Origin of the sequence: Bradyrhizobium sp. SZCCHNGR1005 (assembly GCF_032489995.1) — a bacterium.
GTDB lineage: Bacteria > Pseudomonadota > Alphaproteobacteria > Rhizobiales > Xanthobacteraceae > Bradyrhizobium.
In genome coordinates this window covers 510,479-623,373 of sequence record NZ_JAUEZC010000004.1, presented here as the reverse complement: position 1 = coordinate 623,373, position 112,895 = coordinate 510,479, and the positions used below count along the sequence as shown (strand labels likewise).

General features: G+C 63.1%; 95 protein-coding genes, 4 tRNA genes and 7 pseudogenes (1 of these 106 cut by a window edge). 53 read left to right on the top strand and 53 right to left on the bottom strand.

The genetic code is table 11. From position 1 onward, the window contains the following. Positions 1–116 precede the first annotated feature (116 nt). Positions 117–299: a hypothetical protein gene (locus QXZ85_RS20700; protein ID WP_315730022.1), complete on the top strand. Its 183-nt coding sequence runs from the start codon at positions 117–119 to the stop codon at positions 297–299. Between the two features lie 44 nt (positions 300–343). Here QXZ85_RS20700 and QXZ85_RS20695 read toward each other — a convergent pair whose 3' ends face one another. From QXZ85_RS20695 to efp, 3 genes are all read right to left on the bottom strand, one after another. Further along, positions 344–604: a hypothetical protein gene (locus QXZ85_RS20695; protein ID WP_315703792.1), complete on the bottom strand. Its 261-nt coding sequence runs from the start codon at positions 602–604 to the stop codon at positions 344–346. A 77-nt stretch (positions 605–681) separates the two neighbouring features. Continuing rightward, positions 682–2,298 (bottom strand): M23 family peptidase, encoded by a 1,617-nt coding sequence (locus QXZ85_RS20690; protein ID WP_316189193.1) that lies wholly within the window; start codon positions 2,296–2,298, stop codon positions 682–684. A gap of 100 nt (positions 2,299–2,398) precedes the next feature. Further along, entirely contained in the window at positions 2,399–2,965 is a 567-nt protein-coding gene (gene efp / locus QXZ85_RS20685) for an elongation factor P (RefSeq protein ID WP_315767891.1), read from the bottom strand. A gap of 138 nt (positions 2,966–3,103) precedes the next feature. On the opposite strand from efp, the gene epmA reads away from it, so the two are divergent. Genes epmA through QXZ85_RS20670 form a run of 3 tightly spaced genes read left to right on the top strand, consistent with a single transcriptional unit; the run spans position 3,104 to position 5,548 of the window. Continuing rightward, the gene (epmA, locus tag QXZ85_RS20680; protein ID WP_315767890.1) at positions 3,104–4,156 is read left to right on the top strand and encodes an EF-P lysine aminoacylase EpmA; all 1,053 of its coding nucleotides are present in this window, start codon (positions 3,104–3,106) and stop codon (positions 4,154–4,156) included. Further along, entirely contained in the window at positions 4,153–5,250 is a 1,098-nt protein-coding gene (locus QXZ85_RS20675; RefSeq protein WP_315767889.1) for a lysine-2,3-aminomutase-like protein, read from the top strand. The genes epmA and QXZ85_RS20675 overlap by 4 nt, the downstream gene beginning before the upstream one ends. A 22-nt stretch (positions 5,251–5,272) precedes the next feature. After that, a complete protein-coding gene (locus tag QXZ85_RS20670) occupies positions 5,273–5,548 on the top strand; it encodes a hypothetical protein (RefSeq protein WP_315703797.1) in 276 nt (91 codons plus the stop codon). An 81-nt stretch (positions 5,549–5,629) separates the two neighbouring features. Here QXZ85_RS20670 and QXZ85_RS20665 read toward each other — a convergent pair whose 3' ends face one another. Beyond that, on the bottom strand, positions 5,630–6,523 hold the full coding sequence (locus QXZ85_RS20665) for a LysR family transcriptional regulator (protein WP_315703798.1): 894 nt from the start codon (positions 6,521–6,523) through the stop codon (positions 5,630–5,632). A gap of 62 nt (positions 6,524–6,585) precedes the next feature. On the opposite strand from QXZ85_RS20665, the gene QXZ85_RS20660 reads away from it, so the two are divergent. Beyond that, positions 6,586–7,911 carry an MFS transporter gene (locus QXZ85_RS20660; RefSeq protein WP_315765328.1) on the top strand — a complete coding sequence of 442 codons (1,326 nt, stop codon included), beginning with the start codon at positions 6,586–6,588 and terminating at the stop codon, positions 7,909–7,911. Here the strand turns inward: QXZ85_RS20660 and QXZ85_RS20655 are convergent. From QXZ85_RS20655 to QXZ85_RS20640, 4 genes are all read right to left on the bottom strand, one after another. Continuing rightward, positions 7,908–8,993 (bottom strand): 3-deoxy-7-phosphoheptulonate synthase, encoded by a 1,086-nt coding sequence (locus QXZ85_RS20655; protein WP_315703800.1) that lies wholly within the window; start codon positions 8,991–8,993, stop codon positions 7,908–7,910. The two genes, QXZ85_RS20660 and QXZ85_RS20655, sit on opposite strands and share 4 nt — an antisense overlap. A gap of 237 nt (positions 8,994–9,230) precedes the next feature. After that, positions 9,231–9,809, bottom strand: coding sequence for an HdeD family acid-resistance protein (locus QXZ85_RS20650; protein WP_315703801.1), 579 nt, complete (start codon positions 9,807–9,809; stop codon positions 9,231–9,233). 319 nt (positions 9,810–10,128) lie between these two features. Continuing rightward, positions 10,129–11,136 (bottom strand): PrsW family intramembrane metalloprotease, encoded by a 1,008-nt coding sequence (locus tag QXZ85_RS20645; protein ID WP_315704277.1) that lies wholly within the window; start codon positions 11,134–11,136, stop codon positions 10,129–10,131. Positions 11,137–11,403: 267 nt separating this feature from the next. After that, entirely contained in the window at positions 11,404–11,658 is a 255-nt protein-coding gene (locus QXZ85_RS20640; protein WP_315703802.1) for a hypothetical protein, read from the bottom strand. A 346-nt stretch (positions 11,659–12,004) separates the two neighbouring features. Between QXZ85_RS20640 and hemA the strand changes: the two genes are divergently transcribed. Next, positions 12,005–13,234: a 5-aminolevulinate synthase gene (gene hemA, locus QXZ85_RS20635; RefSeq protein WP_315767888.1), complete on the top strand. Its 1,230-nt coding sequence runs from the start codon at positions 12,005–12,007 to the stop codon at positions 13,232–13,234. Between the two features lie 120 nt (positions 13,235–13,354). Further along, positions 13,355–13,933, top strand: a complete 579-nt coding sequence (locus tag QXZ85_RS20630; RefSeq protein ID WP_315703804.1) for a hemerythrin domain-containing protein — start codon at positions 13,355–13,357, stop codon at positions 13,931–13,933. Positions 13,934–14,146: 213 nt separating this feature from the next. Here the strand turns inward: QXZ85_RS20630 and QXZ85_RS20625 are convergent, their stop codons facing one another. Beyond that, a complete protein-coding gene (locus QXZ85_RS20625) occupies positions 14,147–14,899 on the bottom strand; it encodes a hypothetical protein (RefSeq protein WP_315703805.1) in 753 nt (250 codons plus the stop codon). Between the two features lie 218 nt (positions 14,900–15,117). On the opposite strand from QXZ85_RS20625, the gene QXZ85_RS20620 reads away from it, so the two are divergent. Further along, positions 15,118–15,450, top strand: coding sequence for a Rieske 2Fe-2S domain-containing protein (locus QXZ85_RS20620; protein WP_315703806.1), 333 nt, complete (start codon positions 15,118–15,120; stop codon positions 15,448–15,450). Positions 15,451–15,666: 216 nt separating this feature from the next. Then, positions 15,667–15,741 (top strand) — tRNA-Glu (locus tag QXZ85_RS20615). Between the two features lie 11 nt (positions 15,742–15,752). On the opposite strand, the gene QXZ85_RS20610 is transcribed toward QXZ85_RS20615, so the two are convergent. Continuing rightward, positions 15,753–16,508 carry a PAN domain-containing protein gene (locus QXZ85_RS20610; RefSeq protein WP_315767887.1) on the bottom strand — a complete coding sequence of 252 codons (756 nt, stop codon included), beginning with the start codon at positions 16,506–16,508 and terminating at the stop codon, positions 15,753–15,755. Positions 16,509–16,731: 223 nt separating this feature from the next. Next, a complete protein-coding gene (locus tag QXZ85_RS20605; protein ID WP_315767886.1) occupies positions 16,732–18,492 on the bottom strand; it encodes a hypothetical protein in 1,761 nt (586 codons plus the stop codon). 374 nt (positions 18,493–18,866) lie between these two features. Here QXZ85_RS20605 and QXZ85_RS20600 point away from each other — a divergent pair, with 374 nt between their 5' ends. Both QXZ85_RS20600 and QXZ85_RS20595 read left to right on the top strand, forming a co-directional pair. After that, positions 18,867–19,121: a PilZ domain-containing protein gene (locus QXZ85_RS20600; RefSeq protein WP_315704278.1), complete on the top strand. Its 255-nt coding sequence runs from the start codon at positions 18,867–18,869 to the stop codon at positions 19,119–19,121. Between the two features lie 49 nt (positions 19,122–19,170). Next, positions 19,171–19,449 (top strand): porin, encoded by a 279-nt coding sequence (locus QXZ85_RS20595; RefSeq protein ID WP_315767885.1) that lies wholly within the window; start codon positions 19,171–19,173, stop codon positions 19,447–19,449. Positions 19,450–19,474: 25 nt separating this feature from the next. Here the strand turns inward: QXZ85_RS20595 and QXZ85_RS20590 are convergent. Together QXZ85_RS20590 and QXZ85_RS20585 are read right to left on the bottom strand one after the other, a co-directional pair. After that, a pseudogene (locus QXZ85_RS20590) lies at positions 19,475–20,117 on the bottom strand (glutathione S-transferase family protein). A gap of 316 nt (positions 20,118–20,433) precedes the next feature. Then, positions 20,434–20,886, bottom strand: a complete 453-nt coding sequence (locus tag QXZ85_RS20585; protein ID WP_315703811.1) for a VOC family protein — start codon at positions 20,884–20,886, stop codon at positions 20,434–20,436. A gap of 690 nt (positions 20,887–21,576) precedes the next feature. Here QXZ85_RS20585 and QXZ85_RS20580 point away from each other — a divergent pair. After that, complete coding sequence (locus tag QXZ85_RS20580; RefSeq protein WP_315703812.1) at positions 21,577–21,879, top strand: HU family DNA-binding protein; 303 nt, start codon at positions 21,577–21,579, stop codon at positions 21,877–21,879. Positions 21,880–22,455: 576 nt separating this feature from the next. Here QXZ85_RS20580 and QXZ85_RS20575 read toward each other — a convergent pair. Then, on the bottom strand, positions 22,456–22,581 hold the full coding sequence (locus tag QXZ85_RS20575; RefSeq protein ID WP_315703813.1) for a hypothetical protein: 126 nt from the start codon (positions 22,579–22,581) through the stop codon (positions 22,456–22,458). A gap of 126 nt (positions 22,582–22,707) precedes the next feature. Between QXZ85_RS20575 and QXZ85_RS20570 the strand changes: the two genes are divergently transcribed. Then, positions 22,708–22,986, top strand: coding sequence for a hypothetical protein (locus QXZ85_RS20570; protein WP_315742039.1), 279 nt, complete (start codon positions 22,708–22,710; stop codon positions 22,984–22,986). Between the two features lie 130 nt (positions 22,987–23,116). Here QXZ85_RS20570 and QXZ85_RS20565 read toward each other — a convergent pair whose 3' ends face one another. Next, a complete protein-coding gene (locus tag QXZ85_RS20565; protein ID WP_315703815.1) occupies positions 23,117–23,278 on the bottom strand; it encodes a hypothetical protein in 162 nt (53 codons plus the stop codon). Between the two features lie 381 nt (positions 23,279–23,659). Here QXZ85_RS20565 and QXZ85_RS20560 point away from each other — a divergent pair, with 381 nt between their 5' ends. From QXZ85_RS20560 to QXZ85_RS20545, 4 genes are all read left to right on the top strand, one after another. Next, positions 23,660–23,920, top strand: a complete 261-nt coding sequence (locus QXZ85_RS20560; protein ID WP_315703816.1) for a hypothetical protein — start codon at positions 23,660–23,662, stop codon at positions 23,918–23,920. Positions 23,921–24,010: 90 nt separating this feature from the next. Then, positions 24,011–24,772, top strand: coding sequence for an SIR2 family NAD-dependent protein deacylase (locus tag QXZ85_RS20555; RefSeq protein ID WP_315703817.1), 762 nt, complete (start codon positions 24,011–24,013; stop codon positions 24,770–24,772). A 197-nt stretch (positions 24,773–24,969) separates the two neighbouring features. Next, entirely contained in the window at positions 24,970–25,620 is a 651-nt protein-coding gene (locus QXZ85_RS20550; protein WP_315703818.1) for a cold-shock protein, read from the top strand. A gap of 151 nt (positions 25,621–25,771) precedes the next feature. After that, positions 25,772–25,848 (top strand) — tRNA-Pro (locus QXZ85_RS20545). Between the two features lie 440 nt (positions 25,849–26,288). On the opposite strand, the gene QXZ85_RS20540 is transcribed toward QXZ85_RS20545, so the two are convergent. From QXZ85_RS20540 to QXZ85_RS20520, 5 genes are all read right to left on the bottom strand, one after another. Beyond that, positions 26,289–26,414: a hypothetical protein gene (locus QXZ85_RS20540; RefSeq protein ID WP_315767884.1), complete on the bottom strand. Its 126-nt coding sequence runs from the start codon at positions 26,412–26,414 to the stop codon at positions 26,289–26,291. Positions 26,415–26,784: 370 nt separating this feature from the next. Further along, on the bottom strand, positions 26,785–27,189 hold the full coding sequence (locus QXZ85_RS20535; RefSeq protein ID WP_315703820.1) for a translational machinery protein: 405 nt from the start codon (positions 27,187–27,189) through the stop codon (positions 26,785–26,787). A 141-nt stretch (positions 27,190–27,330) separates the two neighbouring features. Next, a complete protein-coding gene (locus QXZ85_RS20530) occupies positions 27,331–28,842 on the bottom strand; it encodes a SagB family peptide dehydrogenase (RefSeq protein WP_315742041.1) in 1,512 nt (503 codons plus the stop codon). Between the two features lie 16 nt (positions 28,843–28,858). Next, a complete protein-coding gene (locus tag QXZ85_RS20525; protein ID WP_316174755.1) occupies positions 28,859–31,135 on the bottom strand; it encodes a TOMM precursor leader peptide-binding protein in 2,277 nt (758 codons plus the stop codon). Between the two features lie 247 nt (positions 31,136–31,382). Beyond that, on the bottom strand, positions 31,383–31,766 hold the full coding sequence (locus QXZ85_RS20520; protein WP_315703823.1) for a hypothetical protein: 384 nt from the start codon (positions 31,764–31,766) through the stop codon (positions 31,383–31,385). 258 nt (positions 31,767–32,024) lie between these two features. Between QXZ85_RS20520 and QXZ85_RS20515 the strand changes: the two genes are divergently transcribed. Then, a complete protein-coding gene (locus tag QXZ85_RS20515; RefSeq protein ID WP_315767882.1) occupies positions 32,025–32,936 on the top strand; it encodes a VOC family protein in 912 nt (303 codons plus the stop codon). 16 nt (positions 32,937–32,952) lie between these two features. Here the strand turns inward: QXZ85_RS20515 and QXZ85_RS20510 are convergent, their stop codons facing one another. Further along, positions 32,953–34,098 carry an OpgC domain-containing protein gene (locus QXZ85_RS20510; RefSeq protein WP_315730028.1) on the bottom strand — a complete coding sequence of 382 codons (1,146 nt, stop codon included), beginning with the start codon at positions 34,096–34,098 and terminating at the stop codon, positions 32,953–32,955. A gap of 220 nt (positions 34,099–34,318) precedes the next feature. Here QXZ85_RS20510 and QXZ85_RS20505 point away from each other — a divergent pair, with 220 nt between their 5' ends. Beyond that, positions 34,319–34,624 (top strand): ETC complex I subunit, encoded by a 306-nt coding sequence (locus tag QXZ85_RS20505; protein WP_315703826.1) that lies wholly within the window; start codon positions 34,319–34,321, stop codon positions 34,622–34,624. A 37-nt stretch (positions 34,625–34,661) separates the two neighbouring features. Here the strand turns inward: QXZ85_RS20505 and QXZ85_RS20500 are convergent, their stop codons facing one another. Both QXZ85_RS20500 and QXZ85_RS20495 read right to left on the bottom strand, forming a co-directional pair. Then, positions 34,662–35,150 carry an Lrp/AsnC family transcriptional regulator gene (locus QXZ85_RS20500; protein ID WP_315703827.1) on the bottom strand — a complete coding sequence of 163 codons (489 nt, stop codon included), beginning with the start codon at positions 35,148–35,150 and terminating at the stop codon, positions 34,662–34,664. Then, positions 35,147–35,815, bottom strand: a complete 669-nt coding sequence (locus QXZ85_RS20495) for a TetR/AcrR family transcriptional regulator (protein ID WP_315703828.1) — start codon at positions 35,813–35,815, stop codon at positions 35,147–35,149. Before QXZ85_RS20495 ends, QXZ85_RS20500 begins: the two co-directional genes overlap by 4 nt. A gap of 336 nt (positions 35,816–36,151) precedes the next feature. On the opposite strand from QXZ85_RS20495, the gene QXZ85_RS20490 reads away from it, so the two are divergent. Genes QXZ85_RS20490 through QXZ85_RS20480 form a run of 3 tightly spaced genes read left to right on the top strand, consistent with a single transcriptional unit; the run spans position 36,152 to position 40,691 of the window. Then, positions 36,152–37,759: a carboxyl transferase domain-containing protein gene (locus tag QXZ85_RS20490; RefSeq protein ID WP_315703829.1), complete on the top strand. Its 1,608-nt coding sequence runs from the start codon at positions 36,152–36,154 to the stop codon at positions 37,757–37,759. Positions 37,760–37,761: 2 nt separating this feature from the next. Next, positions 37,762–39,765: an acetyl-CoA carboxylase biotin carboxylase subunit gene (locus tag QXZ85_RS20485; RefSeq protein WP_316174752.1), complete on the top strand. Its 2,004-nt coding sequence runs from the start codon at positions 37,762–37,764 to the stop codon at positions 39,763–39,765. Positions 39,766–39,779: 14 nt separating this feature from the next. Then, positions 39,780–40,691 (top strand): hydroxymethylglutaryl-CoA lyase, encoded by a 912-nt coding sequence (locus QXZ85_RS20480; protein ID WP_315764812.1) that lies wholly within the window; start codon positions 39,780–39,782, stop codon positions 40,689–40,691. Between the two features lie 58 nt (positions 40,692–40,749). On the opposite strand, the gene QXZ85_RS20475 is transcribed toward QXZ85_RS20480, so the two are convergent. The 3 genes from QXZ85_RS20475 to dctP are packed head-to-tail and all read right to left on the bottom strand — an operon-like array spanning position 40,750 to position 43,672. Beyond that, positions 40,750–42,108 carry a TRAP transporter large permease gene (locus QXZ85_RS20475; RefSeq protein WP_315703832.1) on the bottom strand — a complete coding sequence of 453 codons (1,359 nt, stop codon included), beginning with the start codon at positions 42,106–42,108 and terminating at the stop codon, positions 40,750–40,752. Then, positions 42,105–42,653, bottom strand: a complete 549-nt coding sequence (locus QXZ85_RS20470; RefSeq protein WP_315764810.1) for a TRAP transporter small permease — start codon at positions 42,651–42,653, stop codon at positions 42,105–42,107. The genes QXZ85_RS20475 and QXZ85_RS20470 overlap by 4 nt, the downstream gene beginning before the upstream one ends. Continuing rightward, on the bottom strand, positions 42,650–43,672 hold the full coding sequence (gene dctP, locus QXZ85_RS20465; RefSeq protein WP_316174750.1) for a TRAP transporter substrate-binding protein DctP: 1,023 nt from the start codon (positions 43,670–43,672) through the stop codon (positions 42,650–42,652). The genes QXZ85_RS20470 and dctP overlap by 4 nt, the downstream gene beginning before the upstream one ends. Before the next feature lie 458 nt (positions 43,673–44,130). On the opposite strand from dctP, the gene QXZ85_RS20460 reads away from it, so the two are divergent. Beyond that, a complete protein-coding gene (locus tag QXZ85_RS20460; protein WP_315703835.1) occupies positions 44,131–44,364 on the top strand; it encodes a pentapeptide MXKDX repeat protein in 234 nt (77 codons plus the stop codon). Between the two features lie 539 nt (positions 44,365–44,903). On the opposite strand, the gene QXZ85_RS20455 is transcribed toward QXZ85_RS20460, so the two are convergent. After that, entirely contained in the window at positions 44,904–45,257 is a 354-nt protein-coding gene (locus tag QXZ85_RS20455; protein WP_315703836.1) for a DUF6481 family protein, read from the bottom strand. Positions 45,258–45,542: 285 nt separating this feature from the next. Between QXZ85_RS20455 and QXZ85_RS20450 the strand changes: the two genes are divergently transcribed. The 3 genes from QXZ85_RS20450 to QXZ85_RS20440 all read left to right on the top strand — a co-directional run bounded on the left by QXZ85_RS20450 (position 45,543) and on the right by QXZ85_RS20440 (position 46,968). Next, positions 45,543–45,770: a hypothetical protein gene (locus tag QXZ85_RS20450; RefSeq protein WP_315703837.1), complete on the top strand. Its 228-nt coding sequence runs from the start codon at positions 45,543–45,545 to the stop codon at positions 45,768–45,770. Continuing rightward, positions 45,748–45,960 (top strand): hypothetical protein, encoded by a 213-nt coding sequence (locus QXZ85_RS20445; protein WP_409977489.1) that lies wholly within the window; start codon positions 45,748–45,750, stop codon positions 45,958–45,960. The genes QXZ85_RS20450 and QXZ85_RS20445 overlap by 23 nt, the downstream gene beginning before the upstream one ends. A gap of 261 nt (positions 45,961–46,221) precedes the next feature. Continuing rightward, positions 46,222–46,968 carry a hypothetical protein gene (locus tag QXZ85_RS20440; protein WP_315764808.1) on the top strand — a complete coding sequence of 249 codons (747 nt, stop codon included), beginning with the start codon at positions 46,222–46,224 and terminating at the stop codon, positions 46,966–46,968. Positions 46,969–47,482: 514 nt separating this feature from the next. Here QXZ85_RS20440 and QXZ85_RS20435 read toward each other — a convergent pair. After that, on the bottom strand, positions 47,483–47,812 hold the full coding sequence (locus tag QXZ85_RS20435; protein ID WP_316174748.1) for a hypothetical protein: 330 nt from the start codon (positions 47,810–47,812) through the stop codon (positions 47,483–47,485). Between the two features lie 188 nt (positions 47,813–48,000). Here QXZ85_RS20435 and QXZ85_RS20430 point away from each other — a divergent pair. Then, positions 48,001–48,538: pseudogene (locus QXZ85_RS20430) on the top strand (type 1 glutamine amidotransferase domain-containing protein). 427 nt (positions 48,539–48,965) lie between these two features. Beyond that, positions 48,966–50,108 (top strand): annotated as a pseudogene (locus QXZ85_RS20425) (molybdopterin-dependent oxidoreductase); the annotation flags it as partial. A 115-nt stretch (positions 50,109–50,223) separates the two neighbouring features. On the opposite strand, the gene QXZ85_RS20420 reads toward QXZ85_RS20425, so the two are convergent. The 3 genes from QXZ85_RS20420 to QXZ85_RS20410 form a co-directional block, all read right to left on the bottom strand. Beyond that, positions 50,224–51,717: an HWE histidine kinase domain-containing protein gene (locus QXZ85_RS20420; protein WP_315704279.1), complete on the bottom strand. Its 1,494-nt coding sequence runs from the start codon at positions 51,715–51,717 to the stop codon at positions 50,224–50,226. Between the two features lie 13 nt (positions 51,718–51,730). After that, positions 51,731–58,027 (bottom strand): HAMP domain-containing protein, encoded by a 6,297-nt coding sequence (locus tag QXZ85_RS20415; protein WP_315703842.1) that lies wholly within the window; start codon positions 58,025–58,027, stop codon positions 51,731–51,733. A gap of 560 nt (positions 58,028–58,587) precedes the next feature. Beyond that, on the bottom strand, positions 58,588–59,088 hold the full coding sequence (locus tag QXZ85_RS20410) for a DUF4142 domain-containing protein (protein ID WP_315704280.1): 501 nt from the start codon (positions 59,086–59,088) through the stop codon (positions 58,588–58,590). Positions 59,089–59,471: 383 nt separating this feature from the next. Between QXZ85_RS20410 and QXZ85_RS20400 the strand changes: the two genes are divergently transcribed. After that, positions 59,472–59,603, top strand: coding sequence for a hypothetical protein (locus QXZ85_RS20400; protein ID WP_315703844.1), 132 nt, complete (start codon positions 59,472–59,474; stop codon positions 59,601–59,603). Between the two features lie 13 nt (positions 59,604–59,616). Here QXZ85_RS20400 and QXZ85_RS20395 read toward each other — a convergent pair. Continuing rightward, positions 59,617–60,640, bottom strand: a pseudogene (locus tag QXZ85_RS20395) (SDR family oxidoreductase). Positions 60,641–60,839: 199 nt separating this feature from the next. Between QXZ85_RS20395 and QXZ85_RS20390 the strand changes: the two are divergent. The 3 genes and pseudogenes from QXZ85_RS20390 to QXZ85_RS20380 all read left to right on the top strand — a co-directional run bounded on the left by QXZ85_RS20390 (position 60,840) and on the right by QXZ85_RS20380 (position 64,187). Continuing rightward, positions 60,840–61,208, top strand: a complete 369-nt coding sequence (locus QXZ85_RS20390; protein WP_315703845.1) for a PRC-barrel domain-containing protein — start codon at positions 60,840–60,842, stop codon at positions 61,206–61,208. Between the two features lie 186 nt (positions 61,209–61,394). Next, positions 61,395–62,577, top strand: a pseudogene (locus tag QXZ85_RS20385) (HlyD family secretion protein). Next, positions 62,574–64,187, top strand: a pseudogene (locus QXZ85_RS20380) (DHA2 family efflux MFS transporter permease subunit). Before QXZ85_RS20385 ends, QXZ85_RS20380 begins: the two co-directional pseudogenes overlap by 4 nt. Positions 64,188–64,204: 17 nt before the next feature. On the opposite strand, the gene QXZ85_RS20375 reads toward QXZ85_RS20380, so the two are convergent. The 5 genes from QXZ85_RS20375 to QXZ85_RS20355 form a co-directional block, all read right to left on the bottom strand. Then, entirely contained in the window at positions 64,205–64,471 is a 267-nt protein-coding gene (locus QXZ85_RS20375; RefSeq protein WP_315742049.1) for a hypothetical protein, read from the bottom strand. Positions 64,472–64,676: 205 nt separating this feature from the next. Then, the gene (locus QXZ85_RS20370) at positions 64,677–64,829 is read right to left on the bottom strand and encodes a hypothetical protein (protein ID WP_315703848.1); all 153 of its coding nucleotides are present in this window, start codon (positions 64,827–64,829) and stop codon (positions 64,677–64,679) included. Between the two features lie 441 nt (positions 64,830–65,270). Continuing rightward, positions 65,271–65,459: a hypothetical protein gene (locus tag QXZ85_RS20365; protein WP_315703849.1), complete on the bottom strand. Its 189-nt coding sequence runs from the start codon at positions 65,457–65,459 to the stop codon at positions 65,271–65,273. A 90-nt stretch (positions 65,460–65,549) separates the two neighbouring features. Further along, positions 65,550–65,720: a hypothetical protein gene (locus tag QXZ85_RS20360; protein ID WP_315742050.1), complete on the bottom strand. Its 171-nt coding sequence runs from the start codon at positions 65,718–65,720 to the stop codon at positions 65,550–65,552. A gap of 445 nt (positions 65,721–66,165) precedes the next feature. Further along, complete coding sequence (locus QXZ85_RS20355; protein WP_315703851.1) at positions 66,166–66,540, bottom strand: hypothetical protein; 375 nt, start codon at positions 66,538–66,540, stop codon at positions 66,166–66,168. A gap of 705 nt (positions 66,541–67,245) precedes the next feature. Between QXZ85_RS20355 and QXZ85_RS20350 the strand changes: the two genes are divergently transcribed. After that, positions 67,246–67,401 carry a hypothetical protein gene (locus tag QXZ85_RS20350; protein ID WP_315703852.1) on the top strand — a complete coding sequence of 52 codons (156 nt, stop codon included), beginning with the start codon at positions 67,246–67,248 and terminating at the stop codon, positions 67,399–67,401. A gap of 108 nt (positions 67,402–67,509) precedes the next feature. Here the strand turns inward: QXZ85_RS20350 and QXZ85_RS20345 are convergent, their stop codons facing one another. The 3 genes from QXZ85_RS20345 to QXZ85_RS20335 all read right to left on the bottom strand — a co-directional run bounded on the left by QXZ85_RS20345 (position 67,510) and on the right by QXZ85_RS20335 (position 68,506). Then, complete coding sequence (locus QXZ85_RS20345; protein ID WP_315703853.1) at positions 67,510–67,656, bottom strand: hypothetical protein; 147 nt, start codon at positions 67,654–67,656, stop codon at positions 67,510–67,512. Between the two features lie 452 nt (positions 67,657–68,108). Then, on the bottom strand, positions 68,109–68,246 hold the full coding sequence (locus QXZ85_RS20340) for a hypothetical protein (RefSeq protein WP_409998206.1): 138 nt from the start codon (positions 68,244–68,246) through the stop codon (positions 68,109–68,111). Positions 68,247–68,429: 183 nt separating this feature from the next. Beyond that, positions 68,430–68,506, bottom strand: a tRNA-Arg gene (locus QXZ85_RS20335). Between the two features lie 415 nt (positions 68,507–68,921). On the opposite strand from QXZ85_RS20335, the gene QXZ85_RS20330 reads away from it, so the two are divergent. From QXZ85_RS20330 to QXZ85_RS20300, 7 genes are all read left to right on the top strand, one after another. Continuing rightward, positions 68,922–74,135 carry an alpha-2-macroglobulin gene (locus QXZ85_RS20330; RefSeq protein ID WP_316174745.1) on the top strand — a complete coding sequence of 1,738 codons (5,214 nt, stop codon included), beginning with the start codon at positions 68,922–68,924 and terminating at the stop codon, positions 74,133–74,135. Beyond that, on the top strand, positions 74,132–76,378 hold the full coding sequence (gene pbpC, locus QXZ85_RS20325) for a penicillin-binding protein 1C (protein ID WP_315703855.1): 2,247 nt from the start codon (positions 74,132–74,134) through the stop codon (positions 76,376–76,378). Before QXZ85_RS20330 ends, pbpC begins: the two co-directional genes overlap by 4 nt. A gap of 51 nt (positions 76,379–76,429) precedes the next feature. Then, a complete protein-coding gene (locus QXZ85_RS20320; RefSeq protein WP_315742100.1) occupies positions 76,430–78,172 on the top strand; it encodes a glycosyltransferase family 39 protein in 1,743 nt (580 codons plus the stop codon). Continuing rightward, positions 78,172–78,963, top strand: a complete 792-nt coding sequence (locus tag QXZ85_RS20315; RefSeq protein WP_315703857.1) for a phosphatase PAP2 family protein — start codon at positions 78,172–78,174, stop codon at positions 78,961–78,963. Before QXZ85_RS20320 ends, QXZ85_RS20315 begins: the two co-directional genes overlap by 1 nt. 179 nt (positions 78,964–79,142) lie before the next feature. Then, the gene (locus QXZ85_RS20310) at positions 79,143–79,862 is read left to right on the top strand and encodes a glycosyltransferase family 2 protein (protein ID WP_409977493.1); all 720 of its coding nucleotides are present in this window, start codon (positions 79,143–79,145) and stop codon (positions 79,860–79,862) included. Further along, a complete protein-coding gene (locus QXZ85_RS20305; protein WP_315703859.1) occupies positions 79,862–80,200 on the top strand; it encodes a lipid-A-disaccharide synthase N-terminal domain-containing protein in 339 nt (112 codons plus the stop codon). The genes QXZ85_RS20310 and QXZ85_RS20305 overlap by 1 nt, the downstream gene beginning before the upstream one ends. Before the next feature lie 367 nt (positions 80,201–80,567). Continuing rightward, on the top strand, positions 80,568–81,596 hold the full coding sequence (locus QXZ85_RS20300; RefSeq protein ID WP_315742101.1) for a hypothetical protein: 1,029 nt from the start codon (positions 80,568–80,570) through the stop codon (positions 81,594–81,596). A 70-nt stretch (positions 81,597–81,666) separates the two neighbouring features. On the opposite strand, the gene metC is transcribed toward QXZ85_RS20300, so the two are convergent. After that, positions 81,667–82,860 (bottom strand): cystathionine beta-lyase, encoded by a 1,194-nt coding sequence (gene metC / locus QXZ85_RS20295; RefSeq protein ID WP_315703861.1) that lies wholly within the window; start codon positions 82,858–82,860, stop codon positions 81,667–81,669. Between the two features lie 293 nt (positions 82,861–83,153). Here metC and QXZ85_RS20290 point away from each other — a divergent pair, with 293 nt between their 5' ends. Genes QXZ85_RS20290 through QXZ85_RS20275 form a run of 4 tightly spaced genes read left to right on the top strand, consistent with a single transcriptional unit; the run spans position 83,154 to position 87,696 of the window. Next, a complete protein-coding gene (locus tag QXZ85_RS20290) occupies positions 83,154–84,170 on the top strand; it encodes an amino acid ABC transporter substrate-binding protein (RefSeq protein ID WP_315703862.1) in 1,017 nt (338 codons plus the stop codon). Positions 84,171–84,196: 26 nt separating this feature from the next. Beyond that, the gene (locus QXZ85_RS20285) at positions 84,197–85,402 is read left to right on the top strand and encodes an amino acid ABC transporter permease (RefSeq protein ID WP_315703863.1); all 1,206 of its coding nucleotides are present in this window, start codon (positions 84,197–84,199) and stop codon (positions 85,400–85,402) included. Continuing rightward, positions 85,399–86,919 (top strand): amino acid ABC transporter permease, encoded by a 1,521-nt coding sequence (locus QXZ85_RS20280; RefSeq protein ID WP_316174742.1) that lies wholly within the window; start codon positions 85,399–85,401, stop codon positions 86,917–86,919. The genes QXZ85_RS20285 and QXZ85_RS20280 overlap by 4 nt, the downstream gene beginning before the upstream one ends. 33 nt (positions 86,920–86,952) lie before the next feature. Then, positions 86,953–87,696, top strand: coding sequence for an amino acid ABC transporter ATP-binding protein (locus tag QXZ85_RS20275; RefSeq protein WP_315703865.1), 744 nt, complete (start codon positions 86,953–86,955; stop codon positions 87,694–87,696). A gap of 44 nt (positions 87,697–87,740) precedes the next feature. Here the strand turns inward: QXZ85_RS20275 and QXZ85_RS20270 are convergent, their stop codons facing one another. The 4 genes from QXZ85_RS20270 to QXZ85_RS20255 form a co-directional block, all read right to left on the bottom strand. Beyond that, positions 87,741–88,775 carry a cysteine synthase A gene (locus tag QXZ85_RS20270; protein WP_315766137.1) on the bottom strand — a complete coding sequence of 345 codons (1,035 nt, stop codon included), beginning with the start codon at positions 88,773–88,775 and terminating at the stop codon, positions 87,741–87,743. Positions 88,776–88,878: 103 nt separating this feature from the next. Next, positions 88,879–90,108, bottom strand: coding sequence for a cyclopropane-fatty-acyl-phospholipid synthase family protein (locus QXZ85_RS20265; RefSeq protein ID WP_315703867.1), 1,230 nt, complete (start codon positions 90,106–90,108; stop codon positions 88,879–88,881). 122 nt (positions 90,109–90,230) lie between these two features. Beyond that, positions 90,231–91,055: a DUF1365 domain-containing protein gene (locus QXZ85_RS20260; RefSeq protein ID WP_316174740.1), complete on the bottom strand. Its 825-nt coding sequence runs from the start codon at positions 91,053–91,055 to the stop codon at positions 90,231–90,233. A 2-nt stretch (positions 91,056–91,057) separates the two neighbouring features. Next, positions 91,058–92,371, bottom strand: coding sequence for an NAD(P)/FAD-dependent oxidoreductase (locus QXZ85_RS20255; protein ID WP_316174738.1), 1,314 nt, complete (start codon positions 92,369–92,371; stop codon positions 91,058–91,060). 415 nt (positions 92,372–92,786) lie between these two features. Between QXZ85_RS20255 and QXZ85_RS20250 the strand changes: the two genes are divergently transcribed. Genes QXZ85_RS20250 through QXZ85_RS20230 form a run of 5 tightly spaced genes read left to right on the top strand, consistent with a single transcriptional unit; the run spans position 92,787 to position 102,646 of the window. After that, positions 92,787–94,244, top strand: coding sequence for an efflux transporter outer membrane subunit (locus QXZ85_RS20250; RefSeq protein ID WP_316174827.1), 1,458 nt, complete (start codon positions 92,787–92,789; stop codon positions 94,242–94,244). Further along, positions 94,234–95,544, top strand: a complete 1,311-nt coding sequence (locus QXZ85_RS20245; protein WP_315703870.1) for an efflux RND transporter periplasmic adaptor subunit — start codon at positions 94,234–94,236, stop codon at positions 95,542–95,544. The genes QXZ85_RS20250 and QXZ85_RS20245 overlap by 11 nt, the downstream gene beginning before the upstream one ends. Positions 95,545–95,574: 30 nt before the next feature. Next, positions 95,575–98,700, top strand: a complete 3,126-nt coding sequence (locus QXZ85_RS20240) for an efflux RND transporter permease subunit (protein ID WP_315703871.1) — start codon at positions 95,575–95,577, stop codon at positions 98,698–98,700. After that, entirely contained in the window at positions 98,700–101,846 is a 3,147-nt protein-coding gene (locus QXZ85_RS20235) for an efflux RND transporter permease subunit (protein ID WP_315767873.1), read from the top strand. The genes QXZ85_RS20240 and QXZ85_RS20235 overlap by 1 nt, the downstream gene beginning before the upstream one ends. Positions 101,847–101,896: 50 nt before the next feature. Then, entirely contained in the window at positions 101,897–102,646 is a 750-nt protein-coding gene (locus tag QXZ85_RS20230) for a tRNA-uridine aminocarboxypropyltransferase (protein WP_315703873.1), read from the top strand. A 349-nt stretch (positions 102,647–102,995) separates the two neighbouring features. Here QXZ85_RS20230 and QXZ85_RS20225 read toward each other — a convergent pair. The 6 genes from QXZ85_RS20225 to QXZ85_RS20195 form a co-directional block, all read right to left on the bottom strand. Then, positions 102,996–103,069, bottom strand: a tRNA-Cys gene (locus tag QXZ85_RS20225). A gap of 683 nt (positions 103,070–103,752) precedes the next feature. Then, positions 103,753–104,184, bottom strand: coding sequence for a response regulator (locus QXZ85_RS20215; RefSeq protein WP_315703875.1), 432 nt, complete (start codon positions 104,182–104,184; stop codon positions 103,753–103,755). Beyond that, positions 104,181–104,429: a hypothetical protein gene (locus tag QXZ85_RS20210; protein ID WP_315767872.1), complete on the bottom strand. Its 249-nt coding sequence runs from the start codon at positions 104,427–104,429 to the stop codon at positions 104,181–104,183. Before QXZ85_RS20210 ends, QXZ85_RS20215 begins: the two co-directional genes overlap by 4 nt. A 367-nt stretch (positions 104,430–104,796) precedes the next feature. Further along, positions 104,797–105,300: an NUDIX domain-containing protein gene (locus QXZ85_RS20205; protein ID WP_315728967.1), complete on the bottom strand. Its 504-nt coding sequence runs from the start codon at positions 105,298–105,300 to the stop codon at positions 104,797–104,799. Between the two features lie 195 nt (positions 105,301–105,495). Then, on the bottom strand, positions 105,496–107,490 hold the full coding sequence (locus QXZ85_RS20200; protein ID WP_315742104.1) for a glycosyltransferase: 1,995 nt from the start codon (positions 107,488–107,490) through the stop codon (positions 105,496–105,498). Further along, positions 107,472–108,704, bottom strand: coding sequence for an HlyD family secretion protein (locus QXZ85_RS20195; protein WP_315703878.1), 1,233 nt, complete (start codon positions 108,702–108,704; stop codon positions 107,472–107,474). The genes QXZ85_RS20200 and QXZ85_RS20195 overlap by 19 nt, the downstream gene beginning before the upstream one ends. A gap of 101 nt (positions 108,705–108,805) precedes the next feature. On the opposite strand from QXZ85_RS20195, the gene QXZ85_RS20190 reads away from it, so the two are divergent. The 4 genes from QXZ85_RS20190 to QXZ85_RS20175 all read left to right on the top strand — a co-directional run bounded on the left by QXZ85_RS20190 (position 108,806) and on the right by QXZ85_RS20175 (position 110,954). Beyond that, positions 108,806–109,801, top strand: coding sequence for a tripartite tricarboxylate transporter substrate-binding protein (locus QXZ85_RS20190; protein ID WP_315767870.1), 996 nt, complete (start codon positions 108,806–108,808; stop codon positions 109,799–109,801). Positions 109,802–110,160: 359 nt separating this feature from the next. Then, on the top strand, positions 110,161–110,349 hold the full coding sequence (locus tag QXZ85_RS20185; protein WP_315766147.1) for a hypothetical protein: 189 nt from the start codon (positions 110,161–110,163) through the stop codon (positions 110,347–110,349). Positions 110,350–110,466: 117 nt separating this feature from the next. Next, a complete protein-coding gene (locus QXZ85_RS20180) occupies positions 110,467–110,607 on the top strand; it encodes a hypothetical protein (RefSeq protein ID WP_315703881.1) in 141 nt (46 codons plus the stop codon). Continuing rightward, positions 110,604–110,954: a hypothetical protein gene (locus QXZ85_RS20175; RefSeq protein ID WP_315767869.1), complete on the top strand. Its 351-nt coding sequence runs from the start codon at positions 110,604–110,606 to the stop codon at positions 110,952–110,954. Before QXZ85_RS20180 ends, QXZ85_RS20175 begins: the two co-directional genes overlap by 4 nt. Here the strand turns inward: QXZ85_RS20175 and QXZ85_RS33815 are convergent. After that, complete coding sequence (locus QXZ85_RS33815) at positions 110,951–111,685, bottom strand: SGNH hydrolase domain-containing protein (protein WP_409998209.1); 735 nt, start codon at positions 111,683–111,685, stop codon at positions 110,951–110,953. The genes QXZ85_RS20175 and QXZ85_RS33815 overlap by 4 nt on opposite strands. Positions 111,686–111,946: 261 nt before the next feature. Beyond that, positions 111,947–112,895 (bottom strand): annotated as a pseudogene (locus QXZ85_RS33810) (acyltransferase family protein) (its annotated part continues 155 nt past the right edge of the window); the annotation flags it as partial.

The following is a 112,895-nucleotide window of genomic DNA, read 5'->3' as shown; positions in this document are numbered from 1 at the left end:
CAAGCCGGGGCGGGGCCACCTTTTGATCCGACGCCGTAGCTGTCGCGGCGGCGGGAACGCGTGCGCGGGGGCGCGAGTTGATGAGGATGAACTTGGAACGAGGGGAGGAGGCGACGATGGCCAGCGCACCAGACCAGCTGAAGCCACGCGATTTCCCGCTCGAGGCCGACAAGGCCAGGATCAAGCGCCAGGACGGTACGCCGATCGCAGAGACCGACAGCGACGCCTTGGCCCACGACATCGCCGGGCGGCTCAATTCCGAGGAAGCCTTACGTGAACAAGACAGATGGTCGGCCTGAATGTCCGGTGTGTTCGGGCGCTCGCCGCTGCCGGGCGATCAGACTTAATAAGGATTGGCTGGCTGTGCGCGTGGCGGACCGGCCGGCTTAGGCTCGACGGTAAGGGAGCGGTCGGTCGGAAGCACCTTCGCGCCGGCGGCCCGCGCCGCGTCCCCGGTCTCGGAGTGCTGCGCCTCAGTTGCCGGTTTGATTTCGGGCGGTTGCCAGCGGTCGCGTACGAGTACGGTCAATGTTGCGACGCTGACGATCACAACAGCCAATGCAATGGCCACCGGAGCCTTGCCGTCGCGCCGTTTGCCGCTCACTCGCGCCACCTCCCTTCGGAGGTTAACGAGGTCGGCAGGCTTGCGGTTCCGCTGCCGCGGAGGTCATGGAGGCGGAACTAATGCGCGCCGGCGTCGCTTGCCGCCTGCTCGGCGGCGGCCGGTGCGACTGTGATCACCGGCGAGGACGCCATCTGAGGTCCGATCTCGCGACCGCGGCCGCCGATCAGGCGCTCATAGGCTGAGATCAAGGTGACGTAGGGATTGACCCAGATCCAGCCGTCGCGGGTGAACACCTGCATGTCGAAATGCAGATGGCGCGTCGTGCCGTTGGGATGGTCGAGATAGTTGGAGACGACGCCGATCTGCTGGCCTTCGCGCAACACGCGACCGTTCAGCAGTCCATCAGCATCCATCGCCGTGGGCTGCATGTGCATATAGCGAAAACGGATATGCTCGGCGCCGCTATTGACCTGCAGCGTTGCCGCCTGGTCTTTGGGGCTGCGGATCACGACGCCGTCGCGGACCGCGAGCACGCGCTGCCGCTTCGGATCGCAGCCATCTGCGCCGTCGCGCCGCGCCGGGCAGGCACCGGGGCGGATGTCTTCGCCCTGATGTCCGAAGCCGCTCGCACATTGTCCGACATTGAAGCTGCGCGCTTCGCAGAAATTGTCGCGCCACGGATACTGCCCGCGACGTTGGTCGGCAGCGTCGCCGGAGCGGCCCTTGCCGGAGGATTGCGAATGGACATAGGCCGGCGCCTCGAGCGGAAAATGGATCTGCGAGTAGACGATGCGATCGGCAGGCCCGCTTGGGCCGGTGGGACTGCGCTGGCCCGGAAGATCTCCTGCCGGACGGTAGGTAAACTCAGCCGAGAGGTTTGCTGGATGTTCGACGGCGGTCGGCGCGATGTCGGGGCGCGGCAATATCGGCTGGCCGCCGACCACATGCAGCGCCTTCAGAAAGCGCTCGGCGACCGGGTAGGCCTCCCGGCAGGCCAAGCGCCGCGCGCGCGGGACGCTATCCAGGCATTGGATCGAGACCACGTAAGCGATGCCGAAACGCGTGAAGGCATAGCGGACGTAACCTTCGCGAATGAAGCGGCGCAGTTCGGGATATTGCGCCGCCAGCGCCTTGACCGGCTCGCCCTTGCCGCCTTGCGGATCGGGAATGTCATAGACGAGGCGCGAGCCGGTGATCTGCACTTCGATCGCCTTGGCGAAGACGCGCGGCGGCAGACCCGCGCCGACCTCGGGCGGCAACGAAAACACCGCGTCGTAGCCGGCCGGGCCGGTATCGAATAGTTCGGTGCGGAAGTCGGCCTGGTATCGGCTCAGCGGCACGATCTCAGCCGTGCCGCTCCGTCTTGCCGCCAAATAGGCCGTTGTGTCGAAGGGCAACAGCACGGGCACTGGACTGCGTCCAATGCCCGTGAAGATCGGTGATGTCGCGCCGTTGAGCTCGAGCAGCGCCGGGCGCGTGCGCGGGTCGAACGGAGCGACGCCGTGCCGCCGCGCTGAGAGGACGAACTCCGCGGCGACGGAGGGCACGGTGTTCAATTCGGAGCGGAGTTGATCCAGGGCCGCGCGCCAATCGGTGTGGCTCACGGCGATCCCCGGCGTGCGAAAAAGCTCGTCCGCCAGGGCGCAAGTCGGCGTTGCTCCGATCACCGCCAGCCCCGGCAGCCAGGCGAGGAGATGAGTGATCCTGCGCCTGCAAGAGACCTTGCCCCTCAAGATCGGCCTCCAAGACCGTCCGCTAAAGATCCGCTCCCAAAGTCCGGCTGCCCGGCATATCAGATCGCGCGTTTGCCTCCGCGGCGCTCCTCGGCCGAGGTCAGTCCTTGGCGCGCTCGCAGTAGGAGCCGTCCTCGGTCATGACCACGATGCGGGTGCCGACCGTGATGTGCGGCGGAACGCCGGTGCGGATGCCATTGGAGAGCACGGCAGGCTTGTACGACGATGATGCGGTCTGGCCCTTGGTGACGGGCTCGGTGTCGACCACCTCCAGCGTGACGCGCTGGGGCAGCGCGATCGAAACCGGCACCACGTCGTGCATCGACAGCTTGACGGTCATGTTCTCCTGGAGATAGGCCGCCTGCGCGCCGACCACGTCCTTCGGCACCTGGACCTGATCGTAGGTCTCCGGGTTCATGAAGTGGAAGCCGTCGGCATCTTCGTAAAGAAAGGTGAAGTTGCGCTCCTCGATGGTGACCTTCTCGACCTGGTCGGTGGTCTTGTAGCGTTCGGAGATCTTCACACCATCGCTGATTCGACGCATTTCGATCTGGCTGACCGGCGTGCCCTTGCCGGGATGGATGTTCTCGGCCGTCACGACGACGTAGAGCTTTCCATCTTGCTCAATGACGTTACCCTTGCGAATAGAGCTGGCGATGACTTTCAAAGCTGTTTTTCCTGATATTGGGGCCCGGCGCCGGGCAAGGCCGCGGTGCTTCGGGACGCGAGATGCGGTTTCGGGCCGCAACATACTGATTTTGGCCCGGGTTGCCAGTGTTTTGCGGACCGGTAGGGCCACCCTTTGATGGCCGGTCAGCCCCCGATCTCGCCCTGGTGGTCGGCCGGCCGGCACGCCGACAGGCGGCCGTTCCTGCTGGCGCGTGGCGCGGTCACTCGCGCCGTCAGGACCTGGTTCGAGGAGCAGGAATTTACCGAGGTCGAGACCGCCATCCTGCAGCTGTCGCCGGGCAACGAGACCCACCTGCATGCGCCGGCGACCGAGCTGACGGGGGAAGATGGCAGCCGGAGCAGGCGGTATCTGCGGACCTCGCCGGAATTCGCCTGCAAAAAGCTGCTGGCCGCCGGCGAAAGCCGGATATTCGAGTTCGCGCGGGTGTTCCGCGACCGCGAGCGCGGCGACCTGCACCTGCCGGAATTCACCATGCTGGAATGGTACCGGGCCAACGCCGCTTACGACGTGATCATGGCCGATACGGTCGCGGTGATCGTGCGTGCGGCGCAAACGACCGGGATCTCGCAGTTTGCTTTTCGGGGACGGAGCGCCGATCCGTTTGTCGCCCCGGAATTCCTGACCGTTGCGGCCGCCTTCCAGCGCTACGCTGGAATCGACCTGCTGGCCACGGTGACGTATGGCGAAGGGGATCGTGCGGCGCTCGCAGCAGCGGCCAGCGGCAAGATCCGGATCGCGGCCGACGACACCTGGTCGGATCTGTTCTCAAAGATCCTGGTCGAGCATGTCGAACCGCATCTGGGGCAAGGGCGTTTGACCGTGCTCTACGAATATCCGGCGCCCGAGTCGGCCTTGGCGCGGACGAAGCACGCCGATCCGCGCGTTGCCGAGCGTTTCGAGGTCTATGCCTGCGGGGTCGAACTCGCCAATGGGTTTGGCGAATTGACCGATGCCGTTGAGCAGCGGCGACGCTTCGAGGATTCGATGGAGGAGAAGGCCCGGCGCTACGGCGAGCGCTATCCGATCGACGAGGATTTTCTCGCTGCGGTCGGCGTGATGCCGCCGGCGAGCGGGGTGGCGCTCGGTTTCGATCGGCTGGCGATGCTGGCCACCGGCGCAGTCAGGATCGATCAGGTGGTATGGACTCCGCCCGCGGGTGAAGCATGAACCGAGTGCTACGGCCAAACACCTTGCGGACGGCCGCCGACCTCGTCGCGCACGGTTTCGTTGCGCCGGCAGACCAGGCCGTATTGGAGCAGGTCGGCGAGCGCTATGCGATCGCCGTGACGTCCCACCTGGCTGATCTGATCGAGCCGGGGAATGCCGCCGATCCGATCGCCCGCCAGTTTGTTCCGACACCGGACGAGCTGGTCGCCGCGCCTGGCGAACGCGCCGATCCGATCGGCGATGACGCGCATTCGCCGGTGCCCGGCATCGTGCACCGCTATCCCGATCGGGTGCTGCTGAAGCTGGTGCATGTCTGCGCGGTCTATTGCCGGTTCTGCTTCCGCCGCGAAATGGTCGGGCCCGGCAAGGAGAGCGGACTGTCGGATGCCGCCTACCGCGTAGCGCTCGACTACATCCGTGCCCACTCCGAGATCTGGGAGGTCATCCTCACCGGCGGCGATCCGTTGATGCTGTCGCCGCGCCGGCTCAAGGAAATCATGTCGGATCTGGCCGCGATCGATCACGTGAAGATCATCCGCATCCATACCCGTCTGCCGGTCGCCGAGCCTGCGCGGATCAGCGCCGCATTGGTCGAGGCCCTGAGGCCCGCCGGCGCGACGACCTGGGTTGCGCTCCATGCCAATCATCCGCGTGAATTGAGCGACGACGTCCGCGCCGCCTGCGCGCGGCTGATCGATGCGGGCATTCCGATGGTCAGCCAATCCGTGCTGCTGCGCGGCGTCAATGACGAGGCCGAAACTCTCGAAGCCTTGATGCGGGCCTTCGTTGAATGCCGCATCAAGCCCTATTACCTGCATCACGGTGACCTCGCCCCGGGGACTGCCCATTTGCGCACCACGCTTGCGCGAGGCCAGGAATTGATGCGGGCGTTGCGCGGTCGTGTCTCCGGACTGTGCCAGCCGGATTTTGTGCTCGACATTCCCGGCGGTTACGGCAAGGCGCCGGTCGGCCCGCAATATTTGGCGACAGATGATTCTGTTGAGCAGGATCATGAAGCGGCTGCGGATAGGCGCTATCGTGTGATTGACTATTGTGGCGAGGTGCATCTCTATCCACCCGATGAGGGCGTCTGATTTCCTGCTGAGGAGGAGCAACATGAAGGGATTTGCAATCGCGATGGGGCTCCTGATTGCGGTGGCGGCCGGGCCGGCTTTTGCGCAAGGTGGGGGCGGCAGCGGGGGAGCAGCCGGCAGCGGCTCGGGCCGCAGTGGCGGAGCCTCGAGCTCGCTTCCGGAAGCGCCAGTCGGCCATCGTCAACCGCGCGCCAGCGACTTCTCGAATGAGAAGGGCCTGAGCGATCCGAATCTTCCGGAGAATAAGGAAGACGCAGCGCTCGACAAGAAGCTCAAGAGCATCTGCCGCGGCTGCTGAGCGCATCCAGCGGGGCGCACGTCGGACGCGAGCCCACCGCAAAGTGATACGAACGTCAGAATCGGATACTAGCCGCGCCGTTCACCAGCGCTCCGCCGAGAAGCGGGCTGCGAGCGCGTCGATGAACAGGCGCGTCCGTGCCGGGAGATGCGGCACCGGTAGCCAGACGGCGCTGACCGGAACGGGCGGTGGTTCGAAATTGGTCAGCACGAGTTCGACTCGCCCATCATCGACCATGGCGCGGATTTGCCAATATGGCGCAAGGCCGATGCCAAGCCCGGCGGCGACCGCCGCGTTGCAGGCGGCTGCATCGTTGGCGGCGAACGCGCCACGGACGCGCACAGGGACGATTTCCCCGTTCGAGGTCAGAGGCCAGACATCCCCTTCAGGTCCAATCGTTCTGACCACGCATTGATGCCGTGCAAGGTCCGAAGGACTTGTCGGCCGTCCACGACGCTCGAGGTAGGCCGGTGTCGCGAACAGGACCCGGCGCAACTGCGCAAGGCCGCGTCGACGCAGTGCTGACGGCGACAGGTCGCCGATCCTGATGGCGAGATCGATGCGGTTTGCAACGAGATCGGAGAATTCGTCGCTGAGCTCCAGCTCGATGTCGACGCCGGGCCAGCGCTGCATGAAGGACGCGGCGGTCGGCACGACATAGGCTGGCGCGAATAGGACGGACGCGGCGATCCTCAATCTGCCCGTGACGATCTCGCCGTGTTGGGCGGCTTCATCGCGTGCGAGGTTGATCTCGGCAAGGGCTGCCTTGATGCGGTCGTGGAACGCCTGGCCTGCCACAGTGACCTGGGATCGGCGGGTGGTTCGTAGCAGCAGCGGCGTACCAAGCTCGCGCTCCAGCAGTGACAGGGATCTGCTGACCGTCTGCAGCGAGCGGCCTAAGGTCTTCGCGGCCCCCGTCAGGCTGCCGCGATCCACGATTGCAATGAAGGCAGTGTAGTCGTCGAGATCGGCCATAGCTCAACTCTTCCATCGGTTGGAAGAATATATCGCTTTCGCGACAGATTATCACAAATCGGATGGGCTGTACGCTGCTGCGGCATAGGCGCGCCGAGCGTCCGGCACGCGCATTCCATGGGGAGCTGAAAATGCCGTCCATTGTCCCGCCGGCTGAAAGCCAGCGGATATCGTCTGTCCTTCTAACCGCCCTCGCAGCCGCGGTCGGCCTGATCGTTCTGCCATTGTTTGCTGCGCAACCGCTGGTCGGTTTGATCGGGCCGAGCCTCGGTTTTCCGGTTGCGCTCGCCGGCCTGGCCCCGACACTGACCTCGCTCGGCTATGCCGTCGGGCTCGTCGTGCTCGTGCCCATGACCGATCTACTGGACAGTCGCCGGATGATCTTATGGACGTTGACCGCAGATGTATGCGCGATCGGCTGTGCCGCGGCGGCGCCGTCGGCTGGAATCTTCCTGTTTGCAGCCTTTGCTACCGGGGTTGCGACCAGCGTCATCCAGATGCTCATCCCGGTGGTCGCAGCGATCGCCCCGGCGCCGCTGCGTGGTCAGGCGATCGGAACGGTGATGAGTGGCCTGATGGTGGGCATTCTGCTATCGCGACCCAGCGCCAGCCTCCTGGCCGATCACTTCGGCTGGCGCATGGTCTATGCGATCGATGCTGTTATCATGATCGGGGTGACCTGCATGCTGCTCGCGGTGCTGCCCCGCCGCAGGACTGCGGCAAGCGCGACCTCGCTCGGCCTCGTTGCATCTTTGTGGACGGTTCTGCGCGATGAACCGGTGTTGCGGCGGCGCGCGGTCTACCAGGCGTTATGCATGGCCGCGTTTGGCAGCTTCTGGACTTCGATCGCATTACGTTTGGCGGCGCCGCCGTTTGATCTCAGCCAGACGGGCATCGCGGTTTTTGCATTGGCTGGTGCGGGAGGGGCGATCATCTCGCCGCTCGCAGGGCGAGCCGGCGACCGTGGACTCACGGGTGTTGCCACGCGCGTCGCGCACGCAGGGGCCGCCGGTGCACTCGTCCTTGCGGGTATTGCCGGAGCCGGATGGCTCGGGTTTGAACCGGGAACGTATCCTCTCACAGCGCTCGCACTGCTGGCGATCGCCGCCTTCGTGCTCGATCTCGGCGTGATTGGCGATCAGACGCTCGGGCGGCGGGAAATTAACCTGCTGCGTCCGGACGCGCGCGCTCGCATCAACGGATTGTTCACGGGCCTTTTCTTCGTCGGCAGCGCCGCCGGATCGGCGCTGTCTGGTCTTGCATGGACGGCCAGCGGATGGTCGGGCGTCTGCTTGCTGGGCGCATTTTTCGCCGCCGCCGCCTTCGTCATGGGCCTGCGCGAGCGGAACGCCTCGGCAGCGCCCCACCTAGCGCAGACCAGCCGCTAGGCCGAGCGTTCCTGCAAAGCGCCTTTGCACGTGGCGCGACGCGTGCTGACTGCGTCCGCCAGCTGATCGAGCACCTCGACGGTCGTGCTCCAATCGATGCAGCCATCCGTGATGCTCTGCCCGTAGACCAGCGGCACGCCGGGTTGGACGTCCTGGCGTCCGGCCACCAGGTTGCTTTCGATCATCACGCCCATGATGCGCTGCTCGCCTTCCATGATCTGCCGTGCAATGTCGGTGGCCACCGCCGGCTGATTTTCCGGCTTCTTGCCGGAGTTGGCGTGGCTGGTGTCGATCATCAGCCGCGGCGCAAGCCCGGAGTGGACCAGCTCATTTGCAGCCTGATCGACGCTTGCCGCGTCATAGTTCGGACCCTTGCCGCCGCGCAGAATGATATGGCAGTCGTCATTGCCGCTGGTGGCTGCGATTGCCGAACGGCCGCCCTTGGTCACCGCCATGAAGTGATGGGGATGGGAGGCCGATTTCACCGCATCCGTGGCGATGCGGATGTTGCCGTCGGTGCCGTTCTTGAAACCGACCGGGCAGGACAGGCCGGAGGCCAGCTCGCGGTGGATCTGGCTCTCGGTCGTGCGGGCGCCGATGGCGGCCCAGGAGACGAGGTCGGCGATGTATTGCGGGGTGGTCAGATCGAGGAATTCGGTCGCCGCCGGCAGGCCGACATTGTTGATGGCAGACAAGACGCTGCGCGCCAGCCTAAGCCCCTTGTTGATGTCGAAGCTGTTGTCGAGATCGGGATCGTTGATCAGGCCCTTCCAGCCCACCGTGGTCCGCGGCTTCTCGAAATAGACCCGCATGACGATCTCGAGCCGGTCCGACAGCCGTTCGCGTAAGGAGGTCAGGCGTTCGGCATAGTCGATCGCCGCAGCGGGATCATGGATCGAGCAGGGACCGACGATGACGAGCAGGCGGTCGTCGCTGCCGCTCAGGATCGCCCGGATGGCGTTTCGTGCGGCCATCACCACCCGCGTTGCGGTCAGCGTGCGCGGAATCTCGCCCATCACCTCATCGGGAGAGCTCAATTCCTTGATTTCTTTGATGCGAAGATCGTCAGTCGTACTCAGCACGGCGGGCTCCTTGTGTGACTTGCACGACCCGTCGGCAACAAAAAAGCCGCCAGGTCCTGGCGGCTGTTCGGATGGCTTGCTGCAATTTTCAGATTGAGCGCGATCCTCCCGCCGCCAGCGAGCTGTCGTAGCTAAAGTACCAAAAATAGATGGCGGCGACGGTGATCATGACTGGCTATATAGCCTCGGCCGCGCGACTTGTCATCCCCAAATCGCGCAGCCTGAATTGGACGCACCTCAAGCGCTGCGCGCCGCGAGCGCCATCGCGATCATCGAAATCCCGCCGAACAACAGGTTGATGCCGACCAGGAGACCGATGGCCCACAGGGCCGAGCCGGGCAGGCCCGTGATGATGATGCCTGCGATGACGATATCGACCAGGCCTGAGGCGAGCAGCCAGCCCCAGCGCGCGGACATTTCGCGCCGATGCTCCAGCGCATACATGATGGTGGCGACGCCCTCGGCCAGGAAATAGGCGCCGATCACGATCGTCAAGGTCAGCGTGCCCTCGACCGGCTCCGCGAGCAGGACGATGCCGGCGACGATCCCGAGCACCGCGGAGATCAATGACCACCAGAAGCCGGGCATGGCGCGCGCCCAGAAGGTCAGGGCGAGGCCGGCGACGCCCGATATCAGGAACATCCAGCCGAGGAAGATCGTCACCGCAAGGCTTGCCAAGGGCGGGACAATGATCGCCGCAAGGCCGAGGATTACGAGCAGAATGCCTTCGATCAGGAAGGCAACCCAATGCGCGTGCACCGCGGCGCTGATGTCCGATCTGAGCCGATCGGCTTGGGTATCGTGGGGAATGGTCATCTCAATGCTCCCAACGGTTGAAGTGCCTGTTGCCGCGATCAGACTCGCGTGCAGGACGTCTGATGCAGCTCTGACAATCATAGCCTGCACGCATCTTTTCTAGCCGGGCGACGTAAACATGAGTTGATCCGGCGCAAAGCGGGCCACCGCGACCGGTGGAGCGGATGTGAGCTTCGCTACCTGTCTGCCACGCCATCCGGGCGTGAACGCAAAATCAAAAGATCATCTAAGGTCAAGACGTTGATGGCAATTCTTCAACGCCGATATCGACAAAGTTGCCTCTCACATGGGATCGAAGGCGAATTTGGAATCGGAATTCCTAGGCCGTCGTCCGGATCCGATTCCGCCCGAAAATGTAAATCGCGGTCGTGACAACCAATAGAGCGATACCAAGAAGAATCGCGGTCAGGCCAAGCGGAACCAGCACCACGGCGACGTTGTGATCTGGGTTGAGCAGCCAATGGTGGAGCGAGGTCAGGACGAAGGCGAGACCGAAGAAGCCGGCGGCGCCGCCGACCAGGAGCAGCGCCCACATCCGCCTGAGCTGGCTCAGCCGCGCCCGCGCCAAATCGGTGTGCGGGCTGTGATGGTGCGCAACCCGACGCACCAGCCGGGCCGCAAGCCCGATCGAGGAGAAGCCGATCAGCAGGCTCACGCCCCCAAGCCAGATCCGGAGCACGGGATCGAGATCCGGATTCCGCTGCAGCATCAATAATGGAAAGTCGAATGCCGCATGCAGCGCGACTGGTGCGATCAGCACCAGGGCCCAACTGGACATCCGCGCCCAATCGCGATGGCGACGATGGGCGCCGAGGGCCGTTCCGGCGCGGGCGATCGCGAGATAGGCGCCGGCGATGACCCCGAGCGCACCGTGAAAGGGCACCGTCAGCACGCTGCGAAGCGCAGCGAGCGAGCGCCATATATCCGCGTGCTGCACCAGATAAGCGAGGTTTTCATAGGCGGCGAAGCCGAGGCCGACGGCCGCGCCATAAACCACGGTGTCCATCGCGTTGCCAAAGTGACGGCGGCGCGAGGAAATGGCGGCGATCACCAGGACCTTGACGATCTCCTCCGGCAAGGCGACGCCGGCCACCGAATGCAGCACCTGCGCGGCCCAGGGATTGTCGACCACGACGGCCATCTGGCGAAACGGCGCCCGGACCAGGCCCAGCAGGAGGACGCTGGCGGCGCCGAGCGCAAACGCGGTCCACACCCTGAGCGGCGGGCCGGGATGGTCGCCGGCGGCAACCACGAGCCACAAAATCAGCAGGGCAGGTGCAATCGCTGCCGTTCCAATGACGGTGGGTAAGGCTTCCAACAAATTCATCTGAGGTGGCAGATAGGCCATGTGATCCGGTCATCCAAGACGCAGGGGCGGAGCGTAGCGGCGGGTTCCACCCCACGGTTTGGATTTGACATCGGCTCTTGGCTACGGGGCAAGGCGTCGCACCGCAAAATGTGCCACGCCCGGTCTGCCGCCCCCAACCTCCCACCGTCCCTCCGAAATGCCCGGCTTGCTCGCGGCCAAATCTGTTCAGGACAGCGGCCATTGGCGCCGCGCGGTGCGCGCGCCAGCGATGTCCGGGCGTCTGGGTTAGCAGTCGCGGCAGATCCGCGTGGTGCGTGGGCTCACTCTGTCGCCGTCGCGGTTGGAGTCTGCGTCACGCCCGCTGGTTGCCGGCGGGTTCCAGGTATCCGGCCGCGCCGCGGTCGGAGCTTCGGCGGTTGCCGGCTTCTCCACGCAGCTGAGCCGTGGGGTGGGGTCGGCAACGCGCCGGCATTCCAGGCCTTCGGCAAAGGCGGCCTGACTGAATGCGCAGGCGACCAGCAGAGCAGTTAGGATCTTCATCAATGTCCTCGTGGTTTCCGGGTCTCGGACCCGGTGATGCGAAACCGTGACGGATCTGATAGCGGGGCGGATGTTGCGCCGAAACGGCGCATTTCTTTGGCCGAGCCATCCCCGATTTGAAATAATTTGGCCATCCCGGCGCCGATCTCCTGCCGATCATGATGGGCAGCGGTACAGCTTTCCCGGAAATTGCTGATCTGGATCAACGAAGTCCCCCCAGAACTGGGCTTCGATCCTGCCCCGCAGCAGTGCCCTCCAAGACGCTCCCACCCACCGATTTGCCTTGGTTGATTGCCTGACTGATTTGGCTCGGTACGGCCGAACAGGCCGAAGAACGGATCACATCATGGATTACGACGCCTATTTTGATCGCGCCCTTGGTCAGCTGCATCAGGAGCGCCGCTACCGGGTGTTTGCCGATCTCGAGCGCCTGGCCGGCCGCTTTCCCCATGCGATCTGGCATTCGCCGGAGGGCGAGCGCGACGTCGTGATCTGGTGCTCGAACGATTATCTCGGCATGGGCCAGCATCCCAAGGTCATCGGCGCCATGGTCGATGCGGCGACGCGGATGGGGACCGGCGCCGGCGGCACCCGCAACATCGCCGGCACCAACCATCCGCTGATCGAGCTCGAGCGGGAGCTCGCCGATCTCCACGGCAAGCAGGCCGCGCTGGTCTTCACCTCAGGCTATGTCTCCAACGAGACCGGCATCTCCACCATCGCCAAGCTGCTGCCGAACTGCCTGCTGCTGTCGGATTCGCTGAACCACAATTCCATGATCGAAGGCGTCCGCAAGGCCGGCACCGAGAAGCAGATCTGGCGGCACAACGACACGGCGCATCTGGAGCAGCTCTTGCGCGCCGCCGATCCGGATCGGCCCAAGCTGATCATCTGCGAAAGCCTGTATTCGATGGACGGCGACGTCGCGCCATTGCACCGGATCTGCGACCTCGCCGAGCGCTATGGCGCGCTGACCTATGTCGACGAGGTGCATGCGGTCGGCATGTACGGCCCGCGCGGCGGCGGCATCGCCGAGCGCGACGGTGCCATGGACCGGATCGACATCCTGGAGGGCACGCTGGCCAAGGCCTATGGCTGTCTCGGCGGCTATATCGCGGCCAATGCGAACCTGATCGACGCGGTGCGCTCCTATGCGCCGGGCTTCATCTTCACCACCGCGCTGCCGCCGCCGGTCTGCGCGGCGGCCACCGCCGCGATCCGTCACCTGAAGACCTCGCAATGGGAACGGCAGCGGCATCAGGATCGCGCCGCGCGGCTCAAGGCGGTGCTGCATGCGGCGGGCCTGCCGGTGATGCCGAGCGACACCCATATCGTCCCGGTTCATGTCGGCGATCCCGAAAAGTGCAAGCTGGCCTCCGACCTCTTGTTGTCGGAGCACGGCATCTACATCCAGCCGATCAACTATCCGACCGTGCCGCGCGGGCAGGAGCGGCTGCGCATCACGCCGTCGCCCTATCATGATGACGGCCTGATCGATGCGCTCGCCGAGGCGCTGGTCGATGTCTGGGAGCGTCTGGACCTGCAACGTACGGAGCAGGCGAGGGCAGCGGAGTGATCCGCCGCGCCAGCCTGGCTCCGATTGATCTGGCGCAATGCCGAAGGACTGTTCCGGCGTAGCTTCGGTTAGCGCGGGCTCGATCGTGCAAGACGAGCTCGCAGGCGGGCGAGGTCGGTCATGGCGAAGATCATCGACGCATTGCGGGACGAGCACCAGAATATCGAGACACTGCTTGGCGTGCTTGAGCATGAGCTCGAGTTGTTCGATCGTAATCAGCGGCCCGATTACGATATCCTGCAAAGCATCATCCAGTATTTCGAAGATTTTCCGCAGAGCTGTCATCATCCCAAGGAAGAGATGATCTTCGAAAAGCTGCGCGTGCGCGATCCGCGCGCCGCCGCGGCCTACGGCGATGTCGACGCCGAGCACGAGACCGAGGCCAGGCGGTTGCGCAAGTTTGCCGACGCGGTGAATGCGGTGCTGGCCGATCAGGAGGTCTTGCGCGAGACCTTCCATCTCGCCGTGCACGACTTCATCAAGAACCAGCGCGAGCACCTGAAGAGGGAAGAAGCTCTGCTGTTTCCGGCGGCGGCGAAGGCGCTCACGGCCGGCGATTGGGCCGACATCGATACCCACATGGCGAACAAGACAGATCCGCTATTCGGCGGCGCCGCGGAAGAGAAATTCCATAGCCTCGAACGCACCATCCTGCGCTGGGAGCAGGAAGCGGAAGAGGCGCGCGCTACGGTACGATAGGCACGCGTCGCGTGGCACTGGCTTGGTGTCGGCGTATCGTCGAGTGCAGGCGCGCATCCGCAATCATACGGAAGCGCGCATTAAGCTCCTGTTAACTAAATCAGGCTCACGCTGATTGGTATCCTGCGACGGAACCGGACAACCGGGAGCCGGCAGTCGCGACAAAGGGTCGGCGGCGTAGCGCCCGCCGGCCTTTTTGCTGAGCGTGCGAGCTCAATTCCGCCGGGCCAGCGAGCGCAGGAAGCCCTGATATTCTTCGTTGAGCTCCATGTCGACGGCAGGCGCCAGCTTCAAGAGCGCGTTGGCGATGAACGGCTGGTCGTTGCGCGGCTCATCGAGTACCTCGCGCAGCACCGGCACGTTGTCCTCGATGTGGTGCAGGAAGGCGACGCCTTTCTCCGCCGTCTCCGTCCAGCGGCCCCGCGTCCATTTCGCGAGCGGGTACATGATCTCGTGGATGAAGTTGGACTTGCGCGCCTTCTCGAAGAAGCGCAGGCCCGTGCTCCAGTTCTCCTTGGCGCGCAACGGCGGCGGCGGAATGTCGCCGAGCAGAAGCTTCTTGCCGGCCTGGCCCACGAAATCGTCCAGCGTCGTCGGCGCATCGATCGTTGTGCGGAAATGCCAGAGCGCGAAGGAGCCGGGGAAATCCTTGCCCATGCGCTCGAGCAGGGCTGTTTCGACCTTGTCGAGGGCCGGCTTGTCGCCTTTCAGCGCCGCCGTCATCGCGAACGCAAACAGCGCGTCATTGCCGACCTCGTGCACGCCGCCGCCCTTGAGCTGCGCCGCCGACAGCGCCGGCGTCTTGCCGTCGGCGGGGACTTCGGCCTCACCGGCGCGCTGCGCCTTGATGAAGGCCGTGATCTCCAGCCAGCCCATCAGGCTGGCGACGAAGGCGTCGGGATCGACGTGGACGATGGCGAGGTTGAGCGGCTCCTTGCGCTGTCTCAGCTCCGCCATATCGGTCATGACTTGCTCCGTCGCCGCATTGTCTCTGCTCGCACTGTCCGTGTCGGTTTCCCGACAGCACCAACGCGCGACGAAGACTCCTGCCGTGATGGCAGCAAGAAGGGTGCCAGCACCGCGGCGAAGACCTTTGCTTTTCCCGAGTGCCGCTTTTCCGGGCTCACGCTGCCGCGCATGGCCGGCATAGGATGACGCGCGGCATGCTCGATGGAAGGTTGTGAATGTTCACCCGCGTTTGCAAAGTCGACACGATCGACGAAGGCGGCATGCGCCTCGTCATCGCCGACGCTCAGCTCATCATCCTGGCCTGGCCTGATAACGGTGAGCTCAAGGCGTTCCAGGGCGTTTGTCCGCATACGGCCGCGCCGCTGGAGGAAGCTGGATTCGATGGCCGGGTGCTGAGCTGCCCGGTCCATAACTGGACCTGGGACGCCTCGACCGGCGCGCCGCTGCACCCGCAGGAAAGCGCGCTCGCGGAATATCCGGTGAAGGTCGAGGACGGGATCGTTTACATCGATACCATCGGGGTCACGCCGCTGTTTGCCGCCCGGTGAGCCTCGGAGGAACAGACTGCGCGTGGGATTCCCAACATCGGCTTGCCCGACCGGCGAAAGGACACTATACGTTCGGCCGCGCCGGGGCGGAATCGGATTGAAACCGCGGCCGGCGTCGCAATTTTTCGCCGCAACGCGTTGAATTGCCGAGGGTTTTACGGAACCTGGAGAACGATGACGTCGCGCGAGGATGCTCGTCGTGCCGTCCAGCGTTTTGCTCCCTTCGTCTATCGGTCAGGACGCCACCCTTTCACGGTGGAGAGAGCGGTTCGATTCCGCTAGGGAGCGCCATCTATTTCCTCCTAGTCCCTGGTCCCGGAATGGCAGCAGCTATCGCGGACCTGCACGCCCGCCGCACTCTTGAGCAGGCAGCTCTCGGCAGAGCCCGCTCCTGAACTGCCCGCCCGCCGCCAGGTCCACGCACGGCAGGCGGCCGTGTCCTGGCATAGCTGGCGGCAACGGCGCCAATCCTGGCCCGGGATCTCGCTGCGGCTGATATCGTGGCCGGGGAGGCGGATGCCTGGCAAGGGCGGCACCGGACAACTGATGTGGTAGCCGCTCGCGATGTCGACCCTGGTCGCGGGATTGATGTTTCCGCCATCGACCACGCAGCCGCGTTTCCCTTCGATGAACAGCACGAGGTCGACGTCCTGCGCGTAGTTCGTCGGGCTGGCCACGCAGAGGTCGGTATCAAGCCGTTCCGCCAGGTTCACGAAGGGGTAGTCACGGACTTCAAGGCTGCCGTGCGATTGGCAGGCAGAGGGTACCGCATCGACGTCGCGGGCATCCCAATGGGCGCGCACGCACGAGGTGATCGCGCGTCGCGCCTCCCGCCGAGCTTCATTGACTTGGTAATAATGCGTGACTGTGTTGCGCACCGACCACCGATAGGCTTTGCGCGCTGTGCTGGTGCCTGATGGACGCACCTCGAGAGTGGCGGTGCAACTTCGCGTGTAATCGGCCGCCGCCGGCCGAACGTCGGACATGGCGATGGTGGCGGCGGCGAGGGCCAGCAGCGACACCCGCTGCCACGCGAATGTTTTCGATCTCGGCGTCATTGAAGCTCGCCTCCACTCGAATGTCGCTTCTTAGCCCGGCCGGGCGCGCCCGCATTGAGAATGATCAAATCGCGCAAATGAGACGAGGCGCTGCGATCTCTGTCAGGGCAAGGGGCGGGTTAGCGTCGCGTAACCCGCCGGGATCATAAGCCGGGGCGCGCGGGCTACACGCGCCCCGGCTTCTTGCTGTCGAGCCTCTGTCCAAGAGCGCGGTGAGCCTTGGTCAGTGCGACATCGTTTCGAATGACGGCATTGTTGCCGCCCTGACGGCGCGGAAGAACGACGCCTGGCCGTGGACGGCGGCGTAGAGATTGAGGCGGCCCCAGCCGTCCCAGCTGTTCCCGTCGAGCAGGGCATAGCCGGCCGGCAGCGCGGTGTCGCGCAGGATCTCGCTGCGCTGCTCGTCCGTCATATAGGGGAAGCGCGTCAGCAGCAGCACCTGCGCCTGCACCGGCACGACTTCGGGCGCATGGATATGGCTCGCCAGCGCGAGCCCGTAGGTCATGCGGAAGGTGTAGCTCTTGGTGTCGTCGGCATCGATGTCGTCGTCGAACGCCTCGCGATCGCGATGCCGGTCCTCTCCGGCCTTCGCTTCGTTCTTCTCGATGCACCTCTCGACGCTGCTGGTGCCGCAGGATTGCGCCAGATATTTCTGGGTCTGGGTGTAGGCTTGGTGGATCGCGTAAGCGGCGGCATTGGCAGGATTGGTCCAATCGACCCGGTTGCCGTTCGCATCGTACAGCGCGTTGTAGATGTTGGTGGCGACGATCGCGGTGGCCTCGATGCGGCCGCCGATCACGTCGAGCGGCGAGTGCATGCCGGCGAGGATGCGGTTGTTGCCGAGATCGGCCGCGCGCGCCAAGAGGCTCGCATATTGCTGCGGCACCAGGAAGGCGAGGCCGAGCGCCTGGTTGTAGGCGAGGTTGGTGTGGCCGCTGATATAGGCACCATCGGCATAGGGATTGCTGCCGTTGATGATCTGCCAGAGCAGGGTGGGGACATTTACCGCGCTCGACAGCCGGTACGGCCGCGGCGCCGTGCCGATGCCCGGGACATAGTCGCCGACATTGAACGTCGTCGGGGTGAAATTGCCGGAAGCATCATAGGAGCCCACATTGGGGACTGCGATCGGCTTGCCGCCGTTGGCCGTCACCATGGCCTGCGTCACGGTGAAACCGCGGACCCAGTTGACAGTGGTGCCGTAGACAGGCGGGACGGAGAAATTGCTGAAATAGGTCGGCACCACGAATTGCGCCGTGTCGGCGGTGGTGAGGCCCGCCTTGTTGCTGGTGGCGCTGTAATTGCCGTAGCGCGCATCGAGCGGGCTGATTGCGCCTGCTGCGATCGAACCCGGATTGGTCACAGGCGCGGTCGAGCCCATATAGCGCTCGAATGTGCGCTTCGGCGGCTCGGTCGAGGCGTTGTTGCGGATGGTGTTGTTGAGGAAGTTCGCGGCCGCCGCCAACGGCGTCGCCGTGCCGTCTCCGAACGTCGCGAAGCCGATCGTGGCGCCGTTCAGGTAGTTGATGCCCTGGGCGGTCGGTGCATAGTCCTGCAGGGTGGTGGTCACGTAGGAGGTCGGGGTCAGCTTCGCCGGCGCCGTTCCCGTGGTGGACGACCCAATCCCGGTCATGAAAGAGGAGGTCAGCACGCCGAGGCCGTTCAGCACGCTGTAGGGCTGCGCGGTGCGATCGTCGTGGATGGCGGCGAGCGTCTGCGCCGGCGTCCGATTCCGCGTCATCCTGACCACGGTCGCGATGTTCTGATCCATCACACCCGCGCCATGCTTGAGCTGCGGGTTGTACTGCATCAGGTTGACGTAGGAATCGAGCAGATTGACGATCGTGGAGCCGACCGACGCGGTTGAGCTGTTGGTGAAGTTCACCGGCGGGGTGGTCGGAATGCTGCCGGCGTGCGCGGCAAACGGGACAAGCGCAGCTCCGAGAGCTGCATAATTCCAAAATTTCGACGATGCGGACGACATCCAAGAGCCCCAGGGATCAAGATTGCTGGGCCAATCCGGCCCATGCCGTTGCGGGCGGTCTTGCGATGATCCGGGATGCGAAAGACCGTCGCGGCTTCTTATCTGTCGATTTTAACTGTTTGGTAACAAGTCGGTCGGTGGCGCGGAAATCGCGAGGTTGTCGCCGGAAAAGCGCACATGTTCATTGCGGGAAAGACGTCGGGGCTACCACCGGCGCGCTATGCCCCCAACGTGCACGATGGTCCTGGTACGATTGTGCTGGCGCGATCGCTCTGGCACGGCCGCGGCCGGCTTAGCGATCTTTCTTTAGTCAAATCAACCCGATCTTAGGGGCTGCCGCGATAGCGCATCGCCCGTACGGAGGTCGATGCGAGATGGCTGCCCCCAAGAAGCGCGAAGCGCGGAAATCCATGAAGCAAGCTGCGTGGATCACGCTGGATGGTGGATTCGCCGTGCGACATTGCCTGGTGCAGAACATTTCAAGTGCCGGCGCCAAGATCACACTCGACGACGCGGTCGCCTTGCCCAACACCATTCGGCTGGCGTTTTCGCGCGATGCGCGCACCGGCCGGCTTTGCCAGGTGGTGTGGCGCCGAGGAGCCTCGGCTGGAGTCAAGTTCATCGGCTGAGGCGGCATGCGGGCTGGCGAAGCTCGGCTCGCACCGTTAAAACAGCCCGATGTTCAGATCGTTCATGCTCGTTGCGGTGCTCAGCCTGTCGTGGGCGACGACCGTGCTCGCGCAATCGCCGGGAGCCTCGTTGCTTGTGCCGAGCGCTCCGACGGCCAAAGCGGCGACAGCCAAAACTCCGCCGACGGTGAAGCCGATGCCCCGTGCCGGCATGAGCAATCCATGCACCGCCTATGGGCCAAGCTTTGCGAAGCTCCCCGGCACCGACACCTGCGTGAAGGTCGGCGGTGCCGCGAGCATCGAGGCCGGAAGTTCGCTCCGGCGCTGATCGTGGCGATGGCGCCGCTGCGCACTTACGAGAGCGGTGCTGCGACGTGCCGGATGAAGGCCGGCCGGGCCGGAGAGCGCCTGGTACCAGCGCGACAGGTGCGGCAGCTCCGGCTTCTCGATGCCTTCGAGCCCGAACCAGCGGCGTGCGAACGCGCCGAGCGCGATGTCGGCCAGCGTGAAGATCTCGGCCTCGACATAGCGTCGCGTCTCCAGATGCGCATCGAGGATTCGCCACAGCGCAGCGGCCTCGTCAGCGCCTTTCTGCAGCATCGCCATGTCGCGCTGTTCGGGCGGTGTGCGGATCAGTCCCCAGAACACCGGGCGCTCGACCGGCTGCACCGTCGAGAGCGTCCAGTCGAGCCACCGCTCCACGCTCGCGCGCTGCCGCGGCCGTTTCGGATAGATCGGCGCATCCGCGCCATAGGCCAGGCAGAGATAGCGCATGATCGCGTTGGATTCCCACAGCACGAAATCACCGTCCACCAGGGTGGGGATCCGTCCGTTCGGATTCATCGCGAGATAATCGGACTCGGTGTTGCGGCCGAACTGCATGCCGGCATCGATTCGGTCGTAAGCGAGGCCGAGCTCTGCGGTGCACCACAGCACCTTTTGAACGTTCACCGAATTCGGGCGGCCCCAGATCGTCGGTCGGCTTTCGTTCGGCATCGCGCGCTGTTCCTCCAGAATGTCGGCGTGGGGATAGCCGCTGCGCCCCAGACATGCAAAAAGCCCCACCGTAGGCGGGGCTTTTCGACGGTGCGTATCGACTTCGGGATCAGTGGCCGAAGATCAGCCACAGCACGATGATCACCGGAATCGGCACGCCCAACAGCCAAAGCAGAAGTCCTCGCGCCATGTCCGCCTCCTCGCGTTCCTCTCCAATCGGAGCGACAACGCAGTGCTGGCGGTGATGTTCCGGTTCTGGCGGCGTCCTTGGATGGCGCTCTTGGCAAGCGTTTTTGGACGGCGGTCTCGAACGGAACTACCAGTGCCCGGTGTTCGGCATCGAAAGCCACGGCTCCTGCGGCGGCTTCGGCTCGCCCTTCTGCAGCAGCTCGATCGAATGCAGGTCCGGCGAGCGGATGAAGGCCATGTTGCCGTCGCGCGGCGGACGGTTGATGGTGACGCCGAGCTTCATCAGCCGCTCGCAGGTGGCGTAGATGTCGTCGACCTCATAGGCGAGATGGCCGAAGAAGCGGTCTTCGCCATAGCTCTCTTCATCCCAATTGTAGGTGAGTTCGACCAGCGGTGCCCCCCGCGTCGCCGGCTGGCTCTTCAGCAGGTGTTCATCTTCGGGCGCGCAAAGGAAGAGCAGTGTGAACCGGCCCTTCTCGTTATCGATCCGGCGGACCTCCTTCAGCCCGAGCGCATCGGAAAAGAATTTCAGCGCGACGTCGAGATTGCGCACGCGCAGCATGGTGTGGAGGTAGCGCATTTTTCTTGTCTCCTTGGACGAAATCTGGTGCTCGACGGGGACTGTCGGCCGCGCCCCGTCCATAGCAGCAAAAGCCGCAGCGAGGCAGAGGATCCCGCCGGCGTAGAGATCGGCTCGCGTGGAATTGTTCATGTTGAGCGGCATAAGCCGGCGCCCGCACCAGACCTTCGCGTCTCGTTTGCCGTTCGGGAAAATGCAGGAGAGGAGAGCGCCACGGGTCGAAGCTGGCGTCGTCCGTTGGGTCGAACGGTTATCGGCTGCCGTCTTGCGGCGCGACGACGTGTCGCGAAAGCCTATTTTCGCAGTGATTCGCGACGTCGACCGACGCCTCCGTGGAGCCCATTTCAAGGTTATTTCCACGCAATTGTGCGAGAAAGTGTCGCTGAAATCACGCGACCAAGCCAGAAATGCCTTAAAACATAGGGAAAAATGAAACTCGGGGGGCCATTGACGATCATCAATCCTTGACTTCTGCTCGTGTCGTTGGAATTTTGGCGTCGCTGTGGGTGCTTCGGGGCCCTTAAAAACCAGGAGATTCCCGAAAGAACGCGGGGTCACTTCCGACCAGACGACTCAAAGTCCCGGCTGCGCAATGCAGTCACAAAGCCCCGACCGATCCGTGCAGCAATGCGCGAGATAGCCGCGTGCAGTCGTCTAAGTCTTTCATCGGTACCACTCAAAGGAGATACGATGGCTACCCAACTTTCCAAGTCGCAGTTGATCGAGAAGATTGCGACCACGACTGAGCTGTCCAAGCGCGACGTCAAGAACGTCATGGAGACGCTCACCGACGTCGGCCACAAGGAGTTGAAGAAGAACGGGGTGTTCCTGGTCCCCGGCTTCGCGAAGTTTGTGGTGATCAAGAAGCCCGCCACCAAGGCGCGGAAGGGCACCAATCCCTTCACCGGCGAGGAGATGATGTTCAAGGCCAAGCCGGCGCGGAAGATCGTGCGGGCTCGCCCCGTCAAGGCCGCCAAGGACGCGGTTGCCTGAGACCAGAGGCCCCCTGAAAAGGGGGCCTCTTACTTTGCGTATTCGTTCGCGTCGGTGGCTGGCGAATAGGTGTCGCAAGGTGCAGTCGCCCTGCTGCCGACCTGCGTCAATGGAGGTGGCAGCTACGATGCGGTGCTCGAACGCCGCGGCGAGCAGGCCAGCTAGACGCTCTGCTGACGCGCCGTGAGCCGATGCCCGGTGCCGACGCTCGGCAGGAGCGAGGTTAAAACGACAGCAGCGCCACGGACGGCGGAATATGTTCGCCGAGTGACGCTGCCTCGAAGACTGGGCCCTGAAATCCCCAGCAACAGTCCGTCCCTGCGCGGGCAAAAAGGTTCAAAAAATTCTGCCAGCGAGCCGGGAGGCCGTTGTGCTTGACGTCGCCGACATAGCCTAGGCCAAAGGGGTGATCGAGAAGGCGAGGGGACTGTCACAAGCGACAAGTCGCATCATTTCTCGGCACGGCAACGGCAAGGTCTTCTCAGGGATCAAATCGAAACGGCTGCTGCGCACTGAAGTTCCGATCGGCTTCGTCGCGTATGCTTCATCGCACGCGCAACCGGACCGATGCGGCCGCTAGGCCTTGTCCTGACGAACCTCCTCTGGGGCGCTGTCTGCGACGTCAGGCCAGTCGCGCGAAGCGAGGACGAGGAAACCGCCATATCCGATGATGTTCAAGACCAGTTCCAACCATGACGGCATGGGGCACCTCGCTTGATCCAGAACGTTCGAACTGTCGCCGCGTTCCGTGGTGCGGCTCGGGCAAACGCCTGCAACCAAGGCAGGCCGTGCGCGTTGGATGCTGGTGTTCAAGTGGAGGACATGACCATGAGAAAAACACTGGCAGTGTTGGCGACGGTCGGCGCTGTGGCCGCGACCTCGCTCGCGACCGCGCCGGCTGAGGCGCGCGGCATCGGACCCGGTCTTGCTTTCGGCCTTGCGGCGGGTGCGCTGACCGCGGGCGCGATCGCAGCGTCACATCCGTATTATTACGGCCCCGACTACGACTACTATTATGGGCCTCGCTACGTTTATGGCCCGGGCCCGTACGCGTATTATGGCGGTCCCTACTATCACCGCCACCACTATTGGCACCACTACTGGTGATGATAAAGCCCGGAAGCCCTGCTTCCGGGCTTTTCGCTGCTTGTGACCCCAGCGAGCGGCGGCGGCGGAGCGAATTCGAACCCCGATTGGCGGCCCGCGCGCTCATCAGCGGAACTTCGTCGCCGCCGCGCTAGTCGCCTCGCTCGTTCCTTCCGGCCTTCGCCCAGGCTGCGATCGCATATTGTTCACGTTCCCGCGCAAACCGGTCCTGCGTCGCCTTGAACTTCGCGACCCGCGCGGTGATCTCCTCGCGCTCCTTCGTAATTCGTTCCTGCTTTTCATTCTTTGCCATCGATCATCTCCGGTCGCAGCCGAATCGTGTGCGCGGATGAGCGCTCGCGATTAGGGCGCGATTGCGGACAAGCTCCGCGAACCCATTCCTGCGCAGTGGATTTCCCACTGCGGCGAACGGGGCAGGAACAAGTCGCACCGTGGTGGTGGAAAAGGCGGCGCCATTGTTGTGATGTCGTGAGCTTCTCGCTAGCGATCACAATGGGAGCCCGTGCCGCCGTCACCGCATTCTGCGCGCCGCAAGCGCCGTTCACGACCTTCGGGGCGAACGCGGCACGAGAGACCACCGAGAATCAGAAACTTGCAAGCGGCCCTTCGGCTTTTCGAAGTTCGTGCGGGAGGTCGTGCGATGGACTCACGAACTTCGAGAGATGGGCTGAGAATGGCAAAATTCGATCTGGATTCCCTGAGCATTGACGAACTGGCCGGGCTGCGCGACGCGGCGGCGGCAAAATTGCTTGAAAAGGTCACCGCGCGGCAGATGGAGCTGGAAGCGGAAATGGAGCGGCTGGCCCAGTTGGGCGGTGGCAAGCCGGGTAAGAAGGTGGCGGCTTCCGCGCCTGCTCCCAAGGCCAAGAAGGCGCAGGATGGGAAAACCGGAACAGCCGGCGATGCCTCAGACTCCGTCTCGGAAGCTGCCTGACCGGGCTTTGCTGACGCGGGCGAGCGCAGGGCGGTAAAGGGAAAAGGCCGTGCTATGATTGGCACGGCCTTTGTCTTGGGACTGCTGCCGATGATTGCAACGGATCTCCAGAGTGGTGTCGCGATGCTCGGCGATATGATCGCCGCCGCATCCGTCGTCGTTCCTTTCACCGGCGCGGGACTTTCCACCGAAACCGGCATCCCGGACTTCCGTTCTCCCGGTGGGGTGTGGGCACGCCATCGGCCGATCTCCTTCGAGGAATTCGTGGCCAGCCAGGACGCCAGGGACGAGGCTTGGCGCCGCCGCTTTGCGATGGAGGCGGTGTTTGCAGCGGCGAAGCCCGGTCGCGGCCACCATGCGCTGGCCTCGCTCTATCGCGCCGGCAAGGTTCCGGCCGTGATCACCCAGAACATCGACAATCTGCACCAGGCGTCGGGCTTTGCCGCTCATCATGTCATCGAGCTGCATGGGAATACAACCTACGCGCGATGCATCGGATGTCGGCAAGATTATGATCTGGCCTGGGTCAAACAACGCTTCGACGCCCAGAAAGCCGCCCCGGATTGCCCAGCTTGCGGCGATCCGGTGAAGACGGCGACGGTTTCGTTCGGTGAAGCCATGCCGGAAGATGCGATGCAGCAGGCGGCCAATCTGGCCCAGCGCAGCGACCTGTTCCTCGCCATCGGCTCCTCGCTCGTGGTCTGGCCGGCCGCCGGCTTTCCGCTGATGGCAAAGAACGCGGGGGCGAAGCTCGTGATCATCAACCGGGAACCGACGGAGCAGGACGACGTTGCCGATCTCGTGATCCATCACGATATCGGAGAGACCCTGTCTCCCTTCGTTCGCAATTGAATCGAAATCGAAGCGCACCCTGCAAGACTGTTCAAAGGTTCCGGCGGCTTTGATTTTTATCTATGCGCGAGGCAAGGGAATGTTATCTTTTGGTTCGAGAGATTCGCGTGATTCATCGTGAGTAGAGTTGATGAGTGCGCATGAGGGCGCCGTTGCAGGGGTGGCGGCTCACAAAATCATCTGTGAGGTCCGGGGTTATGGGGTCGGACGAATTTGGGTCCAAGAAGCTCGGAGTACCGGTGCCTGGTGGGTCCGCACCAAGCCGGCTCGGAGATTATCCAAGCGGCGCCGCGCGCGATTCGGCGATTGATGCATTGTCGAGTCTCGGCGAAGATCTTGTCGAAATTGGTGGCGTCATCAAATGGTTCGACGCTTCGAAGGGGTATGGCTTCATTGTCCCGGACAATGGTTGGCCAGACGTTCTTCTGCATGTCACCGTGCTGAGGCGCGACGGCTATCAGACCGCCTACGAAGGCGCGCGTTTGGTTTGCGAGTGCGTGCAGCGGGCGAAAGGATATCAAGCCTTCCGCATCCTTTCGATGGATGAGTCCACCGCGATCCATCCGGCGCAGATGCTGCCGCCGCGGACACATGTCACCGTCACGCCCACGAGCGGGTTGGAGCGGGCGCAGGTGAAATGGTTCAACCGCCTGCGTGGCTTCGGCTTCGTCACCTGCGGCGAGGGTACTCCGGATATCTTCGTCCACATGGAGACGCTGCGTAGGTTCGGCATGACCGAACTGCGTCCCGGCCAATATGTGCTGGTGCGTTATGGGCCGGGCTCCAAGGGCATGATGGCAGCGGAAATCCATCCGGAAAGCGGATCGCCCGCCATCTCGTCACATTGAATCGCCCGCCCGCAGGGTGATGTCACGAAGTTGTGAAATCAACTGACGTCCACTTTCGGTTGTGGAAGGCCGCGCGCATTTGCCGGACCGGCGCTCCCCAGCCGCCTTGCTGCCGAGGCGGCGAGCGTGTAGGACGTCGGACCACAGAGTTCGGGGTATAGCGCAGCCTGGTAGCGCGGCAGTTTTGGGTACTGCAGGTCGTTGGTTCGAATCCAGCTGCCCCGACCATGTGCTCTCCCCTGGGTGCCCCCTGAGACAACCAGAGCCGCCAAAAGCCATTTCTGATCAAGGCACTTAGTACCCCCTGGCGTCCCCCTAACGCGTCAGTGCATGTCCTTCCCATGCATCAGTTTTTGCCCCGATTTACCCACAGAGCTGGGTCGCCGTTGGGGTGTTCGAATCTGTATTTTAGATCCGAATAAACGAGGGATTCGAACAAGCGACCCGCAGTACCCAAAACCATTGCTCAAGCATCTTGCTGAGGCACTTTCGACTGATCTGGCGGAGCTTTTCGTGATCGTTACCGTCTATGTTGACGAGAGCGGCGCCTATGAATCCGGCTACACCATCTTGGGTGGCTTGGGTCGGAGCTCAGGCCAATGGGCTGGTTTCGATCCAAAGTGGAAGGCGCTTCTGAAAAGAAGCCACTTTACTTACCTACTTCCACTCTAAGAAACTTCGCCAATCGAACTGGCCTTGTGGTGCAGATGGAATGTCGGCAGATGCGGGTGCAGACTGACCTCGTCGACGCCGGTGAGGCCGATATGGGTGCGAAAGCCGCGCACACTCGTCATCCGAACTTCAACTCGGAAACTCCGATTGACTGGCCTTGCTGCCGGATAGGCTGGCGTTCGCGTGCGGAGCGCGGGCTTACGACGTTCTTGCTTGACGCTTCCCCGTACTGAGCTCGTGACCGTCGTTGACTGTTCGATGAGCCGCCAAAAAAATTCGGATGCCCCCGGAGCGGCAAACTCGGGAGCATCCGAAGTTGAGCGGCTGAATCCGGGGAAGGAACATCCGCTATGGTTATCCTCGCCTGAATCGAAAACTATCGTCTTTGCGCTAGATCAAGCACATCGTGCCTGCGACACATTGGCCTGATCGGGGCGTCGTGCCTGCAGCGAGGCCTTGGCAGACGGCGCGAGATAGGGAAGGAAACAGCCGTTAGCCGGCTGTGCCCGTCGCCACCCGCGGCGGCGGCATTTTGAAATGCTGCTTGGCGTAGGCGATGATCTGAGCGTCACTCGGGTGATCGGCCGGCTCGACTGCGACGACGCGCTTGCTGATCGCCGGATGCCTCTCCTGCAGATAATGGGCAAGCTCCGTCTTCGCACCGGCCGGGCCGATAATGAGGATTTCCCCGGCATCGCCGAGCGCGTTCGCGACCTCCTCAAGGAAATGCTTGTCGGTTGCCGCGTGCCCGCTGCCGATCGAACTGGCCTTGTGGTGCAGATGGCGCGTCGGCAGATGCGGGTGCAGACTGACCTCGTCGGCGCCAGTGAGGCCGATATGGAATACTTTCGCCTCGACGTGATCGAGCCACACGACGGCATGAAAATGGGTCGGCATAATCTGATCCTTTCAGCGAGGCCGCATCGGGTTGCATGCGAGCGGATGCGCTCAGTGCAGCACGACCTCGGGTTCGTGACCGACCATTAGCGGCGACCGTCCGGCCGCGATTGACACAGGTCAACCGTGCACCTGCAGCCTTCACTTCGCATCAGAAGCATCGATGGCGCGGCCGAGCGTGAACTGGCCGACCGGGCCTTCGATGTGGAACGGAATGCCACTCACCTTTTCGAACAGGTCGATATTGCCGGTGCCGACCGCACAGGCGCCGAGCCCCATGTCGGCCGCCATCAGATAGAAAGTCTGCAACAGCCCACCGACATCCTTAAGCGTCAGCGCGTAGGCAATGGCGCTGTATTTCCAGGCCAGCCGTGCAAAGCGCGACGTGACGGTTATCAGGATCTGCGGGTGGCCGGCGGCGTCCATTGCGAACTGCGCCGAATCCAGCATTGCGGTAAGCAGCTCGGGCCGGGCTGGAATCGCTACCAGTGCATGTGCGTCGGCATCATAATGATAGAGCCCGGTAGCCAGGCCGTCGCAATTGGCCACTGTCAGATACAGCTCGAGCTCGTAGGCACTGCCGCCGGACGGATAGGGCCGTCGCGTGTAGTCGAGCACCGGGCTGTCGCTCTCGTCGTCGAGACTGCTCTCCCAGCGCGACAACACCCGCGCGGTGCCGTCGAGAAACAGCGACAGCTCGGCCAGCGTGATCGGCCTCTGGTCATCATAGTCGCGCACCGAATGCCGCGAGCGAAACAGTCTTGCGGCGGCGGAGGCCGTTTCGGCCGGCGCAGCGAGCGCTGGCTGAAGATCGATCCGCTCGCCCGGCCAATTGGGCCGAATGGCGGGCGGCGGCTCGATCCAACCCACATAGGGATAGACGCCGCCCAGCGGATTGGCCTGGCGCCCCTCGGTGCTGCGGGCATGAAACAGCAGATCGTGGAAGTCCCACATCACCAGGGCTTCGTCGCCCTCGCTCGGGCGCTGGCCGTCATCATCGGGCCTGTCCAACCGGAACAGGATGCCGCAATCCAGCAGCAAGGCAAGCAGCTCGATGCCGGGAAATCCGGACATCGCGCGCAGCTTGCCGACTTTCTGCGGCGCCGCGAGCGCCGTCAGCATCGCAACGACAGCCGGATCTCCGATTCGAAACAGCGCGCCAGAGCGCGGCGACTCCAGCACCATCTCGCTGGCGCGCCGGCGCAGATAGGCAAAGCGTGACAGCACGATGGTCTCGCCATTGCCGAGTTTTGGGATCTGCGGCCGATAGTCAGGCATCTGCGGCTCGATCACGGCGAGTGCATGGGCGTCGGCCCTGCGCGCCAGGACATATTCGACGAGGCCTTGGCGCGCGAGCAGTTGGACGAGCTTCGCAATCTCCTGGTCCAGCGGCTTGGTGCCCGCCAATGCGGCAAGCTTGACGCCATCTTTCAGAACGTGCGCCCGTTTCGCGGCAGCCTCGCTGAACCTGCCGAGATCCAGCGGGTAGCCGTTGACCACAGCCGACAGATGGTTGCGGCCTGCCGGTTCGAGCACAACATGCTCGCTGAGCCGCACCGAGAGCACGAGCGGCGCAGCTCGCTGTGGCACCGCTTTCGCTTTCTTCGTCGGTGCTGCCGCCTTCTTCGTCGGCTTGTTCATCCGCTTGGCCATGGTGCGTGTCCCGCGATCACGTATGCGGCAGGAATGGCGTCAGCTCATGCTCCGGGATCGGCGCATCACGCAGGCCGAGCTTGACCGGCACGTCATAGAGCCTGCCGGGCCCGAAGCGGCGGTAGAAATGCCTCAGGCCAGGGACGACGACGCGGACCACGGATACCCCGACGTCCGGCCGGGTCTGGTCGAGCACCAGAAAGTCGTGACCGGCGCGTCTTGCGATCTCGACGGACGCATCGACCTGCTCGCGCGTGGTGCTGCGCGGGATCGCCATTCCCAGTTCGGGACGCGGGATCGGATATTTCGCAGGCCGCAGGAATGGATAATCCTCGAGCCTGAGCGGCGTGATGCCGTCCAGTGTCGGCTTCTCGCCGGAGCCGCCGCCCATCAGCCCAATGGCCAGGAATTGGCTGAGCTCGGTCATGGCGCGGAGAAGCGCAATGCGCGGATCAAAATGCGCGCCGGAGCCGAATTCGATGTTCTCGTGCCCGTCCTGCATCCAATGCATGATGGCGACGAAAGTCGGCACACCGAGATCGCTGGTGATGTCGAGCACCCACAGCTTGCGGCCGGCGTCAGTGAACTGGTTGCGCAAATCGCTGACGTAGGAATCCTCGAAATGATCGAGGTTGACTTCGGTGCGCTGCGAGCGGTTGTACCACCAGATCGCGTAAGAATCGCGCTCGACCAGTTCGAGGAAGCCCTGGACGATCGCTTCTTCCAGCGTGTTGCCTGCGGCACAGCCGTTGGAATCTGCATGGAACGGGCGCGGGCCGCTGTAGAAGAAATAAAGCTGGCTGGTCGGAACGTATCTGAACTTGTTGTCGCGCAGTGACCACAGCGGCGACCATTCAATTTTCGCAAGCGGATCGAAGGGCTCGGGCGCCGGCTGGGTGTCGTCCTGATGGGTGTGGTTTTGGCGATGCTCGTATTGCACATCGCTGAACAAGAGGATGTCGTTGGGCTTGATCGCATCGCCATCGGCGAAATCCGTAAACCGCTTGGTGGCGCGGATTTCGTCGCCCTGGAAGATGCCGGAGTAGCGCTCGATCGCTTCCATCAGCGCGCTGGCTTCGCCCTGTTCGGCGGTGGAGCCCTTGCCGAAGCTGCCGCCTTCCAGGCCGGACCTCAGCTGGGCGACGCTCTGCGCCGGCGCGGAGAAGTTATGCTGCGCGAAAAAATTGGTGTTCATCGGTAGATCGGCCTCGATCCGCTCGAGCCGTTTGACCACGCCGGTGAGCGGGCTGACGTGCCGCCTGAACCGAGCGACGGTGGCGCGCGAGGTCACGGTGCGATAGCCGCCGGACGTGATCAAAAGCTTGGCACCGGAGCCCAGCGGGATCGGCTCGGGCGCGCGGCGCGGATTGACCAGCTTCTTGTCGCCGCAGGTCGGACATTGCGGTCGCTGGGCGACATAGTGCCTGGCGATGGCGGCACCGGTCAGATCGAAGCTCAAAATGTGATCGTGCAGGTCGGTGCGGAAGCCGGTCGCGATCGCCTTGGCGATCTCCATCGCCGCAAACTGGATCGCATTCTGGCAGAGCGGGTTGCGGGCGAGGGGAGAGGTCGCCACGGCGCGCGCGCCGCCGCGATCGAGAAAGCCCTTGATCTCGCGATTGCGGATCATGCGGTCGAACAGGCAGGTCCAGCACCCGGTATGGCCGGGCTGAAACACCGGGCCGACCAGCGGGGCGATACCGGATGGCTGCACCAGAAGCCACGTCGTGTTGTCAGCCACGCGTTTTTGATTGAGCGCGGTGAGTTGCGGTTCCAGATAATCGTTGACGAGCGTGATCGTGAGGTCGGCAGACCGTGCGACGACGCGCACACCAAGCTTGCCCAGAGCTGAACTCAGCTCAGCCGCGCCCTTCACGTCGATGGCTTCGATCCGAACCTTGCATTTTGCCAGATTCTGCGCGGCCGCCTCAGGCGGCAGGCCGATGCTGGCCCAATAGCCGGCGAGCACGTCGCCATTCGATGCTCCGCCATTGACGACATAGCGGCGTTCGAGCAGGCGGTTGATTGCCCCTTCGATCTTCTCGGCAGGGAAGGTCTTGCCGAGCTTGGCGATCAGATCGCCCCGGCTTTTGCCACCTTGTCCGATCGCAGATGCAAGCGCGCAATAGAGCTCGCCATGGAGGAAGAATTTTCGGTCCTCGGAATAGACGCAGACCACGTCCGGGGGCAGCACATAGGCGGTGAAATTCGGCGCGAATTGCAGTGTGCTCTTGCTGGCCCGCGACGCCGAACCGGTTCGGGAGCGCGCCGATTTTTGGGGGCGTGTCGTCATGGTGTAACGTCCCTGCGAATGTGTGCTGGCGATGCCGCGCGACCGGGGACGCCCGTTTCGGTGACAGGAATGTCCTGGAGCTGAATCGACATACCGGGAGGGCGGGAAGGCAGGTCAGTTCGGAAGAGGAAACCCGAACGGGATCTTGGCTGGCGGCGCAGTCAAGACATGAATGAGCCGGGTCGACCTCGTCGGACCCGGCCATGAGACATTCACATCGATCGGACGATCAATGGGCTGAGCTGGCTCAGCAGAGGCGGCAGGCGCCCCACGAGAGGCAGCAACCGCCGCAGCCTCCGCAACCGCCGCAACGACAGCCACGGCACCCGCGGCAGCCACATCCGCGGCAACCACGGCAGCCGCCGCAGCCGCGCCAAGCGGTCTGCACCTTGGCGTCCGCGTTCTCCTTGTCGAACAGATGGAAGGTCGAGAGCGAGATGTCGGCGATTTCCTCGTCACTCAGCGTGATCGGATGCGTCGCGGACAGATCGACGGTCTTCGGTGCATCGACGGGCATGGTGGCGGCCGATGCGGCACCGACCATCGAGAAGCCTAATCCGGCAGCGCCAAGCGCAGGCACCGCAGCCTTTACCGCACGCTTCCGCTTCGAAGCTGGCTTTGCTTGTGGCATCGTTACATCCTCCGTTCCCTCGAAAGGTCTGTGTCGATCCGCCCCACTTTGATAGTACGCTGCACCTTCGTGACACGCAAGGCAGGAGAAAGATTTGCTTGGCGCAACGTTTTGCTTTCATTCATCTTTGTGAACGTCGGCGATGTCAGACTGGCACGGCACAGAGCCCACACAATCACGATCGCTCTTGATTGTTCCTCGCGACAGCCGCTTCAAATGTGAATGTGGCGTTGCAACAAGCGCGGCAGAGCTGAGCTCATGACCAGCAACCATGGACATTTTGTGTGGTACGAATTGCTGACCACCGACAGGGGGGCGGCCGAGGGCTTTTATCGCGAGGTGGTTGGGTGGGATGCTCGCGACGCATCGACACAGCAATTTCCTTACCGCCTGCTGACCAACGCCGAGGCTCCCGTGTGCGGGGTAATGGCGTTGCCCCCGGAGGCGCTGCGCAGCGGCGCTATGCCGCGATGGGCCGGCTACGTCGCTGTCGCCGACGCGGATGCAGCTGCCGAACGGCTCCGGGCGCTGGGAGGCCGGGTCTACGTTCAGCCCACCGACAGCAATATCGGCCGGATCGCCATCGTTGCGGACCCGCAGACGGCGACCCTGGCTTTGGTCGAGGGGCTGAAGTTTGCGCCGCCGCGCGCAACGACTGCAACCGTCGGGCGGGTCGGCTGGCACGAGCTGCTGGCGGCCGATGGGCCTGCGGCCTTCAGCTTCTATAGCTCTTGGCTGGGTTGGCAGAAGGCGGCCGATGATGTCGGGGCGATCGAGGGATACCAGCTGTTCTCGGCAGGCGCGGATACCATCGGCGGTATCTTCACCAAGCTGCCCCGGGCGCCGGTCCCGTTCTGGCTCTATTATTTCAATGTTGCCGATCTGACTGCAGCGCTGCAACGCGTTCGCACGCTTGGCGGACGCGTGGCGCAGGGGCCGGTGGAATTGCCGGACGGGATCTGGATCGCGCGGTGCATCGATCCACAGGGCGCAATGTTCGCGCTCCAGGGCAAGCGCCTCGGCGAGATCGAGAAGACTGCTGCGGTCGAGGTCGGTTGGTCGGCGGAGTGGGGTGGCTTTACTTCGCGCGGCCGGATCGTTTCCCCTCCGCTCTCCCAGTCAGCGCAGCGAGACCAGGCGCCTTCCGCGTCCCGCAAGCCGAAGCGTTAGCGCCCGGAGAGGGCGCTTACGTCGGCTTTGGTACCGGCTTGGGCAGTGGCTTGTCCTGACGCTTGGACCAGGAAATGTAATAGGCCACCGTTGTCATGATGGCGATGCCGGCGACACTGACCAGGATCTGGGCAAGCAGCGAACCTGAGCTCATCATGAGCGTGAAGTGGCCGATGAAGGAGAGGAAGACGCCGACGCAGAAGACGGCCAGCGATTGCTGTCCGCAGACCACCAGCGGGTCGAAGAGCTTCCATTCCAGCCCCGACCATTCCTTCGGGACGAAGCGGATCACCAGGATCACGATGACGACGAAATGGAGGAAGCGGTAGGGGGCGAGGTTGGTTTTGTCGTTCGGGTTGAAAGCGCCGTACAGCCAATCCGGAAACATCGCCCCGAAATCGGGAAAGCGTCCGGCCATGGTCATGATCAATGCAAACAGCAAGTAGGCCAGGCAGAAGTACAGGGTGATCGGGGACATGATGATCCCCATGGAGCGACGGGCACCGCCGAGCGCGCACCATGAGCCGAAGACGAACAGCACCTGCCAGCAATAGGGATTGAAATACCACGTGCCGATGGGATAGGCGGTGAAATTCCAGCCGAAATGGCGTGCAGCAAGCCAGAGCACGATGGACCCCGCCATCGTGAGATCGGGCTGGCGCAGCATCAGCCATAGCACCGGCGGGAAGAAGCCCATCAGCACGATATAGAGCGGCAGCACGTCCAGATTGACCGGCTTGAACTTCAGGATCAGGCCCTGAGCCAGGGTATCGGTCGCGTGATCCACCAGCCCCGCGACATTGAACTCGCTGATGATCTCGGAATCGCCGAACCGGCTGGCAAGATAGCTGATGGCCGCGATGTAGATCACGAACAGGACGATGTGGGCAACATAGAGCTGCCAGACGCGCTTGAACAGGCGGGTCGCGCCGACGATGAAGCCACGGTCGATCATCATCCGCGCATAGACGAACGAGGCGGTGTAGCCGGAGATGAACACGAACAGGTCTGCCGCGTCGCTGAACCCGTAATTCCGTGTCGTGATCCAGTTCACCACGTTATCGGGAATGTGATCGAGGAAGATCGCCCAGTTGGCGATGCCGCGGAACAGGTCGAGCCGGAGGTCGCGTCCTTTCTCCGGCAGTGTGGCCTTGATGTTCATGGGGCTGCTTCAACGCGCTGTTTCGAGACGGTCGTCAGGGAGCAGGAGAATCCCATGGCCATCATCGCAGATTGTCATGGGGCGGCAGAATGACTATACGGATCGAGAAAAGGTGCATCCAGGGGTAGGAATCACCGATCACATTCCTGAAACGTGCCTCTAGCCTATCCCGGAGGTTTCCACCACGCGCTTTACTGTCGCTTTGAGGGCCCGTCCATCGATGACCGCACGTATTTTTAAGCCGGCCAAGAACGCGATGCAATCCGGCAAGGCCAAGACCCGGGAATGGCAGCTCGACTACGAGCCGGAGCAGCCGCGCGCGATCGAGCCGTTGATGGGCTGGACCTCCTCGACCGACATGAAGCAGCAGCTGAGCTTGCGTTTCCACACCAAGGAAGAGGCGATCACCTATTGCGAGCGCAAGGCGATCCCGTACCAGGTGATCGAGCCGAAGGAGCCGGCGCAGCGCCAGATCGCCTATGCCGACAACTTTTCGTTCCGCCGCGGCGAGCCCTGGACGCATTAAATCTGGACGCACTAGTCTAAAGCAGCGGCGGCGCTGCTTACTTCGATCCAGCCGGTGGCGGCTCGATGGGCAAGGGCGCGTCCTTTGCCACGCCGAGCACTGGGAAGCTGCGGATGGCGCGGATGCCGGGCAGGGCAGCAAATTGCCGGAGCTGCCGGCTCATACCGTCGACACCGGTCGAGACGCATTTCAGCAGGAAATCTGCTTCGCCTGACAGGCGCCAGCATTGCTGGACCAGAGGGAGCGCCGCGATCGCGGCTTCGAACGCCGCGATCGCCGCTTGTTGCTGGCTTGCGAGCTGGATCGTGACGAAGGTGACCACCTCATAGCCCAGCGCCTTCTCGTCCAGGCTGGCGCGGATCGTCTTGATCACGCCGCGGCTGCGTAGCGCTCGCATCCGCCTCAGACAGTTGGAATGGGAGATGCCGATCCGGTCGGCGAGTTCGTTGTTGCGAAGCCGGCCGTCGCTCTGCAACTCCGCCAGGATCCTCCGATCGATATCGTCCAGCAATGTGCCCTCTGTCATACGGTCCGGTCCGTGCCGTCACAGCCGGCAGGTTGGATGTCGCGCGCTCTGCCTGTGGCAGCGGGCTGCGCGGCTTGCGGCATCACGCCCGAGAGGACCAGCTTTTCATGGGCGGCGATGATCGCGTCCCTGGTGAGCCGTCCGCCCGGCCGATACCACGTGCAAACACCGGTCAGGAGCGCAATGATCGCGAAGGTTGCGACCTGGATGTCGACGACGTCAAAGACGCCGTCCGCAACGCCTTCGGCGAGAATGTCGGCCAGGCGCTGTTCATAGGTCGTGCGCAGCGCCACGATCGCGGCGTAATTCCTGGGTTCCAGGCTGCGCAGCTCCGAATTGGCGATGAAGACCTCGCGCTTCCTGGCCATGTGGTAGGTGACGTGAAAGGCCACGAAGGCGCGCAGCCTCTCGGTCGGACCTTCCTTGTCCTGCAGCGCCTGTTCGAGGGCGCGCAGCAGCGTGTTCATGTGTTCCTGCACCAGATCGAACAGCAGGTCCTGTTTGGTGCTGATGTGGTTGTAGAGCGACCCAGGCTGGATGCCGACCTCGGCGGCGAGTTGACGTAGGCTCATCGCGGCGTAGCCGTGTTCGAAGATCAGACGCAGGCCCGCTTTGCGGATCGCCTCCATCGTGGTCGGGCCGTGTGAGCCGATCGTGCGTGCCATCTCGTGCCTGCCCTGAGTCCTCCCAGCCCGATCGAGACCGGCGAGCCGCGATCCGACGCTCTCACGAAATTCCCATAGTTTCAATGGACTAGCTGACTGCGGCCAAACGAAACTATTGCTTGAGCCTGAATTAAAAAAACGTATGATCGTTTAATTCCTTGGGAGAAATAGTGGCGAGCGCCAAGTCGGAGCCACAGGGCGAGGGAGGGACAGCGTGGGCGTAAAGATGATAGACCCGGCTGTGTTGCGGCCGGGCTCGGATCCGGGCTCGCCTGGACTGGGTTCAGGTGGCTTTCCTCCCTCGCTACTTTTCCACCCTCGCTAAAGGCGCCGGTGATGACACTTCATTCCACGATTGATCCGGCGTCCGCCGATTTTGCGCGCAATGCGGACGCGATGCGCACGCTGGTTGCCGATCTCCGCGCCAAGCTCGACCAGGTGGCGGACGGCGGCGGCGAGGCGTCGCGCAACCGGCACCTTGCCCGTGGCAAGATGCTGGCGCGCCAGCGCGTCGATCTGCTGCTGGACCCTGGCACCGCCTTTCTCGAACTGTCGCCGCTCGCGGCCTACGGCCTGTATGGCGGCGATGTGCATTCGGCCAGCATCGTCACAGGCGTCGGGCGGATCGCGGGGCGGGAATGCGTCGTCGTCGCCAACGATGCCACCATCAAGGGCGGCACCTACTACCCGATGACGGTGAAGAAGCACCTGCGCGCGCAGGACATCGCGCGGCAGAACAATCTGCCCTGCGTCTACATGGTGGATTCCGGGGGCGCCTTCCTGCCGCTGCAGGACGAGATATTCCCCGACGAGCGCCATTTCGGCCGCATCTTCTACAACCAGGCGCAGATGTCGGCGCAAGCCATCCCGCAGATTGCGATCGTGATGGGCTCCTGCACCGCGGGCGGGGCTTATGTGCCGGCGATGTCGGACGAGAGTATCATCGTGCGCAACCAAGGCACGATCTTCCTCGGCGGCCCGCCACTGGTGAAGGCCGCTACAGGCGAGGTGGTCAGCGCCGAGGAGCTCGGCGGCGCCGATGTGCATTCGCGCCAGTCCGGCGTCACCGATCACTACGCGCAGAACGATGCCCATGCGATCGGGATCGCCCGGCGGATTGTCTCCACCCTGAAGCCGCCGGCTGCGCGTGTCGCGCTCAACATGCGCGAGGTTCGCGAGCCCTTGTTCGCGGCCGAGGAAATCTATGGGGTGGTGCCGGTCGACGGCCGCAAGCCGTTCGATGTGCGCGATATCATCACGCGCGTGGTCGATGGTTCCGAGTTCGACGAGTTCAAGAAGCTGTATGGCCAGACGCTGGTGTGCGGCTTCGCTCATATCTGGGGTTATCCGGTCGGCATCATCGCCAATAACGGCATCCTGTTCAGCGAGAGCTCGCTGAAGGGCGCGCATTTCATCGAGCTGTGCTGCCAGCGTGGCATTCCTCTGGTGTTCCTGCAGAACATCACCGGCTTCATGGTCGGCAAGAAATACGAGGCCGGCGGCATCGCGCGTGACGGCGCCAAGCTGGTCACGGCCGTCGCAACCGCGTCCGTGCCGAAATTCACGGTCGTGATCGGCGGCTCCTACGGCGCCGGCAATTACGGCATGTGCGGCAGAGCCTATTCGCCGCGCTTTCTATGGATGTGGCCGAACGCGCGGATCTCGGTCATGGGCGGCGAGCAGGCGGCAATGGTGCTGAGCCAGGTCCGCCGCGACAACATCGAGGCCAAGGGCGAGAACTGGCCGGTCGAGGAGGAAGAGAAATTCCGCGCGCCGATCCGGGCGCAATATGAAAGCCAGGGCAATCCCTATTACGCGACCGCGCGGCTATGGGATGACGGCGTGATCGATCCGGCCGACACCCGCCTGGTGCTCGGACTTGGGCTGTCCGCCGCAGCGAACGCGCCGATCGAGCCGACCAAGTTCGGCCTGTTCAGGATGTGAAGATGGGCAATCCCGGATCGTATCGACGTTTTCGCAAGCTCCTGATTGCCAATCGCGGCGAGATCGCCGTGCGCGTGATCAAGACCGCGCGTGCGATGGGCCTCAGGACCGTTGCGGTCTATTCCGAAGCCGATCGCAACGCGATGCACGTCGCCTTGGCCGATGAGGCCGTGCTGCTCGGGCCGGCACGGGCGCGCGACAGCTACCTCAATGTCGAGCGGCTGATCGAAGCCGCGCGGCAGACCGGGGCTGAAGCCGTTCATCCCGGCTACGGCTTCTTGTCGGAGAGCGCGGAATTCGCGCAGGCCTGTCTCGATGCCGGCCTTATCTTCGTCGGACCGATGCCTGACATGATCAGGGCGATGGGTTCGAAATCGGGCTCCAAGTTGCTGATGGAACAGGCCGGCGTGCCGCTGGTGCCGGGCTATCATGGTGAAGCCCAGGACGAGACAACGCTCGCGGACCAGGCGGCGCGGATCGGCTTTCCCGTCCTGGTGAAGGCGTCGGCCGGCGGCGGTGGACGCGGCATGCGGGTGGTCCATTCGGCCGGCGAGCTCGCCGCCGCAATCGCCAGCGCCAAGCGTGAGGCCAAGGCGGCGTTCGGGGACGACCGCTTGCTGATCGAGAAGTTCGTCGACAACCCGCGTCACATCGAGGTGCAGATCATCGGCGACAGCCATGGCAATCTGGTCTCTCTGTTCGAGCGTGAATGCACCTTGCAGCGCCGGCACCAGAAGGTGGTGGAGGAGGCCCCGTCGCCGACCCTCGATGCCGTGCAGCGCGAGACGGTCTGCGCGGCGGCGCGTCGCGCAGCTGCGGCGGTCGCCTATGTGGGGGCGGGCACGATCGAGTTCGTCTCCGACGGCAAGGATGTGTTCTTCATCGAAATGAACACGCGCCTGCAGGTCGAACACCCCGTGAGCGAACTGATCACCGGCATCGACCTCGTCGAGTGGCAGTTGCGCGTCGCGTTCGGCGAGGAGCTGCCGCTCAAGCAAGACCAGATCAGGCTGAACGGCCACGCCATCGAGGTGCGGGTCTACGCCGAAAATCCGGCCAAGAACTTCATGCCGTCGGTCGGCACGATCAAGACCTGGCGCTTGCCGGAGGAGACTTTTGGCCTTCGTATCGATGCAGGCTATCGCGAAGGCGATACCGTCTCGCCGTACTACGACGCCATGCTGGCGAAGGTGATCGCGTGGGCGCCGACGCGTGAGGCGGCCATCGACCGGCTCGATCGTGGTCTCGAGCAGACGGATGTCCGGGGTGTCATCACCAACATTCCGTTCCTGTCGGCGCTCGTGACGCATGCGAGTGTGCGCGCCAATGCCATCGATACCGGCTTCATCGAGCGTGAATTGCCGGCGCTTACCGCGTCGACTGCAACTGTCGGTGATCTCGAGCTCTGCGCGGCGGTCGCTGCCATCCTTGCCGAGGAGCAGCGGACAGCGGCGCATCAGGCGTCCTCGCCATGGTGCAGCGACGGCTGGATGCCGGTCGGCCGCCGGCGGCGTGTGTTCGCCTTCCGGGAGCGGCAAGGCGGTGAGTACGCGGTGACGCTCGCTTATGGGCGCGGCCCGTCGACGCTCACGGTCGGCGAACGCGAATTTGTGCTCGCATTTTCGACGACGGATGGTGGCGGCTTCGACCTTGTGCTCGACGGCCTGAAGTCCCATGTCGCCGCCGTCATCGAAGGTCACGAGCTCTACTTGCGCACCCGCAACGGCCGGTTCGAACTGCATTGGATCGATGCCTTCGGTGGCGATACCGAGGAGCAGACCGGCGAGGATAAGATCGTCGCGCCGCTGCCGGGCACCGTGGTCGCCCTGCTTGCGCAGGAGGGGGCCACGCTGGAAAAGGGCGCCGCGATCCTGACCTTGGAAGTCATGAAGATGGAGCAGACCTTGCGGGCGCCGTTCGCCGGCATTCTCAAAGCCATCAAATGCAAGGTCGGCGACATCGTGCAGGAAGGCGCTGAGCTCGCAGACGTCGAGCCGTCATCCTAATCAGGGAGGCCGTCATGAGCGACAGAGTCCGGATCATTGAAATGGGTCCGCGCGACGGTCTGCAGAACGAAAAGACCCCCCTCAGCGTCGCTGACCGCATTGCCTTCGTGCGCGCGCTGGTGGACGCCGGCCTGACGACGGTCGAAGTCGGCGCCTTCGTGTCGCCCAAGGCGATCCCGCAGATGGTTGGCTCGGACGAGGTGATGCGCGCGGTGGCTCAGCTGCCCGGCGAGTTCCATGTGTTGGTGCCGAACGTGAAGGGCTATGAGGCGGCGCGGGCGGGCGGCGCCAAGGTCGTTTCGGTATTCGCAGCGGCTTCCGAGAGCTTTTCACGCGCGAATATCAACTGCTCGGTCGCCGAATCGCTCGAGCGCTTCAAGCCGGTGATCGCCCGCGCTAAGGCCGACGGCATCAAGGTGCGCGGCTACGTCTCCTGTGTGCTCGGCTGTCCCTATGAGGGCGAGATCAAGCCGCAGGCGGTCGTCGACGTTGCGAAGGTCCTGTGGGAGCTCGGCTGCTACGAGATTTCGCTGGGAGACACCATCGGTGTCGGCACGCCGCGCAAAGCGCGCGAGATGTTGCGCGCTGTCGGCGGCGATGTGCCATCAGCGCATCTTGCGATGCATTTCCATGACACCTATGGCCAAGCGCTGGCCAATCTCTATGCCGGCATGGAAGAGGGGGTGCGCGTGATCGACGCCGCGGCCGGTGGCCTCGGTGGCTGTCCGTTCGCGCCGGGCGCAACCGGCAATGTCGCGACGGAGGACGTGGTTTACATGCTCGAAGGCATGGGCATCCGGACCGGCGTCGATATGGCAAAACTGCTGGCCGCCACCAACGAGATCAGCCGATTGATCGGCCGCCCGCCCGCGAGCCGCGTGGCGAACGCGCTCAATGCAAAAGCCAAGAGGGCGACTAGGGAGTAGCAAATAGGGGATGGTCCCTATTCGCTACTCCCGTGCGCGACTTGCAATCTCGGCCGTGTCAGCGGCTGAGATCTGGTCCCATCACGAGGTCCGGCAGCAGGGTCGAGATCTGTGGGACGAAGCAGAGCAGCAGCACTGCGCCCATCATCAGCAGCACGAAGGGCAGTGTGCCCCAGATCACCTGGCTCAAGGGGATATCAGGCGCGACATTCCTGATCACGAAGATGTTGAGGCCGACCGGCGGATGGATGAGGCCCATCTCCATCACGATCGTCATCACAACGCCGAACCAGATGATGTCGAAATTGGCTGCCCGCAGCGGTGGCAGAATGATCGGGGCCGTCATCAGAATGATCGACACCGGCGGCAGGAAGAAGCCGAGCACGATCACCATCAGCAGGATCGCCGCCAATAGGCCCCAGCGCGGCAACTGCATGGCGACAATGGATTCGGCTGCCGATTGCGAGATGTGCAGATAGCTCATCACGTAGGAATAGAGCAGCGACATGCCGATGATCAGCATCAGCATGGTCGATTCCCGCAGGGTCGCCTTCATGATCGGGGCAAGATCGGTCGGCCGCCACACGCTGTAGATCAGCGCGATCAGAACCAGGGCCAGAATGCCGCCGAGTCCCGCCGTCTCCGACGGCGTGGCAAAGCCGCCATAGAGCGCAACCATGACGCCGGTCAGCAACAGCACGAACGGGATCACGCGCGGCAGCACCGAAAAGCGCTGGGCGAGGGTGAAATCGTCCTCGGCCAGGATCGGGGACCAGGTGCCCGCTTTCTCGTAAGCAAGCTTGGCGGCGGCATACTCCTGGCGGAAACGGATCACGGCATAGCCGCCGAACAGCAGCACCAGCAGCAGGCCCGGTCCGATGCCGGCGAGGAACAGCCGGCCCAGCGACTTCTCGGCGGCGATCGCAAACAGGATCATCGTGATCGAGGGCGGCAGCAGGATCCCGAGCGTCCCGCCGGCTGCGATGATCCCGGCTGCGAAGCCGCCCGAATAGCCGCGCTTGCGCATTTCGGGGATGCCGGCCGAGCCGATCGCAGAGCAGGTCGCCGGTGACGAGCCCGCCATGGCAGCGAACAGCGCGCAGGCGAAGACGTTCGCGACGCCGAGCCCACCGGGCACGCGGTGCAGCCAGGCATGCAGCGCGGAATAGAGATCCTGGCCAGCCCGCGAGCGGCCGATCGCCGCCCCCTTCAGAATGAAGAGCGGGATGGACAGCAGCGTGATCGAGGCCATCTCCTCGTAGACATTCTGCGTCACCGTATCCAGCGAGGCGGTGGGCATGTAGATGGCCATGAACACGACGGCGACCGCGCCGAGCGCAAAGGCGATCGGCATGCCGGAGAACATCGCTACCAGCGTTGCCACTCCGTAGGACAGCCCGATTCCAAACACGCTCATCGGCGCGCTCCGGTCAGGGGCTTTACGATCTGCAGCAGGATCTGCAGGCAGAGCAGGGTCATTCCAGCGGCCATGAGAAAGTAGGGAATTGCAAGGGGGGGCGACCACATCGAGTTGGAGACTTGGCCGTCTTCCCAGGCCTCGTTGGTCAGGGTCCAGGATTTCCAGGTGAAGAATGTGCAGAACAGAAAGCTCACGACGTCGACAAGCCAGAGCCGGATCCGATTCGCGAAGGGCGACATCAGCCCGACGAAGGCTTCGATGCTGACGTGACCGCGATGCTCCTGCACATAGGCCGAGGTCATGAAAGTGGCGCCGACCAGCAGGAACACTGCCGCTTCGTCCTGCCAATAGTTGGCGGCCCTGAACAGGGCGCGGCCGATCACGCTATAGCTCAGGATGACGCAGGCTGCGACAAGCGCAACTGCCGCGAGCACAACGATGATGCGATTGACGAACGCGAGGCCCCGTTCGACTCCCGCCAGCGGACCGCCAGCGGGAATCTCTTGAGTGATCTCGCGATCCGGAGACGGACCGTGCATCATGCTGCAACGTCGGAGGCGAGCTTCAACAATTTGCCGGCTGTCGCGGTCCGCGCGCCATAATCCTTCCAAGCGGTGTCACGGGCAATATCGCGCCACTTGTTGACCGTTTCGAGATCGAGCTCCACGACCTTGGCGCCGGCCTTTTCGTAGACCTTCGTGACCTCGACGTCGTCGGCTTGCGCACCCTTGCGGCCAAAGTCCTCGAGCTCGGCGCCGACGGCGAGGATGATGTCCTGGTGGTTCTTCGGGAGCTTGTCGAAGATCGCCTTCGACATCATGAGCGGCTCGAGCATGAACCAGTAGGACGCTTTCGCACCGGAGGTCAGGAATTTCGAGACTTCCTCCAGCCGGAACGAGATCAGGCTGGTCGATGAGGTGATGCCGGCGTCGCAGGCGCCCGTCTGCATCGCGGTGTAGATTTCATTGGAAGGCACCGAGAGCACCGAGGCGCCGGCGGTCTGCAGCACCATGTCCATCTCGCGTGAGCCGCCGCGGACCTTCATGCCTTTGGCGTCCTCAGGCGCAACCAGCGCGCGCGTACGGCTGGCGACACCGCCGGCCTGCCAGATCCAGCTGAGCAGGATGATGCCCTTGTCGGCCATGAAGTCGGTCATCGCCTTGCCGACTTGCGAGGTCTTCCAGCGCGCGCCCTGATCGTAGGTGGTGACCAGGCCCGGCATCAGCGCGATATTGGTCTCCGGTACCTCGCCCCCCGCATACGGCATCGGGTAGAGGCTGATATCGAGCGCGCCCTTACGCATCGCGGAGAACTGCGCGACGGTCTTGACCAGCGACGAGTTCGGATAGATTTCCGCGACGAGGTCGCCGCCGGAGCGCTTGGCGACTTCCGCGGCGAACATCCGGCACAGACGATCGCGGAAATCGCCAGCGTCGATCGTGCCACCGGGAAACTGATGGGAGATTTTCAAGGTGGTCGCCGCTTGAGCTGTGCCAACTCCAAAACGCAGGACGGCGGGTGCGGCGAGGGCGGATGCGATGACGTGGCGACGAGAGAGCATGGTCTTCCTCTGGACAACTTCTGATTGGTGTTCCGGCTAAGCCGGTGGTTAAGAGACTCTCACCGGTCCTGCCGAAACACGTCTGGTCAATGACTCAGACCATTCGGGCCTGAACTGCAAGAGGTGAGATTTGTTGCGGTGCACTCTGGCCGATCTATCCCGGGACGCGACCCGTCCTAAGTGTCCTGAATCCGAGCTTCGCGCAGTTTCGCGGCGATTTCCCTTAAGCGAACTTCGGATGCGCGGGGACGTGAGAAGCGAATTTCTGAACCACACTAACATGCTCTTCACGGGCGAAATTGTGTCGTCATTCAGGAATTCCAAACACCGCGCTCAAAAGTGTCGGAGTGACACCGATCGAAAAATCTCCGAAGCACGTAACAAAGTCCAGTGGGGAAACGTCGAGAACACGAGCGACATCGCGTCGCTGGCGAAACCACTCCTAAGGAAGGATCATCATGACCACCCGGACCCGCATCTTGCTTGGAATTTCCGCAATTGCCTTCTCGCTGAACGTCGCGCTGGCGCCGGTCGCTTTTGCCGAGGACAAAATGGGCAAGGACGAGATGAAGAAGGACACAATGCACGATGGCATGAAGAAAGACGCCATGTCGAAGGACGGCATGAAGAAGGGAGATGCCATGTCCAAGGACAGCATGAAGAAAGACGACGGCATGATGAAGAAGAACTAGTGCCGCAGATATTGAAGTCCGTGAGTCACTCGCGGCGAAATTCACGGACTTCAGATCGAGAAGCGGTACTGGGATGGTTTCCCGGTGCCCATGACTGTTCGAACTCCGCAGAGTGTCGCGGCGATGCGCGCGGACTTCGGCGCGTGGGCACTGGAGCACGATACGAGCTGGAGCAAGATACGGAGTTTGTGGCGGCTGTCCCGCGTGACACACGCCGATCGCGTTGGCGCGGAGACGATGCTCAACCAAGGACCCTCACGGGCGGTGGTGCTTCAATTGATCGCATGCGCTCCGTGGAGGCGGGCAGGGGCCATGCCTGCGGCGAGCCTGGCCGTCGCTGGGCTCATTGCAGGTAATGCATCGCGAGCGCGCCCCAGCAAATCCGGTGTGCGCTCGCTGATACGGCCGCAGATCGCGGACCTGGCAATGCATCGTGCCTTGACGCGATTCACGGCGTCAGACAATTGACGCTGTCAGACGATGCGCAAGTTCGTCAGGACGAGGTCGGACCGCCGAGCCCCGCCCGCCTTGCGTTGTCTCTATCGCTTCTTGCCGCGTGCCTTGCGCGCAGCGTAACGTGCGTCGCGTTTTGCCTTCTGTTCGGCCTCGATCTCAGCCTGGCGCGCGGCAGCTTCTTCCGCCTCGCGGGCCAATCGGGCAGCTTCGGCCGCTTTGGCCTCTTCCTCGAGCCGCTTCTGTTCAGCCTTGGCCGCTTCGCGCGCCAAACGTGCCTCTTCGCGCCGTGCTGCCACGGCTTCCCGCTCGAGGCGACGCTTCACCATTTCCGGATCGTCCGGCTTGGGCTGGGCGCGGAATTTCTCCAAGATCGACTTGCGCGCGTCTTGGGCCGCCTTTTGCCGGTCGGCAAATCCGGGTTCCTTAAATCCTCTCATCGAATGTGGTCGCTTCGCGTGGCTGTTTGGGTTGCTTGTGGGATCGGTGGTTGGGCGTCACCGTCGATTCGCCGTTCAGCGATCTCTTGATCAAGCATGAGGGCGCGACGGGAGCCAGTGTGTACAGGATCGCATACCCAGATGACAATTGGTTTATCGCCATTGCAGCCCGTAATGCGATCTCCATTTTAGCTGCCCACGGTGAGCCGGATCGGCCGGTTGTGGTTGAAATCACAAATTCAGGGCAGCAGGCGCCGTTTTGCGCTTCCAAAGGAGCCACCGGGCATGACCTCATTGTCGTCGAGGCGCATAAGGCTGGCGCTTGCCGTCGCGATCGCGATCGTCGCCGCCAGCGCCAGCGTGATGGCAACTGTCGTGACGCAGCCGACGTCGGTCGCAAGCCGGGTCCTCGGTGTCGATTGGCAGTGCCAGCAGTTGATATGGCTGACCACCTGCACCTACGTTGGGCCGGCGGTGCCGACCAAGGCGCATGTCGGTTTACGCGGCGTCTGACCAGGAGCCTTCCTTGAGTGATCCGAACGCCGACAATGGCAGGCGAGGCGCGATCGCCGGGCTGCTTATTGCCGCCGCGATGCTCGCTTTCGGCCTTTGGCTGGCGCACGACCTGACGGCCGCGAGCAAGATGCAGGACTGCCTGATGTCCGGCCGAACCAATTGCAATGTGATCGAGCCGGCCCGCTGAAGTCCGCCCGATCAGGACAGCGAGCCCGCTCTATTGTGGCGGAGATGAGGCGGATTGTTTCCGTAAGCCGCTAAGCAAATCATGGACATAGCGCGTGAAGTTGAGATCGGGCTGCGGGATTCGCCGCAAAATCGGCGTGATCTTGCCGATCTGTCGGGACGGTGGCCGGCAGGTGCTTCGCTTCATGCGATCTCGACAGATCGCAGTTCTCAAGGCGTTGCCGCGGCCAGTGCAAGGGATAGGCGAGCGAGGAAGGCGAGAATGAGGGCATTCAACCGAATAAGAACGTTGCTGCCTGTGATGTCGCTTGTGACGGCATTTTCGCTGTCCGCGCAGGCGCAGGAGCAAAACGGCCCGGGAGGCCATCCGGTCCCGCGGGGCGCGCCGGCGCCGGCAGCACGCCCGTCCGGGCCTGGTCCCGCTGCCGGTCATGCCGCCGGCCCGCGGCAGGTCGGCCCGCACCCGACCGGGCCTGTGGCCGGCCGCGGGCCGGACGCCCGCTTCGCCCGCGGCGCCGTCGTGGCCCGTGACTTCGGCGGACATCCGTATCGGGGCCGCCTCGGCTGGGAAGGTGGGCGCTGGCGCCACGAAGTCCATGATGGCCGGGACGGCTGGTGGTGGGATGTCGGCGGGGTCTGGTACTACTATCCAGAGCGCTTGGAGGGGCCGCCGACCTACGTCTCCGAGGATTATGCCGACGACATCGTCTATGCCCCAGCGCCGGCCTATGCGCCGCCGCCGGTCGCCTACGAACCGGCTCCGCCTCCGCCTCCCGCGGATCCCGGCGCCAGCGCGCTTGGCGGCGCGATTGTCGGTGGCGTGCTCGGCGGCCTGCTGACGGGACGCGCTAGCGGGGCCGCGGCCGGCGCGGTGGTTGGCGGCGCGACCGGCGCCCTTGTCGGGGCGACGGCGGCGTCGCGTCCCGGCTACTACCTCTCGCAGGGAGGCTGCTATTATCGTTATCCATCCGGTGAGTACGTTGCGGTCGATCCGCGCTCCTGCGATTGAGGCCGGGACCGCCATCTCTCAAGGCGACTTTGTCAGAAGCCGGGGTGCTCCGCGCCTCGGCTTTTTCGTGACAGCACGTGGCGGCAGACGAAAGGACGACCGGAAAGCCCCACGAAACCAATTTGGGCGGCGAACGACATCGTGCTGAAACAAAGGCCGATCAGCCTCTCCAAGCAGTCACGCGCCCTTCGACGTCAAAAGCGAAGTGTGCCAGTGGTTTGGATGGCGGCCATGCTTGCGGAAAAATTCATCTTGGTGCTGGAAACGCTAAGAAGCCGGAGCGCTCGGGACGGGAGTTGGCGGGTGGTGAGCACGTCGCCTCATGTTCCGGTCCAGCTGCCGCGAGGTAGCTCGGATTCGCGATCGAACCGCACTTGAGGTATCACGCGGTGTGTCTCGGTCGAGCCGGACCGGCGCCGGTGGGAGCAACGAATTGCTCAACAATGATTCGGGCTGTGCAGTGTCTGTCGCCGACCGGACGTTATGCGCGCGTGACGAACACCCCACCGCATTTTCAGGATGATGCCTCCCGCGTTTTGGTCTGAGACGGAAGCGGCCTCGGCTCTGGAGGACCGCTCCTCCCCGCATCCTCCGGCTCGCTCTTGGTGAAGACGATCTCCTGGTGAGGCGCCGCAAGCTCGTCCGGCGCCGCCTCGCAGGCTTTGATCTCGAAATCATTGTCCAGGATCTTTTCGCCGTGCGTACCGAGCGTGATGAGGTCCGCACGCTCCGCCGCTTCCCAGACCTCTCGTTCGGTCCGAAACGGGCACGTCAATCTTTCATCGTTTTCGAACAGAGCGTAGGGCACCACACACTCCGGATCGCAGCATCCGCAGCGGTTCATCGTACGTTCCGCCGCACACGGGGAAGGCCCGTGCCGGTCGTCAACGACCCTGGACCGGCGGTGTTCCCAGTGATGAACGGGCAGCTCTATGAATTGTGAGGCGGCCAGAGAGCATCAGAAACCCGGAGCGGGGAACGATGCCGGCGTGGCCTCATTGACCGCTATCCAGGTCATCGAGGGAGCATGCGATGGATTTGTCAGGAAAGAAGATCGCGATTTTGGCCACCAACGGATTTGAGCAGTCCGAGTTGGAAGTGCCGCGCGACCGTGGAGATCGTCTCGCCGGCCGGCGGAGAGATCAAGGGCTGGGACCAGAAGGATTGGGGCCGACCGGTCAAGGTGGACAGGACCCTCGAACAAGCATCGGCGTCAGATTACGACGCGGTCGTGCTGCCGGGTGGACAGATCAACCCAGACCTGCTGCGCGTCGAGCCAAGGGCACTGAAGTTCATCAAGGATATTTTCGAGGCGAAGAAAATCGTCGCGGCAGTCTGCCATGCGCCGTGGTTGCTGATCGAAACCGGGATCGCCAAGGGCCGCAAGATGACCTCCTACAAGTCGATCAAGACCGACGTCGTGAACGCCGGTGCCACCTGGGTGGAGGCTGAGGTGGTGGTCGATCAGGGCGTGATCACCTCGCGCTATCCCGGTGACCTCGAGGCATTCAGCGCCAAGATCATCGAGGAGGTCAAGGAAGGGCGCCACCTGCAGCGGAGCGCTGCTTGACGGTCAGGCAGGGGCTGGGCTTGGCGGTCCAACCTCAGAGCAACGTCAACGGCCCCGGCGCTCGATGGGGCCGAACGCCGGGGCCGCATTCCACACGGAGTGCTCCCGACGTGATGGGGGAATGCTGCCGGGAGCGGAGAGAAGACGCTCCGCGGCGTCGAATGTTCCTAATGTGGTGCCGCGATTGTCATGCCGCTTGATCTGCTGCTCATTCCGAGAGCGATAGATCGAATCCTATAAAGCCAGGGCTGGCTCTTTGGGCAGATCGCCCGGCGGGCCGCTGTGCCAGGTCAACGAGCAAGGTCAACTCGGCGCGCATCGCCGACTCCCGTCCCACACGAAGCGTGCGGCACGGAAGCGTTCCGTGCGATTCCGGAACTTCCATTCCTCTCATTGGTTGCCCGCCTTATTCGCCGGAGATCCCGCCATGAGACGGAAAGCAAAGGTCGAGCAGTATGATGCACCGGCCGGTGGCTGGGGCTCGCTGCATGCGGTCGCCAGCATTCTGACCCAGGAGGAGGTTGCGCTGCTCGGCAGCGAGATCCTGCTCAAGCAGAACAAGCCGGACGGATTCATGTGCGTGAGCTGCTCATGGGCCAAGCCGGCGAAACCACGTCCGTTCGAATTCTGCGAGAACGGCGCCAAGGCGACGGCGTGGGAGATCACCCGAAAGACCGTCGGGCCGGAGTTCTTCGCCTCGCATACGCTGAGCAAATTAAGAACGTGGTCCGATCACCAGTTGGAAGAGCAGGGGCGCCTGACCCATCCGATGCGCTGCGATCCGGGATCGGACCGCTACGTTGCGGTGGTCTGGGAGCAGGCCTTTCGCGATATCGGTGTCGAGCTGAAGCGGCTCGATCCACGTTCGGTCGTGATGTACACGTCGGGAAGGGCCTCGCTCGAGGCCAGCTACATGTATCAGCTGTTCGGACGCATGTACGGGACCAACAATTTCCCCGACAGCTCGAACATGTGCCACGAGTCCACCTCAGTCGCTTTGCCGGAGGTGATCGGCGTTCCCGTCGGCACCGTACTGCTGCCGGATTACGAGAAGGCCGACTGCATACTGTTCTTCGGCCAGAACACGACGACCAATTCGCCGCGCATGCTGCACCCGCTGGAGGAGGCGGCGAAGCGGGGCGTCCCCATCATCACGTTCAATCCATTGCGCGAACGGGGCCTCGAGCGGTTCACCAATCCGCAGAACCCGGTTGAGATGCTGGTGACAGGCGGGACGCGGATCAGTACGCAATATCATCAGCTGCGCATTGGCGGCGATGGTGCGGCCCTGCTCGGTCTCTGCAAGGCCGTGATCGAAGCCGACGATACGGCACGTGCCACCAAGAGCCCACGCGTGCTCGACGTGATGTTCATCGAACAGCACACGTCGGGTTTCGATGAATTCGCCAATTATTGCCGCCAGGCGTCATGGAGCGAGATCGAGCGCGCGTGCGGATTGCGCCGGTCCGAAATCCTCGAGGCGGCAAAAGTCTACGCCAAGGCTCACGCGGTGATCGCCAATTACGGCACGGGCATCACCCAGCATCGGCACGGGGTCGAGACGGTCAAAGATCGACCGAGCACGATCCTGCCATTCTTTGCCTGCCTCCGTTGCTGCAAGCAAATTGAATCAGAGCCGAACCGATTTGGGAATCCCTCGCGATTCAACCCGATCGCAAACCGCTCTAGCCGACAGCGCGCTGCAGTGACGCCACAGCCGCCACGCCGGCATGCGTGGCGTGGCCATCCGTGCCCGTCGCTGTGCGCGCAATCGGCACGAGCAAGCGGCAGATCAGCCCCTCCGGCCGCCAATCGAACACGGCTTGGCCGCCGAGCTGGCTCTCGACGCTCGCCATCAGGCTGCGCGTGCCAAAGCCGCGCGAGGTCGGCACGTGCACCAGGGGGCCGCCGGTCTCCACCCAGACCAGATCGAGGTGGTCATCTTCGACGCTCCAGCTCACGGAGATCTGCCCGGACAGCACCGAGAGCGCGCCATATTTCGCCGAGTTGGTGACGAGCTCATGCAGGGCGAGCGCAAGCGTCTGCGCGGTGGCCGGCTGCAGTTGCAGCTCCTCTCCCGAAGACGATATCTGCCCGCCGTTCGCGTAGGGAGCAACTTCTTCCGCCACCAGCCGGCCGATTTCAGCACCTTGCCAACTGGACAGCGACAGAATGGTGTGGACGCGCGCCAGCGCGCTGATGCGGCCTTCGACGGCCCGGACATAGGCCTGGACGTCCTCAGCGCGGGTCAGGCGGACGATCGACTGTGCCAACGCCAACGCGTTTTTGGCGCGATGGTCGACTTCCCGCGTCAGGAGCATCTGGCGCTCCTCGGCGTTCTTCCGATCGGTGATATCGACGGTGACCCCGCTGACGCGCAGGACCCGACCTGCCGTGTCGGTGGTCGCTGCGGCCGTCGCCACGCACCAGCGCTGCTCGCCGTCCGGCCGTTTGATTCGAAACTCCGCTTCGAATGACTTGGTCCCCTTGGAGAAATCGGCAATCATGTCCTGCAGGCGCACGGAATCTTCCGGGTGGCAGAGCGCCATGATGTTCGTCGAGTTGACTTCGAAGCTGTGGGGGTCAACGCCGAAGATGCGATACTGACCATCGTCCCACATCCAGTCGCCGTTGACGCCGTCCCAGTCCCACGAGCCCATCTTTCCGGCCGCTATCGCCATGCTGCGCCGTTGCTCGCTTTCGACGAGCTGTGCCGTCGAACGTTCGAGCTCGGCCGTGCGCGCGCGCACACGGTCCTCGAGCTCGGCGTTGAGACGCTCCAATTGCCGGGTCTTGCGATAGAGCTCCGCGAACACCTTGATCTTGGCGCGCAACACTTCCGGCACCACCGGAACCGGCACATAGTCGACCGCGCCCATCTCATAGCCGCGCAGGCGATCGAAGTCGCTGACCTGGATCGCGGATATGAAGATGATCGCGATCTTCTGGAAGCGTGGATGTTCCCGGATCATCGCGGCAAGCTCGAAGCCGTCAAGTTCGGGCATGCACACGTCGACCAGGATGACCGCGATCTCGGTCTTCAACAATATCTCCAGCGCTTCGCGGCCGGAGGTCGCGACGACGAGCTTTTCCCCGAGTTCCTTCAGGATGACTTCATAAGCCAAGAGCTTGGCTGGCTGGTCGTCGACCAGAAGGATGTTGATCTTTTCATGCTCCATCATCATCAACCGCTCAGCGATGCAGCCACATGCGGATCGCAAGGAGTAGCTGCTCGGTGTTGACGGGCTTGGCGAGATAATCCGATGCGCCGGCTTCGAGGCACTTTTCGCGGTCGCCCTTCATCGCCTTGGCCGTGAGCGCGATGATCGGAAGGCGGGCGAAGTTTGGATTTTGCCGGATCACGCCGATCGTCTGGTAACCATCCATCTGCGGCATCATGATGTCCATCAGCACGATTGCAATCGTCGGGTTGGTTTCAACGAGCTCGATCGCCTCGTTGCCGGTCGTTGCGGTCAGGACTTTCATGCCGCGTCGTTCCAGCACGCTCGACAGAGCAAAGATGTTCCGCGCGTCATCGTCGACCAGCAGCACGGTTCTGCCGATCAGGTCCTCGTCGGAACTGTTGAGCTTCTCCAGCATCCGCTGTTTCTCGGCCGGCAGTTCCGTGATCACGCGATGCAGGAACAACGACGTCTCGTCGAGCAGCCGTTCCGGCGATTCAACACCCTTGACCACGATGCTGCGAGCCATGGTGTGAAGTTCCGCGTCTTCTTCGGCCGAGAGTTCGCGCCCGGTGAAGACTACGACCGGCACGCCGGAGAGCGTAGGATCCGAGCGAAGCTGATCCAGCACGTCGAAGCCGCTCATATCAGGTAGACGCAGATCCAGTACCACGCAGTCGCAAGGGGAGCCGCGCAAGACACTGAGCGCATGGGCGCCCGTGTCGGTCGCGATGATCTCGATATCGTGGTGGTCGAGCAGTTCGCGGATGCTGAGCTGCTCGGCCGGGTTGTCTTCGACGATCAACAGGCGCTTGCGGCGCGGCTTGGCATATTCCTTGATCTGCGCCAAGGCTGCACTCACGCCCTCGGTCGTCGTCGGCTTGTTGACGAAGGAGAACGCGCCACGCGCCAGCGCATGCTGTCGGTCTTCATCCAGCGTGATGATCTGCACCGGAATGTGTCGGGTCAGCGGATTGTGCTTGAGCTGACTGAGGACGGTCCATCCCAGCATGTCCGGCAGGAACACGTCCAGCGAGATCGCCGCGGGCTGGTATTGCTTGGCAAGGTCGAGCGCTTCCGCGCCACGGCTGGCGACCAAGACCTTGAAGCCCTTGTCGCGCGCGAGATCGATCAGTACGCGCGCGTAGTGTGGATCGTCTTCGACGATCAGCAGGATCGTATCGCCGGGGTCGAGGTTAAGCCGGTCATCCGGGAGTTGCTCGATGACACGCTCCTGGGACGTCGGCTGCTGCAGGGTCGAAGACTGCGCATATTGGGACGAAGAGCCGGAGCTCGTGCGCGGCGCCACGGTCGGGCCGGCATATTTCAGCGGCAGATAGAGTGTGAACGTACTGCCTTTGCCGAGCGCGCTCCTGAGATGGATTTCTCCGCCGAGCAGGTTCGCGAGTTCGCGGCTGATCGCAAGTCCGAGACCCGTGCCACCGTATTTGCGGCTGGTCCCGGCATCGGCCTGCTGGAACGCCTCGAAGATCAGCTTCTGCTTCTCCTGCGGGATGCCGATGCCGCTATCGGATACTTCAAACGCGATCACGGCGGGCGCCGTGTTGAGGACGGGATGCTCAGCGCTCCAGCCGCCGACGGCGGCGGCGACCTTCAGGTGCACGCCGCCTTCGGCCGTGAACTTGAAGGCGTTGGAGAGCAGGTTCTTCAGGACCTGTTGCAGGCGTTTGGAGTCGGTGACGATGCTGCGCGCCAAATTCGGATCGACGTCGATGTCGAATGACAACTGGCGGTTCTCGGCTTCATGCCGGAACGGCCGTCCGACAGTCTCGAGCAGGTTGGACGTGAGGATCTCCTCCGCGTCGACCGTCACCGTGCCGGACTCGATCTTGGAAAGGTCGAGAATGTCGCTGATCAGGTTCAAGAGGTCGGTGCCAGCGCCATGAATGGTGCGGGCGAATTCGACCTGCTTGGCCGTCAGGTTGCCGTCGGGGTTTTCGGTCAGCTGCTGGCCTAGGATCAGGATGCTGTTCAGCGGCGTGCGCAGCTCGTGTGACATGTTCGCCAGGAACTCTGACTTGTACTTCGACGTGAGCGCGAGCTCGGTCGCCTTTTCTTCCAGCGCGCGGCGGGCCTGTTCGATTTCCTGATTTTTGCGCTCGACTTCGACGTTACGTTCGGCGAGCTGCTGCGCCTTCTGTTCGAGCTGCTCGTTGGTTTGTTGCAGCTCGCGCTGCTGCGCCTGAAGCTCGGCGGCGAGCTGCTGCGACTGCTTCAGCAGACCTTCGGTCTGCATCGTGGCTTCGATCGAATTGAGCACGATGCCGATGGAGTCGGTGAGCTGCTCCAGGAAAGTCATCTGCGATGTCGTGAATGTCGTCAAGGACGCAAGCTCGATGACGGCCTTGACCTGGTTCTCGAACAGGACCGGCAGCACCACCAAATTCCTTGGGATAACGCGCATCAGCGCCGAGCCGACCGGGATGGCATCGGCGGGGATATCGGCGACGAGGCGCTGCCGCTTGTCCATCGCGCACTGGCCGACCAGGCCCTCGCCGAACTGCAGGACTTGCGGGTGGGGATAGATCCCATCATCGGCATAAGCGGCGAGCAGCCGCAGCTGCGGCGTATATTCGTTCTCGACCTGGTAGATCACGCCGCGATGCGCGTTGACCAGCGGCGTCAGCTCGGTCAGCAGCAGCCGGCCGACGGTGGTCAGGTCGCGCTGGCCTTGCAGCATGTTGGTGAATTTGGCGAGGTTCGTCTTCAGCCAATCCTGCTCGGTGTTGAGGTCGGTCGTGAGCCTCAGATTGGTGATCATCGTATTGATGTTGTCTTTGAGCTCCGCAACCTCGCCGCGCGCATCGACCTGAATGGTGCGCGTGAGATCGCCCTTGGTCACGGCGGTCGCGACCTCCGCGATCGCGCGGACCTGGGACGTCAAGTTGGCAGCCAACAGGTTGACGTTGCCGGTCAGATCCTTCCAGGTGCCGGCAGCGCCGGGCACATTGGCCTGGCCGCCGAGCCGGCCTTCCACGCCGACCTCGCGCGCCACGCTGGTGACCTGATCGGCGAAGGTCGCCAGAGTCTCCGTCATGTTGTTGATGGTCTCGGCAAGCGCTGCGACCTCGCCCTTCGACTTCACAGTCAGGTTCTGCTTGAGGTCGCCATCGGCGACCGCGGTCACGACCTTGACGATGCCGCGCACCTGTTCGGTCAGGTTGGCGGCCATGAAATTCACGGTGTCGGTCAAGTCTTTCCAGGTGCCGGCCACGCCGGGGACCTGGGCCTGACCGCCGAGCTTGCCTTCGGTGCCGACCTCGCGGGCGACGCGGGTGACTTCGCCGGCGAACGCGTTGAGCTGATCGACCATGGTGTTGATGGTGTTCTTCAGCTCGAGGATTTCGCCCTTCACATCGACGGTGATCTTGCGCGAGAGGTCGCCGCGCGCGACCGCGGTCGTGACTTCGGCGATGTTGCGGACCTGGGTGGTGAGGTTTGCCGCGAGCAGGTTGACGTTGTCGGTGAGATCCTTCCAGGTGCCGCCGACGCCTGGCACCACGGCCTGGCCGCCCAGCCGTCCCTCCGTGCCCACCTCGCGGGCGACGCGCGTCACTTCGGCCGCGAACGAGCGCAACTGCTCCACCATGGTGTTCAAGGTGTCCTTGAGCAGCAGGATCTCGCCACGCACGTCGACCGTGATCTTCTTCGAGAGATCGCCGCTGGCGATGGCGGTGGCGACGTCGGCGATGTTACGCACCTGCGCCGTCAGGTTCGAGGCCATGAAGTTGACGTTGTCGGTCAGGTCCTTCCAGGTGCCGGCGACGCCGGGCACTTCGGCCTGTCCTCCCAGCTTGCCTTCGGTGCCGACCTCGCGGGCGACGCGCGTCACTTCGGAGGCGAAGGCGTTGAGCTGGTCCACCATGGTGTTGATGGTGTTCTTCAGTTCGAGAATTTCGCCTTTGACGTCGACGGTGATCTTGCGTGAGAGGTCGCCGCGGGCCACGGCGGTCGTCACTTCGGCGATGTTGCGGACCTGGGCCGTGAGGTTGCCGGCCATCGAGTTGACGCTGTCCGTCAGGTCCTTCCAGGTGCCGGCGACGCCAGGCACGTTGGCCTGGCCGCCGAGCCTGCCTTCGGTGCCGACCTCGCGCGCGACGCGGGTCACTTCGCCCGCGAAGCGGTTGAGCTGGTCGACCATCGTGTTCAGCGTTTCCTTCAGGCTGAGGATCTCGCCGCGGACGTCGACTGTGATCTTGCGCGACAGGTCGCCCGAGGCGATCGCGGTCGCGACCTCGGCGATGTTGCGGACCTGGGCCGTGAGGTTGCCGGCCATCGAATTGACGCTGTCGGTCAAATCCTTCCAGGTGCCGGCGACGCCCGGCACTTCGGCCTGGCCGCCGAGCTTGCCGTCGGTGCCGACCTCGCGTGCGACGCGGGTGACTTCGCCCGCGAACGCATTGAGCTGGTCGACCATCGTGTTCAGTGTCTCCTTCAATTGAAGGATTTCGCCCGAAACATTGACCGTGATCTTTTTCGAGAGGTCGCCTTTGGCGACCGCGGTGGCGACTTCGGCGATATTGCGGACCTGGCCGGTCAGGTTGGACGCCATCGAGTTGACGCTGTCGGTCAGGTCCTTCCAGGTGCCGGCAACGCCGCGCACCATGGCCTGTCCGCCGAGCTTGCCTTCGGTACCGACCTCGCGTGCGACGCGTGTCACTTCACCGGCGAAGGCATTGAGCTGATCCACCATCGTGTTGATGGTGTCCTTCAACTCAAGGATTTCGCCGCGCACGTCCACGGTGATTTTCTTGGACAGGTCGCCATTGGCAACGGCGGTCGTCACCTCGGCGATGTTGCGGACCTGAGCCGTCAGGTTGGACGCCATCGAGTTGACGCTCTCTGTCAGGTCCTTCCAGGTACCGGCAACGCCGAGCACGTTGGCCTGGCCGCCGAGCCGGCCTTCGGTGCCGACTTCGCGGGCGACGCGCGTCACCTCGCCCGCGAAGGCGTTGAGCTGGTCGACCATCGTGTTCAGCGTCTCCTTCAACTGAAGGATCTCGCCCGACACGTTGACGGTGATCTTCTTGGAGAGGTCGCCGCCGGCGATGGCGGTGGCGACGTCGGCGATGTTGCGAACCTGCGCGGTCAGGTTCGAGGCCATGAAGTTGACGTTGTCGGTCAGGTCCTTCCAGGTGCCGGCGACGCCGGGGACCTGGGCCTGGCCGCCGAGCTTGCCTTCGGTGCCGACCTCGCGGGCGACGCGGGTGACTTCGCCGGCGAACGCGTTGAGCTGGTCGACCATGGTGTTGATGGTGTTCTTCAGCTCGAGGATTTCGCCCTTCACATCGACGGTGATCTTGCGCGAGAGGTCGCCGCGCGCGACCGCGGTCGTGACTTCGGCGATGTTGCGGACCTGGGTGGTGAGGTTTGCCGCGAGCAGGTTGACGTTGTCGGTGAGATCCTTCCAGGTGCCGCCGACGCCTGGCACCACGGCCTGGCCGCCCAGCCGTCCCTCCGTGCCCACCTCGCGGGCGACGCGCGTCACTTCGGCCGCGAACGAACGCAGCTGATCGACCATCGTGTTGATGGCCTCCTTCAACTGCAGAATTTCGCCGCGCACGTCGACGGTGATCTTCTTGGAAAGGTCGCCGTTGGCGACCGCAATCGTCACCTCCGCGATGTTGCGGACCTGGCCGGTGAGATTGTTGGCCATCGAGTTGACGCTCTCGGTCAGGTCTTTCCAGACGCCTGTCACCTCCGGCACCTGGGCCTGGCCGCCGAGCTTGCCTTCGGTGCCAACCTCGCGCGCGACGCGCGTCACCTCCGAGGTGAATACGCTGAGCTGCTTGATCATTGTATTGACGATGTTGGCGGACTGCAGGAACTCGCCGGCGAGCGGTCGGCCGTCGACATCGAGCTTCACGGTCTGCAGCAGGTCGCCTTGCGCAACAGCCGCAACGGCGCGCGTCACTTCGCGGGTGGGCCAGAGGAGATCGTCGATCAAAGTGTTGACCGAGTCTTCCATGTCGGCCCAGGAACCGGACGCAAGGCCAAACTTTACGCGCTGTCGCGTCTTGCCTTCGCGGCCGACCACTTGGCCGACGCGTTCGAGTTGCTGCGCCATGCGCTCGTTTGCGGCGATGATCTCGTTGAATATATCGGCGATCTTGCCGTCAATTCCGACATAATCGCCGCTCATACGAACTGAGAAATCGCCGGACCGCATCGCCTGCAGGGCGTGCAGCAGATCCTGTCGTGCGTCGGGCTTGCTCAGGCCGTTGGTGTTGCGCTTGGCCGGGCGCGGCACCGTCGGCGAGGCAGCTTCGGAATCGATGTCGCTCATCAAGTCCCCCAAACGCAAGTACATCCTCGCAAGAATCTGCGATGCAGACCTTGCACTTGCATAGAAGCTGTCGCCAACCGCTAAATCAAGAGCGATCGATCTAAGTCGGCCGATGGAACCCGGCGACAAGCCACGCGCCATAACGCTGTTGCCCCGCATTGGTTCCGATGTCATGGCCGATTTTTCGGGCCGCATACAGCGCTGGGGACGGAGCGGCCGGACGCCGGGTACTTAAGCCTTACGATGGAGGATGGCTTATGAAAGTTCTAGGAATGTTTGCTGCTGTGCTCGTCCTCGGCTCACCGGCGGCCTTGGCGGAGAATGGCGGGCCGAGCGGACGTGGATCGGTCCTCGGGGATCCCGCGGCAAGCTCGGCTACGCCGGGAACCGCTCCGACGACCGGCATGGCACGCAGCAGAGTGGCAGCGGAACATCGACCTCGGGCGGACGCGATGCCAATGGCGATCAGCGGCGAGACAAGATGCCTGACAGCGACAGGAACGTGATGCCGCTCGACCAGCAGCATAAGCCGGACACCGGAAAGTAAGCGGAGACGGCCGCTATTTTTCAGCAAGTGCGGCTCGCGTGTCTTCAAGTTCGGCACGCAGTCGTGGCAGCTGCGCCGCTGCGAAATTCTTCACATCATCGATATCCGAGGATTGGAGATAGCGCTCGAGCACGGAAACGGTCATCTCGTACTGAGCCAGCTGGGCAGCATAGAAGCTGCGTACAAAGGCGGGGCCTTCGGCCGAGTCCATAGCCGCAAGTACGTCGGCCCGCTCGCCGGCAGCTGGCCGGCTGATCTCAGCCTTGCCGGCACGGTGCTGCAACTCGACAAGCGCCTGATCGCGCTGCAGCGCGGCCTCGGCCCGCAGCGCAGCAACGTTCTGAACGTCAGAGTTCGACAGTGCGGCCGTACGATCGATCGCCGCCTGCTGAAATGCGTCGAACTCATACAAGCGAGCGATGACCTCAGGCGGCGTCGGGTGTGGATCGACAGCACCGAGTGGCGTGCGATCGAGACTCTCTGAGCGCACCGCGCCGGCGCCGAGAGCGAGCATGAAGAGCAAGGCAGCAATTCTCATGGCTTCAAAATCGCGCAGTCGCCCACAAGTTCCACCAACATTAATAACGCGTAAGGGCGGTTGTAGGCCGCCGGTGCGGCTACCAGCTAAGATTGATGAAACAGTCAGATCGATTTCGAGAACACGCTGAGAATTGCCTGCAGCTTGCCGAGCGCGCCGCGCAGGGGCCTGTGTTCAGGCGTTACACACGTATGGCCCAGGGGTGGGCCGCGCTGGCCCAAGGGCAGGAATGGCTTGACGGCGAGGTGTCGCCCTTGGGCCACCCAGACTCGGATCGTCCGCGTACTTAGGTGCGAGCTCTTCGGCGTGACAAGACATCGGGTGTGACAAGACATTGGGAGCGAAAGGAGGAACGTCAGATGACTCCCCGCTTGGTTCTTATTGTCCTGATCGTGGCCTTTGGAATGGCATCGGCCTTCGCGACGATCACCACCATCCGGCAGGTCCGGACGGAAGCCTATGCGCTTCCGCAGCCGGTGACCCACATCTGATCCAGCTAGCAGCCTACGGCTGCCCCGAGCCGCCCGACGAGCCGTACACTTGACCATTGGCGTAGCTCGCATCGGCGGCTGCGAGCTGGACATAGATCGAGGCCAGTTCGGCCGGCTGTCCCGGTCGTCCTAGCGGCGTCTGCCCGCCAAATTTCTCCAGTTTCTCCATCGTCGCGCCGCCTGATACCTGCAGCGGCGTCCAGATCGGCCCCGGAGCGACCGCGTTGACGCGAATACCCTTGGGACCCAGCTGTTTGGCGAGCGATTTCACGTAGTTCATCGTCGCTGCTTTGGTTTGGGCATAATCATAGAGGTCCGGTGAAGGGTCATAGGCCTGCTCCGACGCCGTGCCAATGATGGCTGAGCCGGGCTTCAGGTGCGGCAGCGCCGCCTTGATGATCCAGAACGGCGCATAGATATTGGTCTTCATGGTCGCATCGAAGTCCTCGGACGAGATGTCGAGGATGGATTGTCGAGCCTGCTGGCGTCCGGCGTTGCTTATGATGATATCGAGGCCGCCGAGTCCTTCGACGGCGCGCTGCACCAACTCCTGGCAGAACCGCTCATCGCGGAGATCACCAGGAATGGCGAGAGCGTTGCGGCCGTCGGCCTTGATCAGCGCGATCACTTCCCGGGCATTCGGCTCTTCGGTCGGATAGTAATTGATGGCGACATCAGCGCCCTCGCGCTCATAAGCGATCGCCGCGGCGCGCCCCATGCCGGAGTCTCCGCCGGTGATCAGCGCCTTGCGACCGACAAGGCGCGCGGAGCCCTTGTAGCTGATTTCGCCGTGATCGGGACGGGGATCCATCTGACCCGCCGGCCCTGGTCAAGGCTGCGACTGCCTGTTGAATGGAGGCTTCGGATATTTGTCGACGGGATTGATGAGGTCCTGATTGATGGGGGCTTGGCCATTCTCGCCTGCCATTGGCTCGCGTCCTTTCGCCGTTGCAGAAACGAGGGACGCTTGCGGCCAAGGTGGCTCCGCCGGCGACCATTCGTCGGTGAGACATCGAAGGGATCTGGTCGTCTGCCATTCACGTCTTCTCCGCGTTTCTGCAGGTCAACGGCGTTCGCTACGGAACGTTTCTAGTCAGCGCGGTCAATTCCGATGATGTCCACCGCCCCGGTACGACCGCGCTTTGGCAATCCCCGGAACAATTCGGAGCGGTCGGCGTCGTTGTGAACTTGGCAACAGCGCTCTGCTCAAATTTTCCATTCGGACGGAGGCTTCACATGGCTATGTCAATTGACCAACGCGAATTCGGTAGTCTGATCGGCAGCGACAAAGTCGAGGGGACATCGGTCTATGGACCTGATGACACCAAGATCGGCACGATCGAGCGAGTCATGATCGACAAGAAGAGCGGCAGAGTGTCTTACGCCGTGCTTGGTTTCGGCGGGTTCCTCGGCCTCGGTAATGATCACTATCCGCTGCCCTGGCAGTCCTTGAAATACGATACACGGCTGGGCGGCTACGTCACCGGAATCACCGAGAGCCAGCTGCGCGGCGCGCCACATTACAGCGATGACCGGGAGTGGAACTGGTCGGACGTCGCCGCAACTCGGGCGGTCAATGATTATTACGGCGTTCCGATCGTGTGACCCCTGTCGGGCGCGCACGGGTTCAACACGCGCGAGGCCGTCCATCGGGGCGGCCTTTTGCTGATGATCGCAGCCATTCTTGAGCAGCTGCGAAAGCGAGCCGGGAACGAAGCTCGCGCAAGACAATTACTTGGCAGAAGCCGTCGCGCAGGGGCGCAATCGACAGTTCAAGCCGAGGTGTTTGCCGTGGATGCCCAGACCAAATCGCGCGGGTTGTCTGCGGACAAGGCGCAAGCGCTTGAGCCGCGATCCGAGCCGAAGCCCGCGGAGCAGGATCGCAAGAGCGGGCAGGAGGGCAGAGAGCAGAGAGCAGCAGGCGCAGACCGAGCACAAACGGTCGCTGGCGGATCGGCTGCGGGCGCATCCGGTGCTGACAGCGGCAGGCGTTTGCATCCTGCTGATAGCTGCGATCGGTGCGCTTGCTTATTGGTTGAATGCGCGCCACTACGAGAGCACGGATGACGCCTTCGTCGCAGCGCGCAGCTATTCGGTGGCGCCGAAGGTTGGCGGTTACGTCACCCATGTTCCGGTGACCGACAACCAGCATGTCAAAGCCGGCGACGTGCTCGCGCGCATCGATGATCGCGACTACAGAATTGCGGTCGATCAGGCGCAAGGGCAAGTCGCCGTGGGACAAGCCAATGTCGACAACATCCAGGCGCAAATCGATAGCCAGCGCGAGCAGATCGCACAGGCCAAGGCGCAGGTCGAACAGGCCCAGGCGCAGCTCGAGTTCGCCCAGCAGGAGGAAGCCCGCGCACGGGATCTCGTCGAGAGGGGGGCGGGCACGGTTCAGCGTGAGCAGCAGACCCGCTCCGACTTGCAGGCTCAACAGGCCAACACGACGCGCACGAAGGCGGCATTGACGGCGGCTGAGCTCGGAATAAAGACCCTGCAGGCGCAGCTTGAAAGCGCCAAAGGCTCGTTGCAGCAGGCGCAGGCCCAGCTCGATCAGGCCAAGCTCAACCTGCAATACACGAACGTGACGGCCACGGAGGCCGGCCGCGTGGTCAAACTGAGCGCGGCGAAAGGCACGCTGGCAACTGCGGGACAGAGCTTGATGATGTTCGTGCCGGACGAGCTCTGGGTGGTCGCGAACTACAAGGAGACCCAACTCGCCGACATGCGCCCGGGGCAGCTGGTCGAGGTGCGGATCGACGCCTATCCGAGCCGGAAGCTCTCCGGGCGTGTGGCATCGGTACAGCCGGGCTCCGGCACGGCCTTCAGTCTGCCGCCGGCAGAGAACGCCACGGGCAATTACGTGAAGGTCGTGCAGCGCGTGCCGGTCAAGATCACGATCGACGAATGGCCGGCCGATCTGGCGGTCGGACCGGGCATGTCGGTCGTACCCTGGACGAAGGTGCGATGACCGACGCTGCCGAAGGCGGCGCTGCTGCTGGCGGTTGGTCGCCGGAGCGGTCCGCTGCCGCCGGCCACAATCCCTATTTGATCGCCTTCGTGGTCTCGATCGCCACCTTCATGGAAGTGCTGGACACCACGATCGCCAATGTCGCGCTCCGCCATATCGCGGGTGGGCTGGCCGTCGGCATCGACGAGAGCACCTATGTGATCACAAGCTATCTCGTGGCCAATGCGATCGTGCTGTCGATCTCCGGCTGGCTCGCCACCGTGATCGGCCGCAAGCGCTTCTACATGATCTGCGTCGCCGTGTTTTCGCTCGCCTCGCTCCTGTGCGGTTTTGCGTGGAGCCTGGAGGCGTTGGTCGTGCTCCGCATCCTGCAGGGGTTCGGCGGCGGCGGCATGGCGACCAGCGAGCAGGCGATCTTGGCCGATTCGTTCCCTCCCGCGAAACGCGGACAGGCATTCGCGATCTACGGTGTAGCCGTCGTGGTCGCGCCTGTGGTCGGCCCGACGCTGGGGGGGCTGGATCACCGATACGTACTCTTGGCATTGGGTGTTCCTGATCAATGTGCCGATGGGCCTGTTGTCGCTGTTCCTCGTCGGTACCCTCGTGGGCGAGCCGTCGGGCGCGGAGGAGGAGCGGGCACGGCTGCTCAGCAATGGCCTGCGCGTCGACGTCATCGGCTTCGCGCTGTTCGCGATCGGGCTCGGCTCGCTGGAATTCGTGCTCGACGAGGGGCAGCGCAACGACTGGTTCGGTTCGAACATGATCCTCAGCGTCGCATTGCTCGCGGGGGTCTGCCTGTTGGCCTTGATACCTTGGGAGCTGAGCCGCGAAGATCCTATCGTGGATATCAGTCTGCTTGGGCGGCGCCAGTTCGGCGCCTGCTTCATCGTGATGCTGGCGACCGGGGCGGTGCTGATCGCAACCACGCAGATGTTGCCGCAGCTGCTGCAGGCAGAGCTCAACTACACGGCGTATTTGGCCGGACTCGTGCTGTCGCCAGGCGGCATCGTGACGATGATGATGCCGATCGTCGGGCGCCTCGTCAGCGTCGTCCAGCCGAAATATCTCCTGGTGTTCGGCGCCGCCGTCGTCGCCCTCGCGATGTGGTATCTGACCGGGCTGAACGGCGACATCACCTACGGCTACGCCGCGATGTCGCGCGCCATGCTCGGCGTCGGGCTGCCGTTTCTCTTTCTGCCGGTCACGACCGCATCCTATGACGGGGGGCAAGCGAACAAGACCAACCAAGCCTCGGCGCTGATCAATGTTGCGCGCAATATCGGGGGCTCGATGGGGGGGCACTGTCGCAGACCATGCTGGCGCAACGACAGCAATTCCATCAGAGCAGGCTGATCGAGCACGCGGCACCGTCAGACATCGGGTATCAGCAGACGATCGATGCGGTGACACGCTACTTTCAGGCGCATGGATCCAATGCAAGCGACGCGGCAGGGCAGGCGATCGCCTGGGTCGGGCAGACGCTACAACATCAGATCGATCTGCTCGCCTATATCGACGTATTCTGGACGCTGTCGATGTTGGGGCTGATGATTCCGGTGGCTCTGAGCATCAGGCCGATCGACCTCGGCGCGGCGCCTCGCGGGCATTGAAGCTGCGAATGCGAGGTTCAGGCGGCTGAACTCTCCGGTGAGCGCGGCGATGCTTCGCCCGTGGAGCGACGTGAGAGCCAGCTCGGAATCTCGCGGTAGCTCACGCCTTTCTCCTTCATCTCGGCGATGGTCCATTTGCTCGGATGTCGTTCCTTGCCGACGAAGATCCAATCCTCCGGCGCGGGGGGCGGCTCATTCGGCCGGGTTCGGAGCCAGGCCGAGCGCGCGCCTTTGGGCAACCGGTCTGGCTTCATCTGATAGAGATCATACATTGGCGAACGCATTACGTACTCCACCCCACACGCACACAACATCACCAGGGGTAAGCATCAACTGGCGCGCGGCAGAATTGTGAAATTGGAGCGGCGAGGGTGTGCAAAAGCGACATTGAAATATGATGGTGCGGTCGAGCCACGACAATAAGGCGCTTCTTGACGTAGAAAAGCCCGCCGCTGCCGGCGGGCTCCAACCGCTGAATGAAGCCCCGACTTAGAAGAAGCCGTAGCTCAGGTCGAGACCATAGCTGGCGTGGAGCAGGGCTCCAAACACAGCGGCTCCGCAGAGCATCAGAACGGTACGTAATTGCTCGGCAGTGAGGCTGGCGTCATGGAAGCTTGGGATAGATTTTACGATGGTTGTCATATGTGATCTCTGTACGCGGTGCGAGGACTGAGCTTGATCAACTTTGTAGCATATCCCTGATAGAACCCGGCTAGAGCAGATCCGTTGTGATTGCTTTAGACGGTTTCTAACAACGGAATTTGGAACCCAGCTTCGTGCACTTTTTGCGGCGAAGTTGCGGAAACAGGGTGCGCGTACGGAATCTATTACAGAAAAAGCCCCTAAAAGGTTGTAAGTATGGACGAGATTCAATTAATGCTGGTTAACCACGCCCGTTCTGCGGAATTAGTTCGTCTGACATATGATTGGGGTTGCTGAGGGATAGCTACTCGCGCGTTGTGATCGCTGCTGCACGGACACGGTGGGAGCATTTCGCGGTTGTTGCGCGCGTCATGTACAACCTCGATCGATCTGACGCTGGCGCGTCGGCGGCCGTTGCTACCAGGATGGCTGAACGAGCCGCTACGGTTTGGTTTCGGCACGCTTCTGCCGTTGGACCGCGCGCTCCACTTCGGATGCGAGAACGTCAAGGTGGTCCGCCAGACGTCCAAACAGCTCGCGCTTGGCGCGATCGGTCGTCAGATCGCGGATCATGGCGCATTCGGCGGCGTCGGCTCGGAGCTTGTCCAGATGTGCAATCATGTCTTTCATCGGATCGTCTCCAGAGGCGCGATCCAACGCGGGAACAGGCATCTGGTTCCCAGGTAGCGTGTCCGGCAGCCTCCTCACGTGGCCGCGTGGTCAATCGTCCCAAAGCCGCTCGCCGCAACTGCCGCATTCGAACAGCCGAACCGTGCGGCCGCGGCGAGGGTCGAGCATGGTCTGGCGAAGCCAGAGCGGCGTTGCGCAGTTGGGACAGCTGGGCCTGATGTTGTCGGTCTTGCGCTCCGGCATGTCCTTGATATCGGTCACGGCAGGCGGTCTCTACCAAACGGTGTCAGCGCCTAAGATACGAACCGGGCCGCGATCAGTTTCAAATCGTCCAGGTTCAATTCGCTACCGCTCGCGTCATGGCGCGGAGCGGCCACGATGGGCAGTCAGCAACCAGGTCGCTTGGCCTGCGTTGCCGTCCGATGGATAAGCTCCGAGAGGGTGGTTTTTGGATCGCGATCGCAGCCGGCCTCCTGCCGCTGCTCGCCACCGCTGCCGTGCTGCTGTGGGTGCAGAGCTGAGGCCGGCAAGCCGTGCAGGCGCGCGCGATACCAGGTCTACGTCGCCGAGCACGCTGGGCAAGCACGTTGCCCTGGTCGGTGGGATCGATATCGGCCCGACAGGATCGCGCGCCCCTCGCTAGGTGAAGTGGAGCTGTACTGGCTCCACTTCTGAAGTGCGGTACGGCGCGCCGCTTCGGCAGAGCTCACTGGCAGTTCCAGGTGGTGCCTTGCGCGCAATAGCTATAAGGGCTGTCGCCACCGTAACGCTGATACGGAAAATGGCCGGCAGGGTAGTAGCCGTAGTAACCTGGCCCGTCGTAATGAGCCGGTCCACCGTAGTAGACCGGACCGTCGACATAGGCGGGCCCGCCATAGTCGTAGGCATAGGCGTCGCGGGCTGCCGCGGCCGCGAGACCGAAACCGACCGCGCCGGCGACGGCCGCAGCTGCCGCGCCTCCACTCTGCCAATGTCGCGGTCTTGCATTCGCACTTGTCGGCGCCAGCGCGCCGAGCGTCAGGCCGAGAATTGAAGCGGCAACGGCCGTGCGGCCGAGCAGCCGAACTTTTCGGGTCGACATTTGATCCTCCTACGGGTCTCGACAGGCGTGTTGCATGTCCAATCCACATAGAACCATTGCTCCCCGGAAGTAGTTCCGTGCCCTTATGATGGCTGCGGGCCGGAAGGGACCGGGGCGCGCCGACATCGTGACCCGCATCAGCCTGTCATCGAATCGCGACTGAAGCCGGAGGACAGGAACGACAGCGCCTCTGGTCCATTAACGTCCCAGATCGATGGAGAAATCGAATGGCCAGGCATTTAACGCGTGCTCGGCTGACGCGGAGCGTCGCCGGCCTATTCTCAGCTTTGGCGGTTTGCGCAACCGCGGTGTTCGTTGCGGCACGTCACCTGGCAGGCTGACTGCGGGTATTTGCGCCCTCGTGATCCCCTCGTCAGGTCGAGCGCTGCTCGAAGGGCAGATTGGCTGGCGTCCATCGCTTTGCGAGCTCTGCGGGCAGTCCCGTCGAAATCTCATTGAAGACGCCCGCAACTTGCCCATGCCGGTACCGTTGCCCGGTACCGCTGCCAACGGGTTCGATCTCCCTCATTGGCCGCTGCGGCTTGGAGCCCTTGGTCCGTGTTAGCGAACGTCAAGTTCAGGCTAATTTGACTGCCTCACGAGAATGTAGCGACTGCGCTTTGTTGCGGCGCGCGTGAACTACTTCACAGCGGACGTAACCAATGCGGTGTAAGTGGGGGACGGGATCTCCCGGAGGACGACGCCATGGCTGCTACAATCGCTCGAGCTATTTCCCGCGTCTCGGAGACCATCGTCGGAAGCGAGACGCTGAAGATCCTTCTCATCTTCGGTCTGGCAGGGCTTGCGGTCTCGCTGCTGGCGGCCAGCTACGGTCTCGATCTGAGTGTCGGCTTCTTTTGATCGGGATCGACGCCAAGCCAGTCTTGCCGTCGCCTGGGGAAGCGCACGGGCACGTTGCCCGCTCACGTGCGGACGGAAGCGCCTCTCTGAGGCGGCATTAGGGTAGTGTTAGCCGGAGATTCCGGTACCCAGGTCCATTCCAAGATAGGCGAGGGCAAAGCTTAGAACGAGTCCCGCCAAGCAGAAGGCGGCGATCGTGGCGAACTCCGAGTCGCGCGTCTGAGCGACAATCAGGCCGTATCCAATTGCGGTCATGTCAATTCCCAATCTGAAATGAATGGTCCGAGCCTAACGAACACAAGTTTCCAGCAGGTTTCGATCGATTCTCGAAATCCGCCCGAAGTGAGTCATATGTCGTACGACATCCCATCTAATGTCGGCGGCGGTCGCAGGGTGTTCATCGCGAGAAAGACTTGCGATGCATCTCGGTTGAGGTGACTGCAGCGAGGGCCCGCGCACGAAAGAACGGTGCGGATATCGCACGAGTTGTCGGGGTGCCGCGCTTCCAGCTCCGAGGCTTGTTAGTTGCTGCCTTGACTGGGCAGCTCGTGGAGAAGATTCGACGTTCGCTCAATCTGCCCGAATATCGAGACGCGAACGTCGAATCCGAAGCTCACTCACATCGATAAGTTGGCTAGTGGATCTATGAGGCCAAGAGTCGCAAATATGCCTGCCGAGTAGGATGCGAATGCCGGCGTCGGACCACACTAGGACGGCATTCCGGCCGGGTCCGACGCCCGCTCGTCGCTGAACTCGGCATTTCGGGCGCAGCCGATAGCTGTGTAGAAACCCGTCGCAGCGGCAAGGTCGGTCACGGGAGGATTGATGAAGATCATTTTCGGCATGCTTGCCCCTTTTTGGATAACGCGCGTCAGCTCGATCGCAACGACCAGCCACTTCGCACACCTAGGACGTTCGAGCGTCCTGGTGTCCGACACGGCAGTTGAGAAAATGCGATGAGAGCAGGACGAAGGACGACGCGCCGCACGCCGCATCGTAAGCGGGCCCAAGCCGGCCTCTCGAGCATGTGGCGATCCCGGCAGGACTCGAACCTGCAACCCGCGGAGTAGAAATCCGCTACTCTATCCAGTTGAGCTACGGGACCGTCTTGGCACCGGGCGAGTCGGCCCGCCGTGTCGGCTTGAATACCACCGCTATATGAAAAATTGTCCGGTTCGCCAAGATGATCCGAACCGGATTTGATCCTGCGCAGACAAAGCGGGGCGGGGGAGTGCCAGAATGCCACTTTTCACGCCTGCGGGACCGAATGAACGGCCTCCGCGGCCACGCGGCTTCCGTCGGTACGGTAGGGCTTGTGAAATGGCTTGCGAAGTCTCGCCCGAGATGAACGGCCTGCTGCCCCGAGACCTCGGGCGCTGCTGGAATTGCGCCACGAAGACGTTCCGTTCTGGCGGCCAACCCGCGTCGGCTGCGATCAGTCTTTCACCATTTCGCGCCCAACCTCGCCACGAATCGGCAAAAACGCGGGCGATGACCCGCGGCTTCCGAAGGAGTTCCCCATGATCGGTCTGGTTCGCGCCGCCGCCCTCTGCGCCGCGCTGGTGCCCGGCCTTGCTGCCGCCTCCGCGGCCGAGAAGGCGTTCAAGCGTGACGATCTCAGTGACGCCGCGATCAAGCTCGAGGCCCAGATCAAGAGCGAGGCGGGGGCGGTGAACAAGCCGGTCGCCACGCTGCGCAGCGATGCCGACGCCGCGTTCCGCCGCAATGATACCCGCGGCGGGCTGCAGATCCTCGGACAGATCTCCGCGACGGCGCCCGACGATGCCGCCAATTGGCTACGATTGGCGCGGACCATCGTTTTCCAGGTCAAGCCGGCCAATTCGACCGAGCAGACCGTCCTCTTGGAGCGCGCCTCCACCGCCGCCTATATCGCCTATCAGCGCGCCGGCAATGCGGGCGAGGAGGCCGATGCGCTGGCGATGATCGGCCGCACCATGGCGGACCGCAAGCTGTGGCGGCCGGCGCTCGATGCTCTCAGGCTGTCGCTCGACCTGCGCGAGGTCGCCGACGTCAGAGGCCAGTACGAACGACTGCGCGACGAGCACGGTTTCCGCCTGCTCGACTACACCGTCGACTCCGACTCCGCGAGCCCACGCGCCTGCTTCCAGTTCTCGGAGGATCTCGCCAAGCGGACCGACTTCACCCCGTTCGTGACGCTGGCCGGTGCCGACAAGCCGGCGCTGAGCTCTGAGGACAAGCAACTCTGCGTCGAGGGCCTCAAGCATGGCGAGCGCTACAACATCAATCTGCGCGCCGGTCTGCCCTCGACGGTGAAGGAGACTTTGCCCAAATCGGCCGAGTTCAACATCTATGTGCGCGACCGCAAACCGTTCGTGCGCTTCACCGGCAAGGCCTATGTGCTGCCGCGCACCGCGCAGAAAGGCATTCCGCTGGTCAGCGTCAACACCCCGGCGGTCAGCATCAACGTGTTCCGGATCGGCGATCGCAACCTGATCAACACCGTCATCGACAGCGACTTCCAGCGGCCGCTGTCGAGCTATCAGCTCACCGATCTCGGCAATGAGCGCGGCATGAAGGTGTGGTCGGGCGAGCTCGCGACCGCCATGACCTTGAACCAGGACGTCACCACCGCTTTCCCGGTGGATGAGGCGATTGGCGAGTTGCAGCCCGGCGTCTACGTGATGACTGCGGCAGCCAAGGCACCGGCGGCCAATGGCGACGAAGACGGCCAGCTCGCGACCCAATGGTTCATCGTCTCCGACCTCGGCGTGACCGCCTTCTCCGGCAATGACGGCATCCATGTCTTCGTCAATTCGCTGGCTTCGACCGCGCCGGTCGCCCATGCCGAGGTGCGGCTGATCGCGCGCAATAACGAGATTTTGGCCACGCGTAAGACCGATGACGCCGGACACGCGCTGTTCGAAACCGGCTTGGCGCGCGGCGAAGGCGGGCTGTCGCCGGCCATGCTGACCGTGTCGGGCGAGAAGACCGATTATGCGTTTCTCAGTCTGAAGAGCAGTGCGTTCGACCTCTCTGACCGCGGCGTTGCCGGGCGCGAAGCGCCGACAGGACCGGATGCCTTCGTCTATGCCGAGCGCGGCGTCTACCGCTCCAACGAAACGGTCTATCTGACGGCGCTGCTGCGCGACGGGCAGGGCAATGCGCTCACCGGCAGCCCGCTGACGCTCGTGGTCGAGCGCCCCGACGGCGTGGAATTCCGTCGCGCCGTTCTGCCCGACCAGGGCGCCGGCGGCCGCAGCTATGCCGTGCCGCTCAACTCGGCGGTGCCGGCCGGCACCTGGCGCGTGCGCGCCTTCACCGATCCGAAGGGCGCATCCGTCGGCGAGACCTCCTTCATGGTGGAGGACTATATCCCCGAGCGGCTGGAGTTCGATCTCTCGTCGAAAGACAAGATGATCAAGGCGGATGCGCCGGCCGAGGTGAAGGTCGATGGTCATTTCCTCTATGGCGCGCCGGCCTCGAACCTGCAGCTCGAAGGCGACATCCTGATCACATCAGCGGCGGAGCGGCCGGGCTTTGCCGGCTATCAGTTCGGTGTTGCCGACGAGGAGACAGCTTCCAACGAGCGCACCCCGATCGAGAACCTGCCCGAGACCGACGACAAGGGCACGGCAATGTTCCCGGTGAGCCTCGACAAGCCGCCGACCTCGACCCGCCCGCAGGAGGCGCAGATCTTCATCCGCATGGCCGAGACCGGTGGCCGTGCCGTCGAGCGCAAGCTCACGCTGCCGGTGGCGGCAACTGCCGCGCAGATCGGTGTCAAGCCGTCCTTTGCGGGCAGCAGCATCGGCGAGGGCGAAAAGGCCGATTTCGATGTCGTGTTCGTCTCGCCCGACGGCAAGGCGCTCGCCCGCAGCGGCCTTCGCTATGAGCTGTTGAAGATGGAGTCCCGCTATCAGTGGTACCGGCAGAATTCCTATTGGGACTATGAGCCGGTGAAGTCCACCCGCCGGGTGGCGGACGGCGACGTGAGCATCGCGGCCGACAAGCCAACGCGGCTCAGCTTCGGGCCGGAGGCCGGGCGCTACCGGCTCGACGTGAAATCGACCGACGCCGACGGTCCGATCACCTCGGTGCAGTTCGATGTCGGCTGGTATTCGGACGGCAGCGCCGACACGCCGGATCTCCTGGAGACGTCGATCGACAAACCGCAATACGCCTCGGGCGACCCGATGATCGTGACGGTCAACGCGCGCACCGCCGGCAAGCTGACCGTCAACGTCGTCGGCGATCGCCTGCTGACGACGCAGAGCACCGACGTCAAGGAGGGCACCAATCAGGTCAAGCTCGTCGTCGGCAAAGATTGGGGCACTGGCGCCTATGTGGTCGCCACCCTGCGCCGTCCGCTCGACACGGCGGCACAGCGCATGCCGGGACGCGCCATCGGGCTGAAATGGTTTGGCATCGACAAGGCGACGCGAACGTTGAACGTCAGCCTGACGCCGCCGTCGCTGGTGCGGCCAGGCTCGACCTTGAAGATTCCGGTCAAGCTCGGCGGTCTCAGCCCCGGCGAGGATGCCAAGATTGTCGTTGCCGCGGTCGATGTCGGCATCCTCAATCTGACCAACTACAAGCCGCCGGCGCCGGACGATTATTATCTTGGCCAGCGGCAGCTCGCGGCCGAGATCCGCGATCTCTACGGCCAGCTGATCGACGGCATGCAGGGGAGCCGCGGCCAGATCAAGACCGGCGGCGATTCCGGTGGCGCCGAACTGCAGGGCAGCCCGCCGACGCAGAAGCCGCTCGCGCTCTATTCGGGCATTGTCACGCTCGGCCCCGACGGCACCGCGGCGATTAGTTTCGACATTCCGGAGTTCGCCGGCACGGCGCGCGTGATGGCGGTGGCGTGGACCGCGACCAAGCTCGGCCGCGCGACGACCGACGTCACAGTACGCGATCCGGTGGTGCTGACGGCAACCCTGCCGCGCTTCCTCTTGCACGGGGATCACGGCACGATGAGCTTCGATCTCGACAACGTCGAAGGCGCCGGCGGCGACTACACCATCGCGGTGAGGGCGAGCGGACCGGTGAAGATCGCCGGCAACGCCAGCACGACGATGAAACTGGCCGCCAAGCAACGCGCCTCTACGAGCCTCGGCCTCGATGCCGAGGGCACGGGAACCGCGCAGTTCGACGTCGATATCAGGGGACCGAATGGGCTTACGCTGGCGCGGCATTATCAGCTCGATGTCAAGCCGGCGACGCAGGTGCTGGCGCGGCGCTCGATCCGCACCTTGGCCAAGGGCGAGAGCCTGACGCTGACGTCGGATATGTTCTCCGACCTCGTACCGGGTACTGGCACGGTCTCGCTGTCGGCGAGCCTGTCGAGCGCGCTTGATGCGGCGACGATCCTCAAGGCGCTCGACCGTTACCCCTATGGCTGTTCCGAGCAGATCACCAGCCGGGCGCTACCGCTGCTCTATGTCAATGAGCTTGCGGCGGGGGCGCATTTGGCGATGGATACTGCGGTCGACCAGCGCATCCGCGATGCGATCGACCGGCTCCTTGCCCGCCAAGGCTCCAACGGCTCGTTCGGCCTGTGGTCGGCCGGTGGCGACGATGCCTGGCTCGACGCTTACGTGACGGACTTCCTGACCCGCGCCCGCGAGAAGGGCTTTGCGGTGCCCGACGTGCTGTTCAAGAGCGCGCTCGACCGCGTCAGGAATTCGGTGGTCAATGCCGAGGAGCCTGAGAAAACCGGCGGGCGCGATCTTGCCTACGGCCTCTATGTACTCGCGCGCAATGGCGTGGCGCCGATCGGCGATCTGCGCTATCTCGCCGACACCAAGCTGAGCAATCTGGCCACTCCGATCGCGAAATCGCAACTCGCTGCGGCGCTCGCTTTGGTCGGGGACCGAACCCGTGCCGAGCGGGTCTATGCAGCCGCAGTCGACAGCCTGTCACCGAAGCCTGCGCTGGTGTTTGGCCGCACCGATTACGGCTCCGATCTGCGCGACGCCGCGGCGCTGGTGTCACTTGCAGGCGAGGGCAATGCGCCGAAGGCGACCTTGACCCAGGCCGTTGCGCGGGTCGAAGCCGCGCGCGGGCTCACGCCCTACACCTCGACGCAAGAAAATGCGTGGCTGGTGCTCGCGGCGCGGGCGCTCGCCAAGGAGACGCTTGCGCTCGACGTGAACGGTCAGGCGGTGAAGACGGCGCTGTACCGCAGCTACCGCGCGTCCGAGCTTGCCGGCCAGTCGCTCAAGATCAGCAACACCGGGGACGCGCCGGTGCAGGCGGTGGTCTCGGTCTCCGGCTCGCCGCAGACACCCGAGCCCGCTGCCGCCAATGGCTTCAAGATCGAGCGCAGCTACTACACGCTGGACGGCAAGCCGGCCGACATCTCGAAGGCGAGGCAGAACGACCGTTTCGCCGTGGTCTTGAAGATCACCGAGGCCAAGCCGGAATTCGGTCACATCATGGTGTCGGACTATCTCCCGGCAGGACTTGAGATCGACAACCCGCATCTGGTGTCGTCGGGCGACAGCGGCACGCTCGATTGGATCGAGGACGGCCAGGAACCGGTCAATACCGAGTTCCGCGATGACCGCTTCACTGCTGCGCTCGATCGCGCCGCGGATTCCAAGGCGGTGTTTACGGTGGCGTACGTTGTGCGCGCGGTATCGCCCGGCAAATATGTGCTGCCGCAAGCCTATGTGGAAGACATGTACAATCCCTCCCGCTATGGTCGGACGGGAACCGGATCGGTCGAGGTTCGCGCGGTGAAATGAGCGAGACAGGGCCAGATTTAGGAGCCGCGGCGGAACCTCAAACTCCGTCGTGGCCGGGCTTGTCCCGGCCGCCCGCGTCTTCGCCCGACGCACGACAGAAACGCGGGGGCATTCGGGGCTCTTGGGTGAAGACGCGTTTCGCGGCTTTGGCCGGTCCTGACGGAGTGAGGTGGGGTACGGCACGACGCCTGGTGACGATCGCGGCTGTCCTGCTTGCGATGGTGATCGTCATCTTCACAGCCTGGATCATCTCCCTCGGTCCGTTGCCGCTGCAAGAGGCGCGCGCCGTGTCCACCACGATCGTCGATCGCAACGGCAAGCTGCTGCGCGCCTATGCGATGGCTGATGGCCGCTGGCGGCTGTCGGTCGATGCAAAGAAGGATGTCGATCCGACCTACCTGAAGCTTCTGCTCGCCTATGAGGATCAGCGCTTCTTCGAGCATCATGGCGTCGATCCCAAGGCGCTGGCACGCGCTGCGGTTCAGCTCGCCACCAGCGGCCATATCGTCTCGGGCGGTTCGACCATCACCATGCAGCTCGCGCGCCTGCTCGAGCCGCGGCAGCACCGCTCGCTGCAGTTCAAGCTGCGGCAGATCGTGCGTGCGCTCGAGATCGAGCGGCAGATGAGCAAGGACGAGATACTCGATCTCTATCTGACGCTCGCGCCTTACGGCGGCAATCTCGAAGGCATTCGCGCCGCCTCGATCGCCTATTTCGGCAAGGAGCCGAAACGGCTGTCGCTGGCCGAGGCCGCGCTGCTGGTCGCGCTGCCGCAGTCGCCGGAGACGCGCCGGCTCGACCGCTATCCGGACGCTGCGAGGAAGGGAAGGGATCGCGTGCTCGACCGTATGGTGTCCGAGCATGTCGTGTCCGAAGAGGACGTGGCGCAGGCGAAAGCGCAACCGGTGCCACGCTTGCGCCACCCCATGCCGATCCTGGCGCCGCATGCGGCGGACCAGGCGGCCGCCGCGGTCAAAGATCGATCGCTGATCCAGCTGACGCTCGATGCCAACCTGCAGAAAGTGCTGGAGCCGCTGGCGCATGATCGCGCCGTGAACCTGGGGCCGAATATCTCGGTCGGCATCATCGTGGTCGACAATGCCAGCGGCGACGTTCTCGCGCATGTCGGCTCGGCCGACTATTTCGACGCGCGGCGGGCAGGGCAGGTCGACATGACCCGCGCAGTGCGCTCGCCGGGATCGACTCTGAAGCCGTTCATCTATGGGCTGGCCTTCGAGGACGGCTTCGTGCATCCGGAAAGCCTGATCGATGATCGGCCGGTGCGCTTCGGCTCCTATGCGCCGGAGAATTTCGACATGACCTATCAGGGCACGGTTCCGGTGCGCAGAGCGCTGCAGCTGTCTCTGAACGTGCCCGCGATCGTGCTGCTCGACCGGGTCGGCGCCAGCCGGCTGTCCTCGCGGCTGAAGCAGGCGGGCGCCAATCTCGTCCTGCCGAAAGATGAGGCTCCGGGGCTTGCGATGGGGCTCGGTGGCGTTGGCGTCACCTTGCAGGATCTGGCGCAGCTCTATTCCGGCTTCCCGCGCCTCGGCAGCACCAAGCCGCTGCGCGAGATCATGGGCAGGGATGACGCGCGGGAGCCCATGCGGCTGATGGACCAGGTGGCAGCCTGGCAGGCCGGCAATGTGCTGTTGGGGACACCGCCACCGGAAAACGCCGTACGCGGCCGCATCGCCTTCAAGACCGGCACCAGCTACGGCTATCGCGATGCCTGGTCCGTCGGCTTCGACGGACGGATCACGATTGGGGTATGGGTTGGCCGCCCCGATGGCGCGCCGGTTCCCGGGCTGATCGGCCGGTTGGCAGCGGCGCCGATCCTGTTCGATGCCTTTGCCCGCACCGGCAAGCTCCCAGTAGCATTGCCGAAGCCGCCGAAGGGGGCGTTGCTGGCCAGCAATTCCAAGTTGCCGTTGCCGCTCCGGCGGTTCCGGCCGTTCGGGGAGCTGGTCCGAGCCGGGACCGAGCAGGCGCCCCATATCCAGTTCCCATTGAATGGGTCGCGGATCGACGTCGATCGCTCGGTCGGTGTGGATGCGGCCGCCATGCCGGTCAAGATCTCCGGTGGAGTGCTGCCCATGACGATGCTGGTCAATGGGCTGGCGGTCGGGGAGATCGACAGCCGGCGGCAGCGTCTGATCGACCCGCCGGGGCCGGGTTTTGCGCGCCTGACCGTCATCGACGCTGTTGGCGCCGCGGACACAGTTGTGGTCAGAATTCAGTGACATTTCGCTAAGCGGTTGTCGACACGGTGGTTTCAGCGTATGCGGAACCCCATGGTCGAGACCTATGCCCGTCCCCGTTTCGGAGAGCCCCGCGAGCCGAAGAACCTGGTCAATCCAGGTAACCGGCTGGCGCGGTTCCTCGATGTTGTCACCGTCAGCCACCTGCGGGCGGTCGCGTTCCTGCTCGTCTGCGGGCTGCTCGTGTTTCTGCCGGGCTTCTTCACCATCCCTGCGATTGACCGCGACGAGGCGCGCTTTGCGCAGGCCACCAAGCAGATGGTCGAGACCGGCGATTACGTCGATATCCGCTTCCAGGACGACGTGCGGTACAAGAAACCGGTCGGCATCTACTGGTTGCAATCGGCGGCAGTGGAGACGGCATCCGCACTCGGTCTTCCGCGCGCAGAGTTGCGCATCTGGGTCTATCGCATCCCGTCCCTGATCGGCGCGATCGGCGCGTCTCTCCTGACCTATTGGACTGCGCTCGCCTTCGTGACCCGCCGCGGCGCCGTTTTGGCTGCACTGATGATGTGCTGCTCGGTGCTGCTCGGGGTCGAGGCTCGGCTGGCCAAGACGGATGCGATGCTGTTGCTGACCGTCGTCGCTGCGATGGGGGCGCTGGCGCGGGTTTACCTGTCCTGGCAGCGCGGCGAGGATCCCGAACGTCCGCCGTGGAGTTGGCCCGCGATATTCTGGACGGCGCTCGCCGCCGGCATCCTCGTCAAGGGACCGTTGATCCTGATGTTCGCGGGGCTGACGATCGCCGCACTCGCGATCATGGATCGCGGGGCCGCGTGGTTGTGGCGCTTGCGGCCGCTCTGGGGCCTGATGTGGATGCTGGTGCTGGTGCTGCCCTGGTTCATCCTGATTTTCCTGCGAGCCGGAGAGACCTTCTTCACCGACTCCGTCGGCGGCGACATGCTGGCCAAGATCAGCGCGCAGGAGTCGCATGGCGCACCGCCCGGCGTTTACCTGCTGTTGTTTTGGATCACGTTCTGGCCCGGTGCACCGCTCGCGGTGATGGCGGCGCCCGCGGTCTGGCAGGCGCGACGGGAGCCCGGCGCGCAGTTTCTGCTGGCGTGGCTGGTGCCGTCCTGGATCGTGTTCGAGGCCGTGTTGACCAAGCTGCCGCATTACGTGCTGCCGCTCTATCCGGCGATTGCGATCCTCACGGTCGGTGCGCTGGAGCGCCGCGTGCTGTCGCGCTCGTGGCTCCGGCGCGGAACGGCCTGGTGGTTTGCGATTCCGGCGATCACCTCGCTGATCGCCGTGATCGGTGCGATCAGTGTCACCCGGCAGCCGGTGTTCCTGGCTTGGCCGTTCGTGGCGGCCGCACTGATTTTCGGCCTGTTCGCCTGGTGGCTGTATGAGGACGGGCGGGCCGAGCGGTCAATGCTGAATGCGGCAGTCTCCGCCATGTTCCTTGCTTTCGCGGTGTATGGCGTGGTGCTGCCGGCGCTGACACCATTGTTTCCGAGTGCCGAGATTGCTCGCGCCTTGCGCAATGTCGTTTGCGTCGGGCCGAAAGCGGCGGCGGCCGGCTTTCACGAGCCGAGCCTCGTGTTCATGACGGGCTCATCGACTCTACTGACCGACGGCTCGGGCGCCGCAGATTTCCTGAGTCAGGGCACCTGCCGCTTCGCGCTAGTGGAGCAGCGCTCGGAGCGCAGCTTCGTCCAGCGCGCCGAAGCGATCGGCCTTCGTTACAACGTCGCCAAGCGCATCGACGGCTATAACATCTCGCAAGGACGCCCGGTCACGATTTCGATCTTCCGGTCGGAAGGCACCGAGTAATGACTGCTCCCGAGGCGAGCGCGAAGGCGCCCGGGTACGGCGCGAATCTCGTGGCCGTGGTCGGGCAGGGACTTGCGCGCCTTGTGCGCCCGTCCCAGGCGCCGCACCAGGCCGTGGCTGCGGGCCGTCTGAGGCAGCAGCTATTTGCGCTGAGCGCAGTCAGCATCGGTCTGATTCTGCTGTTGGTGTTCACCTTCGACACCACGGCGATCGGATTGATGCCGCCGCGCGGCACACCCGCCCTCTGGCCGGTCCGAATCTTCACCGACTTCGGCAAGGACGAATATGTGCTCGCAGCCCTCGCCGCCGCGTTGGTCGTGGTGGCGTTGCTGGCGCCGCTCTGGCCGCGGGGCTCGCGCAGGCGCTTGCTGCATCTCGGAACGCATCTTCAATATCTGTTTATCGCGGTCCTGAGCCCGGTTCTGGGTGCCCAGGTCCTGAAATGGGCGATCGGTCGTGGCCGCCCCTTCGTCGGCGGCAAGGCGAATGCATTCAATTTTCAACCGTTCAACGGCACCGAGGCTTATTTCAGCATGCCGTCGGCCCACGCCGTGACCGCCTTCGCGCTCGCCTTTGCCGTGGCCGCGGTATGGCCCCGGTTGCGGATTCCCATCTACCTCTATGCCGTCGCGATTGCGTTGAGCCGCTTGGTGCTGCTGGCGCATCATCCCAGCGACGTGGTCGGCGGCGCTCTGGTGGGCCTCGTTGGCGCCATGCTGGTGCGATATTGGTTCGCCACGCGCCAGCTGGGCTTTGCGGTCGGTGACGGCGGCCAAATCGTACCACGTTGATCGGGCCGCCATGGCCAATTTGCCCCGACTTTCTCCCGCCTGCCTTCCCCCTCAAAGGGGTTGCTAGGCGGGGCCCGGCCCCATAAGAAGCCCCCCACGGGAAACCGCAAGGGCGCACAGCCCGCCTGGATTGATCCCTTCCACCACGAGCGTCGATTTTGCCGTCTTCCGAACACCCCTTGGCCGTCTCGATTGTCGTCCCCGTACGGAACGAAGCCGGCAATATCGGGCCGCTGATTGCCGAGATCGCGGCCGCGCTGGATGGCTTGTGGGCGTACGAGATCATCTACGTCAACGATGGCTCGACCGATGACACGGCTAAACGTCTCGCGGACGAGATGGCGCGGCGAACGAATCTCCGGGTACTTCGCCATGAGAATTCGTCCGGCCAATCCGCCGCGGTCCGCAGCGGCGTGCGCGCGGCCTACGGCGCCATCGTTGCGACCCTCGATGGCGACGGTCAGAACGATCCAGCGTTCCTGCCGGACCTGATTGCGGCAATCGAAAAGGGGGGAGCGCGTGTCGGTCTCGCCGCGGGCCAGCGCGTCGGTCGCAAGGATACCGGCTTCAAGAAACTGCAGTCGCGTCTTGCCAACAGGATCCGCAACGCCGTGCTGCACGACGGCACGCGCGACACCGGATGCGGTCTGAAGGCATTTCGCCGCGACGTGTTCCTGATGATGCCCTATTTTGACGGCTTGCATCGCTTCCTGCCGGCGCTGGTGCGCCGGGAAGGCTTCGACATCGCCTATGTGGATGTGATCGACCGGCCGCGCCGGTCGGGCGTGTCGAACTACGGTTTCTTCGACCGGCTGTGGATCGGGATCATGGACCTGTTGGGCGTATGGTGGCTGATCCGCCGCAAGAAGCCGACGCCGATCGCGACCGAGGTGAATTGATGCTGATCCAATACGGGCAGGCACTCGGCAATTACATCTACGACATCTTCGTCGCCAAGTTCGACTTCTGGCTCGCGTTCGGCCTTGCCGCCCAGCTCGCCTTCGCCGCGCGCTTCCTGGTGCAGTGGATCGCAAGCGAGCGCGCCGGCAAGAGCGTCGTGCCGCTGGCATTCTGGTTCTTCTCGATCGGCGGCGGCGTGATGACGCTGATCTACGGACTGGTCAAACGCGAGCCTGTCATCATCTTCGGTCAGCTGTTGTCCAACATCATCTATATTCGCAACGTGATGCTGATCTTCAAGTCTCGTCAGCATGGTTCGCAGACGCTGAGCCGGTAAGGCGGACTTAGCCTATCTGAATGAGCATGGCCGACCGCGAGGTCGTGCTTCATGAGACGGAATCCGCCTTCGTCAAATGGGCGCAAGCCTGAACGTTCAACCGCGGTTAGAGAGCGGGCCTCCTCGATGGTACTGTCGACTTTGTCGACCCAATCGTGTTGCGCTTCGCCGGAGAGTTTTGCCGGGTGGCGGTCTGATGTACTAGCAGGATCGGCGTTCGCTTCCGTCTGGCAGTTGTCGTCGATATGACGATTTTGTTAAGCCGTTCGGCGGAGCGCGAAAAAAATCCAGGAGTTCCTGCCCCGAATTTGTTCGCCGAACCAGTATGTGTGCGCCAGGATGGTGAATATTCCCAGGGGAGGGAACCATGACCAGAAAAATTCTTTGCGTTGCGCCTGTCATCGCAATTCTGCTCCAGCTATGCCCTGGAGGATCGGCGACCGCCGCCTCGCCAGGCGACAGTGGCGCGATCGGCACGACGTTTCCCGATCGTTTCCCGGTGATCCGGAATTTCTATCTCGGTCAGCCGGTGATTGGCTTCGGCTCCGATGTGGGTCGCGTCGAGCACGTCCCGATCATCTTCCTCCACGGCAATAACGATACGCCGTTCCCGACCGCCTGCAATCCATTCGGGCGCATGCAGGCCTTTGCGCAGTTCTTCATCGATCACGGCTACCGCGCGAGCGAGCTTTGGGGGCTGGGTTATCAAGGCGACCAGTGTGATCTGGCGCAGGACAACACCCATCGCTCGGGCATTTCGCACACGACGGCTACGGCGGTTCCGATGCTGCGCGAATTCGTCAAAGCGGTGCTCGATTTCACCGGCGCCAAGCGCATCGACATCGTCGCCCACAGCCTCGGTGTTACCGTGGCGCGCGAATGGATGCTGCAGGACAATGCCTATCGCAAGGTGCGGGCATTGGTTGCCATCGACGGTCCCAATCACGGCATTGTCGACTGCTCGCCCAATCCGGCCAACGTCTATCAGCTGCCGAGCGGCGGCGGCTTCACGCCGCACAGCGCGCTATGCGATGAGTACGGCTCCGACCACACGCAACTCCTCAGCGTCCTGAACGGCGCCGGCGAGACGCCAGGTCCCACGCGTTACCTGGTCATCCGCAACAAGCCGGGAACACCCGACTTCGTCTATAACAGTCTGCCGGATGGCACCCTCCCGGGCGTGCCCGCCGAAGATCGCGACGGCAAGGCGCATGATTTCACCGCCAGCGCCGGTCTTGCCGGTGCCGAGACGATCGACCTTGTTGGCCAGGGGCAATTCGATCCGGTCCTCGCCACCGCCCATCTCGGGATCCTCAATTCTTCCGAAACGCGCGACGCCGCGCTGCGGTTCTTGACCTCCTTGGGAGGACGGGCCGATCAGGAGAGCGGCAATTAGCGCAACGTTCTGGCGTGAGAGGGATAGACCTCGATCATGAAGCAACGGAGCCGGGCTGCAGGCAGATGTCTCAGGCCGCGTTGAACGCGGCAAAACCGCGCTCGAAATCGGCCTTCAGATCCTCGACATTCTCCAGCCCGATATGCAGCCGCAAGGTCGGACCTTCAGGCGCCCAACGGGTTGCGGTGCGATAGCTCGTGCAGTCGAACGGAATCGCGAGGCTCTCGAAGCCGCCCCACGAATATCCCATGCCGAACAGCGTGAGCGTATCGAGCAGCGCATCGACGGCAGCTTGCGGTTTCGGCTGCAGCACGATGCTGAACAGGCCGGAGGCTCCGGTGAAATCGCGCTTCCAGATCGCATGTCCCGGATCCGTTTCGAGCGCGGGATGCAACACCCGCGCGACTTCCGGTCGACCTGCGAGCCAGCGCGCCATCTCGAGGCCGGAACGATAATGCTGCGCCAGACGCACGCCGAGGGTGCGCAGGCCGCGCAGTGCCAGGAACACATCGTCCGGACCGGCGCAGACGCCGAGCAGCCGGATCGCTTCCGAGACCAGCGGCCACGCCGCCGCATTCGCCGAGATCGTGCCGAACATGATGTCGGAATGACCGCCGATATATTTGGTGGCGGCCTGGATGCTGATATCGACGCCCTGCTCGAGGGAGCGGTGATAGAGCGGAGTGGCCCAGGTGTTGTCGTCGATCACGAGCGCGCCATGCGCATGCGCAACCGCGGCGATGGCCGGAATGTCCGGCATCTCGAAGGACTGCGAGCCGGGCGCTTCCACGACCACCGCGCGTGTATTAGGCTTGAGCAGTTGCCCAATTCCTGTGCCGATCTGCGGGTCGAAGAAGCCGGTCTCGACGCCATAGCGTGCCAGGAGGCCGGTGCAGAAATTGCGCGTGGGACGATAGACGTTATCACAGACCAGGACATGATCGCCGGCCTTGAGCACGGCGAGCAGGGTGGTCGAGATCGCCGCTAGGCCTGAGGGCGCAAGGCCGACGCCTGCGCATTGCGGCCCCTCCAGCGCGATCAGCGCCTCCTGCAGCGCCTTGGTGGTCGGCGTGCCGTGCCGACCGTATTGGAATTCGCCGCGATGCGCATGAAGATCGTCGGCCGTCGGATAAAGCACGGTGGAACCATGAACGACAGGCGGATTGACGAAACCATATTGGGCGTCTGGGTTGCGGCCGGCCGTCACCAGCCGGGTCTCAACCTGTTGTTGCGCTGCCGCAGCGCCGTCGTTTGAAAATGTCATGCGTTCGCCGCGTCTTTTTCCGGTCGTTCAGGTGACAGGATTTCATCCAGATCAGGAATGTTAATAACAGAATGCAGAAGAGGGGCGTCAACCCCTTGACCCGGCAGGCCAGTCGTTCTGTGATGGCGCCGCTATTCCATCGCTGCACGTTGAGGGGCTTGCCGCGATTTCCGGTCCATTTTGCGCGAAGGACGCCATATTCTGGTATGGCGTTTGCAATGGCGGATTCCGGTCGGCCCCGTTGACCTGCGTGAGGTATCAACGCTCAGGACGACCCTCGAAAGGCTGTGCCCATGAAACGCGTTTCTCTGGCTTTCACCCTTGCCCTCGCCACCGCCGTCGCAAGCCCCGGCGCTCACGCCGACACGCTCAAGACGGTCAAGGACCGGGGCATGCTGTCCTGCGGCGTGAGCCAGGGCCTGCCGGGCTTCTCCTCGCCGGATGACAAGGGCAACTGGACCGGACTGGACGTCGACGTCTGCCGCGCGGTCGCTGCGGCCATCTTCAACGATCCGACCAAGGTCAAGTTTGTGCCGCTGTCGGCCAAAGACCGGTTCACCGCGCTGCAGTCCGGCGAGATCGACATGCTGTCGCGCAATACGACCTGGACACTGTCGCGCGACACCTCGCTGGGCGCCAATTTCACCGGCGTGACCTATTACGACGGACAAGGATTCCTGGTGAAGAAGTCGCTGAAGGTGAATTCAGCGCTGGAGCTCAACAGTGCTTCGGTGTGCGTGCAGACCGGCACCACGACCGAGCAGAACCTCGCCGACTACTTCAAGGGCAACAACATGAAGTACGAGGTGATCGCATTCGCCGGCGCGGACGAGACCTTCAAGGCTTATGAATCCGGCCGCTGCGACGTCGTCACTTCGGACGTCTCGCAGCTCTATGCCGAGCGTCTCAAGCTCGCCAATCCCGCCGACCACGTGGTGTTGCCTGAAGTGATTTCGAAGGAGCCGCTGGGGCCGATGGTGCGCCATGGCGACGACCAGTGGTTCGACATCGTCAAGTGGGTGCTGTTCGGAATGGTCGACGCCGAGGAAATGGGCATCACCCAGAAGAACGTGGACGAGATGGCCAAGTCGGATAAGCCGGACATGAAGCGCGCCTTCGGCACCGACGGCAATCTCGGCGAGCAGCTTGGTCTCACCAAGGATTGGCTCTACCGGATCATCAAGGCGGTCGGAAATTATGGCGAGTCGTTCGACCGCAATGTCGGGACCGGCTCCAAGCTGCAGATCGCGCGCGGCTTGAACCAGCTCTGGAATAAGGGTGGAATCCAGTACGCGCCGCCGATCCGCTAAGACCAACGGGGTCGGGAGCTGGGGCGATGAGTATCGAAGCGAGGTCCCCTCCGCCGCAATACGCGCTTCGCCTGAAGCGCGTATTGGGCGGCCGCGCAGGGTGGAGCGGGTTCGTCCTGCAGATCCTGTTCGTCGCAGCGCTGGCGTGGATTGGCTTCGAGATCGTAGCCAATGTCCGCGCCAATCTCGAAGCTCAACGCATCACCTCGGGCTTCGGATTCCTGAACAATACGGCAGGCTTTGACGTCAGCCAGAGCCTGATTCCGTATTCCGGATCGAGCAGCTACACCCGCGTGTTCCTCGTCGGGCTGCTCAATACGCTGCTGGTCTCGGTCATCGGGATCTTCTTTGCCACGATCATTGGCTTCATCGTCGCGCTCGGCCGGCTGTCCCCGAACGGATTGCTGGCGCGCGTGGCGGGTGCGTACGTGGAAATCATTCGCAATCTGCCGGTGCTGTTCCAGATCCTGTTCTGGTATCTCGCCGTGCTCGCGGCGCTGCCTGCACCGCGGCAAAGCATCTCGCTGTTCGGAAGCTTCTATCTGAACAATCGCGGCTTGGTGATTCCATGGCCAATTGCCGAGCCCGGACTTGTGCCGTTCCTGATCGCGCTTGCGATCGCAGTGATTGCCGCGCTCGGGCTTCGGGGCTATGCGCGGCAGGAGCTGTTCCTGAAGGGGCATGAGATCCGGATCTGGCCCTACGTGATCGGCGTGTTGGTCGGGCTGCCCCTGATTTCGGCGCTCGTGTTCGGCAAGCCGGTCGAGTTCGAAGTGCCGGTACTGAAAGGATTCAACTTCGCCGGCGGCTCACGGGTCATTCCGGAATTCGTCGCGGTGACCGTAGCCCTGTCGATGTATACGGCGGCGTTCATCGCCGAGGTGGTGCGCGCCGGCATCCTGTCGGTGCACAAGGGGCAGATGGAGGCGGGCGTCTCGCTCGGCCTGTCGCGCGGACGAGTGCTGCGCCTCATTGTGATCCCGCAGGCGCTGCGCGTGATCCTGCCGCCGCTCACCAACCAATATCTCAATCTCACCAAGAACTCGTCGCTGGCGGTCGCGATCGGCTATCCCGAGCTGGTCTCGGTGTTCATGGGCACCACGCTCAGCCAAACGGGACAGGCGATCGAGATCATCGCGATCACGATGGGCGTATATCTGCTGATCTCCCTGATCACGAGTGCGATCATGAGCTTCTACGGCTGGCGACTGGGTAAGAGGCTCGGCGCATGAGCGACATCACCGCCCCCACCTTCATGCGTCAGGAACTGGTGCCGGAACGACGAGCGCCAGTCAGGACAACGGGACTGGTCGGCTTCGTTCGGACGCGGATGCTCAATTCACCGCTCAACGTCCTGCTCACGATCATCAGCGGGGCCCTGATCTGGTTTACGGTGGTCCCGGCGATCCAGTTCCTGCTGGTCGATGCGGTCTGGCACGGCCAGGACCGCGAGGCCTGCCTGGCGCAGAACGCCGGCCACGCGGTCGGTGCCTGCTGGCCCTACATCGGCGCCAAGATCACGCAGTTCATCTACGGCTTCTATCCCGAAGCCGAACGGTGGCGCGTAAACCTCACCTTCCTGCTCGCCGTCGTTCTGCTCGTGCCGCTGCTGATTCCGCGCATTCCGGCCAAGAGCCTGAATGCCGGCCTGTTCTTCCTGGCGTTGCCGGTGGTGGCCTTCTTCCTGCTCTATGGCGGCGGCCTCTCGGGCTTTGGCGTGAGCTGGACGGCGAGCCTGCTGGCGGCTTTTGCCGACAGCATCCAAAGCTCAGGCAGCGCATTGCTGCGTGCCGGCGCGAACACGCCCGGGGTCGGAATTCTGTTCTGGGCGGTCGGCGAGCTGATCGTTCTGATCGGCACGGTGGTGTCCTGGATCATCTCGCCGCTGACTTGGTTGCGGGGGGAGATCCAGAATTCGCATCAGCCGCTCTGGATCGATCTTGCGCTCACCGCCATTCTGGTTTCGGCACTGGTGTTGTTCCTTGGCGGCGGCCGGCGCGCGCTGGGGGCGGTCGTCAAATGCATCGTCACCTTTGCCGGTATCGGCGTCGTGATCGGCCTGATGGGCCTGGATCATGGCGGCCTTCAGGTCGTCGATACCAGGCTGTGGGGCGGGCTTCTGGTCACCCTGGTTGTATCGATCACGGGCATCGTCGCTTCGATGCCGATCGGCATCGCGCTGGCGCTCGGGCGTCGTTCGACCATTCCGCTGATCCGCATCTTCTCGATCGCCTTCATCGAGCTCTGGCGCGGCGTCCCCCTGATCACCGTGCTGTTCTTCGCCACCTACATGCTGCCGCTGTTCTTGCCGGGCAACATGACGGTGGATGGACTGCTCCGTGCGCTGATCGGCGTCTCGCTGTTCTCCGGCGCCTACCAGGCGGAAGTCATCCGCGGCGGCCTGCAGGCGATCCCGCGCGGGCAGGGCGAGGCGGCGAGCGCCCTGGGCCTGTCCTGGGCAAAGACGACCTTCCTGATCGTGCTGCCGCAGGCGCTGCGCCATGTCATTCCGGGGCTGGTCGGCTCCTTCATCTCGCTCTTCAAGGACACATCGCTTGTTTCGATCGTTGCGATCTTCGATCTGCTCGGCAGCCTGCGTGCATCGTTCTCCGATCCCACCTGGGCGACGCCGACCACGGCCTTCACCGGCTTCGCCTTCACGGGAATGATCTATTTCGTCTTCTGTTTCGGCATGTCGCGCTACGCGCTGTTCGTGGAGCGCCGGTTGAATGCGCACCGGCGCCATTGACCTGCATCGCGCAAGAGAGCTCAAAGTGATCCCATGACCACCAACCCGATCGTCAACATTGCCGCCCTCAACAAATGGTACGGCGATTTCCACGTGCTGCGCGATATCAATCTCGGCGTCGCCAAGGGCGAGCGTATCGTCATCTGCGGCCCGTCGGGCTCCGGCAAATCGACGTTGATCCGCTGCATCAATGCGCTGGAGGAATTCCAGGAGGGCGAGATCACGGTCGACGGCATCGAGCTCGGCCCCAACCTCAAGCGCGTGGATGAAGTCCGGCGCGAGGTCGGCATGGTGTTCCAGAGCTTCAACCTCTTTCCGCATCTGACCGTGCTGGAGAACTGCACGCTGGCGCCGATCTGGGTCCGCAACATTCCGCAGAAGGATGCGGAAGCCACCGCGATGAAGTTCCTGGAGCGCGTCAAGATTCCGCATCAGGCGCACAAATATCCCGGGCAGATGTCGGGCGGTCAGCAGCAGCGCGTGGCGATCGCACGTGCGCTCACCATGAATCCCAAGGTGATGCTGTTCGACGAGCCGACCTCGGCGCTCGACCCGGAGATGGTCAAGGAGGTGCTGGACACCATGGTCGATCTCGCGAAGGAGGGCATGACCATGCTGGTCGTTACCCACGAGATGGGTTTTGCCCGCGAAGTCGCTAACCGGGTCGTGTTCATGGACGCCGGCCAGGTTATCGAATCCAACACGCCGCAGGAATTCTTCGCCAATCCGCAGCACGCGCGCTCGAAGGTGTTCCTGAGCCAGATCCTGCGGCACTGATGAGGGAGCGAATAAGGGAGATTATTCGCTGATCCCTATTCACCTCACACGAATGGCGGCTTGATGTCGCTGCGCTTCTCCAGCCATGCCGGGACCGGCAGGTTCTTCGACCGCATGAACTCCGGATTGAACAGCTTCGACTGATAGCGATTTCCAGAATCGCATAGGATGGTGACGATCGTCTTGCCAGGTCCGAGCTGCTTGGCGAGCTGGATCGCGCCGGCGACGTTGACGCCGGTCGAGCCGCCGAGGCACAGGCCCTCGTGCTGCAGCAGGTCATAGATGATGCCGACGGCTTCATCGTCCGAGATCAGGAAGGCCGTATCGACCTTCGCGGTCTCGATGACCGGCGTCACCCGGCCGATTCCGATGCCTTCCGTGATGGAATCGCCAGGCGTCGATTTGGCTTCGCCGTGCTTGAACCAGTTGTACATGGCAAAGCCATGTGGATCGGCGCAGGCCGTGACGATGTCCTTGTTCTTTTCCTTCAGGTAGCGGCTGGTGCCGGCCAGCGTGCCGCCAGTGCCCACGGCGGAGATGAACCCATCCACCTTGCCGCCAGTCTGTTCCCAGATCTCCGGGCCGGTCGATTCATAATGCGCCTTGGCGTTGTCGAGGTTGTTCCACTGGTCGGCGAACAAGACGCCATTCGGTTCGGTCTTGCGGAGCTGATCGGCAAGGCGCCGGCCGACATGCTGATAATTGTTCGGATTGGAAAAGGGCAGAGCAGGCACCTCGACGAGTTCGGCGCCGCACAGTCTGAGCATGTCCTTCTTTTCCTGGCTCTGCGTCTCCGGGATCACGATCAGCGTGCGATAACCGCGCGCTGCCGCGACCACGGCGAGACCAATGCCGGTGTTGCCTGCGGTCGCCTCGACCACGAGTCCGCCCGGCTTCAATTCGCCGCGTTTCTCAGCCCCCAGGATCATCCATTTGCCGGCGCGGTCCTTGACCGATTGGCCGGGATTCATGAACTCGGCCTTGCCGAGAATGGTGCAGCCGGTCGCTTCCGAGGCATGCTTGAGCTTGATCAGCGGCGTGTTGCCGATCGCCTCGACGACGTCGTTTCGAATTGTCATGGCGCAATACCGTAAGGGATCCTCTGAAACATCTAGGAAGACCCTAGCGCGATATCCAGCCGCACGTAAGGCGCGGTGCAAGACGCGTTGACCGGCAGGTCGTTCAACGCTCCTTGGCGAACACGACCTGCCTGACGTCGATATTGCCGGAGAGGAATCCCGCCTCGCAGTAGGACAGATAATATTCCCACAGGCGACGGAAGCGATCGTCGAAACCCGAGGGCACCAGGTTAGGCCAAGCCGCCCGGAAATTATTTCGCCAGATCGCGAGTGTCTTGGCATAATCTTGCCCAAAGATGCGCTCGCGCACGACAGGAATTCCAAATCGCTCGCCGAGTGTCTTCAGGATCTGCGGCGATGGCAGCATGCCACCCGGAAACACGTAGCGCTGGATGAAGTCGACTTCCCGGCGATAGTGCTGGAACATGCTATCTTGGATCGTGATCGCCTGGATGCCGGCCAAGCCGCCGGGCAGCAGTCGATCTCGCAACTGCGAAAAATATCTTGGCCAGAACTGCTCGCCGACCGCTTCGATCATCTCGATCGAGGCAATGCGGTCGTAGCGGTCGCGCTCGTCGCGATAATCCTGCAGCTTGATCTCGACCTTATCAGCCAGCCCGGCCTCGTGAATGCGGCGCTGGGCGAAATCGCGTTGCTGGGTGCTGATGGTGAGGCCGACGACCTTGGCGCCGAACGTCTTGGCGACATATTCGGCGAAGCCGCCCCAGCCGCAGCCGATCTCCAGCAGCTTCTGTCCGGGCTTGAGGTCGATGGCCTCGGCCAGCCGCCGGTACTTGTTCTTCTGCGCTGAAGTCAGGTCGGTCGTGTGCTCCTCGAAGATCGCCGAGGAATAGGTCATGCTGGAATCGAGCCAAGCCGAATAAAACGCGTTGCCGATATCGTAATGTGCGTAGATGTTGCGCCGCGCTTGACGTCGCGTGTTCCGATTGAACCAGTGCCGTACCATCTGGGCGAATCGGATCAGCGGCTTGTCTTCGAGCATGGTCTGCAGGAGCTCGTGATTGACGCAGAACAGGTAGAGAAACTGCGTCAAGTCCGGCGTTTCCCAATCGCCGTTGAGATAGGCCTCGGCAATGCCGATGTCGCCGCCCTTGAGCAGCCGCGAGGCGAAGCCGTAATTGCGGAGGATCATGGCGGCGGCCGGGCCCGGCTCAAGCCCCCCGAGCCTGATCACGCGCCGGTCGAGCAGGGTCACGTCGAGCGTTCCGCGCCGCAGCTTTGCGCCGAAACCGAGGGCCAGCCGGGCCAGCCGCGGCAGGTCGGCGAGAACCTGATCGATATTGTCAGGGGTGACAGCAATCACGTCCGGCATGAGAGGTCCATTTCACGCAAAACGGCTCTGCATCCGAATGGTCGTGCCATCGGCGCAGCGTGGCAAGAACGAGCCTTCCGGACCAAAGCGCGCCGCCGGGGAGCCGTCAGCGCGGCAATATATTAAGCGTGGCTGTCCCGACTCGCCAAGCCGGTATTGGAACTCTGCGGACCAGGCTTGTCCGGACGGGGCACCAGGGCAATGCCCTTGAGCCAAAGCCGCAGCGCTTCCCAGTGGATGGCGGCAAAGACCTTGAAAGTGACAAGCGGAAGCGACACGAAGGCGTGCAGCAAGGCGGCCGAGGTCAGAGCGCGCCGGCGGCCGAGGAACGTGGCGGCGAGCACAGGACCTTCTGGGCCGCTCTCCAGGATGCGCAGCTTGACCTCATCGCCCGGTGGGACGATGCGGAAATCGTAACGCATCGCCATGTCGATGAAGGGCGAGACGTAGAAAGACTTCTCCTGCGCCTGCCTGAGGCCCGCATCCGTGAGTTCGCCCGGCTTGACCGGCTGCACGTAAGGGGTGATATCGCCAAAGGTGTTGCGGACCTCGTAGATCATGAGTGCCAGACTGCCGTCTGCGCGGTAACAGAAATAGACCGACAGCGGATTGAACACATAGCCGAGCAGGCGCGGATAGCAGAGCAGCAGCACGCGTCCGCCGGAAAGGTCGATCCCGTGCGCGGCGGCGCTGGCTTGCGCATAGTCGCGCAGCGACGATCCGTCGCACTTGCCATGGTCGATCTCGCGAAAACTATAGAGCGCCCGGCGATTGGCGCCGAACAGGAAAGACTGCTGCCCCGCCTGGTCGAGCTGGTCGAGATCGATCAACAAGCTCATCACGCGGTAGGCGAAGCGATGGTGCCGTGGGCGCAGCCGAGTATGCATGACATCGCCGAAATAGAGCGCGGCGGCAGCTGGTGGCGGATCGGTCGTCGCGAAGCCCATGATCATTCCGCAGCTTGAGCGAGCTGTGGCGGCAATTTGCGCCAGGGCGCGACCGCGCCCAGAGCTTCCGCTGCGGCGAGGCCGGAGCGCAGCCCGTCCTCATGAAAGCCATAGCCGGTCCAGGCGCCGCAGAACCAGGTGCGGCGATGGCCTTGAATGTCCGGCAGTCGCTTCTGCGCGGCAAAGGCCGGGGCAGTGTATTGCGGATGCTCGCAAAGATACTTGCCGAAGGTGAGTTCGGGGGCCGGGGCAAAGGGCGGGTTGAGACTGACGAACAGCGGCTTGTCCGGGTCGATGCCCTGCAGATTGTTCATCCAATAGGTGACCGCGACGTCATTGAGCGGCGTGCCTTCGCGTTGCCAGCGCAGGAAATTCCATGAGGCCCAGGCGCGCTGGCGCCTTGGCATCAGTCTGATGTCGCGATGCAGGTAGATCGTGTTCGGGGAATATCTGATAGCGCCGAGAACGTCGCGCTCCTGCGTGTCGGCATCGCTCAGCACCGAAAGCGCCTGGTCGCTGTGGGCGGCGATGACGACGTGATCGTAGCTGTCGCGGTGGCCGAAGCTGTCGCGAACGACGACGCCCTGGGATGTTCGCTCGACCGCCGTTACCGCGCAGCCGAGCCGCAGCGAACCGCGAAAGGCGGACGTCAGTTTCTGAACGTAGTTGCGGCTGCCGCCCTTGACGGTGCGCCACACCGGCCGGTCATAATGCAGCAGACGATGGTTGTTGAAGAAGGCGATGAAGTTCTCGGCCGGAAAGTCGAGAATCTCGGAGGCCGGTGCCGACCAGATCGCCGCGCCCATCGGCGCCAGATAATCGGAGAGCAGGCGCGGGGCGAAATGGTTGCTGCGAAAATACTCGCCGAGCGAGAGGCCTGCGAGCCGGCCGGCCTTGAAGTCGGCCACGCTTTGCTCGTTGAAGGTGACAATGTCGCGCAGCATCCAAAGATACGACGAGGAGAGCAGATTGGCGGGCTGGGCGAACAGGCACTTGGCCGTCTCGAGCCAAGTATTGCCGCCGCCTTTCCATTCGAAGCGGCCTTCGTCCGCCGTAACCGCAAAGTTCATGCAGCTTTCGATCGTCTCCACGCCCAGGTGGTCGAAGAGGGCGGATAACTCGGGATAGTTGAGCTCGTTGTAGACGATGAAGCCGATATCGACCGCAATCGGGGCTCCATCATAGTCGATCGTGACCGTGTGGCTGTGGCCGCCCGGGCAAAGCTCGCGCTCATATACAGTAACTGGATAATGCCGTGACAGCGCCCAGGCCGCAGCGTTGCCCGCAATTCCCGTTCCAATCACTGCGACTCGCATTCAAAGCCCCCCGACCAGGATGTGCGAGATACGGTGCGTCCCGTGAAAGGTTTCAGGCGCGGCTTTGACAGCACAGCTGCGGTCAAAATGGTTCGCCGGATATGAAATCTTGGTAAGAATGCGGGCTGTGCCGAGGCCGCTTTGGCCGCAGAAAACCGCAAAAAATGCGGGGAATCCGTCCCATTCTGGATAGCGGAAGGAGATTGCCGCGAAGGGGACAGAGCTGCGGCAGGACTGTCCGTCGTGCGTTCGCGCGGGTAGTATGATCGGCAAGATCACAGGGAAGCATTACGTTCGTGTCCAGCTTGCACATCGTCGTCGACGAGGCCGCCCGCGCCTGCACCTATGCGCGCGTGCGCTCCGCCCTTGCGGCTTCTTCGGCCTGCGGAGACCGGATGTGACCCAGTTTGGCGTGATGACGGCGGCCAGGCCGGCACGCCCGCATTTGCGTCGTGCGATCCGATGGCTGGCGGCGGTCGGACTTGCGGCGAATTCGGCCGGCTGCCTGTTGACCCAGGATCTTCCGGATCCGGCGCTTGACGTCCCAGGTCGCTACAAGCACGCCGCAGGGGCGGATTCGGTCGCTCCTCCCTCCTTGGATTGGTGGCGCGGCTTCGGCTCGAAGCAGCTCACCGAGCTGATGGAGGAGGCGCAGCGGGTCAATCTCGACATCGCCGCGGCGGTTGCCCGTTTCAAGCAGGCCGACGCGCTGGCCCGGCAGGCCGGCGCAGCGCTACTGCCCAGCCTCACGGCAACGGGGCAGGAGACCTATTCACGCACCTCCGGATCCAGCGCCAGCGGCCTCACCAATGGCGGCCGCGAGGTCGTCAACTACCAAGCCTCGCTTGCGGCGAGCTACCAGCTCGACTTCTTCGGCCAGAACCGTGATGCGCTCCAGGCTGCCGAAGAAACCGTGATCGCGAACCGCTTCGATCGCGATGTAACGGCGCTGACCACGCTCGCGAGCGTCGCCAACGCCTATTTCCAGGTGCTCGCCGCTCAAGATCGTCTTCGTACCGCCGAGCGCAACATCGCCAGCGCCCAGCGCGTGCTCGATGCCATCCGCGAGCGGCAGAAGGCCGGCACCGGCACTGATCTCGACGTCGCGCAACAGGAGAGCGTGCTGGCCAACCAGAAGGCGGCCGTGCCGCCGCTGCGGCAGACGCTCGACCAGAATATCAATGCGCTGGCGGTTCTGGTGTCGCGCCCCCCCGAAAGCATCCATGTCAAAGGTGGTTCCCTCGACCAGATCAGGACGCCACGCGTGACGCCGGGGCTGCCCTCGGAGCTCCTGACGCAGCGTCCGGACATTCGCCGCCAGGAGGCGCAACTGGCGTCTGCAACCGCAAACGTCGGCAATGCACGCGCGCAATTCTTTCCGAGCATTCAGCTGACCGGACAAGGCGGCTATCAAAGCTCGGCGCTGGTGTCGCTGTTCCAGCCGCATGCCGCCTTCTTCAGCCTGGTCGGCAGTGCGACCCAGCCGATCTTCGACGGCGGCCGGATTCTCGGTAATTTCGAGAACGCCAAGGCACGCCAGGATGAGCTGTTGCAGACCTATCGCAAGACGGTGGTCCAGGCCTTCACCGACGTCGATAATGCGCTGTATTCGATCAAACAGACCACGATCAGGCTGCAGCTGCAGCGTGACGTGCTGGCATCGTCGCGGCGGGCGTTCCAACTCTCCGAACAGCAACTGCGCGCCGGCACTGCCGATATCGTGACCGTGCTGAATACGCAATTGACGCTATTTCAGGCCGAAGACGTGTATTGGCAAGCGCAGCTCGCACGGCTCCAGGCCATCGTGAGCCTCTATCAGGCGCTGGGGGGCAGCTGGGAGCCGAAAGTGGAGAAACCGGTCGATGCTCTTTAAGCCGGACCAGAAACGAACCGACACAAAGGGTGAGCCTGTAAAGCGATCCAGGCGGGGCCGGCGCCTGGTCGCGGCCGTGCTGACGCTCGTGATCCTCGGTGGTCTCGGTTACATCGGGTGGAGCGCGATCCAGCAGCGGCAGGCCGGGCTGCGCATGCAGCGGCCGGACCTGCCGGTCCCCGTGCTTGCCGCGACCCCGATCACCAAGGATGTCCCGGTCTATCTGGACGGAGTCGGCGCGGTGCGCGCGCTCAACACGGTGACGGTGCGCTCGCAGGTCGACGGCAAGCTGATCGCGGTCAATTTCGTTGAAGGACAGGACGTCAAGAAGGGCGACGTGCTCGCCGAGATCGATCCTGCGATCTACCAGGCGCAGTACGACCAGGCGGTCGCCAAGAAGGCGCAGGACGAGGCCCAGCTCGCCAACCAGAAGCTCGATCTGCAGCGCTATGAGCAACTCGCGGCCAGCAATGCCGGCTCGAAGCAGCAGGCCGATACTCAGCGCGCGACGGTCGCGCAGCAGCAGGCGCTGATCAAGGCCGATCAGGCCGCCATCGACAATGCTGCGGCGACGTTGAGCTACACCAAGATCGTCGCGCCGCTCTCGGGACGCGCCGGCCTGCGCCAGGTCGACCAGGGCAACATCGTCCATGCGGCCGATGCGACCGGCCTCGTGATCATCACCCAGCTGCAGCCCATCGCAGTCCAGTTCAGCCTGCCGCAACAGCAGATCATGCGGGTCAACGCAGCAGCGGGCGCCGGGCCGCTTGCCGTCGACGTCTTCGGCAATGACGGCGTGACCGTGATCGATACCGGGACGCTCAAGGGCATCGACAACCAGGTGGATTCGACAACGGGCACGCTCAAGCTCAAGGCCGAATTTCCCAATGCGAAGTTCCAGCTCTGGCCGGGACAGTTCGTCAATGTTCGGCTGAAGGTGGAGACCCTTGCCAGCGCGATCGTGGTCCCGACCGCCGCCGTGCAGCGGGGGCCCGTCGGCACCTTCAGCTATGTGGTCGGCGAGGGCGATATCGTTTCGGCGCGCCCTGTCACGGTGACGCAGCAGAATGAGTCCGAGGCGGTGATCGCCAGCGGATTGACGTCCTCGGACCGGGTTGTGACCACCGGCTTTGCCAATCTGGCCGATGGTGCCAAGGTGATCGTCGGTCACGATGAGCAGACCCCGACCGCCGATCTGGCGCCACGCAAGCGCGGCAGCCGGAATGCGCAGGGCAAGGATCAGCCCAAGGAACAATCCAAGGGCCAGGCAAAAGGCGGTGGCGGGAGGCCGCAGCCATGACGCAGATCAGCGGCTAGGAGCCTCGTGCGGATGGGCGTATCCGAACCCTTCATTCGTCGTCCGATCGCGACGTCGCTGCTCGGGGTGGCGCTCCTGATCGGCGGTCTGTTGGGCTATTTCGCGCTGCCGGTCTCGGCGCTGCCGCAGGTCGATTTCCCGACGGTGCAGGTGACGACGCAGCTGCCGGGCGCGAGCCCCGATGTCATCGCGTCGCTGATCACCGCGCCGCTGGAGCGGCAGCTCGGCCAGATTCCGTCCTTGAGCGCGATGAATTCGACCAGCTCATTCGGCGTCAGCCAGATCTCGTTGCAGTTCGATCTCGGCCGCGACATCGACGGCGCGACCCAGGACGTGCAGGCGGCGATCAATGCCGCCGCCGGCGTCTTGCCGAAGACGCTGCCGTATCCGCCGACCTACGCCAAGGTCAATCCGGCCGACGCGCCGGTGATGACGCTCGCACTGACGTCGGGCACGATCTCGCTGCGCGCGATGAGCGATATCGCCGACACCATTCTGGCGCAGCGCCTGAGCCAGGTGTCCGGGGTTGGCCGCGTCTCCGTCCTCGGCGGCCTTAAGCCCGCCGTGCGCATCCAGGCGGACCTGGGGCGGCTGGCCGCTTACGGCATCGGCATGGAGGATCTGCGCAGTGCCATCGCCGGCGCCAATGTCTCGGGGCCGAAGGGCTCGCTCGACGGCGCGCAGCAGGCCTACACCATCACCGCCAATGATCAGATCGCGGCCGCCGACGCCTACAAGCCGATCATCATCGCCTATCGCAACGGCTCGCCGGTCACGATTGCCGACGTCGCGACCATCGTCGATGGGCTGGAGAACGAGCGCACCGGCGGCTGGTACCAAGGTACGCCGGCCGTCATCATCGACATCCAGCGTCAGCCCGGTGCCAATGTCATCGAGGTCGTCCGCCAGATCCGGGCCGAGATCCCGAAGCTGCAGCGGACGATTCCGGCCGGCGTGAAGCTGAACATCGTCAGCGACCGCACCGTGACGATCCGGGCCTCAGTGCATGACGTGCAGTTCACGCTGGTCCTCAGCGTGGTGCTGGTCACGCTGGTGGTGCTGCTGTTCCTGCGCTCGATGCGCGCCACCATCATCGCCGGCGTTGCATTGCCGCTGTCGTTGATCACGAGCTTCGGCATCATGTATTTCGCCGGCTTCAGCCTCGACAATCTATCGCTGATGGCGCTCACGATCGGCACCGGCTTCGTCGTCGACGACGCCATCGTGATGATCGAGAACATCGTCCGCCATATGGAGGAGGGCGAGTCGGCGATGAGCGCCTCGCTGCGTGGCGCTAGCGAGATCGGCTTCACCGTGATCTCGCTGACGGTGTCGCTGATCGCCGTGTTTATCCCGCTGCTGTTCATGACCGGCTTGGTCGGCCGCATGTTCCGCGAATTTGCGCTCACGCTGACGATCGCGGTGGTGACCTCGGCGGTGGTGTCGCTGACGCTGACCCCGATGATGTGCTCGCGGCTGCTCAAGCATACGCATGAGGAGTGGGTGATCCCGGGCCTCATGGCGATCAGTCGGTTCATCGATCGCACCGTCGCCTTCTATCACCGGACGTTGCTGTGGGTGTTGGAGCGCCAGCGCGCCACGCTGGCTGTGACCTTTGCGACGCTGGCGACGACCATTGCGCTCTATGTCGTCGCGCCGAAGGGTTTCCTGCCGCTGCAGGACACCGGATCGATCACCGCCGTCACCGAGGCGGGGCCGGACGTCTCCTTCGTCGAGATGCAGAAGCGTCAGGCCGATGCGGCGGCTGCGATTCAATCCGATCCTGACGTCACTGGCGTCGTTTCGGTGATCGGCGCCGGCTCGGTCAACCCGACCACCAATGTCGGCAAGTTCGTGATGACCTTAAGGCCGCTCGGCGAGCGGCGCGACAATGTCGCGGTCGTGATCGACCGCCTGAAGCAGAAGGTCGCGGTCATTCCCGGCATGAGGGTCTATTTCCAGCCGGTGCAGGACGTGCAGATCTCGACGCAGTCGAGCCGCTCGCAATATCAGTACACGCTGACGGGCACGGATGCGGCTGAAGTGTCGAAATGGGCGGGCAGGCTGGTCGCGGAGATGCGCCGCGATCCGCTGTTCCGCGACGTCTCGTCGGAGGCGCAGGACGGCGGTCTGCGTGCCGAGCTCACGATCGACCGGCAGCGCGCCGGCCAGCTTGGGGTCAATCTGCAGGGCGTGACCGACACGCTGAACGATGCGTTCGCGCAGCGGCAGATCTCGACCATTTACGGCCAGGCCAATCAGTATCGCGTGGTGCTGGAAGCGCTGCCGATGTATCAGCGCGACCCATCCGTGCTGTCGAAACTCTATCTGCCCGGCGCCGGCGGCCAGGTGCCGCTCTCGGCGGTCGCGACATTGAAGCGGACCACGGCTCCGCTCGCGATCTCGCACCAGGCGCAGTTTCCTGCGGTGTCGCTGAGCTACAACCTGGCGCCGGGTGCCTCGCTCGGCGAGGCGGTCGATGCGGTGAAGACGATCGAGAACCGGATCGGCATGCCCGGCAGCATTGGCGGCGTCTATTCCGGCGATGTCGCCGAATTTTCCAAATCGCTCGCCGGCCAGCCCTGGCTGGTGCTGGCCGCTGTCGTGACGATCTACATCGTGCTCGGTGTGCTCTACGAGAGCTACATCCATCCGATCACGATTCTTTCGACCCTGCCGTCGGCCGGCGTCGGCGCCATTCTGGCGCTGATGGCGTTCGGGCAGGATCTCTCGGTCATCGGCCTGATCGGCATCATCCTCTTGATGGGCATCGTCAAGAAGAACGCGATCATGATGATCGATTTCGCACTCGAGGCGGAGCGAAAGGAGGGCATGTCGCCCTATGATGCGATCGTGCAGGCCTGCCTGTTGCGCTTTCGCCCGATCATGATGACGACCTTGGCCGCGCTGTTCGGTGCGCTGCCGCTGGCGATCGAAAGCGGCACCGGCTCCGAGCTGCGCTTTCCGCTCGGCATCTCCATCATCGGCGGCCTGCTGCTGAGCCAGCTCCTGACGCTCTACACGACGCCCGTGATCTATCTCGCGCTCGACCGCATCAACCGCTCCCTGGAGCGGGCGCTGCCGCCGGTCGGCCCCGATGCGCCCCCGATCGCCGGGGCCACAGAGGGCATCCAGTAATGGCGTCGATCTCCGAGCCATTCATTCGGAGGCCGGTCGGCACCACGCTGCTCTCGATCGGGCTGTTCCTGGTCGGGATCGTGGCTTACGTGTTTTTGCCGGTCGCGCCAGTGCCCAACGTCGATTTTCCGGCCATCTTCGTCTCTGCGACGCGTCCGGGCGCCGATCCGTCCGTGATGGCAGGTACCGTCGCGGCGCCGTTGGAGCGACGGCTCGGAGAAATCTCCGGCGTCGATCAGATCACCTCGACGAGTTCGCTCGGCACGACCAATATCCAGATCCAGTTTTCGATCGGGCGCGATATCGACAAGGCCGCGCGTGACGTGCAGGCCGCGATCAATGCAGCGCTGGCGGACCTGCCGAGCGATCTGCCGGCGTTGCCGCGTTTCCGGAAAGCGAACACGGCCGCAGCGCCGGTGTTCGTGCTGGCCCTGACCTCGAAGACGATGTCGACCAGCGCCATCTACGACGTAGCCGATACCGTGCTGGCGCAGCGGCTGTTCCAGGTACCTGGTGTAGGCAATGTGACCGTGAGCGGCGCCGACCAGCCGGCGGTGCGGATCGCGCTCAACCCGGTCGCGCTCGCCAATGCCGGCATCGCCACGGACGATGTCAGGACAGCGATCGTGAACGCCAACCCGCTCGGGCCTGTCGGCATTTTCGAAGGGGGCCGCCAGAGCGAGACGATTGCGATCAACAAGCAGATGCGCCATGCGGTGCAATTTCGGGACATCCTGATCAAGAGCTCCAACGGCAATTTCGTCAGGCTGTCCGACGTCGCCGATGTCGAGGATTCCGTTCGCAACGTGCGCCAGGTAGCCTGGTTCAACAAGCAGCCGGCGGTGCTGATCCAGATCAGCAAGCAGGGCGATGCCAACGTGATCGAGACGGTCGACCGGGTGAGGGCGCTGATCCCGGATCTGAAGCAATGGATTCCGGCCGGCCTCGACATCTCCATTCTGGTCGATCGCACCGGCACGATCCGCGCCTCCGTCGATGACATGCAGTGGACGTTGCTCGCGACCGCAGCGCTCGTGATGGTCGTGGTCTTCGTGTTTCTGCGCCGGATTGTTCCGACGATCGCAGCCGGCGTCTCCGTACCGCTGGCGCTCGCCGGCACCTGTGCTGGGATGTGGCTCGCCGGCTTCTCGATCGACAATCTGTCGCTGATGGCACTGGCAATCTCGGTAGGTTTCGTGGTCGACGACGCCATCGTCATGATCGAAAACATGTACCGCAATCTCGAGCACGGCATGCCGCCGTTCCGCGCGGCGCTCGAAGGAGCGAGGCAGATCGGCTTCACCGTACTCTCGATCAGTCTCTCGCTTGTCGCTGCCTTCATCCCGCTGATCTTCATGGAAGGTGTGGTCGGGCGGCTGTTGCGCGAATTCTCGCTGACGCTGACTTTTGCGATCGTCGTCTCCACGGTGGTGTCGCTGACGGTGACGCCGATGATCTGCGCGCAATACATCAAGGAAGCGATCTCGGACCGCGCCAGCTGGTTCGACCGGCTGGTCGAGGGCACGTTGTCGCGGATGGTCCGCTTCTATGCCTGGAGCCTGCGCGGGGTGCTCGGCTTCCCGCTGCTCACCTTGCTGGTGTTCTTCGCCACGATCGCGTTGACGGTGACGCTCTACATCAAGACCCCGAAGGGCTACTTCCCGATTGACGATTCCGGCTTTGTCATCGGCGCCACCCGCGCCTCCGCCGACATCTCGTTCCAGTCGATGCTCGGGCTGCAGCAACGCCTTGCGGACATCGTCATGGGCGATCCGGCAGTTGCCGGCATTGGTTCGATCATTGGCGCTGGTGGCGGGCCTGGCGGCGGCACCTCGAACCGCGGCACCATGTTCATCAGCCTGAAGCCGCCCGAGGAGCGCGGCGGCATCTCGACCCAACTCGTGATCGACCGCCTCCGGCACAACCTCGCCATGGTGCCGGGCATTCGCCTGTTCATGTTTGCCGCCCAGGATGTCCGCACCGGCGGGCGCCAGAGCGACTCGGATTACCAGTACACGCTGACCAGTCCCGATCTCGACCTGTTGCAGAAATGGGCGCCGATCGTTGCCAAGCGCATGGAGACGGTGGAGGGGATCACCGATATTTCCAGCGATCGCGATCCCGGCGGGTTGGCGTTGTCGCTCACGATCGACCGGCAGAAGGCGTCGATGCTCGGCGTTCGTGTGCAGGACATCGACAACGCGCTGAACAATGCTTTTGCGCAGCGTCAGATCTCGATCGTCTACAGCCAGCGCAACCAATACATGGTGGTGATCGAGACCGATCCGAAATTCCAGACCGATCCGTCGAACCTCGACCGTATCTACGTGGCGGGCAGCGGTGACACCCAGGTGCCGCTGTCAGCGGTGGTGCACGCCCAGCGCGGCCTGTCGCCGCTCGCCGTTTTCCATTCGCAATCGTTTCCGTCGACCACGGTTTCGTTCAACCTGCTGCCGGACGTAACGTTGCAGGCGGCGACCGCGAACATCCAGCGTGCGGTCGACGAGCTGCATATGCCCGAGGGCATTCGTGGCAGCTTCGACGGCAATGCCGGCGACTTCGCCAAGACCAGCGGGCGCCAGTGGGTGCTGATCCTGTTCGCTTTGGCGGCGATGTATATCGTGCTCGGTGTGCTTTATGAGAGTCTGGCCCATCCGTTCACGATCATCTCGACTCTGCCGTCCGCCGGACTCGGCGCGCTGCTGGCCCTGCAAATCACCAACACGCCGCTTACCGTCATCGCCTTTGTCGGCATCATCCTCCTGATCGGTATCGTCAAGAAGAACGGGATCATGATGGTGGACTTCGCGCTGGAGGCCGAGCAGCAGCGCGGGCTGTCCTCGGCGGATGCGATCTTCGAGGCGTGCTCCGCGCGCTTTCGCCCCATCCTGATGACGACGATGGCCGCGCTGTTCGCCGGCATTCCGCTGGTCATCGCGACCGGCCCGGGAACCGAACTGCGCCGCCCGCTCGGCATCACCATCATCGGCGGGCTGTTGGTGTCCCAGGTGCTGACGCTCTATACGACGCCGGTCATCTATCTGCTGATCGATCGGGTCCGGAATTTCCGCCTGCTATCCAAGATCGGCTGGTTTGTCGTCACCCTGGCCCGCTGGATTTGGCCGCCGACCGTACCTGGTTCGTAGCGCGTGGCTTGCCCGTTGTCGGATCGCGACACTCGGCCTATAGCCGGGAAATGTCAGATCCCAAAGAACCTCTCGTCGCGGACCAGCTTGGCGAACATCCCGATTGCCCACGCTGCCAGAAGCAGATGCCGCTCTGCATTTGCGACAGCGTCACTCCGATCGCGAGCCGCCTTTCGCTCCTGATCCTGCAGCATCCGCAGGAGCAGGACCGGGCGCTTGGCACCGCACGGTTGGCCGCGCAGCATTTCGAAAAAGCCGTCGTTCGTGTCGGCCTGTCCTGGCCGAGCCTAGCCAAGGCGCTGGGCCGCCCGGTGGCGGATCCGGCGCGCTGGGCGGTTCTGTATCTCGGGTCGGCCAAGGCTGCCGATCTCGATCCGGACAGTGAGGTTGTCGCGCTCACGCGCAAAGGCGAGGTCGCCGAGAACCAGCGCGGCGTCCTGAAAGGGATCGAAGGCGTGATCCTGCTCGACGGTACCTGGAGCCAGGCCAAGGCGTTGTGGTGGCGCAATCCCTGGATGCTCAAGTGCCAGCGCGTGATCTTGGGTCCGCGCTATCCGTCCCGCTACGGCCGTCTCCGTCGCGAGCCGCGCCGCGATGGGCTGTCGACCATCGAGGCGGCTGGGATGCTGATCGGCGCACTGGAGCACCGCCCGGAGATCGCCGCCACGCTGAATGCGAGTTTCGAACGGATGCTGTCACGCTACCGCGAGGTGCAGCGGGTAAATCCGGAACTCACGCCGCCCCCCAAGCCCCGGAGGAATCGGGATCGGCGTCATAAGCGCGCGGTATCATCTCTTTGATGGAGCACGATCTTTTCAGAAAACCGGTTTCCACTTTGCCGGATCGTGCTCCAGGGACCATCGGTACGCTTTTTGCATTGCAGCATAAGGCGAGGATGGAGCCTATGCAGCAAGACGATAAAGAATCCAACGTGGTACAGCTGCGCGATTACGCGCAGAGGCGGACCCCCGGGGGGCGCCGCGACACGGCCGCGCCGTGCTGTTCGGCCTCGCAATCCGGGCGGTTGCTGACATGGCCGCGGTTCCGGGCCGCGTATCCCGGCGGGATCGACGATCTTCCCGTCTGAGCGCGCCGGAACGAGCCTCGACGCGGCCGCAGGAGATGGTTCTAAGTCATTGAGAAGATTGATGGAGGCCACGACCAGAATTGAACTGGTGTAAACGGTTTTGCAGACCGCTGCGTAACCACTCCGCCACGTGGCCCCATTCAGGGCGGTTCAATACAGGCGATCAGTGGGCTAGGCAACCATTCTCGCCGCCATCCGGTGCCGGTTCCCCGGATTATTCGTGCCGCCTCTCGGACCGGAATACTGATCGCCACGCGCGACCGCCAGCGGCCACGCCTCGTTCAATCAGCAGGCCGCATGCCAGCCGTCAGGAAACGGGATCAGTGGCCAGGGGGTCTGATTGTCGTTCGCGGCTTTGGGCAATGCGAAAGATCTCGAGGGCACGCGCGGCATCGTGACGATCTCTTGGTGGGCCTGGGGCTCCGGCGCAATCGCCGTTCGCACAACGTCCAGCAATAACTCGTACTCAACTTCACCCATGATGCCCTCACGCCATTCGCGTGCGCACCATCGCAAAACAGTTCTTTCGACCGGTTGAGCGATTCGCTCTAATTCTAATGATCTGTCGCCGATCCGGGCATTGGTTACCGGCCACTTCACTCTCGCGCTGACGTTAGCGGAGGTCAAAGATCGCAGCACGTGAGTAAAATCACATTTCCCCGGGAACATTTCACCGCTCCTGGATCCGGAAGCCCCCCGAACGGATGGGACGCGATGCGCGAGCCGATCGTTAGCGGGCACGTGATCGGGACGAGAATGCAGCCGAGTGCCGACCGATCCCGCCCCGGCAAGCAGCGCCCAGCACCAGGGTAGGCCCGTTCAGTTCGAAGTCGTTGTCGGCCAAGTCTGCATCTCGCCGGCGACAATCGCGGCAGAGGAGGGCAGGATCTCCTGCATGAGCTGTGCGAGGTCGTTCGGATCGAACGGCTTGGCCAACCTGTAGAGACCCGGCACTCTGACCGACATGCCGAGAAAGTCGGGCGCGCCACGCCCGGATTCCAGAACCATCGCCGACATCATGACGATTGGCATGACGGGCCAAACCGCCCGCGCTGCCCGCATCACGTTGCTGCCATCGATCCCCTGAAGGTTGAGGTCGATGAGAGCGGCGGCGTATTCGTCGTTTGCCACCGCTGCAAGGGCCGCCCTGCCATCGGTCATGGCCGTAACAGCATAGCCCTGCCTGATAAGCAGATGCTGGATCATGCAGCAGATCCCCACCTCGTCGTCGACGACCAGGATGTTCCTCATGATACCCTCCGGATGAAGGATGCTTCGCCGGCTCGGTCCACGGTTGCCAGCACGTCGACGATATCGAACGGCGCTTGCTGGGCAGCAGTGGCACCCACCTTGATGGCCGCGCCGACCGCGGCCGGATCCCCCTGTCGGCAATCGGTGAAGGCGTAATGCGATGGGGCGAGGGTGGGGTCGATCTTGATGAATTCCCGGATGGTGCCGGGTGCTCGATCGTGGTCGATGACAAGGATGGTGGGCATTGGCCACCTCAGTGTCAGCCAGACTGAAGGACACACGCGACGAGCGGGTCGCTGAGATTGACCTAGCTGCATCGCCAAGACTTGCAGCCTGAATCAATTGTTCCTGTTTTGCAACCAGAAGTTTTGTGATGCGCGCGGGCGTTATGTTGCCGCGCTCGTCAAATTCCGCGTTTTATGCACCCTAGCATGCAAAGGTGCGTGTCATTTTGCCTGTAAGTTGGCCGGACTATGCCGGTGCTGCGCGGCAGACTAACGGCAAGACGATTAATCGCAGGCAGAATGGCCTCTTTCATTCGAGCAGGCACCGCGGTCGCGCCTTGTTTCCCTCTTCAAGCGACTGCAAACGGGCGAGTTCATTGCCATGGGTTCAGCCCTGAGGCCGCCAGGTTGGCCGAGCAAAGAACGGCGCATTTTCCCTCGCGAACGCCTGCCGTGAGATGATGCGGCTCGACGGCGACACCGAAAGGCTCTGCCACTCGATCGGATCGACAAAGCGGAGGGTTGCGATCTCGTCACCATCGGGCGTCAGCGCACCGCCGATGATCGACGCTTCGAATGCGATGACGGTGTAGTAGGTGAGGTCGCCGTTCGGATAGCGGATCAGAAATTCCGGCCCGCCGAACACGCCGATCAGCCGTTCCGGACGGGTCAGGAGCCCGGTCTCTTCGAAACATTCGCGCATCGCCGCATCGGCAGGATGTTCGTCGGGATCGATCGCGCCCCCAGGCAAGGTCCATAGGCCGGTCTCGGCGTCGAGCCCCAGCAGCAGCCGATTCTGATCGTCGAAAATCGAGATGGAAACAGCCGTCGTCGCCAGAAGGTCGTGGCCGATCTTGTCGCGAACGGCCTTCATATGGGCAGAAATAGGCATGGGCGAACCGAGCTCCGAGCAGGGGCCTCGCTTGCCCGACTGCTCACAGGGCGTCAAGTACATTGGCTGGCAGCGATGCGGAATCTTCGAGGTCGAGATCGAACCACATCGTCAAGCGAAGTCCGATGTCCACCGCCCGCACCGCATCGTATCCTTGGCGAGAAATATCTTCGCCGAGCCCAACCTCGAAAGCGGCTACACACCTATCGCAGTTCGGCCGAAAGCCCGCTTCCACAATCCGCGCATGATCGCAAGCGTATCGAGCGTGCGAATCTCCTGCGAGTAGTCTCCGGTATAGAGCTTCACGATCAGGCGATCACGTGAAGCCGCATCCAGTTCGTGCGTGAACCGGATCGAGGTCTTCCGTGCCGCCCCTCTGGTAATGCTCTCGATGCGGGACGGGAGAGGAGGAAACCCGGCGGCTTCGATGAGGATATTGTCGCCGACGGAAAGCGGCTCGTCCTGCAAAACCTCCAGAGTGCCGGATTCCAGCGACATGCTGATGAGTCGTCCGGGAACACGTCCCCGATTGGATCGTGCGCTGGCCGGTTCACCAATAAAGAACGCCACTACTGGTACGCGAGGCTTCTCGAAACAAATGAGGGCAGCGATCACGAGCAGCACGACGTTTGCTCCCGCCCAATACATGGCGACGACCGAAAACTCGCCCTTGCGTATGGTCGACCATTCAGGAACGATGTTGATGATGACGCCGAGCACGGTAAGTGTGACTAACACTGAGATGCAGGAAAATGTGTATCCGTCAAAATAGCCCTGGCCGGCTCCGCTGCCTTTTGGGGTTACCCTAAAGGGAGCCCCGAACGGCTTGATGAGGGCCATGATCACCGTGGGCAGCAGGCGAAACGTTGCAAACACACCGACGGCGTTCGACACGACAGGTAAATATCGCGATGGCGTGATCCATTTCATGAGGAGGAAGTAGGCCAGCAAGACTGGCATCTGATAGTAGATGATGTCTTCAGTCGAGGTGAAAAAGAGCGGAGCAACTCCGGTCCACAGAAAGACAATGGGAACTATCAGGAGACAGAAGCGGACGATGTACTGGATCAGCCAGCTCGTCGGCATGAACATGATGCGCTGCAGGAGAGTCAGGCCGGGCCCATGGACGGGGCCATTTTTCACGAACAGGCTCTGGATTCCCCCGAGGCACCAGCGGCTGCGCTGAATGAAATAGCCCCTGAGGTTCTCTGCGGCCAGACCCATCGACAGCCGCTCGTTCAAATAGCGTGTCTTGTAGCCCTTGTTCAGCATTTCAAGCGTCGTGAGCAGGTCCTCGGTGACGGACTCGGTGGGAATGCCTCCGATCGCCTCGATCGCTCGTCTGCGAATGATCGAGCACGAGCCGCAACAGAAGGAGACGTCCCATGCGTCCCGGCTCGCCGCCAGCTCGTCGAAGAACAGCCGCTGCTCGTCCGGCCAGACGCGCTCAATACTAAGATTCGATTGGATGGGATCCTTGTTGAAGAAGTGCTGCGGTGTCTGCACAATGCCGATTGTCGGGTCGCGAAAGAACGGTGCCGTCCGGCGGAGAAATTGCCGGTAGGGGACGAAGTCGGCATCGAAGATCGCGACGAATTCGCCGGACGAAATTCCCAGGCCATGGTTCAGGTTTCCGGCTTTCGCATGTGAATTGTCCGGCCGAGACACGTAGATGGCTCGCTTCTCCTCGCACAAGACTTTCAGCCAATCCCTTTGCTTGTCGTCGAGCACATAGACCCTGAATTTGTCCTTCGGATAATCGAGCGCGAGGGATCCGACGATGGTGCGTTCGAGCACGTCGATGGGCTCGTCGTACGTTGGGATAAAGACGTCGATGGTCGGCCACTCTTCCTGCGGTCGCGCCGTGAACGCCGCCTGCAGCCGGTCGGCTTCGGCGCTGCGCTCGACGTAACGGCTCATGATGAGGAGAAAGAGCGCAATCTCGGCAAATGCCAGCAGTTCGATGGAAAAAAGAAACCACACCCAGTAGAACGTCAGACCGCCATAGGGATAGGGCAGGACGGTGTCGTGAAAGCGCCACCAAAGGTACCGCAGCGAGACCAGCAGCACAAAAGTGCATGTGATCGTCCGCACCCAGGTGCGCTGGCGCGGCGAATTCAGGACAAAAATGAAGAATACCGCCGCAACCAGCAGCGTCGGGCCGAATGGTTCTAAGTAATACTGAACCATATCGACCTCAACCAACGCACAATCGGGAGCGAGCGGGTCTTGAACCGGACCTGGACGGAACGTCCGATCTGGCAGAAGTTTGGATAATCTGAATTCAGCGCCGATTGAGGAAGGCCTACGCGGATACGTGCGTCCTTGCCGCGGCTCTGCGGAGGTTTCGCCGCAAGCACCACATCGTCGACCACCGCCGCGCTGCCGCGCACCGACAGGACCCTGCCCTCAAGCACATCGGAGCGACCGAACAGCCGGATCTGCGCCTCGCGTCCGGGGTAGATCTGGTCGTAATCGACTTCCGCTACGAGAATGTCGACGAACAGGTCGCGGCAGTCCAGCACCTGCATAAGCTCATTGCCCGCGATGACATGGGAGCCCTCGACCACATTGCTGCGCCAAACGACCCCGTCGAACGGGATTCGCAAATTCACGTATCCCAATGTCCGGTTGCGTTCGTGTTCTTCCTCTTGCTGCGTGGAAAGCTGGACGATGCGGGCTTTGAGGTCTCGCTCGCTGAATTCCAATTCGGCAAGCTGGATGGAGATCTCGTCGATCCGCTGCTGGGAGTAGGGCACATCATTGCGACCCTCGCCGATGAAGATACCTTTCCTTACGGAATCGAGCTGCAGGGTCAGTCTGTCCAGTTCCATATCGGCGATGGTGCGTGCGTTTTCGGCGCCGACAGAGGCTGCCCGCGCCTGTTCGACCACGGATTCGGCCACGATACCTGTCACCCCCAGCCGCTGCTTTCTGGTGAGGTCGGACGCGGCCGCCACTCGCTGCGCCATCGCCGTGGTTATTTGTTGACGTCGTATGTCGATTTGCTGGGTCAGATTCTGAATGCTGGCCTGCTGATATTCCAGCCAACGTGTATGAAGTTCCTCACGGAGGGCCATTAGTTGGGTGCGCCGGGCGTCCATGGCCTGGAGCCGCTGCCGTGCCGCCTCGAGCTCTGCGCTCATCTGGACTTCAGCCGTGCGGACGATCTGATCGTTTCGGATGCCCAGCAGTTCAGTTCCTCCCGTCAGGGCAGTCCCGATTTTGGGCGGAGTAACCGTTACAGTGCCGTCAATGGGAGCTGAGATCACCGTGATAAGTGCGTTCACGGTTCCATCAAGACTCGTATAGCCGGTCAGTGTCGGCAGGATCGCAACGGCGGCGCCTCCCAACAACAAAATGCCGACTGTGATACGAACGGACCGCCGGTTCCATAAAGCCATAATTCATTATCGACTGATTTAGAGTGGTTCCATTGATTTGGATCAACGTCTGATTGTGCTAATTTTGAATAGTTGGTCCGAACCGAGCGACGGGAAGTCACATGATTTCGACGGCACGGCTTCTGCTGGCTTTTGTGACCATTCTGGGTGGAGCGCTTTGGGCTACTGAGCCTCGCAGCGAGGACAGCGACTATCCCGCCCGCAGGATTACCCTCGTGGTGCCCTGGATCCCGAGCGGTCCGCGCGATGCGGTCGCGCGCGTCATCGCCGGCCATATGTCTCTCCTATTGCGACAGGAAGTGGCGGTGGAGAACATCGTGGGGGCGGCCGGCTTGACCGCTTCGCTGCGTGTAAAGCAGGCTGCGCCGGATGGATATACATTGTTGATGGGAAACACTGGCACCCATGCGGCTGCACCGGCGTTGTACCCTAACCTTGCATACGATCCTCAAATCGATTTCCAACCGATCGGGCTGGTGGCGACCTCGCCGATCATCATCCTTGGGCGAGGGGATTTCCCTGCCGCGGACCTCAACGGGTTCATCAATTACGTGAAGACGAACTCTCACAAGCTCGATGAAGGACATGCGGGCGTCGGTTCCGTTCCTTTTATCGCATGCGGTTGGCTCAATCATGTGCTCCACGCGACTCCGCGCCTTGTCCCGTACGAAAGCGCCACGGCCTTGATGGATGCGGTGGCCCGCGGCCGCATCGATTACACGTGCGATTCGACCATAATTGCAGCGCCTCAAGTCCATGCCGGCAAGGTCAAGGCCTACGCGATCGCCGCGCCGTCGCGCAGCAAGACCCTGCCGGATGTCGCGACTACAAAGGAAGGTGGGTTGCCGGAATATGAGTTGTCCGTGTGGTACGCGATGTTCGCCCCGAAGGGGGTCTCAAATATCATCGTGGAAAAGCTCAATGATGCGCTGTCCAGGACGCTGGACGACGAAACGGTGCGCAACCGGCTGATCGAGCTTGGGGGCACTGTTCCTGACCGCAAACAGCGCGGCCCGGAAGCACTGACTGGATTTGTAAGGGACGAGACGAATCGCTGGACGGCCCGCATCCAGGCGGAACGTCTCGATGTAAACTAGCGCGGTCGCCAGCGCCGGCCCGACGCCGGGGATCGGTCCAGCCGTTTGCTCGTCGCGCTTGATCGATGCCGGCCGATGATGCATCGATCGAACTCCAGGATTCGGGCCTTCGGGGCTCGCAATTGACTGCCGGAGAGCAGCAAGACATGTTTTCCTTGCCACCGCCGCCCCAGGGGAGGGGGCGTATTGGATCGGGCCGACTGGTCTATCTTAGGACCCTCCTCCCTCAGCACACATCCACCCGCGCAGGGCGATCCATCCATGGGACTCGGGGAGTCTCACCTTGGAGGCCCATCTTTCCAGGAGGTATGTTTTCCTAGGAGGACTCATTTTGGGAGTCTCCCGATGGAGTCGACCAGATGACCCTGCATGAGCAGTTGATTGAGGAGATCAGGGAGCGCTTGAAGGACCTGAAGGGCGCCGGAATGGTTGACCCGATGGCCATAGCGAATGAGTTGGTGGGGTCGTACTCCTTCGCGTTCGAGGAAATCCGCGCTGTTGTGATCAAGGAAGCGGATGCGGCGGGCATCCCTCTGGTAGCCCGTTGATCGTCCCGATGACTGACTTAGATACCCGAGCCGCGCAGGTTCGCCTGATCGCCGAGGGCAGTCATGGGCGCGTTGTCGAGCGGGACGGCGATATCATGCGGATTGAGGTGCCGACTGATGTTGCGCCGCGGCCTTGCGGGCATCTGGGGCATGGGCGGCTTCTCGGCGCAGTTCGTTGGCCAGACCACGCGGGACGCGCCGCGCCGGGTTCGCAACTCGCAGACCGAGGCGATCATCTTTTGTGAGGGCGATTCGTGACGACGGCGTTCTATCGGTACGACGTCGACCTCAGACCGCGTCGGGAAGGCGTCCAGCAGCCTCTGCCGTGCGATATCACGGTGTCGAACACGTTCGGCGATTTGATCCATTTCAACGGCGGCGAAGCTGGCACGTTCTCTGGCACGATAGCGCCATCCGGTCCAACCATCGTCGGGCAGTTTATTCACCTCAAGGCAAAGGCTCGCGCGACGTTGGGGACGCAACCGACGACAACGGGTTATTCCAGCATTGGTGCCTCGATGATCGAACAACAGCCGCTGCTGATTACCAACGGCCTCTCGGTTCCTGGAACGGCGACAACCGTGAGTGGTGGATTGGTGATCTAGGGAAGCGTAAGTGATGTGGCACGCTCCTGTTGCGCGTCATCCGCGCCAAGTCGTTCCATGATCAGCGGTCCAAGCTGCTGGCGGGCGAGCCAGACCGATGCGAACGGCCTCAAATGCCCGTGGTCAAAGGTAATCATGCCATCGCGAGGATCATTGCCGAGAAAGGTGAGGCACCCCTCTGAATTGCAGAAGGGTTTTCTCTCGTCGATGAACTCGAACGGCTCATCGCTTCGCAGCGCGGCCTTGAACTTCTCGTCCAGTGCGGCGAGTTCTTCATCCTGGTGACCTGGAATGTACCGCGGCATCTGGGGCCAATATTCGTTGAGGATGATCTTATAAAGATAAGGCTTCCAGTGTGGCCGCTCACTGAGCAGGAGGACGTGCTTCACGCCATAGCCCTTGATCATCGCCGAAACCTTGCGGATGGCGTCGATCTCATACGAGTTGTTGGAGTTCATGACCACAACGTCCGGCGGATCGGCCTTGATGCGCTCCATGGCGAAGTGGTTGGCCATGGCACAGTGATGTATCTGGACGATGTGAGGAACCAAATAGCCGGGCTGGCATCCGGAACTGAAGATAAGAAGAACCGAGATGTCTTTCGGCAGCACCTCGCGCAGCCCGTAGTAGAGATCAGCGGCAATTGAATCGCCGAAGAGCAGAACGCTTTTGGCAGAATGCTTGGTGTAACAGTCGGGATCGATCGCCGCGCGTGGGACAAGGGTCGGCATCTTGGCATCCCATGCATAGAAATTGCATTGGTTCTGTCCAATTTGCGCCCGTTCATCGAGGTGGCCGGTTCCGTTCAGATAGCTCTCGAAGTAGGCGGCATATAAGCTCCTGTTTCGGTTCAGGCGCGAAGGCAGCCCGCCGAGCGCGACATCGACAACGCCGACTATCGCGACCGCGGCCATGGTCGCTGCCACCGCTGGAACGATCGAGCGCTGCCGATAACCGAAACGGATCGGTCGCTCGATATAGCGATAGGTGAGCCAAGCAAGGCCGACCGCGGCCATCATCAAGCCGGCGCGGATGGTCGCCGGTGGTGTACCGCCATGGATATGGCGGGCGAATGCGAGCAGCGGCCAATGCCATAAATAGAGGGGATAACTGATCAGGCCGATCCAGACCATCGCGGGATTGGAGAGCAATAGTCGGTTCAGCAAAGCTCCCGGGCCAGCAAGGATAATGAAGTAGCTTCCGACGACTGGCATCGACGCCCACCAACCTGGGAATTCGTGCTGGCGCGTGATCACCAGGACCGAGGCGCCGATCAGTCCGATCCCGGTGATTGAGAGAAAGTCCCGATAGAGCTTTTCCTTGTCGATGCTGCCCCGCTCGAAAAGAACCGAGCTAATGACCGTCGCCACGCTGTTTTCGAGCCATGCGGCCGGTCGCGGGGCGGCAAACGACACTCGCGCCAGGATGCTGCCAGCGGCGAGCTCCCAAAACCGAGCGGCGGGAGAATAAAACGCAATCACCTGGTTCGCGGGCGTCATCATGATGCAATAGACCAGCGAAGCGACAAAGACCGCGGCAAATGCAAATAGGGTGAGGAGGTTGAGACGCCATCGCGAGGCGATCCAGATGAGCGCTGGCCAGAGCAGGTAGAATTGCTCCTCGATCCCAAGCGACCACAGATGCAACAGGATCTTGGTCTCCGCAGCGACGTCGAAATAGTTGGCCTCTTGCTAGAGTGCAACGTTGGAAACGAAGGCGGCGCCCGCAACCGTGTGCTTACCGAGCAGGCGGTAGTCATCCGGCAAAAGGATAAAGGCACCAGCCGCAAGCGATACCGCCAGTACGACGGCGAGCGCGGGGAAGATGCGTTTGATGCGGCGCGCGTAAAACGTTGCGAAGCTAAAGCGATCCTTGGCGATACCGTTGATGATGATCGATGTGATCAGAAAGCCGGAGATCACGAAGAAAATATCGACACCG

What these genes read in the sequence shown, in the direction of transcription:
- QXZ85_RS20450 (WP_315703837.1), top strand. Translation starts at nt 45,543, where the DNA reads ATGACCTCATTGTCGTCGAGGCGCATAAGGCTGGCGCTTGCCGTCGCG.
- QXZ85_RS20410 (WP_315704280.1), bottom strand. Translation starts at nt 59,088, where the DNA reads ATGCTCGCTCTCGGCGCCGGCGCGGTGCGCTCAGAGAGTCTCGATCGC.
- metC (WP_315703861.1), bottom strand. Translation starts at nt 82,860, where the DNA reads ATGACATTTTCAAACGACGGCGCTGCGGCAGCGCAACAACAGGTTGAG.
- QXZ85_RS20525 (WP_316174755.1), bottom strand. Translation starts at nt 31,135, where the DNA reads ATGACGACACGCCCCCAAAAATCGGCGCGCTCCCGAACCGGTTCGGCG.
- QXZ85_RS20595 (WP_315767885.1), top strand. Translation starts at nt 19,171, where the DNA reads ATGTTCAGATCGTTCATGCTCGTTGCGGTGCTCAGCCTGTCGTGGGCG.
- QXZ85_RS20560 (WP_315703816.1), top strand. Translation starts at nt 23,660, where the DNA reads ATGGCAAAATTCGATCTGGATTCCCTGAGCATTGACGAACTGGCCGGG.
- QXZ85_RS20660 (WP_315765328.1), top strand. Translation starts at nt 6,586, where the DNA reads ATGGGCTGTACGCTGCTGCGGCATAGGCGCGCCGAGCGTCCGGCACGC.
- QXZ85_RS20455 (WP_315703836.1), bottom strand. Translation starts at nt 45,257, where the DNA reads ATGAGAGGATTTAAGGAACCCGGATTTGCCGACCGGCAAAAGGCGGCC.
- QXZ85_RS20190 (WP_315767870.1), top strand. Translation starts at nt 108,806, where the DNA reads ATGATTTCGACGGCACGGCTTCTGCTGGCTTTTGTGACCATTCTGGGT.
- QXZ85_RS20205 (WP_315728967.1), bottom strand. Translation starts at nt 105,300, where the DNA reads ATGCCTATTTCTGCCCATATGAAGGCCGTTCGCGACAAGATCGGCCAC.
- QXZ85_RS33815 (WP_409998209.1), bottom strand. Translation starts at nt 111,685, where the DNA reads ATGCCGACCCTTGTCCCACGCGCGGCGATCGATCCCGACTGTTACACC.
- QXZ85_RS20530 (WP_315742041.1), bottom strand. Translation starts at nt 28,842, where the DNA reads ATGGCCAAGCGGATGAACAAGCCGACGAAGAAGGCGGCAGCACCGACG.
- QXZ85_RS20195 (WP_315703878.1), bottom strand. Translation starts at nt 108,704, where the DNA reads ATGGCTTTATGGAACCGGCGGTCCGTTCGTATCACAGTCGGCATTTTG.
- QXZ85_RS20365 (WP_315703849.1), bottom strand. Translation starts at nt 65,459, where the DNA reads ATGAAAGACATGATTGCACATCTGGACAAGCTCCGAGCCGACGCCGCC.
- QXZ85_RS20490 (WP_315703829.1), top strand. Translation starts at nt 36,152, where the DNA reads ATGACACTTCATTCCACGATTGATCCGGCGTCCGCCGATTTTGCGCGC.
- QXZ85_RS20315 (WP_315703857.1), top strand. Translation starts at nt 78,172, where the DNA reads ATGACTGCTCCCGAGGCGAGCGCGAAGGCGCCCGGGTACGGCGCGAAT.
- QXZ85_RS20330 (WP_316174745.1), top strand. Translation starts at nt 68,922, where the DNA reads ATGATCGGTCTGGTTCGCGCCGCCGCCCTCTGCGCCGCGCTGGTGCCC.
- QXZ85_RS20585 (WP_315703811.1), bottom strand. Translation starts at nt 20,886, where the DNA reads ATGCGCTACCTCCACACCATGCTGCGCGTGCGCAATCTCGACGTCGCG.
- QXZ85_RS20275 (WP_315703865.1), top strand. Translation starts at nt 86,953, where the DNA reads ATGACCACCAACCCGATCGTCAACATTGCCGCCCTCAACAAATGGTAC.
- QXZ85_RS20470 (WP_315764810.1), bottom strand. Translation starts at nt 42,653, where the DNA reads ATGATGCACGGTCCGTCTCCGGATCGCGAGATCACTCAAGAGATTCCC.
- QXZ85_RS20355 (WP_315703851.1), bottom strand. Translation starts at nt 66,540, where the DNA reads ATGTCGACCCGAAAAGTTCGGCTGCTCGGCCGCACGGCCGTTGCCGCT.
- QXZ85_RS20505 (WP_315703826.1), top strand. Translation starts at nt 34,319, where the DNA reads ATGACCGCACGTATTTTTAAGCCGGCCAAGAACGCGATGCAATCCGGC.
- QXZ85_RS20630 (WP_315703804.1), top strand. Translation starts at nt 13,355, where the DNA reads ATGGCGAAGATCATCGACGCATTGCGGGACGAGCACCAGAATATCGAG.
- QXZ85_RS20520 (WP_315703823.1), bottom strand. Translation starts at nt 31,766, where the DNA reads ATGCCACAAGCAAAGCCAGCTTCGAAGCGGAAGCGTGCGGTAAAGGCT.
- QXZ85_RS20570 (WP_315742039.1), top strand. Translation starts at nt 22,708, where the DNA reads ATGAGAAAAACACTGGCAGTGTTGGCGACGGTCGGCGCTGTGGCCGCG.
- QXZ85_RS20625 (WP_315703805.1), bottom strand. Translation starts at nt 14,899, where the DNA reads ATGACCGATATGGCGGAGCTGAGACAGCGCAAGGAGCCGCTCAACCTC.
- QXZ85_RS20345 (WP_315703853.1), bottom strand. Translation starts at nt 67,656, where the DNA reads ATGACCGCAATTGGATACGGCCTGATTGTCGCTCAGACGCGCGACTCG.
- QXZ85_RS20235 (WP_315767873.1), top strand. Translation starts at nt 98,700, where the DNA reads ATGGCGTCGATCTCCGAGCCATTCATTCGGAGGCCGGTCGGCACCACG.
- QXZ85_RS20435 (WP_316174748.1), bottom strand. Translation starts at nt 47,812, where the DNA reads ATGAACCGCTGCGGATGCTGCGATCCGGAGTGTGTGGTGCCCTACGCT.
- QXZ85_RS20605 (WP_315767886.1), bottom strand. Translation starts at nt 18,492, where the DNA reads ATGTCGTCCGCATCGTCGAAATTTTGGAATTATGCAGCTCTCGGAGCT.
- QXZ85_RS20350 (WP_315703852.1), top strand. Translation starts at nt 67,246, where the DNA reads ATGGCTGCTACAATCGCTCGAGCTATTTCCCGCGTCTCGGAGACCATC.
- QXZ85_RS20640 (WP_315703802.1), bottom strand. Translation starts at nt 11,658, where the DNA reads ATGAAGATCCTAACTGCTCTGCTGGTCGCCTGCGCATTCAGTCAGGCC.
- QXZ85_RS20495 (WP_315703828.1), bottom strand. Translation starts at nt 35,815, where the DNA reads ATGGCACGCACGATCGGCTCACACGGCCCGACCACGATGGAGGCGATC.
- QXZ85_RS20230 (WP_315703873.1), top strand. Translation starts at nt 101,897, where the DNA reads ATGTCAGATCCCAAAGAACCTCTCGTCGCGGACCAGCTTGGCGAACAT.
- QXZ85_RS20540 (WP_315767884.1), bottom strand. Translation starts at nt 26,414, where the DNA reads ATGACGAGTGTGCGCGGCTTTCGCACCCATATCGGCCTCACCGGCGTC.
- QXZ85_RS20390 (WP_315703845.1), top strand. Translation starts at nt 60,840, where the DNA reads ATGGCTATGTCAATTGACCAACGCGAATTCGGTAGTCTGATCGGCAGC.
- QXZ85_RS20300 (WP_315742101.1), top strand. Translation starts at nt 80,568, where the DNA reads ATGACCAGAAAAATTCTTTGCGTTGCGCCTGTCATCGCAATTCTGCTC.
- QXZ85_RS20575 (WP_315703813.1), bottom strand. Translation starts at nt 22,581, where the DNA reads ATGCCGTCATGGTTGGAACTGGTCTTGAACATCATCGGATATGGCGGT.
- QXZ85_RS20485 (WP_316174752.1), top strand. Translation starts at nt 37,762, where the DNA reads ATGGGCAATCCCGGATCGTATCGACGTTTTCGCAAGCTCCTGATTGCC.
- QXZ85_RS20535 (WP_315703820.1), bottom strand. Translation starts at nt 27,189, where the DNA reads ATGCCGACCCATTTTCATGCCGTCGTGTGGCTCGATCACGTCGAGGCG.
- QXZ85_RS20200 (WP_315742104.1), bottom strand. Translation starts at nt 107,490, where the DNA reads ATGGTTCAGTATTACTTAGAACCATTCGGCCCGACGCTGCTGGTTGCG.
- QXZ85_RS20645 (WP_315704277.1), bottom strand. Translation starts at nt 11,136, where the DNA reads ATGAATTTGTTGGAAGCCTTACCCACCGTCATTGGAACGGCAGCGATT.
- hemA (WP_315767888.1), top strand. Translation starts at nt 12,005, where the DNA reads ATGGATTACGACGCCTATTTTGATCGCGCCCTTGGTCAGCTGCATCAG.
- QXZ85_RS20610 (WP_315767887.1), bottom strand. Translation starts at nt 16,508, where the DNA reads ATGACGCCGAGATCGAAAACATTCGCGTGGCAGCGGGTGTCGCTGCTG.
- QXZ85_RS20555 (WP_315703817.1), top strand. Translation starts at nt 24,011, where the DNA reads ATGATTGCAACGGATCTCCAGAGTGGTGTCGCGATGCTCGGCGATATG.
- QXZ85_RS20250 (WP_316174827.1), top strand. Translation starts at nt 92,787, where the DNA reads ATGACGGCGGCCAGGCCGGCACGCCCGCATTTGCGTCGTGCGATCCGA.
- QXZ85_RS20290 (WP_315703862.1), top strand. Translation starts at nt 83,154, where the DNA reads ATGAAACGCGTTTCTCTGGCTTTCACCCTTGCCCTCGCCACCGCCGTC.
- QXZ85_RS20675 (WP_315767889.1), top strand. Translation starts at nt 4,153, where the DNA reads ATGAACCGAGTGCTACGGCCAAACACCTTGCGGACGGCCGCCGACCTC.
- QXZ85_RS20665 (WP_315703798.1), bottom strand. Translation starts at nt 6,523, where the DNA reads ATGGCCGATCTCGACGACTACACTGCCTTCATTGCAATCGTGGATCGC.
- epmA (WP_315767890.1), top strand. Translation starts at nt 3,104, where the DNA reads ATGGCCGGTCAGCCCCCGATCTCGCCCTGGTGGTCGGCCGGCCGGCAC.
- QXZ85_RS20245 (WP_315703870.1), top strand. Translation starts at nt 94,234, where the DNA reads ATGCTCTTTAAGCCGGACCAGAAACGAACCGACACAAAGGGTGAGCCT.
- QXZ85_RS20580 (WP_315703812.1), top strand. Translation starts at nt 21,577, where the DNA reads ATGGCTACCCAACTTTCCAAGTCGCAGTTGATCGAGAAGATTGCGACC.
- QXZ85_RS20285 (WP_315703863.1), top strand. Translation starts at nt 84,197, where the DNA reads ATGAGTATCGAAGCGAGGTCCCCTCCGCCGCAATACGCGCTTCGCCTG.
- QXZ85_RS20420 (WP_315704279.1), bottom strand. Translation starts at nt 51,717, where the DNA reads ATGGAGCATGAAAAGATCAACATCCTTCTGGTCGACGACCAGCCAGCC.
- QXZ85_RS20480 (WP_315764812.1), top strand. Translation starts at nt 39,780, where the DNA reads ATGAGCGACAGAGTCCGGATCATTGAAATGGGTCCGCGCGACGGTCTG.
- QXZ85_RS20460 (WP_315703835.1), top strand. Translation starts at nt 44,131, where the DNA reads ATGACCACCCGGACCCGCATCTTGCTTGGAATTTCCGCAATTGCCTTC.
- QXZ85_RS20700 (WP_315730022.1), top strand. Translation starts at nt 117, where the DNA reads ATGGCCAGCGCACCAGACCAGCTGAAGCCACGCGATTTCCCGCTCGAG.
- QXZ85_RS20670 (WP_315703797.1), top strand. Translation starts at nt 5,273, where the DNA reads ATGAAGGGATTTGCAATCGCGATGGGGCTCCTGATTGCGGTGGCGGCC.
- QXZ85_RS20445 (WP_409977489.1), top strand. Translation starts at nt 45,748, where the DNA reads ATGTCGGTTTACGCGGCGTCTGACCAGGAGCCTTCCTTGAGTGATCCG.
- QXZ85_RS20255 (WP_316174738.1), bottom strand. Translation starts at nt 92,371, where the DNA reads ATGCGAGTCGCAGTGATTGGAACGGGAATTGCGGGCAACGCTGCGGCC.
- QXZ85_RS20305 (WP_315703859.1), top strand. Translation starts at nt 79,862, where the DNA reads ATGCTGATCCAATACGGGCAGGCACTCGGCAATTACATCTACGACATC.
- pbpC (WP_315703855.1), top strand. Translation starts at nt 74,132, where the DNA reads ATGAGCGAGACAGGGCCAGATTTAGGAGCCGCGGCGGAACCTCAAACT.
- QXZ85_RS20320 (WP_315742100.1), top strand. Translation starts at nt 76,430, where the DNA reads ATGGTCGAGACCTATGCCCGTCCCCGTTTCGGAGAGCCCCGCGAGCCG.
- QXZ85_RS20440 (WP_315764808.1), top strand. Translation starts at nt 46,222, where the DNA reads ATGAGGGCATTCAACCGAATAAGAACGTTGCTGCCTGTGATGTCGCTT.
- QXZ85_RS20240 (WP_315703871.1), top strand. Translation starts at nt 95,575, where the DNA reads ATGGGCGTATCCGAACCCTTCATTCGTCGTCCGATCGCGACGTCGCTG.
- dctP (WP_316174750.1), bottom strand. Translation starts at nt 43,672, where the DNA reads ATGCTCTCTCGTCGCCACGTCATCGCATCCGCCCTCGCCGCACCCGCC.
- QXZ85_RS20475 (WP_315703832.1), bottom strand. Translation starts at nt 42,108, where the DNA reads ATGAGCGTGTTTGGAATCGGGCTGTCCTACGGAGTGGCAACGCTGGTA.
- QXZ85_RS20265 (WP_315703867.1), bottom strand. Translation starts at nt 90,108, where the DNA reads ATGCCGGACGTGATTGCTGTCACCCCTGACAATATCGATCAGGTTCTC.
- QXZ85_RS20510 (WP_315730028.1), bottom strand. Translation starts at nt 34,098, where the DNA reads ATGAACATCAAGGCCACACTGCCGGAGAAAGGACGCGACCTCCGGCTC.
- QXZ85_RS20620 (WP_315703806.1), top strand. Translation starts at nt 15,118, where the DNA reads ATGTTCACCCGCGTTTGCAAAGTCGACACGATCGACGAAGGCGGCATG.
- QXZ85_RS20500 (WP_315703827.1), bottom strand. Translation starts at nt 35,150, where the DNA reads ATGACAGAGGGCACATTGCTGGACGATATCGATCGGAGGATCCTGGCG.
- QXZ85_RS20600 (WP_315704278.1), top strand. Translation starts at nt 18,867, where the DNA reads ATGGCTGCCCCCAAGAAGCGCGAAGCGCGGAAATCCATGAAGCAAGCT.
- QXZ85_RS20400 (WP_315703844.1), top strand. Translation starts at nt 59,472, where the DNA reads ATGACTCCCCGCTTGGTTCTTATTGTCCTGATCGTGGCCTTTGGAATG.
- QXZ85_RS20515 (WP_315767882.1), top strand. Translation starts at nt 32,025, where the DNA reads ATGACCAGCAACCATGGACATTTTGTGTGGTACGAATTGCTGACCACC.
- QXZ85_RS20210 (WP_315767872.1), bottom strand. Translation starts at nt 104,429, where the DNA reads ATGCCCACCATCCTTGTCATCGACCACGATCGAGCACCCGGCACCATC.
- QXZ85_RS20280 (WP_316174742.1), top strand. Translation starts at nt 85,399, where the DNA reads ATGAGCGACATCACCGCCCCCACCTTCATGCGTCAGGAACTGGTGCCG.
- QXZ85_RS20260 (WP_316174740.1), bottom strand. Translation starts at nt 91,055, where the DNA reads ATGGGCTTCGCGACGACCGATCCGCCACCAGCTGCCGCCGCGCTCTAT.
- QXZ85_RS20375 (WP_315742049.1), bottom strand. Translation starts at nt 64,471, where the DNA reads ATGCGTTCGCCAATGTATGATCTCTATCAGATGAAGCCAGACCGGTTG.
- QXZ85_RS20650 (WP_315703801.1), bottom strand. Translation starts at nt 9,809, where the DNA reads ATGACCATTCCCCACGATACCCAAGCCGATCGGCTCAGATCGGACATC.
- QXZ85_RS20340 (WP_409998206.1), bottom strand. Translation starts at nt 68,246, where the DNA reads ATGCCGAAAATGATCTTCATCAATCCTCCCGTGACCGACCTTGCCGCT.
- QXZ85_RS20185 (WP_315766147.1), top strand. Translation starts at nt 110,161, where the DNA reads ATGACCCTGCATGAGCAGTTGATTGAGGAGATCAGGGAGCGCTTGAAG.
- QXZ85_RS20550 (WP_315703818.1), top strand. Translation starts at nt 24,970, where the DNA reads ATGGGGTCGGACGAATTTGGGTCCAAGAAGCTCGGAGTACCGGTGCCT.
- QXZ85_RS20415 (WP_315703842.1), bottom strand. Translation starts at nt 58,027, where the DNA reads ATGAGCGACATCGATTCCGAAGCTGCCTCGCCGACGGTGCCGCGCCCG.
- QXZ85_RS20215 (WP_315703875.1), bottom strand. Translation starts at nt 104,184, where the DNA reads ATGAGGAACATCCTGGTCGTCGACGACGAGGTGGGGATCTGCTGCATG.
- QXZ85_RS20270 (WP_315766137.1), bottom strand. Translation starts at nt 88,775, where the DNA reads ATGACAATTCGAAACGACGTCGTCGAGGCGATCGGCAACACGCCGCTG.
- QXZ85_RS20370 (WP_315703848.1), bottom strand. Translation starts at nt 64,829, where the DNA reads ATGACAACCATCGTAAAATCTATCCCAAGCTTCCATGACGCCAGCCTC.
- QXZ85_RS20180 (WP_315703881.1), top strand. Translation starts at nt 110,467, where the DNA reads ATGTTGCGCCGCGGCCTTGCGGGCATCTGGGGCATGGGCGGCTTCTCG.
- QXZ85_RS20565 (WP_315703815.1), bottom strand. Translation starts at nt 23,278, where the DNA reads ATGGCAAAGAATGAAAAGCAGGAACGAATTACGAAGGAGCGCGAGGAG.